The 115,343-nt window shown below is 46.4% G+C and carries 104 protein-coding genes; 53 read left to right on the top strand and 51 right to left on the bottom strand.

The window, feature by feature from the left end; translation table 11 throughout:
* Nucleotides 1–31: 31 nt before the first annotated feature.
* Both rpsO and pnp read left to right on the top strand, forming a co-directional pair.
* On the top strand, nucleotides 32–301 hold the full coding sequence (gene rpsO, locus G3M70_12595) for a 30S ribosomal protein S15 (GenBank protein ID QPJ62667.1): 270 nt from the start codon (nucleotides 32–34) through the stop codon (nucleotides 299–301).
* 20 nt (nucleotides 302–321) lie between these two features.
* Nucleotides 322–2,427 carry a polyribonucleotide nucleotidyltransferase gene (pnp, locus tag G3M70_12590; GenBank protein QPJ62666.1) on the top strand — a complete coding sequence of 702 codons (2,106 nt, stop codon included), beginning with the start codon at nucleotides 322–324 and terminating at the stop codon, nucleotides 2,425–2,427.
* Nucleotides 2,428–2,535: 108 nt separating this feature from the next.
* Here the strand turns inward: pnp and G3M70_12585 are convergent, their stop codons facing one another.
* The 3 genes from G3M70_12585 to G3M70_12575 form a co-directional block, all read right to left on the bottom strand.
* Nucleotides 2,536–3,069 (bottom strand): dihydrofolate reductase, encoded by a 534-nt coding sequence (locus tag G3M70_12585; protein QPJ62665.1) that lies wholly within the window; start codon nucleotides 3,067–3,069, stop codon nucleotides 2,536–2,538.
* 57 nt (nucleotides 3,070–3,126) lie between these two features.
* Nucleotides 3,127–3,885, bottom strand: a complete 759-nt coding sequence (gene surE / locus G3M70_12580) for a 5'/3'-nucleotidase SurE (GenBank protein ID QPJ62664.1) — start codon at nucleotides 3,883–3,885, stop codon at nucleotides 3,127–3,129.
* Between the two features lie 78 nt (nucleotides 3,886–3,963).
* Entirely contained in the window at nucleotides 3,964–4,551 is a 588-nt protein-coding gene (locus G3M70_12575) for a peroxiredoxin (GenBank protein ID QPJ62663.1), read from the bottom strand.
* Nucleotides 4,552–4,896: 345 nt separating this feature from the next.
* Between G3M70_12575 and G3M70_12570 the strand changes: the two genes are divergently transcribed.
* Nucleotides 4,897–5,673: an MBL fold metallo-hydrolase gene (locus G3M70_12570; protein ID QPJ62662.1), complete on the top strand. Its 777-nt coding sequence runs from the start codon at nucleotides 4,897–4,899 to the stop codon at nucleotides 5,671–5,673.
* Here the strand turns inward: G3M70_12570 and G3M70_12565 are convergent.
* Nucleotides 5,670–5,963: a 2-nitropropane dioxygenase gene (locus G3M70_12565; GenBank protein QPJ62661.1), complete on the bottom strand. Its 294-nt coding sequence runs from the start codon at nucleotides 5,961–5,963 to the stop codon at nucleotides 5,670–5,672. The two genes, G3M70_12570 and G3M70_12565, sit on opposite strands and share 4 nt — an antisense overlap.
* A 216-nt stretch (nucleotides 5,964–6,179) precedes the next feature.
* Here G3M70_12565 and bioD point away from each other — a divergent pair, with 216 nt between their 5' ends.
* From bioD to G3M70_12525, 8 genes are all read left to right on the top strand, one after another.
* Nucleotides 6,180–6,893 (top strand): dethiobiotin synthase, encoded by a 714-nt coding sequence (gene bioD, locus G3M70_12560; GenBank protein ID QPJ62660.1) that lies wholly within the window; start codon nucleotides 6,180–6,182, stop codon nucleotides 6,891–6,893.
* On the top strand, nucleotides 6,890–7,519 hold the full coding sequence (locus tag G3M70_12555) for a hypothetical protein (GenBank protein QPJ62659.1): 630 nt from the start codon (nucleotides 6,890–6,892) through the stop codon (nucleotides 7,517–7,519). Before bioD ends, G3M70_12555 begins: the two co-directional genes overlap by 4 nt.
* A gap of 47 nt (nucleotides 7,520–7,566) precedes the next feature.
* Nucleotides 7,567–8,226, top strand: a complete 660-nt coding sequence (locus G3M70_12550) for a hypothetical protein (protein ID QPJ62658.1) — start codon at nucleotides 7,567–7,569, stop codon at nucleotides 8,224–8,226.
* A gap of 426 nt (nucleotides 8,227–8,652) precedes the next feature.
* Nucleotides 8,653–9,936, top strand: a complete 1,284-nt coding sequence (locus tag G3M70_12545) for a pyridoxal phosphate-dependent aminotransferase family protein (protein QPJ63805.1) — start codon at nucleotides 8,653–8,655, stop codon at nucleotides 9,934–9,936.
* A 2-nt stretch (nucleotides 9,937–9,938) separates the two neighbouring features.
* Complete coding sequence (locus G3M70_12540) at nucleotides 9,939–11,060, top strand: hypothetical protein (GenBank protein QPJ62657.1); 1,122 nt, start codon at nucleotides 9,939–9,941, stop codon at nucleotides 11,058–11,060.
* Nucleotides 11,038–12,048 carry an NAD(P)-dependent oxidoreductase gene (locus G3M70_12535; protein QPJ62656.1) on the top strand — a complete coding sequence of 337 codons (1,011 nt, stop codon included), beginning with the start codon at nucleotides 11,038–11,040 and terminating at the stop codon, nucleotides 12,046–12,048. The genes G3M70_12540 and G3M70_12535 overlap by 23 nt, the downstream gene beginning before the upstream one ends.
* Nucleotides 12,039–12,890 carry a CDP-alcohol phosphatidyltransferase family protein gene (locus G3M70_12530; GenBank protein ID QPJ62655.1) on the top strand — a complete coding sequence of 284 codons (852 nt, stop codon included), beginning with the start codon at nucleotides 12,039–12,041 and terminating at the stop codon, nucleotides 12,888–12,890. Before G3M70_12535 ends, G3M70_12530 begins: the two co-directional genes overlap by 10 nt.
* Nucleotides 12,874–15,288, top strand: coding sequence for an MMPL family transporter (locus G3M70_12525; protein QPJ62654.1), 2,415 nt, complete (start codon nucleotides 12,874–12,876; stop codon nucleotides 15,286–15,288). The genes G3M70_12530 and G3M70_12525 overlap by 17 nt, the downstream gene beginning before the upstream one ends.
* A 6-nt stretch (nucleotides 15,289–15,294) precedes the next feature.
* Here the strand turns inward: G3M70_12525 and G3M70_12520 are convergent, their stop codons facing one another.
* Genes G3M70_12520 through G3M70_12510 form a run of 3 tightly spaced genes read right to left on the bottom strand, consistent with a single transcriptional unit; the run spans nucleotide 15,295 to nucleotide 18,158 of the window.
* Nucleotides 15,295–15,663, bottom strand: a complete 369-nt coding sequence (locus G3M70_12520) for a 6-carboxytetrahydropterin synthase (GenBank protein ID QPJ62653.1) — start codon at nucleotides 15,661–15,663, stop codon at nucleotides 15,295–15,297.
* Between the two features lie 3 nt (nucleotides 15,664–15,666).
* A complete protein-coding gene (gene bioA, locus G3M70_12515) occupies nucleotides 15,667–17,016 on the bottom strand; it encodes an adenosylmethionine--8-amino-7-oxononanoate transaminase (GenBank protein ID QPJ62652.1) in 1,350 nt (449 codons plus the stop codon).
* 29 nt (nucleotides 17,017–17,045) lie between these two features.
* Entirely contained in the window at nucleotides 17,046–18,158 is a 1,113-nt protein-coding gene (locus tag G3M70_12510) for an FAD-dependent oxidoreductase (protein ID QPJ62651.1), read from the bottom strand.
* Nucleotides 18,159–18,351: 193 nt separating this feature from the next.
* Here G3M70_12510 and G3M70_12505 point away from each other — a divergent pair, with 193 nt between their 5' ends.
* The 4 genes from G3M70_12505 (at nucleotide 18,352) to G3M70_12490 (ending at nucleotide 22,179) form a co-directional block, all read left to right on the top strand.
* Nucleotides 18,352–19,044 (top strand): L-2-amino-thiazoline-4-carboxylic acid hydrolase, encoded by a 693-nt coding sequence (locus tag G3M70_12505; GenBank protein QPJ62650.1) that lies wholly within the window; start codon nucleotides 18,352–18,354, stop codon nucleotides 19,042–19,044.
* Between the two features lie 110 nt (nucleotides 19,045–19,154).
* On the top strand, nucleotides 19,155–20,171 hold the full coding sequence (locus G3M70_12500; protein QPJ62649.1) for a hypothetical protein: 1,017 nt from the start codon (nucleotides 19,155–19,157) through the stop codon (nucleotides 20,169–20,171).
* 7 nt (nucleotides 20,172–20,178) lie between these two features.
* Nucleotides 20,179–21,186, top strand: a complete 1,008-nt coding sequence (locus G3M70_12495; GenBank protein QPJ62648.1) for a glycosyltransferase family 2 protein — start codon at nucleotides 20,179–20,181, stop codon at nucleotides 21,184–21,186.
* 12 nt (nucleotides 21,187–21,198) lie between these two features.
* Nucleotides 21,199–22,179: a hypothetical protein gene (locus G3M70_12490; protein ID QPJ62647.1), complete on the top strand. Its 981-nt coding sequence runs from the start codon at nucleotides 21,199–21,201 to the stop codon at nucleotides 22,177–22,179.
* Nucleotides 22,180–22,280: 101 nt separating this feature from the next.
* Here G3M70_12490 and G3M70_12485 read toward each other — a convergent pair whose 3' ends face one another.
* The 7 genes from G3M70_12485 to G3M70_12455 form a co-directional block, all read right to left on the bottom strand.
* A complete protein-coding gene (locus G3M70_12485) occupies nucleotides 22,281–24,632 on the bottom strand; it encodes a TonB-dependent receptor (GenBank protein QPJ62646.1) in 2,352 nt (783 codons plus the stop codon).
* Between the two features lie 267 nt (nucleotides 24,633–24,899).
* Complete coding sequence (locus G3M70_12480) at nucleotides 24,900–25,316, bottom strand: hypothetical protein (GenBank protein QPJ62645.1); 417 nt, start codon at nucleotides 25,314–25,316, stop codon at nucleotides 24,900–24,902.
* The gene (locus G3M70_12475; protein QPJ62644.1) at nucleotides 25,313–25,609 is read right to left on the bottom strand and encodes a DUF2325 domain-containing protein; all 297 of its coding nucleotides are present in this window, start codon (nucleotides 25,607–25,609) and stop codon (nucleotides 25,313–25,315) included. Before G3M70_12475 ends, G3M70_12480 begins: the two co-directional genes overlap by 4 nt.
* Before the next feature lie 91 nt (nucleotides 25,610–25,700).
* The gene (locus tag G3M70_12470; GenBank protein QPJ62643.1) at nucleotides 25,701–25,964 is read right to left on the bottom strand and encodes a (2Fe-2S) ferredoxin domain-containing protein; all 264 of its coding nucleotides are present in this window, start codon (nucleotides 25,962–25,964) and stop codon (nucleotides 25,701–25,703) included.
* A gap of 470 nt (nucleotides 25,965–26,434) precedes the next feature.
* Nucleotides 26,435–26,911 (bottom strand): bacterioferritin, encoded by a 477-nt coding sequence (gene bfr / locus G3M70_12465; GenBank protein ID QPJ62642.1) that lies wholly within the window; start codon nucleotides 26,909–26,911, stop codon nucleotides 26,435–26,437.
* A 270-nt stretch (nucleotides 26,912–27,181) separates the two neighbouring features.
* Complete coding sequence (gene map, locus G3M70_12460) at nucleotides 27,182–27,946, bottom strand: type I methionyl aminopeptidase (protein QPJ62641.1); 765 nt, start codon at nucleotides 27,944–27,946, stop codon at nucleotides 27,182–27,184.
* The gene (locus tag G3M70_12455; protein QPJ63804.1) at nucleotides 27,933–28,880 is read right to left on the bottom strand and encodes a GTPase Era; all 948 of its coding nucleotides are present in this window, start codon (nucleotides 28,878–28,880) and stop codon (nucleotides 27,933–27,935) included. Before G3M70_12455 ends, map begins: the two co-directional genes overlap by 14 nt.
* Nucleotides 28,881–28,968: 88 nt before the next feature.
* Between G3M70_12455 and hemW the strand changes: the two genes are divergently transcribed.
* On the top strand, nucleotides 28,969–30,132 hold the full coding sequence (gene hemW, locus G3M70_12450) for a radical SAM family heme chaperone HemW (GenBank protein ID QPJ62640.1): 1,164 nt from the start codon (nucleotides 28,969–28,971) through the stop codon (nucleotides 30,130–30,132).
* Nucleotides 30,129–30,923: a nucleoside triphosphate pyrophosphohydrolase gene (gene mazG / locus G3M70_12445; protein QPJ62639.1), complete on the top strand. Its 795-nt coding sequence runs from the start codon at nucleotides 30,129–30,131 to the stop codon at nucleotides 30,921–30,923. Before hemW ends, mazG begins: the two co-directional genes overlap by 4 nt.
* A gap of 170 nt (nucleotides 30,924–31,093) precedes the next feature.
* Here mazG and G3M70_12440 read toward each other — a convergent pair whose 3' ends face one another.
* Entirely contained in the window at nucleotides 31,094–32,233 is a 1,140-nt protein-coding gene (locus G3M70_12440) for a glycosyltransferase (protein QPJ62638.1), read from the bottom strand.
* Nucleotides 32,234–32,334: 101 nt separating this feature from the next.
* Between G3M70_12440 and G3M70_12435 the strand changes: the two genes are divergently transcribed.
* From G3M70_12435 to G3M70_12415, 5 genes are all read left to right on the top strand, one after another.
* Nucleotides 32,335–33,276 (top strand): hypothetical protein, encoded by a 942-nt coding sequence (locus G3M70_12435; GenBank protein QPJ62637.1) that lies wholly within the window; start codon nucleotides 32,335–32,337, stop codon nucleotides 33,274–33,276.
* 15 nt (nucleotides 33,277–33,291) lie between these two features.
* Complete coding sequence (locus tag G3M70_12430) at nucleotides 33,292–33,561, top strand: zinc-ribbon domain-containing protein (GenBank protein ID QPJ62636.1); 270 nt, start codon at nucleotides 33,292–33,294, stop codon at nucleotides 33,559–33,561.
* Nucleotides 33,561–34,136, top strand: a complete 576-nt coding sequence (locus G3M70_12425) for a hypothetical protein (GenBank protein ID QPJ62635.1) — start codon at nucleotides 33,561–33,563, stop codon at nucleotides 34,134–34,136. Before G3M70_12430 ends, G3M70_12425 begins: the two co-directional genes overlap by 1 nt.
* A 10-nt stretch (nucleotides 34,137–34,146) precedes the next feature.
* Nucleotides 34,147–34,956: a DnaJ domain-containing protein gene (locus G3M70_12420; GenBank protein QPJ62634.1), complete on the top strand. Its 810-nt coding sequence runs from the start codon at nucleotides 34,147–34,149 to the stop codon at nucleotides 34,954–34,956.
* Nucleotides 34,957–35,068: 112 nt separating this feature from the next.
* Complete coding sequence (locus G3M70_12415; protein ID QPJ62633.1) at nucleotides 35,069–35,494, top strand: hypothetical protein; 426 nt, start codon at nucleotides 35,069–35,071, stop codon at nucleotides 35,492–35,494.
* A gap of 34 nt (nucleotides 35,495–35,528) precedes the next feature.
* Here G3M70_12415 and G3M70_12410 read toward each other — a convergent pair whose 3' ends face one another.
* Together G3M70_12410 and G3M70_12405 are read right to left on the bottom strand one after the other, a co-directional pair.
* Nucleotides 35,529–37,922 (bottom strand): sucrose synthase, encoded by a 2,394-nt coding sequence (locus G3M70_12410; protein QPJ62632.1) that lies wholly within the window; start codon nucleotides 37,920–37,922, stop codon nucleotides 35,529–35,531.
* Nucleotides 37,915–40,092: an HAD-IIB family hydrolase gene (locus G3M70_12405; protein QPJ62631.1), complete on the bottom strand. Its 2,178-nt coding sequence runs from the start codon at nucleotides 40,090–40,092 to the stop codon at nucleotides 37,915–37,917. Before G3M70_12405 ends, G3M70_12410 begins: the two co-directional genes overlap by 8 nt.
* Nucleotides 40,093–40,308: 216 nt before the next feature.
* Here G3M70_12405 and G3M70_12400 point away from each other — a divergent pair, with 216 nt between their 5' ends.
* Nucleotides 40,309–41,820, top strand: coding sequence for an aldehyde dehydrogenase family protein (locus G3M70_12400; GenBank protein ID QPJ62630.1), 1,512 nt, complete (start codon nucleotides 40,309–40,311; stop codon nucleotides 41,818–41,820).
* Nucleotides 41,821–41,911: 91 nt separating this feature from the next.
* Here G3M70_12400 and G3M70_12395 read toward each other — a convergent pair whose 3' ends face one another.
* The 4 genes from G3M70_12395 to G3M70_12380 are packed head-to-tail and all read right to left on the bottom strand — an operon-like array spanning nucleotide 41,912 to nucleotide 44,604.
* Nucleotides 41,912–43,348, bottom strand: a complete 1,437-nt coding sequence (locus G3M70_12395) for a heavy metal sensor histidine kinase (protein ID QPJ62629.1) — start codon at nucleotides 43,346–43,348, stop codon at nucleotides 41,912–41,914.
* Nucleotides 43,349–43,359: 11 nt separating this feature from the next.
* Nucleotides 43,360–44,031, bottom strand: coding sequence for a response regulator transcription factor (locus tag G3M70_12390; GenBank protein QPJ62628.1), 672 nt, complete (start codon nucleotides 44,029–44,031; stop codon nucleotides 43,360–43,362).
* A gap of 3 nt (nucleotides 44,032–44,034) precedes the next feature.
* Nucleotides 44,035–44,238 carry a hypothetical protein gene (locus G3M70_12385; protein QPJ62627.1) on the bottom strand — a complete coding sequence of 68 codons (204 nt, stop codon included), beginning with the start codon at nucleotides 44,236–44,238 and terminating at the stop codon, nucleotides 44,035–44,037.
* A 39-nt stretch (nucleotides 44,239–44,277) separates the two neighbouring features.
* Nucleotides 44,278–44,604: a hypothetical protein gene (locus G3M70_12380; protein ID QPJ62626.1), complete on the bottom strand. Its 327-nt coding sequence runs from the start codon at nucleotides 44,602–44,604 to the stop codon at nucleotides 44,278–44,280.
* 64 nt (nucleotides 44,605–44,668) lie between these two features.
* Between G3M70_12380 and G3M70_12375 the strand changes: the two genes are divergently transcribed.
* The 6 genes from G3M70_12375 (at nucleotide 44,669) to bcp (ending at nucleotide 50,207) form a co-directional block, all read left to right on the top strand.
* Nucleotides 44,669–45,409: an SDR family oxidoreductase gene (locus tag G3M70_12375; protein ID QPJ62625.1), complete on the top strand. Its 741-nt coding sequence runs from the start codon at nucleotides 44,669–44,671 to the stop codon at nucleotides 45,407–45,409.
* Nucleotides 45,410–45,510: 101 nt separating this feature from the next.
* Nucleotides 45,511–46,950 carry an Asp-tRNA(Asn)/Glu-tRNA(Gln) amidotransferase subunit GatB gene (gatB, locus tag G3M70_12370; protein ID QPJ62624.1) on the top strand — a complete coding sequence of 480 codons (1,440 nt, stop codon included), beginning with the start codon at nucleotides 45,511–45,513 and terminating at the stop codon, nucleotides 46,948–46,950.
* A gap of 1 nt (nucleotide 46,951) precedes the next feature.
* Nucleotides 46,952–47,476 (top strand): DUF1566 domain-containing protein, encoded by a 525-nt coding sequence (locus G3M70_12365; protein ID QPJ62623.1) that lies wholly within the window; start codon nucleotides 46,952–46,954, stop codon nucleotides 47,474–47,476.
* A gap of 30 nt (nucleotides 47,477–47,506) precedes the next feature.
* A complete protein-coding gene (locus tag G3M70_12360; GenBank protein ID QPJ62622.1) occupies nucleotides 47,507–49,150 on the top strand; it encodes a tetratricopeptide repeat protein in 1,644 nt (547 codons plus the stop codon).
* A gap of 131 nt (nucleotides 49,151–49,281) precedes the next feature.
* The gene (locus G3M70_12355) at nucleotides 49,282–49,731 is read left to right on the top strand and encodes a hypothetical protein (protein ID QPJ62621.1); all 450 of its coding nucleotides are present in this window, start codon (nucleotides 49,282–49,284) and stop codon (nucleotides 49,729–49,731) included.
* Nucleotides 49,728–50,207: a thioredoxin-dependent thiol peroxidase gene (gene bcp, locus G3M70_12350; protein ID QPJ62620.1), complete on the top strand. Its 480-nt coding sequence runs from the start codon at nucleotides 49,728–49,730 to the stop codon at nucleotides 50,205–50,207. Before G3M70_12355 ends, bcp begins: the two co-directional genes overlap by 4 nt.
* Before the next feature lie 12 nt (nucleotides 50,208–50,219).
* Here the strand turns inward: bcp and G3M70_12345 are convergent, their stop codons facing one another.
* Complete coding sequence (locus G3M70_12345; GenBank protein QPJ62619.1) at nucleotides 50,220–51,623, bottom strand: M24 family metallopeptidase; 1,404 nt, start codon at nucleotides 51,621–51,623, stop codon at nucleotides 50,220–50,222.
* Between the two features lie 361 nt (nucleotides 51,624–51,984).
* On the opposite strand from G3M70_12345, the gene G3M70_12340 reads away from it, so the two are divergent.
* Entirely contained in the window at nucleotides 51,985–54,072 is a 2,088-nt protein-coding gene (locus G3M70_12340) for a response regulator (protein QPJ62618.1), read from the top strand.
* A gap of 81 nt (nucleotides 54,073–54,153) precedes the next feature.
* Here G3M70_12340 and G3M70_12335 read toward each other — a convergent pair whose 3' ends face one another.
* Entirely contained in the window at nucleotides 54,154–54,945 is a 792-nt protein-coding gene (locus G3M70_12335; protein ID QPJ62617.1) for a class I SAM-dependent methyltransferase, read from the bottom strand.
* Between the two features lie 42 nt (nucleotides 54,946–54,987).
* Nucleotides 54,988–55,428 (bottom strand): heme-binding protein, encoded by a 441-nt coding sequence (locus G3M70_12330; GenBank protein QPJ62616.1) that lies wholly within the window; start codon nucleotides 55,426–55,428, stop codon nucleotides 54,988–54,990.
* Between the two features lie 408 nt (nucleotides 55,429–55,836).
* On the opposite strand from G3M70_12330, the gene G3M70_12325 reads away from it, so the two are divergent.
* From G3M70_12325 to G3M70_12315, 3 genes are all read left to right on the top strand, one after another.
* The gene (locus G3M70_12325; GenBank protein QPJ62615.1) at nucleotides 55,837–56,247 is read left to right on the top strand and encodes a CBS domain-containing protein; all 411 of its coding nucleotides are present in this window, start codon (nucleotides 55,837–55,839) and stop codon (nucleotides 56,245–56,247) included.
* A gap of 47 nt (nucleotides 56,248–56,294) precedes the next feature.
* Nucleotides 56,295–56,762, top strand: a complete 468-nt coding sequence (locus G3M70_12320; GenBank protein QPJ62614.1) for a DUF4262 domain-containing protein — start codon at nucleotides 56,295–56,297, stop codon at nucleotides 56,760–56,762.
* Nucleotides 56,763–56,849: 87 nt separating this feature from the next.
* Complete coding sequence (locus G3M70_12315) at nucleotides 56,850–58,136, top strand: nucleoside permease nupX (protein ID QPJ62613.1); 1,287 nt, start codon at nucleotides 56,850–56,852, stop codon at nucleotides 58,134–58,136.
* A gap of 39 nt (nucleotides 58,137–58,175) precedes the next feature.
* Here the strand turns inward: G3M70_12315 and G3M70_12310 are convergent, their stop codons facing one another.
* The 10 genes from G3M70_12310 to G3M70_12265 form a co-directional block, all read right to left on the bottom strand.
* The gene (locus G3M70_12310) at nucleotides 58,176–59,315 is read right to left on the bottom strand and encodes a glycosyltransferase family 4 protein (protein QPJ62612.1); all 1,140 of its coding nucleotides are present in this window, start codon (nucleotides 59,313–59,315) and stop codon (nucleotides 58,176–58,178) included.
* Between the two features lie 3 nt (nucleotides 59,316–59,318).
* Nucleotides 59,319–60,830 (bottom strand): hypothetical protein, encoded by a 1,512-nt coding sequence (locus G3M70_12305; protein QPJ62611.1) that lies wholly within the window; start codon nucleotides 60,828–60,830, stop codon nucleotides 59,319–59,321.
* Between the two features lie 187 nt (nucleotides 60,831–61,017).
* Nucleotides 61,018–62,103 (bottom strand): radical SAM protein, encoded by a 1,086-nt coding sequence (locus G3M70_12300; protein QPJ62610.1) that lies wholly within the window; start codon nucleotides 62,101–62,103, stop codon nucleotides 61,018–61,020.
* Between the two features lie 194 nt (nucleotides 62,104–62,297).
* Entirely contained in the window at nucleotides 62,298–63,608 is a 1,311-nt protein-coding gene (locus tag G3M70_12295; GenBank protein QPJ62609.1) for a radical SAM protein, read from the bottom strand.
* A gap of 45 nt (nucleotides 63,609–63,653) precedes the next feature.
* Nucleotides 63,654–64,865, bottom strand: a complete 1,212-nt coding sequence (locus G3M70_12290; protein QPJ62608.1) for a GNAT family N-acetyltransferase — start codon at nucleotides 64,863–64,865, stop codon at nucleotides 63,654–63,656.
* Nucleotides 64,866–64,867: 2 nt separating this feature from the next.
* The gene (locus G3M70_12285; protein ID QPJ62607.1) at nucleotides 64,868–65,020 is read right to left on the bottom strand and encodes a hypothetical protein; all 153 of its coding nucleotides are present in this window, start codon (nucleotides 65,018–65,020) and stop codon (nucleotides 64,868–64,870) included.
* 275 nt (nucleotides 65,021–65,295) lie between these two features.
* Nucleotides 65,296–67,323, bottom strand: a complete 2,028-nt coding sequence (locus G3M70_12280) for a hypothetical protein (protein ID QPJ62606.1) — start codon at nucleotides 67,321–67,323, stop codon at nucleotides 65,296–65,298.
* 13 nt (nucleotides 67,324–67,336) lie between these two features.
* Nucleotides 67,337–67,963 carry a CpsD/CapB family tyrosine-protein kinase gene (locus G3M70_12275; protein QPJ62605.1) on the bottom strand — a complete coding sequence of 209 codons (627 nt, stop codon included), beginning with the start codon at nucleotides 67,961–67,963 and terminating at the stop codon, nucleotides 67,337–67,339.
* A complete protein-coding gene (locus G3M70_12270; protein ID QPJ62604.1) occupies nucleotides 67,960–69,519 on the bottom strand; it encodes a hypothetical protein in 1,560 nt (519 codons plus the stop codon). Before G3M70_12270 ends, G3M70_12275 begins: the two co-directional genes overlap by 4 nt.
* Nucleotides 69,520–69,569: 50 nt before the next feature.
* Nucleotides 69,570–70,517 carry a polysaccharide export protein gene (locus tag G3M70_12265; GenBank protein ID QPJ62603.1) on the bottom strand — a complete coding sequence of 316 codons (948 nt, stop codon included), beginning with the start codon at nucleotides 70,515–70,517 and terminating at the stop codon, nucleotides 69,570–69,572.
* 1,122 nt (nucleotides 70,518–71,639) lie between these two features.
* Between G3M70_12265 and G3M70_12260 the strand changes: the two genes are divergently transcribed.
* From G3M70_12260 to G3M70_12220, 9 genes are all read left to right on the top strand, one after another.
* On the top strand, nucleotides 71,640–73,052 hold the full coding sequence (locus G3M70_12260) for an undecaprenyl-phosphate glucose phosphotransferase (GenBank protein QPJ62602.1): 1,413 nt from the start codon (nucleotides 71,640–71,642) through the stop codon (nucleotides 73,050–73,052).
* Nucleotides 73,053–73,228: 176 nt separating this feature from the next.
* Complete coding sequence (locus G3M70_12255; GenBank protein QPJ62601.1) at nucleotides 73,229–73,810, top strand: oligosaccharide flippase family protein; 582 nt, start codon at nucleotides 73,229–73,231, stop codon at nucleotides 73,808–73,810.
* Between the two features lie 8 nt (nucleotides 73,811–73,818).
* Nucleotides 73,819–74,508, top strand: a complete 690-nt coding sequence (locus G3M70_12250; GenBank protein ID QPJ63803.1) for an oligosaccharide flippase family protein — start codon at nucleotides 73,819–73,821, stop codon at nucleotides 74,506–74,508.
* Nucleotides 74,509–74,513: 5 nt separating this feature from the next.
* Nucleotides 74,514–75,335: a methyltransferase domain-containing protein gene (locus G3M70_12245; GenBank protein QPJ62600.1), complete on the top strand. Its 822-nt coding sequence runs from the start codon at nucleotides 74,514–74,516 to the stop codon at nucleotides 75,333–75,335.
* A gap of 2 nt (nucleotides 75,336–75,337) precedes the next feature.
* Complete coding sequence (locus G3M70_12240; GenBank protein ID QPJ62599.1) at nucleotides 75,338–76,135, top strand: glycosyltransferase family 2 protein; 798 nt, start codon at nucleotides 75,338–75,340, stop codon at nucleotides 76,133–76,135.
* A 15-nt stretch (nucleotides 76,136–76,150) separates the two neighbouring features.
* The gene (locus tag G3M70_12235; GenBank protein QPJ62598.1) at nucleotides 76,151–77,047 is read left to right on the top strand and encodes a polysaccharide deacetylase family protein; all 897 of its coding nucleotides are present in this window, start codon (nucleotides 76,151–76,153) and stop codon (nucleotides 77,045–77,047) included.
* A 12-nt stretch (nucleotides 77,048–77,059) separates the two neighbouring features.
* Complete coding sequence (locus G3M70_12230; GenBank protein QPJ62597.1) at nucleotides 77,060–78,043, top strand: class I SAM-dependent methyltransferase; 984 nt, start codon at nucleotides 77,060–77,062, stop codon at nucleotides 78,041–78,043.
* Between the two features lie 258 nt (nucleotides 78,044–78,301).
* A complete protein-coding gene (locus G3M70_12225; GenBank protein ID QPJ62596.1) occupies nucleotides 78,302–82,270 on the top strand; it encodes a S8 family serine peptidase in 3,969 nt (1,322 codons plus the stop codon).
* Between the two features lie 112 nt (nucleotides 82,271–82,382).
* Nucleotides 82,383–83,180, top strand: coding sequence for a hypothetical protein (locus G3M70_12220; GenBank protein ID QPJ62595.1), 798 nt, complete (start codon nucleotides 82,383–82,385; stop codon nucleotides 83,178–83,180).
* A 591-nt stretch (nucleotides 83,181–83,771) separates the two neighbouring features.
* On the opposite strand, the gene G3M70_12215 is transcribed toward G3M70_12220, so the two are convergent.
* Together G3M70_12215 and G3M70_12210 are read right to left on the bottom strand one after the other, a co-directional pair.
* Nucleotides 83,772–88,664, bottom strand: a complete 4,893-nt coding sequence (locus tag G3M70_12215) for a hypothetical protein (protein ID QPJ62594.1) — start codon at nucleotides 88,662–88,664, stop codon at nucleotides 83,772–83,774.
* A gap of 342 nt (nucleotides 88,665–89,006) precedes the next feature.
* Nucleotides 89,007–89,618, bottom strand: a complete 612-nt coding sequence (locus tag G3M70_12210; protein ID QPJ62593.1) for a sigma-70 family RNA polymerase sigma factor — start codon at nucleotides 89,616–89,618, stop codon at nucleotides 89,007–89,009.
* A gap of 144 nt (nucleotides 89,619–89,762) precedes the next feature.
* On the opposite strand from G3M70_12210, the gene G3M70_12205 reads away from it, so the two are divergent.
* Together G3M70_12205 and G3M70_12200 are read left to right on the top strand one after the other, a co-directional pair.
* Entirely contained in the window at nucleotides 89,763–90,263 is a 501-nt protein-coding gene (locus tag G3M70_12205) for a ferritin family protein (GenBank protein QPJ62592.1), read from the top strand.
* A gap of 456 nt (nucleotides 90,264–90,719) precedes the next feature.
* Nucleotides 90,720–92,609, top strand: coding sequence for a bacteriohemerythrin (locus G3M70_12200; protein QPJ62591.1), 1,890 nt, complete (start codon nucleotides 90,720–90,722; stop codon nucleotides 92,607–92,609).
* A 116-nt stretch (nucleotides 92,610–92,725) separates the two neighbouring features.
* Here G3M70_12200 and G3M70_12195 read toward each other — a convergent pair whose 3' ends face one another.
* Entirely contained in the window at nucleotides 92,726–93,793 is a 1,068-nt protein-coding gene (locus G3M70_12195) for an iron-containing redox enzyme family protein (protein ID QPJ62590.1), read from the bottom strand.
* A 172-nt stretch (nucleotides 93,794–93,965) separates the two neighbouring features.
* Here G3M70_12195 and G3M70_12190 point away from each other — a divergent pair, with 172 nt between their 5' ends.
* A complete protein-coding gene (locus tag G3M70_12190) occupies nucleotides 93,966–94,961 on the top strand; it encodes an L-histidine N(alpha)-methyltransferase (protein ID QPJ62589.1) in 996 nt (331 codons plus the stop codon).
* Nucleotides 94,962–94,983: 22 nt separating this feature from the next.
* On the opposite strand, the gene G3M70_12185 is transcribed toward G3M70_12190, so the two are convergent.
* Both G3M70_12185 and G3M70_12180 read right to left on the bottom strand, forming a co-directional pair.
* The gene (locus G3M70_12185; GenBank protein ID QPJ62588.1) at nucleotides 94,984–95,571 is read right to left on the bottom strand and encodes a hypothetical protein; all 588 of its coding nucleotides are present in this window, start codon (nucleotides 95,569–95,571) and stop codon (nucleotides 94,984–94,986) included.
* Between the two features lie 112 nt (nucleotides 95,572–95,683).
* Nucleotides 95,684–97,903 (bottom strand): esterase-like activity of phytase family protein, encoded by a 2,220-nt coding sequence (locus tag G3M70_12180; protein QPJ63802.1) that lies wholly within the window; start codon nucleotides 97,901–97,903, stop codon nucleotides 95,684–95,686.
* A gap of 342 nt (nucleotides 97,904–98,245) precedes the next feature.
* On the opposite strand from G3M70_12180, the gene G3M70_12175 reads away from it, so the two are divergent.
* The 3 genes from G3M70_12175 (at nucleotide 98,246) to G3M70_12165 (ending at nucleotide 100,883) form a co-directional block, all read left to right on the top strand.
* Nucleotides 98,246–99,541, top strand: a complete 1,296-nt coding sequence (locus G3M70_12175; GenBank protein ID QPJ62587.1) for a hypothetical protein — start codon at nucleotides 98,246–98,248, stop codon at nucleotides 99,539–99,541.
* Between the two features lie 162 nt (nucleotides 99,542–99,703).
* The gene (locus G3M70_12170; protein QPJ62586.1) at nucleotides 99,704–100,135 is read left to right on the top strand and encodes an Hsp20/alpha crystallin family protein; all 432 of its coding nucleotides are present in this window, start codon (nucleotides 99,704–99,706) and stop codon (nucleotides 100,133–100,135) included.
* A 397-nt stretch (nucleotides 100,136–100,532) separates the two neighbouring features.
* Complete coding sequence (locus G3M70_12165) at nucleotides 100,533–100,883, top strand: hypothetical protein (protein QPJ62585.1); 351 nt, start codon at nucleotides 100,533–100,535, stop codon at nucleotides 100,881–100,883.
* A 5-nt stretch (nucleotides 100,884–100,888) separates the two neighbouring features.
* Here the strand turns inward: G3M70_12165 and G3M70_12160 are convergent, their stop codons facing one another.
* The 4 genes from G3M70_12160 to G3M70_12145 form a co-directional block, all read right to left on the bottom strand.
* Nucleotides 100,889–101,086: a hypothetical protein gene (locus tag G3M70_12160; GenBank protein ID QPJ63801.1), complete on the bottom strand. Its 198-nt coding sequence runs from the start codon at nucleotides 101,084–101,086 to the stop codon at nucleotides 100,889–100,891.
* A 128-nt stretch (nucleotides 101,087–101,214) separates the two neighbouring features.
* Nucleotides 101,215–101,424, bottom strand: coding sequence for a hypothetical protein (locus tag G3M70_12155; GenBank protein QPJ62584.1), 210 nt, complete (start codon nucleotides 101,422–101,424; stop codon nucleotides 101,215–101,217).
* Nucleotides 101,425–101,479: 55 nt separating this feature from the next.
* Nucleotides 101,480–102,280, bottom strand: a complete 801-nt coding sequence (locus G3M70_12150) for a sterol desaturase family protein (GenBank protein QPJ62583.1) — start codon at nucleotides 102,278–102,280, stop codon at nucleotides 101,480–101,482.
* A gap of 30 nt (nucleotides 102,281–102,310) precedes the next feature.
* Nucleotides 102,311–102,787, bottom strand: coding sequence for a hypothetical protein (locus G3M70_12145; GenBank protein ID QPJ62582.1), 477 nt, complete (start codon nucleotides 102,785–102,787; stop codon nucleotides 102,311–102,313).
* Between the two features lie 151 nt (nucleotides 102,788–102,938).
* Between G3M70_12145 and G3M70_12140 the strand changes: the two genes are divergently transcribed.
* The gene (locus tag G3M70_12140) at nucleotides 102,939–104,258 is read left to right on the top strand and encodes an MFS transporter (protein QPJ62581.1); all 1,320 of its coding nucleotides are present in this window, start codon (nucleotides 102,939–102,941) and stop codon (nucleotides 104,256–104,258) included.
* A 15-nt stretch (nucleotides 104,259–104,273) separates the two neighbouring features.
* Here G3M70_12140 and G3M70_12135 read toward each other — a convergent pair whose 3' ends face one another.
* Together G3M70_12135 and def are read right to left on the bottom strand one after the other, a co-directional pair.
* The gene (locus G3M70_12135) at nucleotides 104,274–104,630 is read right to left on the bottom strand and encodes a hypothetical protein (protein QPJ62580.1); all 357 of its coding nucleotides are present in this window, start codon (nucleotides 104,628–104,630) and stop codon (nucleotides 104,274–104,276) included.
* A gap of 14 nt (nucleotides 104,631–104,644) precedes the next feature.
* On the bottom strand, nucleotides 104,645–105,208 hold the full coding sequence (def, locus tag G3M70_12130; GenBank protein QPJ62579.1) for a peptide deformylase: 564 nt from the start codon (nucleotides 105,206–105,208) through the stop codon (nucleotides 104,645–104,647).
* Nucleotides 105,209–105,403: 195 nt separating this feature from the next.
* Here def and G3M70_12125 point away from each other — a divergent pair, with 195 nt between their 5' ends.
* Nucleotides 105,404–105,682, top strand: coding sequence for an HU family DNA-binding protein (locus G3M70_12125; protein ID QPJ62578.1), 279 nt, complete (start codon nucleotides 105,404–105,406; stop codon nucleotides 105,680–105,682).
* Between the two features lie 72 nt (nucleotides 105,683–105,754).
* On the opposite strand, the gene G3M70_12120 is transcribed toward G3M70_12125, so the two are convergent.
* The 3 genes from G3M70_12120 to G3M70_12110 all read right to left on the bottom strand — a co-directional run bounded on the left by G3M70_12120 (nucleotide 105,755) and on the right by G3M70_12110 (nucleotide 109,232).
* Nucleotides 105,755–107,857, bottom strand: a complete 2,103-nt coding sequence (locus tag G3M70_12120; GenBank protein QPJ62577.1) for a hypothetical protein — start codon at nucleotides 107,855–107,857, stop codon at nucleotides 105,755–105,757.
* A 149-nt stretch (nucleotides 107,858–108,006) separates the two neighbouring features.
* On the bottom strand, nucleotides 108,007–108,522 hold the full coding sequence (locus G3M70_12115; GenBank protein QPJ62576.1) for a hypothetical protein: 516 nt from the start codon (nucleotides 108,520–108,522) through the stop codon (nucleotides 108,007–108,009).
* A gap of 77 nt (nucleotides 108,523–108,599) precedes the next feature.
* Nucleotides 108,600–109,232, bottom strand: coding sequence for a lytic transglycosylase domain-containing protein (locus tag G3M70_12110; GenBank protein ID QPJ63800.1), 633 nt, complete (start codon nucleotides 109,230–109,232; stop codon nucleotides 108,600–108,602).
* Between the two features lie 412 nt (nucleotides 109,233–109,644).
* Between G3M70_12110 and G3M70_12105 the strand changes: the two genes are divergently transcribed.
* Nucleotides 109,645–111,831 carry a hypothetical protein gene (locus G3M70_12105; GenBank protein QPJ62575.1) on the top strand — a complete coding sequence of 729 codons (2,187 nt, stop codon included), beginning with the start codon at nucleotides 109,645–109,647 and terminating at the stop codon, nucleotides 111,829–111,831.
* Here the strand turns inward: G3M70_12105 and obgE are convergent.
* The 3 genes from obgE to rplU all read right to left on the bottom strand — a co-directional run bounded on the left by obgE (nucleotide 111,824) and on the right by rplU (nucleotide 113,698).
* A complete protein-coding gene (obgE, locus tag G3M70_12100) occupies nucleotides 111,824–112,885 on the bottom strand; it encodes a GTPase ObgE (GenBank protein QPJ62574.1) in 1,062 nt (353 codons plus the stop codon). The genes G3M70_12105 and obgE overlap by 8 nt on opposite strands.
* A gap of 136 nt (nucleotides 112,886–113,021) precedes the next feature.
* Complete coding sequence (gene rpmA / locus G3M70_12095; protein ID QPJ62573.1) at nucleotides 113,022–113,282, bottom strand: 50S ribosomal protein L27; 261 nt, start codon at nucleotides 113,280–113,282, stop codon at nucleotides 113,022–113,024.
* A gap of 104 nt (nucleotides 113,283–113,386) precedes the next feature.
* Nucleotides 113,387–113,698, bottom strand: a complete 312-nt coding sequence (gene rplU / locus G3M70_12090; protein QPJ62572.1) for a 50S ribosomal protein L21 — start codon at nucleotides 113,696–113,698, stop codon at nucleotides 113,387–113,389.
* Nucleotides 113,699–113,931: 233 nt separating this feature from the next.
* On the opposite strand from rplU, the gene G3M70_12085 reads away from it, so the two are divergent.
* Both G3M70_12085 and G3M70_12080 read left to right on the top strand, forming a co-directional pair.
* Nucleotides 113,932–114,522 (top strand): class I SAM-dependent methyltransferase, encoded by a 591-nt coding sequence (locus G3M70_12085; protein QPJ62571.1) that lies wholly within the window; start codon nucleotides 113,932–113,934, stop codon nucleotides 114,520–114,522.
* On the top strand, nucleotides 114,506–115,324 hold the full coding sequence (locus G3M70_12080) for a hypothetical protein (GenBank protein ID QPJ62570.1): 819 nt from the start codon (nucleotides 114,506–114,508) through the stop codon (nucleotides 115,322–115,324). The genes G3M70_12085 and G3M70_12080 overlap by 17 nt, the downstream gene beginning before the upstream one ends.
* Nucleotides 115,325–115,343: the final 19 nt, after the last annotated feature.

Below are 115,343 nucleotides of genomic sequence, written 5' to 3'. Positions count from 1 at the left end.
TTGCGACTAATCAGAAACTGGAGGTTATCAAGTGGCTCTCACCAAGGAGAAAAAAAGCGAGATCATCACTAACAACCGTGTCAGCGATGCTGACACTGGTTCTTCTGAAGTGCAAATTGCACTCTTAACTGAACGGCTGAATTACCTTACCGAGCATTTTAAAGAACACAAGAAAGATCATCATTCCCGTAGAGGCTTGATCAAGATTGTAAACCGGCGGAGAAAACTGCTGGACTACCTCAAGAGGGAAGACCTGAATCGTTATCAGGCGATCATCCAACAGCTCGGAATCAGACGCTAATTTTGACTGGAGATAATTGAATGCAAGAAGAAAAAGTCGAAGTCGTAATAGACGGCAAGACCATATCGCTACAATCGGGCTACCTGGCCAAACAGGCTAATGGGTCCGTAATGGTAAGACAAGGCGATACAATGGTCCTCGTCGCTGCGACCATGGCAAACCAGGCACGAGAGGGAATCGATTTTTTCCCACTCACCGTGGATTTTAGAGAAAAAACGTATGCTGCCGGGAGACTCCCCGGAGGCTACCTGAAACGCGAGGCACGTCCTTCCGACAGTGAAACATTGACCTGCCGGTTGATTGACCGCCCTATCCGCCCGCTGTTTCCAAAAGAATTTAAAAACGAAACCCAGGTCGTTTGTTTTGTGGTTTCCCACGACCAGGAACATCAACCGGATGTGATCGCACTAACCGGCGCATCCGCTGCCCTGTTTGTATCAGACATACCGTTTTCCAACCCAATTGCGGGAGCACGCATCGGTCGTATCGACGGAAACCTGGTTTTTAATCCAACCATTGAGGAACTTCCAAACAGCGATCTCAACCTCGTTATGGCCGGATCTGCAGACGCCATCGTTATGGTGGAAGCCGGAGCGAACGAATTGAACGAAGACGATATGCTCGCCGCTCTGGAATTTGGACATGAGAGGATCAAAAAACTTGTGGAGCTACAGCATGAGCTTCGCGCCAAACTTGGTAAAGAAAAAATTGAGATTCCCGAAGCTGAGGTCAACGAAGAACTCAAAGCCAAAGTAACGGAAATGGGGCGATCCAAACTGGAAGAAGCCCTTAAAATTCCGGGCAAACATGAGAGACAGGATGCTATCGACGCCATCAAGGACGAGTTGAAAGAATCTCTCAACCCAGAGGGCGATGATGACATCAAAGCTGAGATCAAATCGTTGTTCCACGATCTGGAGTACGAGCTGGTTCGCGAACAGATCCTGGAAACCAAGGGCCGCGTTGATGGCCGGGGACTGACCGACATTCGCCCCATCTCCTGCCAGATCGGACCACTGCCCCGAACCCATGGTTCGGCAGTCTTTACACGCGGTGAAACCCAGGCTCTCGTAACCACAACTCTCGGAACAACTTCTGATGAGCAACGTATCGACAACCTGGATTTCAAAGGAAGTAAATCCTTTCTCCTGCACTACAATTTCCCGGCGTTTTGTACTGGTGAGGTGAAATTCATCTCTGGACCAGGCCGTCGCGAAATTGGACACGGCATGCTGGCTGAAAGGGCTTTGTCTTCCATGATTCCATCCAAGGAAGAATTCCCCTACACGATCCGGATTGTTTCTGAAATTCTGGAATCCAATGGATCATCTTCTATGGCATCGGTTTGCGGCGGTTCTCTTTCCATGATGGATGCCGGTGTTCCTTTAAAAGCCCCTGTTGCGGGAATCGCCATGGGAATGATCAAGGAAGGCGACCGAATTGCTATCCTGTCTGACATTCTCGGCAGTGAGGATCACCTGGGTGACATGGACTTCAAAGTCACCGGCACAGAAAAGGGCATCACGGCTTTGCAGATGGACATCAAAGTCTCAGGCCTCAGCAAGGAAATCATGGCATCCGCCCTTCAGCAGGCTAAAGAAGGACGGCTGCATATTTTAGGTGAAATGGCCAAGGCGCTGGATGCTCCACGCACCGAGATGTCCAAGTACGCACCGCGCGTCACCACGATGAAAATTCCGACTGATAAAATCCGCGACGTCATTGGACCGGGCGGCAAAGTCATTCGCGAGATCATCGAGAAAACCGGTGTTGCTATCGACATTGAAGACAGCGGTAAGGTCACCATCGCTTCCGCGGATCAGGAAGCTTCTGAAAAAGCACAAAAATACATCGAAGATCTTGTTCAGGAAGTGGAAGTTGGAAAAATTTACCTGGGCAAGGTGAAAAAGATTATGGACTTCGGTGCCTTTGTTGAAATTTTACCGGGTACCGACGGACTGGTGCATATTTCACAAATCTGCGACCGACGTATTCAGAAGGTCAACGACGAAATTTCTGAAGGCGACGAAATTGTTGTCAAAGTCATCGACGTAGACCGCAACGGCAAGGTGAAGCTCAGCCGGAAAGAGGCTATGCGCGACGAAGCCGCGGCAGCACAGGCCTGATCTTCACAATAAAAAGTATCTAGTAAAAAATGGGCGCAGGGTCTTTGGACTCTGCGCCTTTTTATTTGGGCTTTGAACAATCACAACCAGACGATAAACAGATAAAGGTTAACGTTTCCTATGGTAATGACTCTTTACCAAGGCATTGTTCAATACATCAGTCTTAGCGTGTTTGAATTTCAAGGGTTCGGCCAATTTACCAAATAATGGGTAGCCACCGCCAAGCACCACGGGTATTCGCGTTATGATCATTTCATCGATTAAGTCACTAGCCAAAAACCTTTGTATGGTAATACCGCCATCTATATATAAATTCTTGTATCCCCGATGATTCAACTCTTCAACCACCGCTAATGGTTCACCCTTTATCAGTTTTACTCTTCTACTCAAACTTTCTGCTGAAATTTCTTTCAGAGTCGCGCTGATTACAAATACCGGTTTTTCATAGGGCCATTCTCCAATAGAAACTACTTTCTCAAAAGTGTTTCGGCCCATAAGAATTGCATCGACACCACTCATAAACTCACCCCAACCATAATCGCTCTGATCAGGGTTTGGAGTTTCATTCAGCCAGTCTAATCCGCCATCAGGTGTTGCAATATAGCCATCCAGACTCACCCCAATATAAATAACATTTGCCACACAGTACTCCCATTCAAAATAGTGAAAAACCTTCCTTTAAACCAATCTAAAATTTTCCTATTCGAAAGCCAGGTTCCAGGAACCGAGGTCGTCCAGTAAATCGTGCCGGGTGAGATCGCAATGGATAGGGGTAATGGAGATATAACCACTTTCAACAGCTTCACAGTCAGTGCCGCCCTCGGCATCCGAAAAGGTCATTTCCCCGGCCAACCAGTAATATATATTGTTGCGGGGATCGATTCTTTTATCGAACGCTTCGATCACACGTGACTGTCCCTGCCGCGTCACCACCACACCTTTTATCTGCTCTTTTGGAATTGCAGGGACGTTGATATTCAGCGCGACTCCCTCCGGCAACCCCCTCTTAAGAACCATTGGGTAAATCTGACGGATAAATTCTGCCGCAATTGAAAATTCCTTACTCTCCCAGGAATTAAGGGAAACCGCTATGGAGGGGACTCCCATGATCGCGGCCTCCGTTGCTGCTGAAACGGTCCCGGAATAAATAACGCAGGACCCCATATTACTCCCCTGGTTCACACCGGAGATCACAAGTTCTGGAGGCTCGGGAAGCAGTTCAGTAATGGCTATTTTGACACAATCGGCAGGGGTTCCAGAAACCGCGTAACCCAGCAAGTGTCCATCCTCCTTCATCTCTTTTACTTTAAGTGGAGTTGCCAGGGTAATGGCGTGGCCCACCGCACTTTGTTCCGTTTCCGGGGCAATGATGATTGCTTCGCATTCGGGGGACAAGGCTTCCCATACAGCGCGGAGCCCCGGGGCGTTAAATCCATCGTCGTTGGTCAGTAGTATCATAATAAATAAAAAAGGCGGGACCACAAGGTCCCGCCTCTTTCCAGTTCAGGGAAATCAGAACCCTATAAAAAAATTCGCTTAGTTGTTCTTTTCAAAATAATCCTGAGAACCTACAGGGTCAGGTTTCATGGCGTCTTTACCCTTGGACCAGTTTGCCGGGCAAACCTCACCATTGTTTTCAAAATGCTGCAGACTGTCTACCATTCGAAGCGCTTCGTCAATATTACGTCCGAGCGGCAGGTTATTAACCAATTGATGCTGAACGATCCCTTCCTTGTCAATCAGGAACAGGCCGCGAAAAGCAATTCCACCATCAGCCAGAACATCGTAGGCACGGCTGATGTTTTTATCCAGATCTGCTACCAGCGGGTAATCAATCTGACCCAATCCACCCTTCTTCCGGTCGGTATTCCTCCAGGCAAGATGGGAAAAATGACTGTCGATTGAAACACCGATCACCTGAGTATTACGAGATTCGAAGTCCTTCACCTGTTCTGAAAACTGTACAATTTCCGTCGGGCACACGAAGGTAAAGTCCAGCGGATAGAAAAACAGGACAACGTACTTTCCTTTATAGTCTGAAAGCTTAAGCTCTTTAAAACTGCCATCAGGCATTACGGCTTGAGCTGAAAAATCCGGTGCAGGTTTGGATACTAAGGTTGGCATTGTTCACTCCTTCAAAATTAAAAACATTAGAAAATGGACCAAAGGGAAAACCGGAAACCCAGAGTATTCTATTCACTCAGACTCTGGCAGTTCCGTTCCCCAAAACTTATTCAAGTATTGAGTAAAGGGGTTTCTTGACAGGTTTTCCCGGCATTCGTACAATGATTTAAAGCCTGGATTTCCTCAATCATAGAGTCATTTAGATGGCATCTCAAGCCCAAAGATTCAAAAAATGAACCAACCTCAGCCCCACAGCGTTTCCCCCTTTTATTACCTATTTTGCTCAGAATTCCGGAGAATTACCTTGGCTTCCTCCATAAAAACAGGCCTTCCGGGGCTGTATTCATGAACATACTCTTTCTTGGAACCGGTACTTCCACAGGAGTGCCCACTCTTTGCTGCCCCTGTGAGGTATGCCAATCCAATCATTGGAAAAACAAGCGCCTGAGGTCCTCCATCCTGATTCGAAACGGGGATTACCATCTGCTTATTGACACTTCCAGCGACCTGCGCCAGCAATGCCTGAAAAACAACATCACCCGTCTTGATGCCGTTCTTTACACCCATCACCATGCGGATCACGTCAACGGCATTGACGAGTTAAGGTGCTTTAACTATTTCAACAAAACACGGACCCCTCTCTATGCCAGCGCTTCTACTCTGGCTCAACTTAAAAGCAGCTTCCAATATATTTTTTCAAATGGAAAAGCCGAAGGGGGCGGTGTGTCCCAGGTGGACCCGGTTGAAATTGATGGTGCCCCACTTGAACTAGGTGGGCTATCAATCCTTCCATTGGATGTTGAGCATGGAAGCATGATGATAAAAAGCTTCCGCATTGAAGACGCCGCATATCTCACCGATTGCAGTGGAATTCCTGAACCCACAATGGAGGCTCTGCAAGGATTGGAAATTCTGATCATCAATGCACTCGGGTTCAAGTCACACCCAACTCATTTTTGTCTGAGTCAATCACTTGAAGCCATTGAACAACTGAAACCCAAACGGGCTTACCTCACGCATATTAACCATCAGTTTGATCATGACACGGTAAACGCCACACTCCCTGACAATGTGGAACTGGCTTTTGATGGGATGGAAATCAATCTGGGTGATAACAGTTAGTCGAGATCAAAATCTCTCAACGGCTTGTCGGTCGAAGTTTTATCAACCTTTTTCTGAGCCTCATTGAACATTTCGTCGAGAAGGCGGGAGCGTTCTTTTTGAAGGCTGTTTTGTTTCTTGAATTGCCCTTCGCTTTCTTTTTTATGATTCTCGTACCCCTTTAGCATTTCCGAAAATGACTGGTGCTCTTTTTGTTTTTCCTCTTTCCAAAGCACCTCACCGGTCTTTTTATCGACTTTCAACTTGGCATCGCAACAGGGACAAACGACTTCCAGTTTTCCTTTACTCATTTTGCATCCTTAAAAGAGTCTCTACAGATCAAACAGGTTTACCTCATGCTCTCAATAGATCCAAAACAATTGGCAGGCAATTTATGCCCCACCCAATAGTTATAACCGGCTGAATTATAACAAAATTAGCAAGAGCAAAACAATCCGCCTTCCAAACGTGGCATTTTTTCCACTCCCTGCTTACAATGATTTTATCAGCAAACACATGAGGGGTTTATGACCAGAGGATTTTTTATCACCGGAACAGACACTGAAGTGGGCAAAACGGTGGCGACTGCAGTTCTTCTCCTATGGCTGAAAACCCGGGGCGAGAACCCCGGTGTGATGAAGCCAGTCGAATGCGGTGTCGACCCGGAATGCTTTTCAGCGTCTAATTCCGACGCACGTTTTCTGATGGAAACCGGCGGTGTAGAAGATAACGATGTTGAGGTCTGCCCGTTCCGTTTTAAGGCCCCGACATCACCCTACCAAGCAGAGTTTTCCGAAGGGAGGTCAGTTGACCTGGATTCTATCATTTCAGCTTTCAACAAACTAAAAGACCGACACAGTTGTATGCTGGTTGAAGGAATAGGAGGATTGATGGTTCCGTTAACCTCAGAAACTGTTGTCGCCGATCTTGCCGCGAATCTAAAGTTACCCCTTATTCTTGTGACCCGGTACAGCCTGGGGACTCAAAACCATACCCTTCTGACACTCGAGGCAGCTCGCCAGAAAGGGTTGTCTGTTTCCGGTCTGATATTTAACAAAACCGACCCCACACCGCTCTCCCTGATTGAACAGAGTCAGCCTGCCCTGTTAAGCCAATGGACGGGACTTCCTGTTTTGGCAGAAATACCCTTTATTGAAGAAACAACAGTGAATAATTTAAGCCCAGACCGCATAATAGAAGCTGGTGGTTCTTTAAACTTTCAGCCGTTTCCGACCCCATGAATCCATCGTACCTAAAACTCCAAAACAGTAATTCAAAACGAATTGTCCTTATCGCCATGGGTCTGGTTTTGCTTTTCTCAACACCCTGCCCCACCAATGCCCAATCGAACCAAAAGCTTTTTAAGGGAAATGGACCATGGTATGAAAAGTCACCAAGCGGTGACATCAAACTGTATCTATATTTTTTCTGGTCCAAAGAATGTCCACATTGCCGCCGCGCTAAACCTTTTCTCGAAGATTTACAATCACGCTTTTCCTGGGTCAACCTCCAGCAAAAAGAAGTCACCCAATTCCCGGAAAACAAAGCCCTGTTTGCGGAAATGGTGGACTCACTGGGGGAAACCTCCAGAGCCGTCCCAACCCTTATGTTCTGCGGAGGAATGCTGCAAGGGTTTGACAAGCCAGAAAATTCGGGCGCAGAACTGACTGCCCTGCTGAAGGATTGCCATCAAAAATTAACCGCATTTCTTGCGCCGCCTAAAAAATTGCCCGACATACCTCTTAAACGCGCAGAAACAATTGATACTACCTGGTGGTTCACTGGCACCTGGTGGTTTCGGACGGGAGTTTTGATTCTGGTTGTCTGCACATGGGCTTTTTGGCGAACCAATCGACTTAAAAAATAATCTTCTGGTTGACGGCTGACATAATTTTAATTTCAATGAGGTCACAAATGGCTTTCCATGGTAAATTAGCGGCCATGCTGATCCAAATATTAAAATCCTCGCAGCTTCCAGCCCTTCTTATTCTTCTCAGCCTGGCCTCAGGCTGTGCGACCGACCACCGCGTTAACATCAACCCGGAATTGTACCTGCGCGAAAACGACATGGGCCAGGGAATGAAGGTTAGCGTCAAGGTGATTGATAAAAGAGCCCGCCGCGCCATTTTTGAAAAAGACTCGGGTCTCAAAACACCCTTGGTGGGGCCCCTTGGAAAAGTCAATATATACCCCAAGGGTTCAGTTGATGATCCTATTGAAACCCAGGTACGAAATGGGTTGAGGAGATTGGGGTTCTTGCCCGTCGAGTCAAATCAGGAAGCTGACCGCAGATTAGAAGTTCAAATTTTACATCTTCGGATGCTCACTAATTTTGAAGACCCCAAAATCAAAATCCCCCAAAAGAAGGTCCGGTTAAGAACGGCTCTTGGAGTGCTTGCCAGTAAACCTGACAAGAAATACAAAAAGCTATACCAGACTTATCAGGATAAATCGCAAAACCTCCTCACCGGGGAATTCAAGAATGAGCAATTCATCAACAACGCCATCTCCCTGACCCTTCAAAAAATGTTCGAGGACCCTGCATTCCGACTGTTTTTAAGTCCTGAAGAATAGCGACACTAAAACTATCTCCCAAACTGCCCGGGTGGTTTTCTTACAAACAATCTCACCTCGAATTTTAATTTTATTAACATTTCAAAATTTAAATCCACTTCGTTAAACTCAGGTGATTTTTCCTTTACATTCCATTTCCCTTGGAACATTCCCTCCATCTCATTATAAAATCAGGGGTTTTGGGTTTATTTTGGCTTGCCAAAACTTATTAGATTTGATAGCCTGAAATAACTCTTTGGGTGGTAAAATCCACCTTTGAGAGCCTGCCCTGGGTGGAGGGAAAGGCATACCCATACATTTTCAAAAAGATTTCAACTTCAAGCCTTATCAGAAATCAGGCCTATTGAACGTTCGAATTGAACAGGGAGCTATACGGTCGCCGTGGATTCAAAACAACTTCCCCTAGCAGAAGAAGCCCTTCAAAACATCCCCCCCCATCAGCGTAAAAATAAAATCATCTCCGTACTTAAGGAGAAATTTGATTTTCAGAGTGCTCACCTTCGTACCACGAACAATAAAGGTGACGGCATTCTGTCCAAATGTTTCAACTACGACGCTCCAAACCAGGTCAAGGAACTCGACATTTACCCCTTCTTCAAGGTTATCGAGGGAATGAATGGAGCGCGTGTGACCATTGACGGAAAAGACCTCGTAACAGTCTCAACCAACAATTACCTGGGGCTCACTCACGATATTCGCGTCATCGAATCCAGTCAAAAAGCATTGACCGATTTTGGATCCGGCTGCACTGGCAGTCGTTTTTTGAATGGCACATTGAGTCTTCATAAAACCCTTGAAAAAGAACTATCCGAATTCATCAGTCAGGAAGACTGTATCGTCATGTCTACCGGCTACCAGGCCAATCAGGGAACTATCGCCTGCCTCCTTGGACGACAGGACATCGCTTTTTCAGACCGGGAAAATCACGCAAGTATTTACGAAGGTTGTGCTGTAGCACCCGGAAAGACGGTTCGTTACCATCACAATGACATGGACCACCTGGAACATCTGCTGAAGAAATTTTCTGATGTCGACGGAAAGTTGATAATCACCGATAGTGTCTTCAGCATGAGTGGCGATATTGCTAATTTGCCCGGGATCGTGAAACTGGCACGGGACTATAAAGCCAACGTCATGGTGGATGAGGCGCATGGACTGGGTGTCATGGGCAACAGAGGGCAGGGACTCACCCACTATTACAATCTTGAAAAGGAAATCGACCTTTATGTTGGCACCTTTTCAAAAAGTCTTGGTTCCATCGGCGGGTTTGTCGGTGGCAATGCAAAAATAACGGAATACATCAGGCACAAAGCCTCCGCTTTTATTTTTACCGCAGCCCTCCCCCCGGCTTCAGTTGCAGGGGTGACCCGGGCGCTGGACATTCTGATCAGCGAACCCGAGCGTCTCAACCGTTTGCAGGACAATACGGCCTACATCAAAAAAGGGTTTTTCGATATGGGATTCCAGATCAACAACAATCAGGTTCCCATTGTTCCCATCAAAATTGGTGATGAAACCTTGACGCTTTACTTCAATAAACTCCTGTTTGAAAATGGGATTTTTGCCGGTGTAGCAGTTTCCCCAGTAGTTCCTCCCTTCCATGCGATGATCCGCAGTAGTTATACCAGTTGTCACACGCGACAAGAACTGGACCACATCCTCGCAACCTTTAAAAAACTCGGGACCGATCTCGGCATCATTGCACAGTAGATATGGGCTGGGAGGTTTTAAAGGTATCCACTCCCGGTGACCTGACTCGTTTCCTGAGAGTTCCCCACCAGATTTACCAAAACGACCCGAATTATATTTTTCCACTGGAATTTGAACGGCGTAAGTTCCTCAATCCTTCCTGCAATCCTTTTTTCGATCACGCGGAAGCAGATCATTTTCTATTAAAAGACAGTTACGGCCAAATCGCTGGCCGCATTTCAGCCGTTCTCGACCACGCTTCGAATGAATATCACAATGAGAAAGTCGGATTTTTTGGCTTGTTTGAATGCATCAATAATTACGAAGCGGCCAAAGCCCTCCTGGACAATGTAAAAAACTGGTGCAAGGTTAGAAAACTGGACAGCTTGCGCGGTCCTATGAATCTGTCGTCAAACCATGAATGTGGTTTGCTTATAGAAGGGTTTGATTCGCCACCTGCATTAGGAATCACCTACAATCCTGAATACTACGCCGCCCTCCTTGAGCAATGGGGATTTACCAAAGCAAAAGACCTTTTAAACCTGGGCTTAATCCCCATAAAAGTACCCGACTACATGGTAAGAGCCGAGGAAAAGTTGATGAAACGAGGCCGGTTCCAAATTCGAAAAATAAAACCTGACCAATTCAATAAAGAGCTTGATATTATCTGGGATATCTACAACGATGCATGGAGTAAAAACTGGGGATTCGTTCCCATGACGCGAAAAGAATTCTGGTTTGCAGCCAGTGAAATGAAAGCCATTCTGATCCCGGAATTATGTTTCATCGCGGAAATAAACGGGGAGCCTGCCGGGTTTTCATTATCCCTTCCAGATTTCAATCAAACTTTAAAAAAGATAAAGGGAAAACTTTTTCCGTTTGGATTTCGTCACCTTTTATTTGGAAGAAAAAAAGCAGATGCCATCAGGACACTGACCCTTGGAGTGAAAAAAAAATTCCGGCGTCTGGGAATCGATCTCGTATTTTATCGCCGCACCTACCAATGGGGCGTCGATAATAAAATTAACCTGTGTGACCAATCCTGGTTACTCGAAGACAACCCTGCGATTGTTGAGCCAATTAAACGGCTGGGCGGCCAGCAATACAAGCTCCACCGAATTTATGAACGCAATCTCCAATCTTGAGGGAACCGCCGTTCTCGTCACCGGCGGAACGGGTTTCATCGGAAGCCATCTGGTAGAAGCCCTCATCAATCGGGGCTGCCGTGTTCATTGTATTGTCAGAAAATCTTCAAATTTAAAATGGCTCCCCACTCAAAACATCACCCTGCATGAAACTGATATCACAAACCCGGAATTACCCGACGATTGTCTCAATGAAATTCAACATGTGTTTCATTGTGCAGGCCTTACCTCCGCCAAAACCCGGCAGGATTACTTTGAGGTGAACGCGGATGCCTGCCGAGCCCTATTCGAACTTTTGATACCCCATGCTGATCACTTGAATTCGATCATCCACTTAAGCAGCCTCGCCGCTATAGGGCCTTCCCCCAATCCTCCGGATCCTGTGAACGATGAGACCCCCTGTCATCCCGTCACTCATTATGGAAAATCAAAGCTCGCAGGAGAAAAAATCGCTCTCGAATACTGTGAACGACTGCCAATGGTGGTGATTCGACCTCCTGTGGTTTACGGTGAAAGAGAACAGAACTTTTTTTCCTACCTCCAGAAGCTAAAACAGGGATGGCGCATACAAGTTGGGAATGAACCGAGACACCTGTCGATCGTTAATGTACACGACCTTGTGAAAGCCATTTTATTGGCCGCTGAGTCTCCTGAAAAAGAAAACCCCGTTTATCTGGTAACAGATGGCGAGGTTTATTCATGGGAAGAGGTGTCTCGAATTGCCTCGAATATTCTCAATGTCAATCCCAGAAAGCTGACCCTGCCTTTAAGCCTCATCCGTTTTGCAGGTATGGTCTCCGAAATGAAAGGCGCTTTGTTGAATCAACCTGCGTTTCTGGATAGACAGAGAGTTAAAGATATTCGCCAGCTAGCCTGGACCGCATCGGCAGATAAGTTTTTCAACGCTTATGATTTTCGTCCGGAATATTCGTTAGAAAGAGGGCTAAAAATCACCCTCGACTGGTACAAGGAAAAGGGATGGCTGTGAACAATTCCAAAGACGAAATAACTTCCCATGTCCTTGATGATCTTGTCGAACCCATAAATCGATACGCGCACGTCCCGATAGCCGGAGCTTTGGTCAAACCCTTAACATATACACCGATCACCCCAAATCAAGTAACTCTGGTTTCCGTTTTATTTGGATTGGCAGCGGCCTGGGAATTCAGCCTGGGAAACGTTGAAGGGCTGTTGGTAGGGGGCCTGTTATTTGAAGCCAGTTTAATTCTTGATTGTGTCGACGGCCAACTGGCCAGAGCTAAAAACATGGCGAGTGATCTCGGACGATTGATCGATGGAGTCGGGGGTTATATTGCCAACCTGGGTGTTGTGGTGGGTATTGGTCTCGGTTTCTCTGAAACAATCCCCACTCTGTTCGGGCTGACCTTCATCACTATTTTGAGAGCCATCGCCTACGATTATTCTAAACAGGCAATGACCGCCCGAATCAAGGATGGAGAAGATTGGGCTCAAATGGAACAAGACAAAATCGAATCCCAGATGAAATCCACTCCATCAGTGTTACTTACGTTGTATCATGGGTATCTCAGGTTTCAGCGCATGGTATTTGAAGGACGTTCTGGTGCAGCTAATTCTTCAAAAAAATCATGGCCCACAGATCAAAGGATTGCATTCTATAAGGCCAACAAAAAGGTTTTATCTCTTTGGAAATGGAACGGACCAGACCTCGTTTTTTTTATTATGGCCTTAGGTGGAGTGACAGGCAGTCTACCGGCACTACTTTTGCCTTTGACAATAATTGCCGCTGCCCAGTTAATCTTAACCCTTTACATCCACAACACCCGGATACGGTATGAGACGTCTTCTTAACTGGTGCTTTCTCAAAGTCACGCACAGAGCCCCGGGCAGGGTATTGCTCATTGGTTTGATATTAAGCGCAATTTCTATCTGGGTCGCCAAAGACCTTCGCTATGACTCTCGAATGGATAACCTGTTGCCGCAGGAGCTGGAACTGGTCCAGGAATTTCATCAGGTAGTCGATAAAACTGGCGGATCCGGACCGCTGGTGGTGGTCCTGGAAGGACTGGAGCAGGCTAAGGCGCCTCCCGTTTTAAAAGTTCTGGCCGAAAGGTTATCTAATGTGGAGGGAACGCGGTTTGTTGACTGGAAATTACCAAAAGAGTTTCTGGATAACCGGCAGCTTCTTCTGGCTTCTGTTTCAGACCTGAAAAAACTTGAAAACCTGATGATCGGCGCGGTGGAATTTGCCCGCACTTCTTTCAGTAATTTTTTCGGCAGCCGGGAATTGTACAATCCGGGCGAGTTGCAATCGCTTTCAGACGATTACCAGATATTTGATGAGATCAATCCGTTCTACAAGGGGAAAAGCCAGAAACGTTATTACATGTTCGTCCAGCCTAAAGGCGCAGTCACAAATACTGACTTCACCCAACGGTTTGTAGATAACATACGAACCTCTATAGCTGAATCAAAACTGGAGGAACAGCACCCGGGATTGGCTATTCGACTAACTGGGTCGATGATTCCCCGTCTTGAAGAAAGCAAAATCATCATTCAGGATTTGACCCGCGCGGCTATCCTTGCGGCTATCCTGGCAACAGCCTTGATCTTCATCTACACCCGCTCCTGGTTTTCTATCCCGTTCACGATCTTCCCCCTGTTTATTTCTCTGACCTACACCTTCGCCCTGACCCGTCTCATCATAGGCCACGTCAACATCATTTCCGGTTTTCTGGTTGCGATTTTAATGGGTCTGGGAATCGATTACGGAATTCACCTGTATATCCGGTTCAAACAGGAGCTCCTCAAAGGGTTGTCAGTAGAAAAAGCGGTAGAGCTGGTGGTTACACAAGTTGGGCGATCAGGAACGGTAGCGATGTGCACCACTATCGGAGTGTTTTCACTTCTAATTGTTTCGGACTTCAAAGGGTTTTCAGAATTCGGTGTAATAGCTTCGATTGGAATTGTCTGCGCATTTTTTTCCTATTACTTTCTGTTCCCAGCCCAGGTTTTGTTTTACGACAAAATCCATTGGCTACAAAAGCCACAACCTCGTTTATTTTCCTTAAGAATCTCTAATCTCTATAGCAATACCCCCTACTTCCTTTCCGCTTTGTTCGTTCTGTTGATGACGGCGAGCATTTTTCTAATCCCAAAAGTGGAATTTGAATACGACTTTGAAAAGCTTAAGGGAGAATCTCCAGCAGCGGAATACGAAACAGAAACGACGGATGATTTTGGATTCGCTTTTTCACCGACGGTTGTTGTCACGCACAACAAAGAGGACCTGTTCGAAATTCACCGTGCGCTGGAAGAAATCAAAAGAAAATTCGGGGACCAAACCACCATAGGGATTCACTCTTCGCTCAACCTTTTCAGCCAAAGGGAATACGATTCAAAACAGGAAATCCTGAAAAGGATTCAGAAGTTATTTAAGAAAGAAAATGACATCATCGAAATCTCACTAGGGACAACCCGTTTCGAAAAGTTAAAACAACTTGTCAATGCCGATCCTTTTGATGAAAGCGCAATCCCTGAAGTTCTCAAACAACGTTTTGCTGCAGGCGGTGAATATGTTCTCCTGATATTTTCCCCCGCGGACAAAAACTTTTTTGATGTCCGCAATATCTACCAGTTAGATGATGAAATCACAGAGCTCAAATCCAAACTAAAAGAAAAAGGCATCCAGGTTCAGGTGCTGAATGAAAACCTGATTGCTGCCGCCATAATGGACTGGGTCATCGAAAAAGGCCCGATGGCCATGGGAGTCGCGTTGACGCTTGTTTTCATCATCCTCTTGATAGACTTGCGCAACCCGATACTGGCACTTAAAACCTTTCTGCCATTATTTACGGGGCTGGCCTTAACCGGTGCTTTGATGGCCTTATTCAACATCAAACTGAATTTCATCAATATTGTGATGCTACCTTCAATCGTCGGCATCATGATTGACCATTGCATCTATCTTGGGCATCACATACTGGATGACCCTTCATCGGATCCGATCAACTCGGTTAAGGAAACCGGCAGTTCAATCCTGTTGTCCGCCTTGACCAGTCTGGCTGGCTATATGAGCCTGAATGTGGCACACCACGCAGGTATCCGCTCTATTGCAGAGGTAGTCGAAGTTGGCATCATCACCTGCACCATTTGCGCGCTCATCATGCTGCCAGCTCTGTTCGCCTGGAAAAATCACCGTTTGAAGTTTGTCATGTCAAAAAAGGATCTGGAAAAAAATATCGATTGATTTCTTCTATTCAAAATAGATCGCACCACAATCTGGCATTTCACGAATCTCAACCTGTTTCACCTTCACAGCATCGGTATTTAATTTTTTCGAAAGCTCCTTATACACCCAGCAGGCAATGTTTTCGGCTGAAGGATTCAGCTTGTCAAATGGGGGAACATCATTGATCGTCTGGTAATCCAGTTTCGTAAGCAGTTCATCGGTTTCTTTTTTCAGCTCGACAAAATCAATGCCCACTCCCATGGCGTTTACCTCCCGCGCAGAAACGGTAACGGTAGCAGTCCAGTTGTGCCCATGCAGGTTTTCAAATTTCCCGTCAAGATACTTCAGTCTATGGGCTGCAGAAAACCGGGTTGTGGCTATCACTTCATACATCCATCACTCCTTTTCAAGTACCGTCCGAACGGATTCTGCGGACGAACGGACCATCAATTTTATTTCCTCTTCACTTATCGCATAAGGTGGAATGAAATAGACAACATTTCCCAGTGGACGCAAGAACAATCCACGCTTTAATCCTTCTTTGAAAATTTTGTACCCCACCCGTTGTTTTATTGGAAATGGGGTCAGATCTTTTTGATTCTGGACCAGCTCCAAAGCACCGATCATTCCGGTCTGTCGGTATTCCCCACACCAGGGCAATTCTTCAAGCAAAGAAGCCGACTCCTTCATAGTTTTTACTTTTCCTCCAAGAGACTCAAAAAATTCAGGCTCTTCCAGAATTGAGAGCGTTTCATTCGCAACCGCACAACCCAGGGGATTTGCGCTATAGCTATGGCTATGCACAAACCAGTTAAAATCTTCAAACTCTCCCTTAAACCCTTCATAAATTGAATCTTCCGTCAACGTTGCAGCAAGGGGAAGGTAACCCGAGGTAATACCCTTGGATAAACACAGAAAGTTTGGGTTTAACTCATGCCCTTCACAAACAAATCTCGAACCCGTCCTGTAAAACCCCGTTGCCACTTCATCAAATATCACATGGACATTGACGGCTTCACAGGCATCTTCCAGTTTTTTTAAATACACTGGCGGATACATCTTCATGCCAGCCGCCCCCTGTACCAGTGGCTCCACGACCACCCCGGCTAATGATTCATGATGCGTCTCCAGGGTATTTTTCATGGAATCAAAGCATTCTGCATTACAGGATTCCCTTTTCAAGCCAAATGGACATCGCAGGCAATCCGGACCTTCAACTTCTATGTTCTCCATCAACACCTCATCGAACTTGTCGCGAAACAATCCGCTGCCACAAACAGACAAGGCCCCAAGGGTTTCACCGTGATATCCATCTTTCAAATAAACAAATCTGTTTTTCTTTACCCTTCCAGCCTGCCTCCAATACTGCAGGCTCATCTTGAGTGCAATCTCAACTGATGTTGATCCATTGTCCGAGAAAAAAACACGGGTCAGGTTCTCCGGTGTCAACTGAACAAGGTTTTCTGCCAGATTAATTGCAGGCTCGTGAGTGATACCAGCGAACATGACGTGGGCCATTTTTTCCAGTTGCAAACTTAAAGCCTTGTTCAAACGAGGATGATTGTGCCCGAGAAGGTTGACCCACCAGGAAGAGATAACATCCATGTAGCGATTCCCCTCCCGATCAATAAGATAAACCCCTTCAGCCTTATCAACCAATAGCAAAGGAGTCTGTTCCGGATCTCCAGAAGGTGTACAGGGATGCCAGATATTTCTGAGATCCAGCAAAAGGTCGGGGTCGTTCATTTTCAATATTTTGTCATGGAGGGCGGAAATCACAAACCATACCGGACCGGAGAAAATTCCGGAACAGGCTCCTTCAGAGTATTCAGTATAGACGCAGCCATATAATCCGCCTGATTGGGCGTTTGAAGGATTCCATTTCTGAAGTGCCCGGTAGAATAAAATAAATTCGAGTAGCGTGCGCTTTTGCCCATGATCGGCATCTGATCTTCTGCAGCAGGCCGCAGACCTGACCAGGATTCAATAAGCGGTGCTGTTTTCAGACAGGGTAAAATCTCTGCTGCATCTTCAATGAGTTTCTGGATCACTTTTTCTTCAACTACGGGGTTGAACCCATCGTCCTCCATCGTCGAGCCAATGACAAATCCATTTCCCTCCCGCCAGGGCGCGATGTACGTGAGGAACCCATGAACTGTGTAGGGAAGTTTGCTGTCTTCCACCCGCAACCGACACATCTGCCCCTTAATGGGTTTGAGAGGCAGCGATACACCGAGAACCCCTGCCAGTTGTTGGGACCAGCTGCCCGATGCAAGAACAAAACGCTCGCTCTCGATATCACCTGAATCGGTCACCACCCTATCAATCCGGGTACTGTCATGGACAAAACCCGTAACATTAGCATTGATCACCGCAGCTCCCAGGTTTTTGGAAGCCACCATCAGGGCATCATGCAATCTCCGGTTATTGATCTGGCCTTCTTCCACCCAGAGGACAGGGCCACAACCTTCTGCAAGAAAAGGTAAACGTGATTTTACCGATTCAGCAGTCCATACCTCATGTGGAATGTTCTGGTCTTTAAAAAATGCCAGACGATTGTCCCATTGGTCCTCAACCGATTTATAGGGCATGATCGATCCTGCCATGGAAAGCGGGACCTTGACCTCGCTGACTTTCTGTAATTCCTGGACAAATGAGGGGTATTTTTCAAGCGAAGCACGGCAAAACTCAAAAAACCGGTCCGGCTGGTAACATTCACAAAAAGGAGCCAGCATACCCGCTGCAGCCCGGGATGCCATGAGCGAATTTACCGGATCTCCAACAATAGCTATTTTTAGCCCCGGTTCGGTCCTCAGAAGGCGAAATGCGATGCTGTGGCCTATGACCCCAGCACCAACAATGACAATATCAAAACGCTGATTATCCATTTTTAGTTCCAGCATATTCTTGAAGAAGGGCTTATTGTATCCAACTTTACCCTTCCCTGCCAGCCCCAGACCTTTTTGATTTCCAGCAATACCTTGATCTTTTTCCCGGCCCTATGCTATTTTTAATCCACAACAATTCACCATCAGGGGCCATTTCCAACTGGCTCTGCAACCCTAATTATCTGGAAAAAAAATGAACGAAGAAGCCAATTTAACTCAGGGAACAGAAGACGAAGAGGAAGAAGTTCTTGAACGACTGATCCCGGAGGAAGATGACGATACCCCCCCACCGGATCGAGCGGATCGAGTAAAACCTATTTTCGACTTATTAAAAGCCGACAAGGTCGAAATCAATTTTGATGACATCCGAACCAATTTTAACCGTCTTTGGCAATATGAAGATGGCGATGATTTACCTGAAGATGAACAGCATCTTTTGACCGTGGCTCTGTTCATTTATCTCGCTCATCTGGCTCTTGACGATTTCAATATCCACACCGTCAAAGCACGCGGAATTGTCACTCAAGCACTCACGGAATGGACTCGGGAAGAAACTGAAAAGCAGGTTGCTGAAGAAAAAGCAAGCGACAATCCATTCAAAACATTTGTGGACAATGGTGAAGCTCGTATGGACGCCATGTATTCATGGAGAGGTTTTTTAAGAGATACCAAAAAAGCCACGGACAAGAACTGGGATTTTAAAATGAAAAAATGCTGGTTCCATTCCTTTTTCATTCGTTATGGCCGAGTGGACTTTATCGAGTCTGCCTGCGACTTTGATCGCATCCCCTGGAAAGCGCGCGAGGATTATGTTGATCTGAAACTCTCCAACACCTTCTCCAAGTTGGGAAGTTTTTGCCAGTTTAAATACTCTCCAGCGAAATAAAGGCTTTTTCGGAGTAAGTTTCTTATTTCCAGCCACTGGACACCATCATAAAAAGGATCGCCTACACCATCAGCTCTCACGGATACGGGCATGCCGCCCGGTCCGCTGTGGTGCTGAAAGAACTTGCCCCCCATTTCCAGTTCTTCATCGCCAGTGAAATCCCGGAGAGCTATTTTCGCCGTTTTACTCCCGAACTCACCTTCCGCAAAGTATCCCTTGATACAGGTTGTGCCCAGGCCGATTTTATTGCAGTGGACCGGCCACGGTCGTTTTTAAATCTTGCCCAATTCCTTGAACACGAGGAATCCTTGTGCGAAAAGGAAATTCAATGGCTGGAAGAGAATGAAATCGACCTGCTTATCTCGGATGTGCCGTCCGTTCCAATAAAAGCTGCAAGTGAAATTGGAATTCCTTCAATGGTGATTGCCAATTTCAATTGGCACGACATCTATTCCGGATTTCCGGAAGCTTCCCGGTATCCAGAGTTGATTTCCACTCTTCGAGATCATTATTCAACTTGTAATATGCAGGTCCTGCCTCAACTTCATTTGGAAAACAATGTCATTCCGAGGCTTGAAACAATCGGCCTGCTCAGTCTGCCCGGATGTGATATCCGCAACGAGCTACAGGAGCTTCTTCCTGAAAACGCGCGCAATCGACCATGGGTTTTTATCTATCTGGGTCAATACGATTGTTCTGAGATTCAATGGCAGAAGCTTGAGCAAATGAGCGATTATTTTTTCCTGACCCGGGATGAGGTTCCTGAAGACATTGCCTGCCCCAATCTCGAAGTTCTCGATGAGCATTTCGCATTTCCGGACCTTATGGCGTCATCAGACCTCGTGCTCACAAAAGCGGGTTACTCCACACTGGCAACAGCGTTTTCCCACAATAAACCGGTGGTCACCTGTGAAAGACCCGGTTTCAAGGAATTTGAAGCGGTTCAATCATTTTTAACAGACAATAACATTGGACAAATTCTGGCTTCAGAGCCTTTTTACAACCTGGAATGGCAGGATTCGATCAAGAAAGCCCTCAAATTAACCGTAAAAGATAAAATAGAGACTCACGGGGAACGGGACATAAAAACTCTAATCGATAACCTATTAAACACCTCATCAGGTTAAGAAACCAATGGCACACGACATCACCTTAATCGTCACCAACTGGAACGGCAGGGACCTGCTTCGAGAATGCCTGCCCACCCTCAAACGTGCGGTTGAGAATGACCCGGCTCACTCCTATGAAGTGATGGTGATTGATGATTGCGGTTCCGATGACAGCCTCTCCGTACTGGAAAAAGACTTTCCATGGGTCCGGGCGGAAAAAACCCCGCGCAACCTGGGATTTCAGGGAGCCAACAACCATGCAGCGAAGCTTGCTGATTCTCCGGTTATCATGCTGCTCAATAACGATATTAAACTCCATCCTGAATCCCTGAGCCACCTGGCAAAACATTTCGATGACCGGGACAATCCTGTCTTTGCCGCAAGTGGACGAATCTACGATTTTGATGAAACCAGCTTTCTGTATGGAAACCGGGGCGGGTATTTCAGACACGGACATTTTCACCTTTACGAAAAAGATGCTTTTGATAAAAGCCAGACCCTGTTTGCCTGCGGTGGCGCGATGATGGTTGATCGGGAGCGCTATCTGGAACTGGGAGGATTCGATTCGCTTTACCACCCTCTTTATTATGAAGAAATCGACCTGTCTTATCGTGCCCTGAAGCGCGGCTGGGAGGTGGTCTATGACCCTGAATCGATTGCCTATCATAAAGTGCGCGGTACCATCACCCGGCAGAAAAAACTAAAGCAGATTGGCCGGATATCAGCCCGCAACAATTACCTGTTCGTCATTAAAAACATACTGAACGATGAATTGACCCGGGAATTTCTATGGGCGATTCCACTTTATTTGCTGCGTGATCTTTTTTCAGGACGGTTTCGTTTCTGGGCTGCAATTTTTATGGCCCTGCCCCGTTTACCCCAGGCCCTGAAAAGCCGGAAACGGGAAAAAACCGAGACTGTCTTTGATGACGGGGAAATCCTCAACAAGATCAACAGCGGCCGCCACAATCGGAAGCCAGCGCCTAAAAGCACCAGTTCCCTGGAAAACCAGGTTCTTCCTGTTTCCCTTTAAAGCATTCCCTCCATGAAAGCTGTTATTCGAGTCAAAGTCTCGCATCAGGCGGGATTCGGACATTGGGTCCGGCAATGCCATCTCGCGAAAGCCCTGGCGAAGTCAGGATACAACGTAACTCTCTTCCCAGACGACTACGAACGGCTTGGGCCTCCTCCTGACGGCCTTGTCATGGCACCAGTAAAAAGCCAGAATGAGTTCCTGGAACTTCTACCCTCCTCAATAAACCTTGCCATCCTTGATATTCATGAAACGATACCCGAATTAATTTCTCAAATCAGGACGTCAGCAAAATATGTGGTTGGATTCGAGGATCTCGGAAGCGGACGGAATCATCTCGATTGCCTGATAGACAGTAACCTGCCTCCGCAATTTTGCAGGGAGATCGCTGAACAGGTCAAAACTCTGTTCGGCTGGAACTATTCACTGCTCGCACCTGAATACGAAACGGTTTCTAAAGAACCGCGTGATTTTTCCAATGGAATTCAATCCCTGCTGATTACTATGGGGGGTACGGATCCCAACAAACTCACTTCGAGAGTGGTCGCTCCGTTGCTGGAAAGTTTTCCTGAATTAAAAATTACCGTGGTTTCAGGACCAGGGTTTATTGCCGATGAAAACTTTTCGAAGCTTTTAAAAAGCCCGCGGGTAAAAAACCAGGCACAACCCAACTCGTTAGCCCCCCTTTTTCTTCAACACGACGCGGTGATCTGCTCTGGCGGAGTAACCCTTCACGAAGCTCTGGCTTCTGGAACACCAGCGTTTGTGGTCCCGCAGGTGGCTCATCAGGAAGTTCTGGCAAAGGGCCTGGAGGAAGAAGGGGCCACCCGACTGGCAGGCCAACCCGGAAAAGTGAATCACGATACATTGATCCAGGCGCTTCAAACCACCCCTGCTAATCTGGATTCCATGAGCACCGCAGGAAGGAAGCTGATTGATGGCTGCGGGTTAAAGCGCATCGTGGAATTTCTTTCAAAACTGACATCCAAATAAAAAAACCGGTGACTCCTGTCCCCAAGGAGGAGGATCTGGGGAGGAGTCACCGGAATCTGGTTCTTACGCCAGTTTTTTACTTGAATTTGGAACTAGTGGAACTAGAAGATCGTAATTTCTACGCCTCCCAGCATTGAGAACGGTGCGCCAGGACGAGCCCCATGAGGCACCCGAGTGGCGATGTAATGATCATCCGTAATATTCTTAAAGTTGGTGAACAGTCTTACGTTCTTATGCGCCTGGTAGTTCACGGTGAGATCCACCAGGAAAAAACTGTCTGTCATACCGAACCGGGCATCAGGAGTACCTGTGGCCGGATCAATCTCCAGAGGAGAATTGTTTCCGGAAGCGAACGTTTCGTCTACGTACTGGGTATCCAGATAAATCCCAAATGGACCATACTCAATGCCCGTTCCAAGAGCAAACTGGATCTCCGGAACATAAGGCACTTCCGCACCATTAAATGCTGCTGCAAAAATCGCATTGCCATCGCTTGGTGCCGTAGTGATCGCATTACTGGATGTCACAGTTGCATCGGTATAAGTCAATGAGAAATACCAGGGGTTGTTAAAGCTCCATCCACGATGCTGCCCTGGATCATGGCGAACCTGGAATTCAATGCCTTCTGATAGAACTGATCCCAGATTCTGACTGTTTCCGGCACCTGCTGCAACATTTCCAGTCACGATCAGGTTGCTGAAATCCGTCCGGAAATAGATCAATTCCGTTTCGAAGGCAAGCTCATTATTGTGGTAACGCGTTCCAATCTCGGCACCGGTACTACGCTCAGGCAATACCTTAAAGTCTGTCGCACTGGTTTCAATCGTGGCGGAAGGACCAGGAGGGCTGAACCCTCTGATTACGCTACCGAAGACATCGGCACGGTGCCGACTATCATCAATAATGTTGTAGTTCAGGCTTCCTCCACCACCCCAAAGTCCGATATCACTGTACATGGAGGGAGGGAGAGCCCCCGGAACACCTAAACTGGTAAATTCCTGATCGATATATTCAAATCGAATACCAGGAGTAAAGGTGAAACGTCCCCATTCAATTTTATCTTCTAAATGAACCGCTAATGCATCCGTATTCTGCAACTGATTTCCCTGTGAGCCAGGAGCTGTGGTCGCTCTTGCAGTAATATCCGCATTGGTGTTGATGGTTAGCTGCTCTCGCGATTGCCACCGACGGATCTGGTCCGAATGATAACGAACACCAAATTGCATCTGGTGGTCAGTCGGGCCAAGAGTCAGGTGATGATCAAGAACCGCCTGAACTCCATACAGGTAGTAATCACGGTCATTATTCCGAATTCGAAGTGCTCCCGAAACCCCAGGCGAACCGGAAAGTAAATTGGCCCCATTTGTATTGGCTACACACTGCCCCAAACTAAGGTTACCAACACCACCGCTAACATTCCGGCAATTGTTCAACTTGAACCAGTGCCGAGTGAAATGGTTTCCGTAACCCGTAGTTACCAGTTTGGTGTCTGGGCTAAACTCAATCATATGGCGCAAGTAAGTTCTGAAACTTTCCTGATTCATCTGATCAAATCTGGCACCATCAAAGCGGTTAAATGGGTCCATGCGGAACTGAGCCTGAGTCTGACCAAGGTAACCGTCATTGAACTGCATGTCAGTGTGACCCAGCTTGACCTCAAACCGTTGGTACATGCTGGACTTCGGCTCCCACATCAATTTGAACGTTTGCTCCGACTGGGTCAAACCGGTATCCGACTGCGGAGTCAGATTATTCTTGGTGATTTGCGGAGTTCTAAATCCAGTATTGTTCCTATGGTAATTTTCTGCCATGAAACCAATATTACCAATGGATGTTTCGATGGTATTTCCGAAATAAGTGTGGTTTCGAATTTCGTTGAAACTTCCGAAGGAAGACTTTGAATAATACTCCTCGGCGTCTGGAATAGCTGTGGAATTGAAATTGATGACACCACCGGTAATATAAGGGCCATACCGGACAGTAGTTGAACCTTTAAGGACTTCTACTGATTCCATACGAGCAACATTTGGCGAGTAATATGCGCCCGGCGCTGAATAAGGAGCCGGCGCCGTGAGGATTCCGTCTTCCATGATCGTGACTTTCTGGCTACGTCCCGGATCCACACCACGCAAACTGATATTCGGGAACAGGCCAAACCCATCTTCTTCCCGAACGTAAACACCAGGCACTTTACGCAAGACACGGTTAATATCTGTCTGGTTCTGCGTACGGATTTCCTTTGTATCCACAAAGTATGCTGAACCCGCAACATCCTTTACCGCTTCCTTCGAACCGATAACAGCAACTTCGTTGAGGTACATCTGTTTTTTACTCTTGTCCTCTGCTAAGGCCGAATTTGCCATAATGCCAAGGGCCATGCTCAATAAAGCCGCTCCCCCTGCATATTTGGCAACCCTTCTCCTCTCAGGTCGATTCATATCACTGCCTTTCATATTTACGTTTACCCTCCAAAGGTCCTTCCCAAAAGTAAAACAAGGCGGAAAAACCAAATTTCCAGCCTCATACTTTTAGAATTTTCATTTTGAAAACTGTTGAAAACCCTAAAAACGCCCCTCGCGTCTTTAAACCGGAAGTTTCCCAACCTTGAAAACTGGGAAATTTTTTCAACGTTCTGAAATATATATTGATATTCGTTATCAAAGTCAACCTTTTTTTGAGTACTATTTTCAAAAATAAGCTAAGCCATTAAAATTAAAAGGTTAATTTATAATAAGCTGTGGGGCCTCCTGATGTTCCTTCTCAAATTTATTGATCAATATTTCGCAAATTGTCGCAACCAGCTCCATAGGACGGGATGTTTTTTTTAATACATCCAGTGCCCCTGGAAAATTGACCCCGGGATTGGAAATAAATTCTTTGTTATCAGAAAGAATCAATGTGGATTTTCTATTTTCAAACGATAATTTAAAAAACAATTCATTTATCGGGATCTCTTCCAGGCTGTCATCCACCACAATGAGATCAAAAAGTCCATGTGAAGCCAAATGGCACCCTTCCCACGCTTTGGCAGACAATTGTACTTGAGGTCCAATTCGACTAAGAATCAAGGCCGCGGCCAAAGCTTCCTGCCGATGAGAATGGATAAATAAAATTCGTGCATAAGGTGTTGTACTCATGAAACCAATCCTTTCCGGCTCATCTCCCCAAGGCAACGCTTGAGACCTGAAATACTACTGGTATGACTCCTCTCAATTGGAATCCCACGGCTCCGGGCAACCTTAACGGCTTCAATAACAAGAGGGTGGGAAATTGTGCCTGTAAAAACCACGATCCCGCTGACATCCTGAAGCCGTTTAGGAAGATTTGGAACCCGGCGGGAAAAGACCCGAACATCCATTCCCAGATTTTTAGCCTGTTTTTCATAATTATTTTTCAATCTGTCCAAACCGCCTAAAATTGCGACCGTCATTTTTTTATTACCTCAAATAAAAGGTTATTCTCAATCAAATTAGATTTTGATAATCATTTTCAAAAATTAAAAGGGCAAAAAAAATCAACCCTTAAGCAACTGCAACTTTCACTTCCATTGGGATGATTTGACTTGCTTCCTGTGGCTTTCTGAGCTTGAACAAGCGCTTCCCGGGATTAAACTGAACGCAGGCTCCACCGCCGCACTTGTTCAGGCAGGAAACGTAATACACTTCATATCCTTGTTTGCGGATCGTGTCTTCCATTCCTGCCAGGTGCCCCGAAATCTTTTCCGATTCCCAGGCTTTGCAACCCGGGCCTGTGCAGATTTTGATTTTCTTTTTTCCTCGTGACATCTCAATTACCCGTTAATTTTGATAACCATTCTCAGTATGACAGAGCTCCTCTCATCTGTCAACATTATTTTAGTTTTTTCTGAAAGTATTTTTGTATTCGCACTAAGGCCTTTCTTTGCTGCCTTTCTTAACCCACAATCCAAGGAAAAATTCACTCCCCAATCTGAATTAATCCAATCTGCCTAACCAACAAACTCAGGGGCCTAAAACAATCTCGGCAAGCCCTGCCCTGCTGCAAATGACTTTTCACCCGCGAAGAAATTGAAAATCCACAGGTTCAGGACCATCATCAAATAATAACTCCGGGCATAGAACTTTTTCATTACTGTTTTGTACCAGTAAATTTACTATCTATTAATTCCTGCGCCTCTTTTGCAAGTCGACTCTTTCAAATTATTCTTACAAATACGCCAACAAAAAAAAGGCACCTCCAAAAGGAGGTGCCTTTAAATTTAAAAATAACCTGTGCTTTACTCGTCTGTGCTCATATGTTCTGCCAGGTAATTCTGGATACCAACATCCTTGATACGCACGAACTGAGTCTCAAGCCAATCCACTGAGTCTTCGGTTTCCACCAGGATCTCATCCAGCATTTCCTTGGTACCAAAGTCGCTCTTTTCTGAACAGAGCTTGATGTGTTTGCGCAGTCTTTGCACGTGGTTGTTTTCGATCTTTAATTGATTCTTCAACTGTTGCTCTACCGTGTTGCCCACCAGGATTTCATCGTAGCGTGCCATATTGGGCGCACCATCCAGAAAAAGAATCCGCTCGATAATCTTATTGGCATGCTTCATTTCGCCCATTGATTCTTCTTTTGAATGTGCCGCTATTTTTTCGTAACCCCAGTCTTCCTGCATTTTGTAATGCAGATAGTAAATGTTGATCGCTGTTAATTCTGCTGTGAGTACATCATTCAGGGCATCGATTACTTTTTTCTCGCCTTTCATGGGCCAGTTCCTTTCAAATTGGGAATGAAATTGGGCCCGCGGAGCGTCCCGCATGCCCTACAATAATTAAGATGACATATTTTCAAAAAGGTTTCAACGCTTTTATTTATAAGGACTTAACACGATAATCGAATTTGATTTCTATTCTCAAAACATCAAACTTCTAGCTGGCTATCTCCTGCACACAAGAGGGTTCAACAGGGTTACTGGTTTCAGCAATATAACTTCTTGAAAACTGTTCTCAGGAAATAGCGAAAAATTTATTATCTTTTAGAAGTCAGTCTTTCCTTCGAGCCGGGTCATAACTTCGCATCCATCACTGGTAACACACAGCGTGTGCTCAAATTGAGCCGAGAGAGATCCATCCAGGGTAACCGCGGTCCAGTTGTCATCCAATACTTTCAAATGGGCTGCTCCCTGGTTAATCATTGGCTCAATGGTAAAGGTCATGCCTTTTTGAAGAACGGGACCCTTTCCAAATTTTCCGAAATGAAGCACCTGGGGTTCTTCATGAAAGTTTCGTCCGATTCCGTGGCCACAGAACTCCCTCACTACCGAATAACCCAGAGGCTCAACATAACCTTGAATAGTCGCTCCAATATCTCCAAGATGGGCTCCTGGTCGGACAACTTTGATGGCCTTTTGAAGAGATTCGCGCGTGGCATCATATAGTTTTTGGGCCTGTTTACGAGGTGAGCCAACAAAAAAGGTTTTGTTCGTATCTCCATGCCAGCCGTCGACAATCGTGGTGATATCGAGATTCACAATATCTCCGTTGCGCAGTTTTCTTTCAGATGGAATACCGTGACAAATTTCATCATTTACCGATGTACAGATGCTGCGAGGGAATCCCTTGTAATTAAGAGGCGCTGGAATTGCTCCATGGGACAGGATGTAATCGTGGCATATATCGTTGAGCGCCTGTGTTGTCACACCAGGCTTGATATGAGGTTCAATCATAACGAGAACCTCAGCTGCCAGATGGCAGGACTTCCTCATCTCATTTATTTCATCATCTGTCTTAAGATGGATCATGGATATAAACCAATTCCTTTAAAGTTTTCGAATTATCACGCCAACCGGGCTTTACTTTCACAAATAGCTTGAGAACTACTTTCCCTCCCAGTCGCCGTTCCAGCTCCTCACGTGCCTGGGTGCCGATTTTTTTTATCAGTTGTCCGCCAGAACCAATCAAGATCCTCTTTTGAGATGCTTTTTCTGCATAAACCGTTGCATCAATTACAGTCACACCCTCTTTTATACCCTCTCTCATAGACTCCACCACCACAGCAACTGCATACGGTAGTTCAAGATGGGTCAATTTGATTATCTTTTCACGAATGATTTCTCCAGTCAAAAACTCTTCCGGACAATCGGTGACCAGATCATCGGGGAAATAAGCAGGACCTTCCGGCAACCCACTCAATAAAACCTCTTTCAACACATCCAGGCCATCTTCTTTTAGAGCAGAGATGGGCACAATATCTTCAAACGTATCCTCCTTTTGGAGGAGGTCCATAAGGCTGAGCAATTCCGGTTTGGCAACCCGATCCAGCTTGTTAATAGCCAGTGTCATCGGTGTCGACGATGACTTTAAAGCTTCAAGCACAAATCGGTCTTCAGGGGTAAAGCCATCCGGAGCACTGACCATAAAAAGAATCCGGTCGGCATCATTAAAGGTCTGAATGGCGGCTTTCACCATACGCTTGTTAAGAGCGTTCGTCGCCTGGTGAATACCCGGAGTGTCCAGCAGGATTATCTGTCCTCCTTCAAGGTGACACACACCTGTGATCTTGTTGCGGGTTGTCTGGGGTCTGCGGGACATCGCGGCAAGTTTTCTCGCCACCAACCTGTTGAGCAATGTAGATTTGCCTACATTCGGCTTGCCCACCAGGCTGACATAGCCAGATCGAAAACCGGTTCCCTCTCCTGCTTGCGTCTTGTCCGAAACAGTTGCCTCCGTTGTAATCACCAAAAATTGTCCCCTGCTTAAAAGGGATTGATTGTATTATAGGATGAATACCAATCCAAGCAATGTTTATGCTTTATAAAAAAGAATGAATCCCTTCGGACTCTACCTCCATATCCCCTTTTGCATCCACAAATGCGGCTATTGTGATTTTAATTCACATCCGCTTGAGGGTCAGGACCCCCAAGCCTACGTCAATGCAATTGCACGGGAAATTGAAACGCGTGCAGAATCGTTGGAATCCAGCACAACCATCAGTTCCATATTCTTTGGAGGGGGCACCCCCACAACTCTGGAAGCTGATCAACTTCTCTTCTTACTCGAAACATGCAAGCAACATTACCAACTCAGCAGCGACTGCGAAATCACACTGGAAGCAAACCCCGGCACCATCAAACCGGATTTTCTACCACATGTAAAAAATTCCGGGTTCAACAGGATCAGTATCGGAGCTCAGTCTTTCAATCCAGATGAATTAAAACTCCTGGAAAGAATCCATTCCGGAGATGAAATTGACACCACAGTCCATGCAGCCCGTGAAGCTGGTTTCGGTAACCTTTCCTTGGACCTGATGTTCGCCCTGCCGGACCAATCTTTGGAAACCTGGCAGCAAAATCTCAACCGGGCACTCGATCTCCAACCGGATCACATCTCCTGTTACAACCTGATGATTGAACCCAACACGTCTTTCAAAAACCTCTACGATTCAGGCAACCTGGTGATGCCTGAGGAAACGCATCAACTGGAACTATTCCAGTACACTATTGCAACCCTGAAAGACCGTGGCTTCAATCAATACGAAATTTCAAATTTTGCCCATCATGGCTATGAGTGCCGACATAACCGCCTTTACTGGCTGAACGGAGAACATCTTGGACTTGGTGCCGGAGCTTCTTCCTATATAAACGGGGTACGCTCACGCAATATCAAGTCTCCGGCAAAATACACTCAATCCATCATCACTCGAAACTCAGCCACCGATTTTAAAGAGGAACTCTCTCCACAAGAATCGATGGGGGAAAGCCTGATGCTCGGCCTTCGTCTGAAAGAAGGAGTCAATATCAACAGCTTCGAACAGCGGTACGCAACAGGCCTCACCAGTGTATTCGGCGACACCCTGACCAAACTACTGGAAAAAAAATTAATCACTCTTGATAACGGACATCTTGCACTCACTGAGCAGGGACTGTATCTTGCCGATTCGGTTATTCTGGAATTTATTTCACCACCCTCATCCCAAGAAACAGTATGAACTCTTCTAAAAAACCCGAAGCAGCCTTTTCCCGGTTAACATCCATCGTGGACACCCTGATGAGTGAAGGCGGATGCCCGTGGGACCTGGTACAGACCCGTGAATCACTGAAGCCTTACCTGGTAGAAGAAACCTACGAAACACTTGAAGCGCTTGACGGCAATCAACCTGAAAAAATCGTCGATGAGATGGGCGACCTCCTGTACCAGATTCTTTTTCACAGTAAAATTTCGGAAAATCGCGGTGAGTTCAACATCACAGATGTGATCGAAAATCTGTCGGAAAAAATGATCCGTCGCCACCCACACGTTTTCAGTAAAAAATCAGAGACAGACACACCGGAAAAAGTATTGCACCAGTGGGATGAGATCAAGAAACAGGAAAAAGGCAACCAGAATCAGAAATCTGTCCTCGACAATGTGCCGAAGGCCTTACCGGGCCTGGCGCGTGCCCAGAAACTGCAAAAGAAAGCCGCCAAACAGGGATTCGACTGGGACCAGGTAGAAGATGTAATCGCCAAGCTCGACGAAGAGGTCGAAGAATTTAAAGAGGCCTTCAGGGATGACGACACTCCTCATATGACTGAAGAGATGGGGGACCTGCTGTTTGTCATTGTCAATCTGGCACGTTATAAAAAGATAGATGCTGAAGAGGCTTTGCGTGGCACCAGCAACAAATTCATTAAACGTTTTCAACACATCGAACAGGAAGTGGCGAAACGTGGCAAAACTTTAAAGGAAACATCGCTCGAGGAAATGGAGCGATACTGGCAGGAAGCGAAGAAACTGTGACTATTGCTTAAAGACAAAATGGCATTTGAAATCCCGAATGTGGTTTAAGCTTGCAAAGATAATCTTTACAACAAGACAAAAAATACCGCTTGTCATTCTGAACGAAACATCGTGGATTGAAGAATCTCGCCTTTGCTTTTGAATTTGACTCGACACTTGAAAAACATCCTTTATTTTATTGGGCTTGCATAGGAACGCCCGCGCCATTCAGAACTTCCAGTTTTCAAAATAAACACCATCGAATTGATTATTATCGCCGCCGTCATCAGCCCTCCCAGAAAAAACAGAAACTGGTTAGAACGTTTGATCCCCAATTCCTCACACAACCCCGTTCCGGTAAGCCACACCAGACCAAGTCCTCCCCAGGAAAGGCTGAGCGGCAACCAGTGAGATTCTGCCAGTAAATGATATCCCGCAAAAAAATAAGGTGTGACCAGAAACCCGAGCAGACAACCAACATTAAAAAGCGTGCGCCAAATGGATCGCTTTAACGCCAGAAAGATATTCTTTCTCCAGCCGATCCAGATTTCCTCAAGTGAATGATACATCCGGATGGAAAAAAGTTTTTTGGCATCCGCTACCAGGCACCGTCCCCCTTCTTTCTTCGCAAGTTTTGCCAATCCAATATCCTCAAGAATGGCCTGACGCAACGATTCATGCCCCCCCAGTTTTTCGTAGAGTTTCCGACGGATCATGATGAAAGCCCCGAAACCAATCGCATCCTTGTGCTCCGTACTGTTCACTTTCTTAAGACGCGTTTTGGCAACGATAAATCCAAATACTACCGGCTGGACGACTCTTTCCCAGAATGATCCGAACTCGGCTTTGGGCATCAAGGTGAGTAAGTCCAGTTCCCTTGTTTCCAGGTTATAGACGGCTGTCGCCAACGCAAAAGGCTCGAACACCGGATCTGCATCGGTGAACACCAGCACCTCGCCACCTGCATGCTCCATTGCATGATGCAGAGCATGCGGTTTTCCATACCACCCTTCCTTGAGAGGAGGAGCCTTGAGTGGCACCAGGTTTGTATATTGTTCGGCCAGTCTACTGATAATTCGCCAGGTACCATCGGTCGAACCATCATCCACCACAATGACTTCAAAATTGGGATAGTCCTGATTTAACAGTGAAGTGAGACAGGCTTCAATGCCCCGTTCCTCGTTACGCGCCGGCACGCACACCGATACCTGAGGCGTTCTTTTTTGTGGTCCCCTGACCGGTTCCAGCTTGATCAAATGCACCATGTTGACTGTTAGATAAATGACTATATAAAGAATAAACAGGAATTGAAGGACGGTGAGCAAAGCCATTTGCTAGAATATGGAGAGAGGTGAAACTTAACGGGAGTTTTTTCCCTCTAAAAGCCTGTACAAGGGCATTCAAACTCACAAATTAAAAGGCATTACAAAATATGCTGGGACTGGTCAAACCCTACAAAATGGAAATGCTGGTCAAGGACTGCATGTATTACAAATTGTACTACTGCAGTGTCTGCCGAAACCTGGTGCGCAGCAATAACCGCCTTTACGCTTTCGTAAACAGCTATGAAGCCGCATTCCTTGCCATGTTGTATAACGAAATGGTAGTTCATGATATGGGAGCGGTCAAGGACCGGTGCAGTGGATTACCTCTGGTGAAAGTTCCGGCCCTGCCCCCGGACCACGAAGCGGTTGAACTGGGTGCCGCTCTCTCCCTGTTGGCGTTTCAGGTGAAATTCCAGGACGATTTGCATGACGAAACCGGATTCTGGATCAAAAAATACAACCGGTTTCTAGCAGGCCGACTGAAAAAAACATTTAAAGGACAGATCGCGCAGTTTGAAAAATTTAACATTGACCTTGATGTCGTCCAGAAAGAACAGGATAAACTCAACCGGATGGAAAGGGATCCTTCCCTGAAAGATATCGACCTCCATCTTAGCCAATGGGGAGAATTATTCTCCTATATCATGTCCCAGCCTTTCCGTGGGAAAATTGAACCGGACCGGCACGAAGTCCTAGCACGGTGGTTTGATCACCTCGGTCGAATCCTGTATCTGCTGGATTCCATGGAGGATCTGCACAAAGACCTCGATTCCGAGGAATTCAATTTGATTCTCCGGGCAGAAGATAATGTCGAGTCTGCTAATGAAAATTGGTTAAAAACCATCTATAATCGATATCAGCAACGCGTGCACGAACAGCGTATGAATATGCTGGAACTTCTGCCGCGTCTGGAACTCAATGAATCGCATTCCATCGTATCAAATATCCTCACTCATGGCCTTGACAGGCAATGCGCGACGGTGTTTGATGCACTCGTGTCAAAGAAACCCAAAACACAAAAGTTATTGTTTAATTGTCAGGATTTTTAATCGAAGGAGTCCTTCATGTTTTGTCCCAGTTGCGGGTCGGAAAACTCGGACCAGGCAAATTTTTGCACCAAGTGCGGAAACCAGATAAATCCGGATGCGGATCCTCAAGTACCGCAGCAATACCAACAACCGCAACCGCCACAACATTACCAACAGCCACCTCAATACGGTCGTCCCAGCATGAAAGAAAACTTCACCAATTCTGCTGTTTCCGGTGCCGGAACTTATGCGGGTTGTTGCTGTATGAACGCCCTGTCCAATTTGCTGTGTGATGCCTGCGGGTGATGTCCCCGGAAAACATCGAGCGCTGGGTCAGTGATTTCGGCTACGGAATCATCCTGATCGGCACCTACTTTGACCATTTCGGCATTCCCCTGTTCATCATTTTCGGAGGCATTGCCGCATCTACAGGGACACTGAACCCCATCGGAGTGGCGGTGTGTGGGTTTCTGGGTGGGTTGATCGGCGACCTGTTTCTCTATTTCCTTGGTTACAAAACCGGGATCGAATATTGGAGGCAGTTTTCCTGGGTCAGAAAAATGGACAAGGCCATCGCGTTCACCAATCAAATGTTGCAATCAAAACCGGCGATACTAATTGTGTTAGGACGCTTTTTGTTTGCGGTCTCTAAAATCGTTCCACCCTTTGCGGGTATGGTCCGATACAACACCAAACGCTACGTCGCGTATTCAATTACGGGCAACCTGTTGTTTGCCGGTCTTTACACATTTCTGAGTGTTTTATCCGGCCCTTTCATAATTGAACAACTCAAGGGATTTAAAATATCCAGCATAGTTGTCACGCTACTCTTCATTATTATTCTGGTAAACGTCATGCGACGTCTTACCCCATCAAAATAAATCCAGTTCTGTGACTGAAAAAAATCATTACCAAGTGCTTGGGGTAAGTCCCACCGCCGGGTATCTCGAAATAAAAAAAGCGTACCGTTCTCTTGCAAAGAAACTGCATCCAGACCGGATACCCGACCCAACGGAAGCGGACCAGACTCGTTTTGCTGAGGTGGCTCAAGCCTACAAGGTTCTGTCCAACCTGAATCTGCGCAGAGCCTACGATGCAACGCTCAATCCACCCGGGCAGCAACCACCGCCTCCCTATGGAAACTTTTATCAACGGCATTATTCCGGTTACCCCTACTTTCATTGGGATTTCGTAACGCCCCACCTGCACTCATTTTTTGTCGGCTCCAACACAGGCGGCATCCCCAAAGAAGAACGTAACCAAAAACTGCTGTTCAATTACAAAACCCTGATAATTTCCATTCTCGGCGCATTATTTTTCTTTAAATTCTTCACCAGTCTGGATGGGGTTGTGACTAAAAAAAACATTGAGGAACGGTTTTTTAACAATATTTCCTACACCCTCGTTTTAAAAACCGAAGAAAACAAAACCAGTGTCAAAAGAGTAAAAATGGAATTGTATGATCGCGTGAATATCGACGACAAAATCCAGAAACCCATGTTCTCGATAACTTACCGTATCAACGAGGAAGAAATTCCAGGACCCTCAATTGAACGTATATTCATGCAAATAGCCCTCATTTATGCCTTCATCACGGGAGGACTGTTTCTTCTCGAAATGGGTGGAAGAAAACAATTCCCAACCGATCCGGAATCCGGGTATCATGGAAAAGAATCAGATAACGGCCCTGACAAACCCTAAATGACCTGACCAGCTATCATCGCCCCCAGAAAACCCTTCTTCTTTTATTTCTCTATAAAAAATGACTTTAAAAACTAACTGGACTTACTTAAACAGATTCTTTGCTGTCTTGATGGTGACTGCAGCTTTCCTGTTTGTTTCAGGAAACTCTGCTGAAGCCTTGTGCATCAAAACAAAAAAAGCCAACCTTAGAAAAGGGCCTGGAGTCAAACACGAAAAACTGTGGGAAGTATTAAAATACATGCCCCTTCAAAAAGTTGCTCGAAAAGGCGCCTGGTATAAGGTTAAGGACCTGGATGGAGATATCTACTGGGCGCACCAGAAGCTGTTCACCAAAAAATTTAAATGCGCTGTCATCAAACAGGATAAAACCAATCTACGAACAGGCCCCGGGACCAAACACAAACCCGTGGAATGGAGCCCGGTGGATAAGTATTTTTCAATGAAAGTGATGAGGGTTAAGAATAACTGGGTGGAAGTGATGGATGCTGCAGGGGACAAGGCCTGGGTTCATCGGCCCCTGATCTGGATACGATAGTAAGTACTCATTTGAATTCCTGTTTCTGTCAAATTCACAGGCGACTTTTAAATAGACTGTGATACATAAGATTGCAGTACTGGTTTATTTGTTTTTTCTTTTCATCGTGTTCTGAAAAATTCCAGAAGCGGAAAAGATTCGCACATTTCACCAGTTTTTCTGAATACAGACTCCAGGTATACCCTTCCTTGACCCGCTGAATCCCCGCCTCGGACAAGCGCTTCCAGTTTTGAGGATCCTTCTCACAGTCTTTAAAAAATTGAAGTATGGGTCCACTCAGCAATTCCGACTTCGTGGGGTTGACCCAGAATCCGTTCACACCATTCTGAATGGTCTCCATCGGCCCACCAAACTGGGTGGCAAAGGTGGGTACCCCGCTCACCATTGACTCCAGGACAGTCAATCCGAAAGCCTCAAATAAAGCCGGCTGCACAAACACTCCACCCCGGTCAGCAATAATACGGTAAAATTCTGCGCCATTTTCACGTGACTCATTCTCCATCCAGCGGATTTTTCCTTGCAGATTATGCCGGCTGATCAGGTCATACATTTTTGACAGTTCCAGCATCTCCTCCTCGTCCGTCACTCCTTCTTCTCGAATGGTTCGGGTAACGACAACGAGGTTGGCCGTTTCCTGCAATTCCCCACTCTGCCCAAATGCATCCACGAGTCCTGTCAAATTCTTGATTTTATCGAGACGGGCCATGGTGAAAATGGGTTTTCGCTCCGGGGCTTCCAAGGTACCGAAAATACCTGTTCCTTCCTCCTCGAACAAATGCTTTTCAAGTTTTTGAGTCGTCTCCTTCAAACGGCGTCCCTGGTCGTGGTAAGGGAAATAAATGGTTTCATCGACACCGGGGGATATCACGTTGAATTTCGGATGCCTCAGGCTTATTCCGTTTTTGACCTTGTACAATTCGGGCAAGGTATAAAGAAAATAGGACTCATACTGCCCCATAACCGTATCGGTACCTGCAATTTCCTGGGCCGTACTCGAGATCACCACATCAGTCTGGTTCATTGCCAACAGATCTGCCGTAAACTGAAGAGAAAACTTATAATCGGCTTCCATATCTTTCCAGTAAAGTGCTGAGAAAAGATATTTGGATTTCTCCAGAGCATGAGCAATATCGCATTGCACCACATCCATTTTTGATGCTAACAAGGAGGCAACCAGATTCCCGTCCGAATAGTTACCAATAACCAGTTCCGGTTGACCACCAAATTCGGAAATCAACTCTTCCTTCCCATCGAGAGCGAACCGTTCCAGATAAGGCCAGATATGAAAACGGGAAATCCAGTTTGGCAAGGTATCCCCATTCTCGTCCTTAAATGGAACCCTCAATATCCAGCTGTTTCGAGTGCTCTCTATTTTCTCAAGTCTTTCGTTGCATGTCGTGCCATCATTTTCTGGAATCAACCGGGTCAGCACAAAAACTTTTGGGATTGAATCAACACCCGCCGCCTGTAGCTGCCTGGTCAAAAATGCTTCAAGCGCCTTGACTTGATCCAGGATATAAACAATCTGGCCGCCAGTATCCGGTCGCCCCAGCACTTTATCCTGACCAAACCATCCATGGGGCGAAATTACCGCCACCCGGGAAACCAACGGCAAAGAAGAAAGAAAAGTTTCAAGATCGGATTCACTGGGCGAATCAAAAATCCTTTTCAACCGCATCAGGTTTTCAATTATTTTAGAAGGACAATTCCCAAACCCCGGGAGCACGCCATACTGATTTAAAGAAGATTGCAAGGCAGGCAGGGAAACTTCTTTGGGAACCGCTTTCAGAAACTCCAACGCTTTATCAAGGGAAGTCCCCAACTGATTAAATCCCTTTATCAGGTTTCCATCAAGTAAGATTGATCGGCCTTCCAGAAATCGCGAGGTCAAAAACTTCAGGAAACTTTTCTGCATTGATTCGCAGTCAATATTGAATTTGTCTGCCACATATTTATTTAAAACCCCCTGCCCTTTTCCGATCTCCTCGTCTGATTTAACTAACGGAACCGAGGAACAAAACGAACTGAAATCAATTTCCAGTTTTTGTTCAGGCGAAACCGGTGTTAACCCGGCCATTTTTTCACGGCACTCCAGTAATTCATCCCCGGACATCAATACGGGGCTCACATCCCCCTCCCCAAGAGAAAAAATAATGTAGCGCTCAGGACCTTCCCGATATTGAAATACCGCATGGCTTTCAAATAACAGCAATTCCTGCACATACTGCAGTTTCCTTAAGACCGTCTCCATCAAATCGGGTTGGGTTGTATTTATAGTCTTTTTCCTATCGAAAGATTCTGATTGCAAAACCAATTCATTACGAAGCAAATGATTATTGCTTCCATGCCTCAGGAAAGCCACAAACTCGCGGAGAATTGGCAATTCATTTTCATCAAACGGACAAATCGGTGGAACCGGCTCAATCATTTTTCATCTCCAGAAAACGGTAATGCTGAATCCCTTCCAACACGCCCGCAGCGTGAGTTTTGTTTGCAAAATAAATACGCCATTTTCCTCTCAATATTTCCATTTCCTTACTGTAATTTCCAACAACAATCCCGTAAGGCTCTCCGCGCAGCATTTCTTCATCATTTCCTGAGTCCCCCGCAACCAGAAACCGGTTCAGCGGCAGTCCCCATTTAAAGCTGAGGTATCGCAAGGCTTTTCCTTTCGATGCTCGCTGTGGAAGAATGTCCAGATAACGCTGGTGGGAATAAATCAAATTGTGCCGAACTCTTTCGGAGGACAGGAGATCACGTACAGTTTGAACGTGGAGTGGGTCCGGCTCCATGAAATAACTTATTTTATATTCCCTTTCCGTTTCCACCTCCTGAGGCTCTAAAAACGACACGCCAGACATCAATTCACGAACTCTTTCACGATCCCATTTGTAATTTATGTGCGTGGTCCAACCATTATCCTTAAAAGCAGTGCTTCCATAATAAATCTCACTGCCCACCGAGGTGATCAGGAAATCAGGGACGGGAACATCGCTCTTCTCAAGGTGCTTCAAGGCAGAGTCGATAGTTCTCCCCGTGGCAATTCCAAAAGCAATCCTGTTTCGGTTTTGGCTGAGCAGGTCGATAAGACGTGCGGTCGATTCAGGATTTCCTGTCAGGGTATTATCGATGTCGCATACCACCATTCTTTCAACCTGCATCAACTTCTGGGCAACCGGGTTTTTCCTTTTGGAAATACTGAAGGACTTTGAACCTGATAATGCTTTTAAAGTCACTCGATCGAGATACCGTTGGATACTGGACCCCCAGCTATAAACCTTGCGAACGTTTTCTATTCCACTCTTTGAAAATCGATTCCACAGATCGGGATCATTCAGGATTTTCAGGATAGCCTGACTGATCTCCTCCACATGGCTGACATCGACCAACAGCCCATTGGTACAGTTTTGAACTATATCAACAGGTCCTCCGTGGTTGGTGGCAACAATAGGCAGGCCACATGCTGCAGATTCAAGCAGAGTAATTCCAAAAGGTTCCGTCAACGCGGGATTCACAAAAACGCCTTTAAGCCTGGCCGCAATTCTGTAGAACTCCGGCACTTCAAACCGAAACCCCGGCTTTTTTGGCAAGGCCATCTTTCCATACAACCCGTATTGATCCATCAGCATTAGAGCATCAGCCAGTACCGCCCGTTCTCTTTCCTCCATGTCTGCCATGTTTCTTGAAATACCCATGAACACGGCCAGGTTTGCTTTGGACTGCAACTCTGCGCTCTGACCGAAGGAATGGATCAATGCTGAAATATTTTTTCTTTTGTCAGGCCGGCAAAGAGCCAAAACAAGAGGTTTTTCCGGTTTAAAGAAATATTGATTCAACTCCTGCAAAAAGGCATCGCGAACTTCCTCCCCGAGAATATCCACATTGTCCTCGTCATCGTAGGGATAAAACAGTTCCAGATCGAGCCCGGGGGGATTCACGGTGTAATCCGCATTACCATGGTTTTCGTACAATCCGTATTGTTCCTCAGCTTCTTGTTGAGTGCTGGTAAAAATATGGTCCGCTACCCCAAGCACACTTTCTTCAATTTCAATTCTCCTGGCCATACCAAAACTTTTTTCTATCTCTTCATCGCTCAAACCTTCCTGCGACAGCTTTTGAAATTTGGGTCGTCCAAGAGAATGAGCTGTGTAAGCCAGGGGGGATCCCAAATATTCCGCCAGTCTCATCGCCACATACCCGCCATCGGCATAGTGTCCATGAACCCAATCCGGTGTATAGGGCTCGTGTTTTAAAAAGCGGAGAACCTGGTCGATGTATTCATCCAGATAAGGCCATAACTTTTCTTTTCGAATATATCGTCCGCCACCACAGGGAAGACGAACAATACGCGAGTGGTCATTGATCGGCTCCACCGGGTTGGAGTAGTCAGGTGAATACCGTTTGTCTTTAATCTGGCGGGTGAATAAATCGACCCGTGCTACCTCGGGCCGGCGGGATAAGTGTTCCATCATCTCCAAAACATATTTAACCTGTCCACCCGTATCGGCATCATGCCCCAGTTCCACATCACGGTGACGGATCAGTCCGTGCAGACTGAACAAGAGAATGTAGTAGCCGGGTTTGGAAATATCTTGCATAAAAAATGTAGAGAATGAATTAACACCATGCCCCCCTGAAGGGCAACCTTAAAGGGATCAGGCACTTTGCAAGTTAGCTATATTAGCAGGTTGAGAAATTTCATTGAAAAAAGGTTTTCAAACTCGAGGGGACACTATAAAATTATCGCATAATGAAACTTGAATTTTTAACAGGAACACAATAGTTCCTCTTTCCACATATTAAGAGAGACCACCATGAATACCGTCGCCGTACCGGAACCCATCCCTGAGGTTCAACAATTTTTAAACTCGTCCCATAAATTGCTCATTGGGGGGAAACGTGTCGATGCCGCCAGCGGGGAAACATTTGCTGTAACCGACCCTTCAAGTTTGAACGAATTGTGCCGTGTTCCCAAAGGCGGAGAAGAAGATATCAACCGTGCCGTACAGGCGGCTCGCCGGGCGTTTGAAGAAGGTCCCTGGAGAAAAATGACAACCTCTGAAAGAGGCAGGCTCATCTGGAAATTTGCGGACCTCATCGAACAACACACGGAGGAATTCGCTCAATTGGAAACCCTGGACAACGGCAAGCCATTGACAATCGCCCGTGCAGCGGATGTGCCACTCACAGTCGACCATTTTCGCTACTATGCAGGGCTCTCCACAAAAATCCACGGAGAAACGCTCGATCTCAGCGTTCCCTACGCACCCGGCGCGGAGTTTCTCGACTACACCCGGCGCGAGCCAATGGGCGTGGTCGGACAAATCATCCCCTGGAATTTTCCACTGCTGATGGCCGCTTGGAAACTGGGAGTGGCCTTGGCTACAGGAAACTGTGTCGTTTTAAAACCAGCGGAACAGACCCCGCTATCTGCCCTGCTGCTGGCCGACCTGTTTCAAGAGGCGGGTTTCCCGGAAGGTGTAGTCAATATCGTCACCGGATTCGGCGATGCAGGGGCAGCGCTGTCCAACCACCCCGATGTCGACAAAGTCGCGTTCACCGGCAGCACGGAAATCGGACACGAAATCGTGAAGGCCTCCGCTGGTAATTTGAAGCGCGTGACGGTCGAACTGGGCGGTAAATCGCCTGCCATCGTATTCCCGGATGCCGACCTCGACCTCGCCGCCGATGGAGTCGCCGGTGCCATTTTCTTCAATCACGGCCAGTGCTGTGCCGCAGGGTCGCGCCTTATGGTCCATAAAAACGTTTATGACGAACTGGTCGAGCGTGTAGCGGAGAAGGCCAAAAACATCAAGGTCGGACCCGGCATGGCTCCCGATACGGAAATGGGGCCGCTGGTGTCAACAGAGCAACAGGACCGCGTGATGGGTTATATCGACTCAGGCAAGGGAGAGGGCGCCAATGTACTGGCAGGAGGTGAACGCTATTCCGGGCCGCTGGGTGCTGGCAGTTATGTGCAACCGACCGTGTTCAGTGGTATCCATAATAAAATGAAAATCGTTAACGAGGAAATATTCGGTCCGGTTCTGGTCGCCGCTCCATTTGATGATATCGAAGCCACCGTAGCCCAGGCCAACGATACGGTTTATGGACTCGCTGCCAGTGTATGGACCAAAGACATCAATAAGGCGCATAAAGTTGCCGCGAGGTTAAAAGCAGGCACGGTGTGGGTGAACTGTCATAACATCTTCGATGCCAACGCCCCCTTCGGTGGGTACAAGCAGAGCGGCTACGGACGCGAGATGAGCCTGCACGCCGTTGAGAACTACACACAGGTGAAAAATGTCATTGTGCAGTTGCATTGACGAGAAGTATCAGGTTCCGGAAAAAAGTTTTAAACATTGAATAGCGGGGGTTTCTTATTTAAATATTATCTTGCTTAAAATTGTAAACTATTTACGCTGCGTTTTTCTTTTTCTCGACCACATCCATCTTGGGTAAGAGTATTTTAAAGCGGGAGCCGACGCCGATTTCACTTTCCACATCAATTTCTCCACCGTGGGCTTCCACAATATATTTGCAGATGGAAAGCCCCAGCCCGCTGCCGCCCTGGTCCCGGGAACGCGCCTTATCCACCCGATAAAAACGATTGAAGATCATCGGCAAATCATTGTCAGGGATGCCCATGCCATTGTCCGACACTGTGAAAGCCGCCTTGTTGCCTTGATCCTCCAGCGCCACTTTGATCTCTCCATTTTCCGGTGTGTATTTGATCGCATTGTGAACCAGTGTCAACACCATCTGCCTCAAACGATGCGGGTCTCCATTGATCACAACGGGCTCCAGATAGGCGATCACCACCTTCTGATTCTTTTCTTCGGCCAGCACTTCCACATGACGACACACATCCTCAATGATGGCATGGAAATCCACCGGCTGGAACTCCATGTTCAGATTCCCTTCGTCTGACTTGGCGAGAGTGAACAGATCGTCGAGGATCTTGGACATGTAGTTGATCTCTTCAAGGTTACTTGAAACCACTTCCCTGTATTCTGCAAGGCTGCGCGGTTTACTCAGGACCAGTTCACTCTGCCCCTTCAGCACCGTCAACGGCGTACGCAGTTCGTGCGAGGCGTCGCTTGAAAACTGGCGCATCTGACGAAACGATCCCTCGAGCCGATCCATCATCTCGTTGAAGGTGTTGGCCAGCTTGCCGATTTCATCCTGCACTTCCGGCTCTTCAATACGCCGACTCAAATCCGGAGCATGTGAAATCTGGCGGGCGGTCTCGGTGATTTTTGCCACCGGTTCCAGAGCCCGACGGGCCATGAAGCGTCCGACCAGTGTACTGAACAACAACACCAGGGGTACCGAGGTAAAGAAAAAGATGCGCAGGTTTTTTAACGTTTCTTTGATGCCTTTGAGCGAAGTGCCTACCTGGATGAGGTTGACCAGGGTTTCCTCACGAAGAACCGGCATGGTGATGACGCGGATCGTATGGTTGCCTTCAACCTGGAAAGTTTCGAAAGTCTCGTCCCCTTTTAAAGCGCGGGTGTAGGCTTCCTGACTTAAAGGAAATTTGGAGGCATCGATCCCTTTTGAACGCGACCCGACATTGCCCGAGCCATCGTAAACCCGGTAAAACTTGTTGAGGTTGCCGTATCCCAGAAACTGCTCGAAGAAATATTCGAGTCCCGGCAAAGGGGTACGTGAATACTGCATGCCCGCCGTTTTACGGACCACACTGGCGGAGACCTTAAGGGAGTTGTCGATACTTTCGTGCAGACGTTTGGACAGGAAGAAATACAGAACGGCTGAGAACAGGATGAGAATGACTGCCAGCAGGCAGACATGCCAAGCGGTTAGCCGGGAACGGATGGTATTGAACACCATGGTAGAACCCCTCAGGATTCTTTCATTACATAACCCACACCCCTCAGGGTGTGGAGCAGTTTTTGTTCGTGACTTTTGTCTATTTTCTTACGCAAGTGATTGATGTAAACATCGATCACATTGGTAAACGTATCAAAATTATAATCCCAGACATGCTCGGCAATCATGGTTCGCGTGAGCACTTTGCCCACGTTGCGCATGAAATACTCAAGCAGGCTGTATTCTTTACCAGTCAGTTCGATCTCTTCCCCATTGCGATTGACTTTGTGACTGATCAAATCCAATGTGAGGTCGCTGACCTGAAGCACCGTTTGCGTTTCTGCCTGACCACGGCGCAGGAGCGAACGGACACGGGCCAAAAGCTCTGAGAATGCAAAGGGTTTGGTGAGGTAATCATCCGCCCCCTTATTGAGGCCGGTCACCTTGTCTTCGACAGAATCCTTGGCGGTGAGTAAAAGAATCGGAGTGTTCACCCGTTTATCGCGCAACTGGGTGAGGACTTCCAGTCCTCCCATTTTTGGTAACATCAGGTCAAGTACGATCAGGTCGTACTGGTTCGTGTCTGCCAAAAGCAAGCCCTCTTCACCATCGTAGGCAACGTCCACTGCGTAAGTTTCTTCTTCCAAACCTTTTTTGATGAATCCTGCGACTTTTTTTTCATCTTCGACTATCAATATCCGCATCGGCTAATCCCATTTTTTCTGAACTTTGTGCAATTCAATTTCACCTGAGATCATATCAATATGCTTTTCACAGTCCTTGATCATGGCTGCGTACATGGCTCGGCAGCTCTGGTCATTGGTATCCTCCATAGCCTGTTTGCAGATGGAGAGCGATTCTTTGGTGGTGTCCAGTGCTTTCAGTAAATTTTTATTGAAGTTTTTACTCATCTAATAAATTCCAGGGCGAATGTTTTTTTATTTGAAAAGTCAGGATGCATTTGGCTTCTTATCTTCATCTTCTTCAAACCGTTCCGGGAACATTTTTCTAACAAGGACCACACCTAATATAATAGTAAATAAGGGTAACACGTTATACAGGTGCTGCAAATATACCCCAAAAACTCCGAATTTTTGAGGGAGGCTTGAAAGAATGGGTTGGCCGGATCTTTCGACCATAAGCAATATAAGCCAAATCACGACCCCACATACTCCCCCAATAAAAGCGCCGAAAAAATAATAAAGCCAGCTTATTTTCATAATTGGCCCTTTTTTTTCAAATTCAACCCCTGCATATAAAAAACCTCCAAAGTTCAATAAGGACTCAAATCCTGATAGTATTATATAAATTAATTAATAAGGATACCACCAGGGAGCCTGAATGAAACTTGCGGGAAAAACAACCATCATTACTGGAGGAGCGACCGGGATCGGCCTTGCTTGCGCTGAATTGTTTTTAAAAGAAGGCGGAAAGGTGGTTCTTTTTGGAAGGCGTCAGGATAGATTGGAAGAAGCAAAAAAGGCTCTCAATGGGGATGTATTGACCATATCGGGTGATATCACCCAGGAAACTGATGTTGGCAGACTGGTAAATGAAACCCGATCCAGGTTCGAATCAATCGATATTCTGATAAACAATGCCGGAACCTTTGCCATGGCTCCTTTACATGAAATGGCGCCGGAGGAATGGGACAGAGTACTGGATATCAATCTCAGAGGAGTTTTCCTGCTAACCAGAAATGTGATCCCTTCAATGCTGGAACGGGGGAAAGGCAGTATTGTCCATATCAGCTCAATTCTGGGAATGATTGCGGCACCGCAAACTGCCGCCTACAATGCTTCCAAAGCAGCTTTGTCGCAGTTCAGTCGATCGTTAGCAGTCGAATATGGCCCTCAAGGGATTCGATCGAATACCATCTGCCCCGGATTGATTGAGACGGAAATGACTGAGGGAATGATGGAAAACAAAGAGTGGATCGACGAGCTATCCAAACGCTACCCGATCGGGAGGTTTGGCAAACCACAGGATGTGGCCCAGGCCTGCCTGTTTTTCGCCAGCGATGTATCCTCATTCATTACCGGGACTGTCCTGCCCGTAGATGGCGGGTGTACCGCCAATTAACACGCCTGCAGGCTCAACCCTTTGCAGGTTGACGGTCAGGTTTGTGATCGCTAAAATCCCGTCTGTCCCTATTAAGTTTAAACATATCGGAAATACCCACTATGGAATTTGAAACCGTCATTGGGTTGGAAGTCCACGCCCAGCTAAAAACTGAAAGTAAAATCTTCTGTTCATGCTCCACCCGCTTTGGTAGCGAGCCCAACGAAAATACCTGCCCGATCTGCCTGGGTATGCCCGGGGTTTTGCCCGTTCTCAATGCAAAGGCCGTCGAATACGCCCTCAGAGCTTGCCTTGCCACCCATTGTGAGGTCGAACCAACCAATGTCTTTGATCGAAAAAACTATTTCTACCCGGATTTGCCCAAGGGATACCAGATTTCCCAGTTTACGCTTCCTATAGGACGGCATGGCCGGATTAAATTGCAGGGGAATGGCACCCCAAAGATCATTGGCATCACTCGAATCCATATGGAAGAAGACGCGGGAAAATCGATCCACGGAGAAAACCTGGGAAACCCGGGCAAAAGCTATGTGGATTTTAACCGGACCGGTGTGCCTCTGGTCGAAATTGTCAGTGAGCCTGAGATTCGTTCTGCTGAAGAGGCCCGTGAATACTTAATGATCCTACGGTCCATTCTGGAGTACTCTGGAGTCAGCGATTGCAACATGGAAGAAGGCAGTTTCCGGTGCGATGCCAATGTCTCCATCCGGCCCGTTGGCGAGAAGGAACTGGGCACCCGCGCGGAAGTGAAAAATATCAACTCCTTCAAATTTGTACAAAAAGCCATCGAGTATGAAGTTAAACGCCAGGCCCAGGTATTAAAACAAGGAGACAGGGTGGTCCAGGAAACCCGACTATACGATGCCGAGCGGGGTGTGACATTCAGCATGCGGTCCAAGGAGGAAGCGCACGACTATCGCTATTTTCCTGAACCGGACCTGGCGCCCATCGTCATCGACGAAGAATGGATAAAAAGAGCCAGAGAAGCGTTACCTGAATTGCCGGAAGAAAAAAGCCAGCGTTTTGTAACGGAATACGGTATTCCAGAATACGACGCTGGAGTGTTGACAGCATCCCGGGAACTGGCGGACTACTTTGAAGCCTGCATCCGAGCCTTCAATCAGCCGAAAGCAATCAGTAACTGGATCATGTCTGAACTTTTGAGGGAGTTGAAAAACGCGGACAAAGATATCACCGAATGCCCGGTTTCGCCTGAGAATCTAGCGAAATTGTTGAGCATGGTTCATGACAATACGATCAGTGGCAAGATCGCCAAAACAGTATTTGAAGACATGATCCAGAGCGGAAAATCTCCAGAGATCGTGGTAAAAGAAAAAAACCTGGTACAAATTTCAGATGAAGGGGCAATAGAAAGCCTGATTGATGAAGTCATTTCTGCCAATCCGGACCAGGCCGAGCAGTACCGATCCGGCAAAGACAAAGTCATCGGTTTTCTGGTCGGCCAGGTGATGAAAGCCAGCAAGGGGAAGGCCAATCCTGGACTGGTCAACAAAATGTTTCAGCAAAAACTTCGAGGATAAAATGGCTAATTACTTTTCATGGAAATCACACACTGCCCAATCCTTGCTGTTCCTTTTTTTAATAGTGCCATCCTTCGGAGTTACTGCCATTGCTGAAACAAATTCAGATGATCAACGGTTCATTGACCATGGAAACCACACGATTACGGATTCGAAAACCGGATTGATGTGGTTGAAAGAAGACTCCTATATTACAACGGGTCACTGGCTAAACTGGTTTGAGGCTTTTAAATATATTGACGCCTTGAATGAAGAAGCCTTCGCAGGCCATATCGACTGGCGGCTCCCAACGTTAAAGGAACTAAAAAGCCTTTACGAGAAAGACAAAATAAACAGCAAACAGGTTGGCCATGAAATGGTTATCCATATAGACCCTATTTTTGGGAGGGAAGGCGGGGGAGCGCAATGGTCCTCAGAAGGCAATGGAAACTTTAATGCCTTTGGGGTTGTATTCAACACTGGTGACCGGTTCTCGGCACCAAAAAAATCCCGTTCCCGGAAAACTGTCCGTGCGGTTCGAAATTAACAACGCATCCTGAAAGGAATCGTTTGCAAAATGAAGTGTCCTAATATTTTTAATCGTTATCATTTGATACCGGCAGCGTTGGTTACCATGTTGCTATTTCCTCTAAACGCATCAGCCACTTTTCCCAATATCGACATTGCATTATGGGACCCACATTTTTCCAAGACCGACCGATCCAAACCCGAGTATCTACAGATCCTGGAACTCGCAAAAAACAAAAAGTTCGCTCAAGCACTGACGATCGTTAAAAGCCTGGAGCATGAATCCCCTCACAAAGGGACCCCCCTTATTCTCAAATCTCTGTTGCTTTTTGAGGTTGGCAAGTATGTGGAATCACAAAAAGCTATGCAAAAAGCCCGGGATATCCAACCGCGCCACCCTGCGGTACATTATCACCATTGCCAGTTGTATCGGCAATTGGGGGTAGTCGACCTGGCAGAACGCTCCTGTAATATAGCTGTCCAGCAACATCCAGAGCGACCTGAAGCCCATTATGAAGCTGCTCTGACCCTGGCGGCTCAAGGCCGAATGAAAGACGCCAACCAGGCTTTAAAAAAAGCAGCATCGCTAGACCCCAAAAATGAAGCTTATGCATTTCAAATGGGACTCAATTACAACTATTTGAATGAGATTCCCCAGGCGATTGAATCCTTTTCCAAAGCCCTTGAGTTGAATCCAGAGTATCTCGAAGCGGCTTATCAATTGGGCTATGCTTACGCGACGCAGAATAATATGGCTATGGCCAAGAGGTTCCTCAACCGGGTTTATGATACCCGGCAAAGTGATCCGGATGATGCATTGAAATTCCATCCTCAGGTAGAGGCGGCCCGGGTCCTCCTTGAATTTCTCCGGACAAATGGCCCGGAAAAGCTACCCACACAGATTGAGCCCGCAAAATATCACCTGGGTCGATCACAAAAACTTTACAAGGAAGGGGAGTACGGACTCTCCCTGTTTGAAATCCAGACAGCGGCACGACTGGATCCAGAAAATGTAAACACCCGCCAGATTCTGGTTGGGCTGGCCAGCCTTTTTCTCAGGATAAAAGTGGCCGAGCAGGCTGTAAATGATTTATTAAAAAGTGCAGGAGACAACAAGAACCTGAAGGCAAAAGGTCTTCAGGAGTTAGGGGACCTCTATGTGATGCGCGGTAATCTCAAGCAAGCGAAGGAATTTTACACTCAGGCTGTAGAACTTGGCGACCCGGGAGAAATAGCTAAAATCAGCCTTGATGAATTGCCCAAAGAAGACTCCATACCGCCAACTGGACCTGAAAACAACTGGTATATGAACCCGCCGGAAGCGCTTAATCAGAAGGGTGAGATTTTTGCACACTACGGAATGTATCAGCGGGCCGTAAACCTGTATTCCATGGCGCTGCGAATGGATCCCAATAACCTGAACAGTAAATTGAATACAGCGATGGCCTATTTCGGAGACAAACAGTTCAACCGGGCTATTGCTATTCTTGAAAAAACACTGGTCACACACCCGACACATTCCCATTTGTTCAGCCATCGTATCCTTTTGGCCAAAGCTTACGCAAACACTGGGAACGATTCCGAAGTACTAAAGAATCTGAAAGAGGCAAAAGAAATAAACCCTGCCGGATTGAAAAAGCTTAGATCAGATCCGGCATTCAAAAAAATAGCTCAAGATCCGGTCTTTGAATAAAATATTTCCGAAAGGAACAGGTCGGGATTAATCGTTTGACTTTGATTCTTATTCTTGATTTGATAGAATCATCTACAATGGAGGCGTACAGGCCTTTTTTAAAATTTGGATCCCCAGAAAAGGAGAGGGACATGACCACCTGCACGAAAACTAAACCCCGTTTGAAGTCGATTCGAGCGATTTTCTTGGGATCAGTGATCTTATTTTTTAGTAGCTCAGGATTGGCTCTGGCTGAGGATTGCAAGGAAACCGCAAAACAAATCCGTGGCGATTATGAAGTGATTCAAGCCGATGGAGGTATCTGGCGTTTCATGGAAAAATCAACACGCCTTCGAGCGGATTCCATGTGGGGCCTCCAAATTGACGGTATTCTTCAGCGTGGGGTAACTCATATTGAGTCTGTTTGCGAAGCCGGAAAACCGGCTCCCGCTTCATTGATCAAAGAACTGAGTGATCTGCTGGGGCAAGCCCGTAGTCTGAATAATAAATCGACTTCACGGACTCCCGCCAAGAAATTAAAGCAAATCATTGAGTCCCTTCTCAAGGAATCCAGAAGCTGGGCGGAAAAAAATAAAATATGAGTAAAGCAGCAGTAAAGGTTCTAAAGGAGGGGGCGAAAGCCCCCGACTTTTCAGCTCTTGACCAGGATGGCAACAAGATCAAACTCAGTTCTTTCCGTGGAAAGAAGAACGTTGTCCTTTACTTTTATCCAAAAGACATGACTCCCGGCTGTACCACCGAGGCTTGCGACTTCCGTGATGGAATCAAAAAGTTTAAAGGTACGGAAATTATTGGTGTCAGTGTCGATTCTCCTGAACGCCATCAAAAATTTATCGAAAAATACGATTTACCTTTCACTCTGATCAGTGACGAAGACCACAAGGTTGTAAATAAATACGGGGTCTGGCAAGAAAAAAAACTTTATGGAAAAACTTTCATGGGGATTGTCCGATCAACCTTCGTCATCGACAAGCAAGGTGTATTGAAAAAAATATTCCCAAAGGTGAAGGTCAAAGAGCATGTCAACGAAGTGCTCGCCGCCCTAAAAGATATTTAGAACCTTCCTTTTTCACCCACGCATTAAAGCCTCAATTTCGCTCACCTGTTTTGGCACACTAACCGAAAGATTTCGGCACCCCTTGTCCGTTATCAGAAGATTGTCTTCCAGTCGGATTCCAAGTTGCTCTTTATAGGTTTTCCGGCCAATTTTAATGCGAAATTTCCCGTAAAGACCGGGCTCATTGCTGATCATCCAACCTGTTTTCATGGGTTGCTTCGTATAATCCCGGAAAGGGTCGCCATCATGCTCCTGTTCTCCAATTAAATGACTTACCCCGTGCGGCCTGCTTTTATACTCTAAATTACTTTCTCCACCTCGGGCATGAAACTGTTCGTCAAGTTCTCTGTTGAGGGTCTCCCAGCAAACGGTATTTAACTCCTCGATAGTGACCCCGGCTCGAGCTTTTTTCTGAACCGCTATCTGCGCTCCCAAAACAATTTCATAAAGTAATTTTTGCATAGGGTTGAACTTACCGGATGCCGGTACTGTTCTTGAAATATCGGCGTGCATTGTCATCCACCGCACTCCAAAATCCATCAACACCATCTCATCTGGCGTAAAATCATCATCGTTTTTCATATAATGTAAAACAGTGGCATTGGGACCTGAAGCGATAATACTGGGAAAGCTCAAACCAAAAGCCGAGCGGAACAACATTCGTCCTTCCAGGTGCCCCTGAATCTGGCATTCGTTTTTAAACTTGCGGAACTCCTTCAGAGTTTCGCGAAAGGCGAGGCCAGTAATTTTCTGTGCTTTGAGTGTATTACTCACATCGTACTTATCCAAGGGCAGCCGCAAATCAAAATGTGATTTCATGATATTCGACACAGGAAAACCTTTTCCCCAGGCATTCCTGACAAGCTTGTCGATCCGCTTTTTAAAAGCCCAGTTGTGATCTGTTGTGACCTTCTTTTTATTTTTTCCAGCACCGCCCTCAAGCCAAAAAGTACCGACTTCTTTTTTCTTTTGTTTGGAAAGGCGCTCCTTGAACACGAGATCAAACTCAGCGATATCCCGGACTTCACGAAAACCTGTTACCTTTTTAACCTCCGCGAGGCTCTTTGGGTCGCCTACTCCAAAACGCAATCCATCCCAAAACTCCATTTTCGGATTTTTCTTTTCTACGAAAAGTATTTCGTCTGCACCCTTAGCACCTGGATCCAACAAAAGAAGAACCTTTGCCTGATTGACACCAGTCAGGTGCATTATGGTCGGCTCTTGATAGGTCGGGCAATGCGCGTAGGTCCAAAGAGTCTCGGCACCAGGGCCATAGGGAACCCCGGTTAAAACCATCAGTTTATTTTCTTGTTTCATTAGCTTCTGGCGTCTTAGCCGAAACCTTTTTTTAGCATTAGGCCCAGCGCCCCCATCACGGAAAACTCCTGAATAACTTTTTTTTCTGGCAATTTTCATTTCGACAACTTTCTAATTTCAATATTATTTCGTTATTTTTCAAACCTGTCTCGGGACGCTTCATCAGTAGCCCAGATTAACAGCTCAGGTAAAGATTAGCAGACCTTTTATACCCACTCAGTTTGATTCTGCACAAAATTTTGAAAACTTTCTAATTTGACTCCAAACTTTGCGGGCAAAAAAGTAAACATTTACAACCGGTTTTTTTATATTTTAGGAGTTCAAGATCTTTTTATCCAACACTTTTTAAAGATCATGCCTATAATAGTATGACCAATCTAACTGAATTTTTTGGAGTGTCTATTAAATAGGGTCTGCAAAGCACACGTATTTTTTGCTCCAAAAAGGATACTGATTTTATATGCCGCACCGGGATGAAATGAAATTCGAAGACAGACTCAACATCATCCGGGGCGTGCCATTTCTACGGCATCTTTCCGAAGAACAAATCTCCGAATTTGCAGATGAAGGAAATTATTTGTCTTTTGATAAAGGCCAGATTGTATTTAATGACGGGGATCACGGAGATTCGATGTTCATTATCCTGTCGGGTTGCATCGAGATCTTCAAGCAAAACAAACACATTGCCATGCGTGGTGCCGGTGATTATTTTGGCGAAATGGCGATGATTGAAATGAAACCCCGGTCTGCAAGTGCAAAAGCACTTGGCGACAGCTTTCTCATTGAAATTGGGAAACATGCTTTTGATAAATTTCTGGGGTCCAATCCAGATATTATTCGCGAATTTTTACTCACCATATCACACAGATGTCGGGTAGATCTCGACATTATTGACTCCGGTTTTCTTGAGTTATGCAAAAACGAAGAACGCTATCGCACAATTGTCGAAACTATATCGGATATAGTTTTGCAGATAGATCCAGACGGCTTAATTGATTTCGCCAATTCTTCGGTCAGCTTCCTTGGCTATACCCCCCAGGAACTGAAAGGCCAACCATTGCAATCCATAATAAGTGAAAAAGGCGATTCCCTGATGGAAGATTTATTAACCAAACGGGTTGGTCCTCGAGCCACGTCCGATGTCGAAGTTATGTTCAAGGTTAAAGAAGATTGTCCCATTTATGAGTTCATGCAGGAAGTCAGCTTTCTGGTCGATGCTCACGGACTTTGGGATGTGCGCAATGACCTGGTAATAAAAAAGGGGTATAACAAAAACTTCCTCGGAACCCTTTGCATTGCGCGTGACCATACTCAAAGAAAGAAGTCTGAAGAAGAAGCCAAAAAGCGTCAGGAAGAACTGGAAAACCTGGTCAAAGAACGAACCCAAATTCTGGAACTTGCAAAAAAGGAAGCTGAACAAGCCAACTTTGCAAAAAGTGATTTTCTCTCCAAAGTGAGCCATGAACTCAGAACCCCACTCAATGCAATTATCGGTTTCAGTCATTTACTACAAATGAGCGAGGGGGAGCATCTCGACCCTGAAAAAATTGAATTTGTAAATCACATAAATGACGCTGGCAACCATCTTCTCAATCTGATCAAAGAGATACTCGATCTATCCCGAATTGAAACGGACAAAGTTGAATTAGAAATAGAAAATGTGGATATGGTGGCGCTTGTAGAAGAACAGGCGGTTCTTGTCTTGCCTCAGGCGCAAAAAGAGGGAATTACAATAAATTGCCAAACTCCTTCGAAAAAACAGATTTTTGCGAAAGGAGATTTAGTCAAAATCAAACAGGTGGTCTTGAACCTGTTAACCAATGGAATTAAATACAACCGACCAAATGGAAACGTTGAAATCACAGTAGAAGAAAAGGAGCCATCCAGCGTTTTGTTAAGAGTCAATGATACCGGAAAGGGTATCAAAAAAGAAGATCGATGGAAGGTTTTTGAGCCATTTCAACGGCTGGACTGGGAGCACACGGATGTGGAAGGAACCGGTATAGGGCTGACCATTTGCCAACGCCTTGTTCATCTTATGAAAGGGCAAATTGGATTCGAAAGTGTGCTTGACCAGGGAACCTGCTTTTTTGTGGAACTTCCTCGAGGAAATTTTGAACCCGAATCACAGTTTACTCTAAAGGGAGAGTCCCCCAAAAAGCCTGGCGCAAAAAAACTAAAAGATTTTAAGATACTTTACATTGAAGACGAAACTATTAATGTAGAGTTGGTACGGGGAATTCTTGGAAAGTTTGATAATATCCGTCTATTCACAGCCAAGGACGCCTCAACTGGAATTGAAATGACGGAAGCTTTAAATCCTGACCTGATTTTACTGGACATTCACCTTCCTGGAACGGACGGCTATGATGTCTTAAAAATCCTTAAAGAAAAGCCTCTCACTAAACACACTCCGGTAATCGCAGTGACAGCACAAGCGATGAAGGGAGACAGAGAGAAAGGATTAAAAGAGGGGTTTGATAAATACCTGACTAAACCACTCGAAATCAACCAGTTTATTGACACGATTTTTTCATACCAAAAATAATTTTAAATTATCTTTCTATTTAAACCACTAAAGCCAATTCCTCGTCACAAAATCACCTGACCTCTTACAGTCTTGTTTAAATCACGTTTTTTGATTTAGTTTCCATCCGGACATGGCACACCTTTGGGCGATTAGTGGAAAAAACCTGCCAGTATCGCTGGCTATAACATCCATAAATTCATCAGCCAAAGCAGGGTCTTTAAAGCATTCATAAATATCATCAAGAAATCCTCCGCGTAAAAGAGGATGTTCAAGGAACTCCCTGCCGGAACCGGATTTAATCTCAAGCGGCCATTCGATCACTTCTACTTTTTGAAGACCACATTCCATAAGCCAGTCCCTGGCATTATCTGAAGAAGGTCTTTCATCCAAATACTCATGAAGCCCTACCAGTTCATCATGAAGCTGGCGGTCCTTCATTTCATCTTCGACCCGTTTCCACAGTGAGTCAAAGGTCCCCAGGGAGGGAAAGGTCAGCACAATCTGGCCTCCGGGTTTAAGAAAACGGATGAGACTTTTCAGAGCTTCCAACCGGTCGGGCCTGAAAAACATAAACGACAGATTACCTGTGATTCGGTCGAATTGAGACAAATCCGGAGGCAGGTTTTTCATGTTTCCCGCTTCAAACTTAAGCCAGGGAAAACGATTTCCCTGCAATGTCCTGCCACGAAGGACCTGCCGCTGATTGATATCCACCGCCAGAACCCTTCCCTGCGCTCCCACCATATCTGCTAAATAAAATGCGGGAATTCCCCCTCCGGCCGCCACATCGAGAACCGTCGCCCCGGGAGGCAGGTCGAGAAGATGCAAAAGCGTCTGAGCAAATGGAGTCGACCAATAATCATTTTCAGGAAGCGCCCAATGAGACTTCACGAATCAAACCTCAACAAGAAACCCCTGGAACCTAAATCCAGTTTATTCACCTTTTAAAGCTTTCAATAAATATTCGACACCTGCCAGAGCCACTTTGTGCTCATTCTCCACTGTATCTCCTGACGCACCAATAGCCCCTACGATATCGCCTTGAGCTGTTTTAAGAGGTATACCTCCAGGAAAGGTCACAAGGCCTCCATTACTGTGTTCGATTTGATAAAAAGAGCCACCAGGCTGGCTGAGCTTCCCGACTTCACCTGTAGACATATTAAACAAACGGGCGGTTTTTGCTTTTTTGATGGCAATATCGATACTGCCGGTCCAGGCCCCTTCCATTCTAAAGAAGGACTTCAGATTCCCATCTGAGCCCACTACAGCCACATTCATTTTGCAATCCAGCTCGCGAGCTTTCCCCGTTGCGGTCCTCAAAACATGCCTCGCCAAATCGTCGCTCAAATCTTTTACCGTGGTCAATTCCGCCATAACTACTCCTGTTCTTTTGATGAAGAATATAAAAGCTTTACCGCCTAAACCGAATCAGATCCCTCAATCATTTCCCAAAGGGTCGGTTTACGATTATCTCTTGGTAGCAGGACACATTAACACAAGAATTGTATAGGATTTTACCATCCAACTTCCAGAGGTATTAAAAGGGGATAAATGTTAAAATCAGAACTCAATCAGACCAAAATTGTTGAATCGATATTCCTGCTTGCAGATCAATTAGTTTTTCCATGCGCCCAATTTCACCCCCAAAATAGCCACTTGCGGATATTTACTTTTTACCCTAACCTTCTTAAGTGAAGCTATCGAGTTCCAAAGGTTTTCCTTCTAAAGCTTTTCTAATCAGGTCCGCCAGCATATTTTTATTTTAGTGAAAGGAATTTTTGGATGAGCACCCCGGAGACAATGGATACGATCAAGTTTTTCATGGAAGATCATATCATCAGCGTTAATTCTGAAAGCAGCGTGAAAGAAACTATTCAGGTGATGGCTGAAAAAAAAATCGGAGCGATTCTGGTCTCAAACGACAAAGACTATGTAGGGATTTTTACAGAAACAGACCTACTCAGAAAAGTGGTTGCAGTGGAAGCCGACACCCAGGCAGTACAAATAAAAGATGTTATGTCTCAACCGCTGGCTACCATCGACATGAACTCTACAATGGTTGCTGCCTTTGTCATCATGCAACAAAAAAACCTGCGGCACCTTGCTATCACAGACAAAAAACAGGTTGTCGGTATACTGTCAATTAAAGATATTGCAAACTACTACGTCAATAAGTTTCGTCCCAAAAAATAGTGCCCTAACACTGCTATAGGTTTTTACTTCCTAGACCTTCTTTTAACATGGACCCTTCTGAACAAAAAGCTCTAAACGACATTGACGAGTATGGATGCCATATTATTCAGGTTTTGGCGGAAGGTGACTATCCCGCATTTTCATACTCTATTGGCATCGCAACAACCTACCAAGAGCCTGATCTCTGTGTCATCGGTCTGAAAGAACCTATCGCAGGTTTTGTCATAAATGAATATGCAGCCCAACTGAAACAGGGCATACACTTTACAAATGGAAAACTTTATTCCGGATTCCTGGAAGGGTTTAACGTCTACTTTGAAACGGTATCTGAAAACCATTACAAAAATTATTTTGGGTATGCGACCTGGTATTATAAAGGCGACAATTTCAAAATGCGGCAATTGGTCTGGCCTACGACTTCCGGAGTTTTTCCATGGTCCGGAATTGGACCAGACATTTTCGAAGACTGGCAGCCAATACTAACGCATAATGGAAAAACAACTATTCCGCTATAATTTCCGCCATACCAGCCTTGCACCATTCCGGGATACCCTAAACTTTTTTCCATAATTTTAATTGATAGATTTTCCAGGACATCTTTAATGGAAGACAGCTTTTATCGATTGATAGCACTGGGTGGTTTTTTTATCATCCTGTTTCTTGCATGGGGGACAGGAGCACGATCCGCCATCAACCGCAAAACTGTTTTTGGAAGCCTCACCCTTATCTGGTTTATTGGCGCGCTCGTTTTCTGGTTTCCACCCTCGCGCACTGTGCTCAAGTGGGTCAACGATGGGCTGGTCGCCCTGTTATCCGCTTCGCAAAAAGGGTCGCTGTTTCTTTTCGGTCCCCTGGCATTGGGTCCGGGCCAATCCCTGCCAAACGGAACAACCTCAATTGGTTTCGTACTGGCCATGCAGGTTTTACCCGCGGTCATCTTTTTTTCTGCGTTAGTCTCGGCTCTTTACTACCTGAACATCATGCCAGCTATCGTGCGTGCTTTCGGAAAACTTTTCCACAAAACCATGAAATTATCTGGAGCGGAATCTCTTTCAGCTTCCGCCAATATTTTTGTAGGAATTGAATCGAGCTTAACAGTAAAACCCTGGCTCGCCAACATGACCCGCTCAGAATTACTAACCTTACTCACATGCATGATGGCAACAGTCGCCAGTACCGTGCTCGGTGTTTATGTCATTGCTTTGATCGGGGTGTTTCCCCAAATTGCCGGGCATCTTGTTTCCGCCTCGGTAATCTCGATCCCTTGCGCGGTTCTGGTCAGCAAACTGTCTCTGCCGGAAACGCAAACTCCCGAAACCCTGGGCAATGTTCCAGAAAAATCATCTGGCGCCTCTCAGGAAAAACCGGCCAACCTGATGGTCGCGCTGATTGACGGAGGCCAGCAAGGAACCAAAATGGCGGTAGGCATTGCAACCTTGTTGATTGTCGTACTCGGGCTGGAAGCTTTAGTGGACTTGATTCTCAGTATACTTCCGCAAATAGAGGATCAATCCATATCTGTTTCGCGGGTTCTGGGATGGCTGACCTGGCCCTTTGTTGTCCTGCTTGGGCTGCGCCCGGAAGAGTGGCAGGCTGCATCGCAAATTCTTGGATCGCGGTTTGTCGAAACGGAAGTCACCGCCTACTTTTCCCTGGGCTCTGCGCAATCAGCGACCCCACCCACTTTCTCTCCACGGTCTTTCACAGCGATGAGCTATGCCTTGTGCGGTTTTGTTCACTTTGCAAGCCTGGGAATCTTTATAGGGGGACTAGCCGCTCTGATTCCCAACCGAATGAGCGAACTCTCTCTTCTTGGAATTCGGGCCCTGTGGACGGCCTTCCTGGCGACCCTGCTAACCGGGTGTGTCGCCGGTGTTTTGGCGCACTAGACCATTTCCCTGCAGAGTTTTATGTAATATCTGGAGGACTTATTTTTTACTACCTTTATATTCTGTCAAAATTTCCTGGATCCGGTTCACTGCGGAGTCGATAGAGTATTCTGCCTCAACTTTTTCGCGCGATAACTGACCGTAACGTTTACGGAGGTCTGGTTTGTCTATCAGATTTTTCAGGGCTCTATAAAATCCTTCGACATCACCAGCAGGCACTATCAAATCCTCTTTTCCAAAATCCAGCACGCAGCTGACATCACCCACATCGCTTCCAACCGCGGGTTTTCCCATGCAGATACCTTCAAGAAGAGCGAGAGGCAGGCTTTCGGCCAGGGAACACAACATAAAAATATCGAGAGCATAAATATAAGGACGCATGTCCTCCACAAAACCGGGAAACAGGATATAAGCCTCTACTCCAAGGTCGCGGGCCTGCTGCTTCAGGTTTTCTTCCTCGGGTCCTTCCCCCATAATGATGCAGCGAACATCAGGGTTGGTTTTTAAAATCTTCGCGAAGGCCTCAACGAAAATATGTCCTCCTTTTACGAGATGAAGCCTGCCGACCGATCCTACAATCACTCCTTCAAAGCCTGGGAAAAGTGTCTCCCTGAAATTACGATCCCAGTCTGTACTCTTGTTGAAGTATCCGGTATCAATCGCATTTGGAATGAGGCGGACATCATCAACACCACACTCCGTTTTGATCCGGTGACGAAGGGCATTCGACCCCACAAGCACCGTCTGAGCCTTTCGAATCAACTTACGATCGACCCATTCAAAAAACCAGGTGCGTAAACCTGCGCTTTTACCAAGCCAACCGTGTATATGGGCAACCCAGGGGGTTTTGCTTAAAAACGATACGCAGAACACCAGAAGGTTGGAACGCATATCATGGGTGTACAGGACATCGGGCTGAAACTTGTCGATCACCTTGCGTGTAATTTTGACCGCATCAGGAAGGGATTTAAAACCATTCCACGGAATCAGTTCCAGATGATCCGGGTTTTGTTTCAGGAATTCCGGCTCGATGAAAGAAAGGGGTTCATCGGGAACATGGGTCATCACAATCGTTTTCAATTCGAAACGGGTTGTATCTATCCGTCCAAAAACGGATTTCAGAAGAGTTTCGATTCCTCCCGCCTTGTGATAATTGCTTTTAAAAAAAATAACTCTCAATTTTTAAAACCTTAGAGGAGCTTCGCGAAGGGGAAGAGGGGGAGGTTCAAAATTATCCGCGGGAGCGGGCTTTGGTTTTTCCTCTTCAATTTCATTTTCAGCCATACGATGGACTGCAACCGATAGACCCAGCACAATCCAAATGATTTTCTGTAATTGAGCATGCAATAACAGACCGAGACACCCGAACCCCAGAATTGAAATCATCACCATCGTGGCCATGGTACCGTATTTATCTCTTTTCGGTCCCTTTCGAATCCGGTTCATATTTTTCACCCCATGAAGCAAAAATGCCAGAAAAATTGTGATTCCGATCACTCCAGTCTCCGTGGCGACTTCCACATACATATTATGCGCTCCCATACTGTAGTCAGAATAGGTTGTCCGGGTCTGCTTGCGCAGAAGAAATACCATCCGGGCGGCTTCGGAATCCTGATTGTGCTTCATGAATTCAATTCCAAAATTACCACCTCCCACCCCTATCAGCCAGTTATTTGAAAACATGGCAAGTCCACCCGTCAATAATTCCCAACGGGTCGTGATGGAAGAACTCTCCTTATAATGGGATGGAGAAAAAACGCGCTCGAGGTATGTTGGTGGTGCTATTAGAATAAAAACAACCCCGCTCAGCATCAAGGCCACCGTTCGAACAGGAGTGATACGAATTACCTTGGTGACCACACAGAGCAACAGGACCCAAACGAACCCCACCAAGGCCATTCTGTCATGCGTGAGAACCATGGCTACAATTTCCATTCCCATGACGACCAGGGTTATCAGTCTGACCCAGGATCGGGAATTGAGGAATACAAAAAACGCAAGGGGTAGCGAAGTTACCAGAAAAAATGAAAGCCAGTTGGGATGCCCCAAAGTCCCGGTAGGTCTCACAAAGGTGCCTGACTTCAATTGTTCCGGATTGACGATTCCGGCTTCCTGGAATCCGAACTCCACCACAGATTTAGCCCCGGAAACCTGCATGGAAGGCAAGTAGACCTGTAAAATGGCCATCAGGCTGGCTACAAATCCCGTAAAAACCAGCAAATAAAAATATTTATGAATATTGTCCTTATTGACGATATTTGCGATCAGAAAAAACAAGAGGAAATTGGTAGAAAGCTTACTTACATCGGCCATGGCGACATTGGTATCGCTCGCGAACAATATTGAAAAAGCGGAAATAGCGATAAACCCCAAAGCCAGTCCAATTTGCTTGTTGAGAACGAACCCTTTTCTTCTGGTAAGAATTCCAAATGCCCAGGAGGCAGCAGTCAAGGCACCTACAATTTTAGCGATACTAAGGAAAAAAGTAGATTGGCCCAAACCACCAATACGACCAGGATTTTGAAAGTTGAGGACTGCAACAATTGTTAAAGCCAGACCAAAGGCGGGATACCGAAAGATAAGATAGGCTGCAATACTGCCAGCCATCAGGATAAGGCTTTTAACACCAAAAATAATGGTGGAGCAGGAAAGGGCAACGCAAAAAACTCCTGCAAGAATGTAACTGAGCCGCATTGCATTTCCTTCTTTGCCGGCAACCCTAAACCATCCAATTAATTGTCCGGCAACTCTTAACCCGCACGGGTTTTTGGAAGGAAACCCAAGACATCTTGTTCGCTTTCCTCCCTATTGGAGCTAACCGCTCCGGAACATATACCATTATACATCAAATAGTTACGTCGGAAAGGGCGGATTGGGACTGTTACATCTTAATCAGCCAATCATCAGCTGCAATATACATGTGAGGGCAACCCCCTTCAAAATCATTGGCACATAACGGGATTGCTCTCCAGTCTTTCTTGTTTGCCTTGCGAAAGTTTTTATAAGTTTTGTTGTTCCAGATATCCTGGAACTTGTGCTCACCCACATTGCCAAAGTTCACCGTGCCATCGTAGTCGAAACAACAAGGCGACACCGAGCCATCTGCCAGCACCACGGTTGAGGTCCACAGGTAGTCACAAACATTTTTCGTTTTGAGTTGCCAGCTGGCACCTTTCTCATCAACCTTGTAAAGGTTGTAGCCATCGGCTTCTGATGGTTCATTTTCATCTGTCTTAATGTATTCATGATCTTTTTCAGAATCCCCGGTTCCCCGGAACAGGAAAGGCCGTTTGACATACAGATTATCCGCGCCAAGGGACCTTACCATATCCGACATCTTATCGAGGTCCCCTTTGTTATGATTTAGAGGAATAAACTGGATATTGATTTCCGGCGTCTTGCTGCCCAGTTTCTTACGTGCCTCAACAAGGTGTTTCACGTTTGATACGATCGCTTCAAACTTGCCGCCCACACGGTAATCTTCATAGTTTTCCTTGGAAGCGCCATCCATCGCGATCAGGATCGAATCCAGACCGGCATCGATCAGCCCTTCAATCATGGATTTCTTTTCCAACTGAAAATTGGTGTAGAGGTCTACAAAGATACCTTTTTCTTTGGCATATTTGATCATCGGTAAAATCTGATGATTCAGGGTCGGCTCACCCATGCCATTCAGATTGATGTGATAAATATAATCGCCGATTTCATTCACAACCTTTTTGTATAAGTCGAAATCCATCAGCTCACTCGTTCGCGCGAAGGTTTCATTTCCAATCGGGCATAGGGGGCAACGCAACTGACAGGCGGAGCTGATTTCCATCATAATATGCGATGGAATCCCGTAAGCCCTATTACTCGCAATAGTACGTGATGCCTGCACGACCGCCTTGTTGGTCAATCGCTTGAATGTATGATTGGGTAAACTGATAAATTTCTTGTATTTTTCAACTACACTTTTCAAACTCATTGTCTTTTCCTATTGTCTTCACTTTAAGAAGGTTTAAGTTCCCGATTGAAACACGGCTTTATTTTCATGCCACTTTTTACCGCTTAGTTTTCACTCGAGATCAGCTTCATCAGGCGTTTGTCCGCCGGTCATAACCCGGTTCAGGGTTTAACCAGTAACGTTTATGAAAAAAAGAAGACAGGAAAACCCGAGAGTTAATTCTTGTCATCCTTTCGTGATTTAAAAATATCACTTACGTGATATAGCATTTCGCTGTCCCCTGCCTTGATTTTATTGAAGGGGTTCAACAGGTTATGAATGGATATGTTGCGCGGTCTCAACACGCAATGGTCGCATTCGCAACCACTCAACATTTCACTTTGTTCAGGAAGAGCCCGGGCTGCATCGCGGAAATTATTGTAATGATCCGAGTCCCAGCTCTTGCCAAAATCGTCAGCGTTTTCAATTTCTGAAAGCGGCTTGGTGCATTGGCAACAGGGAAGCACACTGCCATTACCGAGCACTCGTGCAAAATACCAGCCTACGTAACAAGGGACGACCTGAGGGCCTTTAATTACTTCGTACATATAGGACGGCGGTGTTGCCGCAAAAGTATTCAGGTTGGCATTCACACCCAGTTTTTCTGCTAGCTCCTTGGCCGCAGGAATTGAAGCCATCATATCCTTGTATTGCTGTTCAGACATTTTTAAATCCTGGCTTCCTTCATGTACCACTGTGTGGTTAAAGATAGCTTCATCGGCTCCCATCTCATGGACAACCGCCACCATCTTGTCCAGCTCTGCACAATTACGACTGGTGATCACAAATGAAATTCTTGTGTAAGGCGCCTCTCGTCCTACCTTCCTTTTATAGTCCGTGAGGTAACGAATATTCGCAATGACTTTTTTAAAGTTTTCCGGTGACTCCGTAACATGGATTTTCGGATATGTTTCAGGGTCGCCTGCATTCAACGAAAGTTGCAGTCGATCCAATCCGAGATCGACAAATGCCTCAGCCTGTTTTGCAAACAAGCGGGAGCCGTTGGTCACGATCCTTACATACATTCCTTTTTTCTTGGCATAGGCCACCATGTCGACAATATGTTTGTTCAACATGGGTTCGCCCTGCCCTACCATTTCGATATCAACGGTTCCTCTTTCGTGGAGGTCATCAAGAATGCCTTTATAATGTTCAAAAGACATGATCCCCGGGGTATTGTAAAAGGCCGATTTGGTCGTTTCACTGACATGAGTTTCCGGTGGGTGGTCCCCACACATCACACATTTATGATTACACGGGTCCGCAATTCCAAACTGAGCGTAAATCGGACCCGGTGGTTTTTTACTGCTGGTGATCCCCCAGATACTGAATGCGATCCGGACGCATTGCCTTAATTTTTTGCCGAACTTAACCATCTTGTCCAGCTTTGGAAAAGTCGGATACAACGGCTCTTTAATCAGCTTTTCCTCTAATGGTAATGTTTCCATTTCCCCCATCAATCTATTTTCTTTAGCTATAGTTCCCATTCCCCTCTCCCCATATTTTCCAGAATTCAATCTAGACAAAATGATCTAGTTTGTTCCCGCCCCCTCAACATCACTTTTTTGAAACCTGCTTTTAAGTTTCTTTATTGCGGGCGCCCAAATAAATTCCGCATCATGCAAAAGCCTGATGTGAAAATTGTTTTTATACACCTTTAACCAGACCCTGTCCTGCCTTCCCGTTAACAATGCGTTGATAAAGTAATCTTCACCCCGACCTACGATAATTCTGTCCATTCCATTTTCAATGCAGTGTTCAACAGCCTTCAATATTATTGAAATGCCCGGCGAATAATGATTGTAGTCCGGATGAATCGCCGTATTGTGAAAATGGAGTTCCTTTTTTGCAATCAGGGTGTACATATAAGAAAGAATTTTTTCGTCGGCTTCCAGTACGAACAAACAAAACCGGTTTTTTTCTGAAAACCGCTCCGTCAGTTTTGCATGAAACTGACGATTCTTTTCATTTGAAAATGCCCCGATCCCGGCAGTTCCTTTCCAGCTTCTGGATTCCAGCTCCATTATCCTCGGCAACAACCGTTCCACTTCCCAACGGTCTTCGTAAACTTTCAGCGTGTCATCGCCAAAATCCTTATTTATCCGGTTGCGGCTGAGCTTTATATTTTTTCTAAGGTTCTTACTGAGACCTTTCTTGAATTCTTCAATCGAACCCGGCATCGAAATATAACCGGATTTGGTTCCAACAAACTCTTCCAACAGAAACGAGTTTCCCCCAAAACTTTCTTTTACCAACTTCAAAAAGTTTGAGTCGGGAGCCATTTCCCTGAAATCCAGCACATCCCAAAGCTCACTGGCTTTAAGATGCTCGACTATGGCTGTCACACCTTCAGGACATTCAGGATCCCAGAGTATGTCCATTTGATCAGACCAACATAACCGGTTGTCGTAAGAAAACAATTTCGCAACCTTACTTAAACCACCGGTTCCGGTCGGGCCTGAGCCTGCGAAAGAAACACTCTTAAAAGAACACCCCATAAACCGGGATTCGGTTATTTCAAATGCTCCAAGAGCACAAACCCGACCTTCCTTTTCAGCCACCAGGATTAAAGGCGTTCCTCGCCTGAATGTTTCCAGGTAAGTGGAAATCCAGGAATAAGAAATATAGGGATTCGAACAGGAATGGGCCTCTCCCAAAACCTCCCAGCTATCCTTTAGGCCCGGGAACTCATCAAGAGCCTTGATTTCCCTGACCTGTATTGCGCTTTCCAACGATGGGGGCATTATTAAATGCTTTCACTTTCTAAATCAGGAGTCCGGGATGCTATCCCGGTAAAAAGCAATTGACCTGCCCCATGCGTTTCATTCAGCAACGCCAAGTTTCCGGCGGCTTCGACCTCATATATTAAAACACAAAACAGCAGACTGAACATAATCATGTGGGGCTATTCCTAATATTCTAATTAAATTCTAAAGCAATTCAGGACAAACAGGCCAAAAAGAAGGCATTAGGAAAAATGCGGTAATCGCATTAAATTCAATTTTATACACAACTAGAGGGCGTTCCGGTCCAACATCCGTTGAAACGAAAATAGCCCCAGGAGGTAATTCCCCTCCCGGGGTTTCCGTAAAACAAGTCACTAGAAATCACAGGTAGCAATGAATGCCCAGTTCTGAAGCTTTAACCTGTGGAAAGGGCTCAACCCTTCTTTCTTTAATTTAATGTCAGGATGGCCCCTGAATAAGGTGGCAAGCCCACCTCAGTGACGGGTTGTTTATGGAGGTTTTTATAGCCGGCCGGCACCGAAACCGTCATGGCCTTCCCGGTTGGATTCACCAACACCCTGGCATTTTCAAAATCTCTTTGATAGCCACCCTGGGCAATTTTCTTATAAGTGCCTTTTGCATTTCCTAAAGTAACACCCCACTCGGGTCGCCAGTGCAAGGCCCCCGCATGATCTTTACGAGTGAAGTAGAAGTACGTGCGCTCATTTTGCACCATGAGAAATGAGGCAAGCGCATAAAGGCGGGTTTGGTCGTCGTCATTATTGCCATAGACTTCCATGACAACCCATTTCCCATTTGCAGAAGCCTCCTGCAGATCCTGAAGAATGGTTTTTTCAAAGTACCATTTTTTAGTCGCATTGCTGGCATCCATCGACTTGTAAATACTGAACGCTTCGATCGCTGTTCCATCAACAATGTCAAGCATGCCCTTATTGGGCAGCGCGCCTCCTTTACCCGGCGAACGAGTGACCCCATTAAAAAAGATTTTTTTGTTGGAACCGGCGAAAGCCTGCTTCATTTTCCGAAGAAACTGATAGTTCCCTTCCTTCCATTTTGCAGTGGAATACCCTCGCGGAAACTTACCGCCCCGTCCAAGAGCAAATGGCGGAATATCCTCCGTAAGTGTATCAATGAATACTCCATCAAAACCATTCAGGTCAACATGTTTCCTGCTTTGCGCAGCGAAATAATCCTGCCACTCAGGGTTCGTGATATCCATCATTGGAAGCCGTTGCTCAACTTCCATCCCTTCGTAAACAGGACCACCGTAATGGATGATCTCATTGTCGTCTGTCCTTAGAGAATAGACCTCCGACCTCTGGTTGACTGCACTCTGCGAAGGAGCAGACCAGAACTTATCTCCGAAAATGAAATAAGGATTGTTGAATAACAGGATAATAGCGTTCGGATTTTCCCTCCGGATTTTGTCGACAACTTCCTTTTCAGGAAAAGCGACGAGAACAAAATCAGAGTGACTGCCAATAAACTTTAAACTGGAATCGGATTTCTCACTGTCGTTCATGACCTGGGCAAGTATCTGAATATCTCCCTTGTCATTATTTGGAGGGAGCGGTGCACTTGCGGTTACCGTCATTGGGGGTGCAGGTGCAGCAGCACGGGCCGATGCTGATGGCGGTTTACTGCCCTTTGTAGCCAATAACAGCGTTCCCCAGTCCAGGGCATTTTCTCCTTCGACCCCGGAAATACCACCCATTTCCATGCCCTGCATTTTAATGTTGAACTTGTCAAAGTAGACCACGTTCCACCGGAGTTCTCCTCCCGGCTTCACATTGATGTCGTACTTATCACCGGATGCCAGGGGGATGGCCACTTCAAAGTTGAATGTGCCCCCGTTGGACGAGGTGTGGGTGATTGTGCCCTGAATGTTCTGCGGCTCACTCTCTTCCTCCACACCTTGCGCCTGCTCTTCAGGCGACAACTGCCGGAGATCTTTTACATAGGGCTCACCGTTGATTATGTATAGAGACTTTTTATCTTCACCCGGCTGCACCATCCCATCGTTGTTATTATCAAACAGGATAGTGAAGTTATCCATCAACAGGGATTCGATCGTCATCCCCATGGACCCGTCCAGCTCCTCCCTCTCCAAAACGCCTGCAAGGTACAGGTGGGTCTGGTCGTTTTTCACATAAAGGGTGAACGGATGGCTCGAAGGATTCTCTCCTGCAATGGTGTACATCCCCATAGTGACGGAAACACGATTCGCATCATTCCACTCGGATGGACTAACAGTACCATCAAGATTTGGTTTCTTGGTTGCCCAGTAGGAAGCAGTGGTCTCAAGGGGGGGGCTTGCGGGCTCAACCGGCCCGGAACTTTGCGTGCCGGAGTTGCCTGGAACTGGACCCGCTATATTGGGTGCGGGGGAACAACCGACAACAAAGGCCAAAAATGCAGACAGCATTAACCGGGAACGAACCAGAAACCTTGGCATTGAGAGGATCTCCCTAGAGATTTCGATAAATGAATTTAGGAATAAAATACTTCCGGCGGTTGAGAACAACCCCAAAAATTTGGGCACGGACGAACTCAAGCTGCTCTTTTGATTTCTGCACTACCTCGTACCGGGTTTTGCCAGCCCGGATCACCAGGACAACCCCGTCTACCTGCCCGGCCAGCACAAGTGGAGTGGTATCCTGGCTGATACTTGACGAGTCCAGTATCACAAAGTCGTAACGCGTCTTCAACTTGTCAATGATGGCCCGAACACTATTGGGTTCGACATTGGCCGTCTTTGCAGAATCAACTTCACCGTTTGTGATTATATCAAAATTTGATACCTCTGTTTCCTGGATAGCATCTGACAGGCTGCACCCACCGGTTAGAACATCACGGAACCCAGCCTGGTTCTCTTTTTTCAATCTCTTGTGGAGAGAAGGGTTCTTAAAATTGGCGTCGATCAGGCACACCTTTGCGGCTCTTACTTCGGCCATTACAAGCGCGAGGTTGTAAGTGATCCCAGAGACACCTTCCCCTTTTACCGATCCGGTGAATAGAATCGCCTTCCTGTCTTCTTTGTTTTCATCTGTCCAAATGGAATTGATGATTTCCTGACAGGGGCCCAGGGCACTCATGTTTTTTCTCCAGGCAATGGCAATTCCCGTGTTCCCTCAGGGACTGAAGCAAGCACGCGGAGACCGATATAGCGGTCCACTTCCTCAGTCGTGTGCAAGGTGTGATCCAGATAATCAAACAGAATTGCCATGGCGATACCGACCACAAGACTGATCAGGATACCAATCCCAATAATTTTCAGTTTTTTGGGTTTGATGGGGAAATAGGTCGCCACCGGCTGTTCAATCACCTTGACGTTTACCACTCTCCGCGCATCAAGCAAGTTGGAAACACGAGCCTCTTCCAACCGTTTACGATAGAGCTTGTAATTCCCACTCTCAATCCCAATCAAACGATCGAGACGTTTCAATTCCATTTCGGAGAAACTCAGACGTTTGAGATTATCGTCGTACCACTTTAACTGCCGCTCAAGAATATCCTTCTTTTCTCTCAAAGATCCAAGACGTACACGCGTCTGGATCAGACCTTTCCGTGTGCTTTCATAAATCTGGTTGACACCCATGGTCACAATACCCGCGACCCGTTCCTGTTCAATTTCCAGTTTAGCCTTCACTTTTTCTATTTCATTTTTTATTTCCTTGATGGGACGACTGTCAGGAAGAAACTTATTTTCAAGCTTGGCTTTTTCCAGTTCAAGGTTCAACAATTTTGTTTTCAACGGATCCAGAATTGGATTGCGCTTGAACTGCGAGTCAATTTTGATCACTTCTGATTCTTCAGAAAGTTCTTTTCCATATTCTTCAATTTCGGAACGCGCTCCGGCCAACTCAGTTTCCACCAGCTTCTTTGCTTCTTCCAGGTCTGCTTTATTTTGCAAAAGCAGACGTTGCTGGTCTATATAGGAGATGATCCCTTCATTCAGCTTTAAATCTTCAAGACGGGTTTCCAGCTCTTCAAGACGATCACGTGTCAGGTTTACCTGTTGCTGGAGGAAGGTGAAATCCTCCGATGTTTTGTGGATATCAATATGATTCTCAAGGAAAAGCTCTATCAGGGTCTGAACAGCCTGGCGTGCAATTTCCGGATCACCCCAGTGAAATGTCACAAGAATAATATCTGATCGGGGGATCTGCTCCACGTTAAGGTTTTTAGTGATTCCCAAAACCAGTTGCTCGTAGGGAGTCAGTCTCTTCACAAGCTTGAGGTAATAGAGGGCTTCCTTAATCCCGTCGATGATATCGTCCTTGAGTTTCTGGTACCACTTGCGCGGTCCCTTTGGCACCAGAAAATCCATTCCCAGGTTTTCGATGAGTTGTTCGACGAGCTCCCGTTTGCGAAGAATTTCGATTTCAGAGTTGATGTCCTCAATTCTCACCTGGAGGGAAGTCATGACTTTCGACTGCGCCGATTCGGAAAGCGAGGAGATGGATATATTTTCGCGACCCAGTTTGACTAAAATTTTGGCTGTAGCTTCATAAGTTTTCGGCCAAAGATATACCCCCGCCGTTACCCCGATAACTCCCAAAAGAAAAAGGACCATGATCAGCCTCTTTCTCTTGAACAGGGTAGCGAGAAAATCTCTTATCGATAACGGTCGTATTTCCTGTTCTGCCATCTCGTCTCGTTTGTCGCTATTGAATGACTGATTAAGTCATCCGGCAATTATTACTGGGTCAAGGTGGATGCACCCGAGAATGTTGGATTCAGCGTGTATATCCAGGAAAAGCCTGCCTTGGCAACGTTTGGGATCAGTTTGTTAATATATTGCTCGACGAATTGATTCACCGTAGCAATATCTGACTTGGGCACAAACACAACGTCAAAGGGTTTCAAATAAATGTCGTTTTTGCCCAATGTATGATTCACCCCTTCATCCAGATTGATTTTTGCAAACAGGGGTTGTTTCGACCCCTGATTCCGGAGCAAAATGATGTTTTTCATTTCTGAGGTGTTTTTCAAACCGCCAGCCTGCAAAATTGCCTGCAGTGCCGTCAGTGGACCTTTAATCGGAATCATCCCTGGAGATCCTACCTCGCCTCCGACAAAGACGTTACGTCCAGAAAAATTACGGACAATTACGGTAAGTTCCGGCTGAACCAACACCTTGGAATATTTTTCAGACAGGACTTTGTCCAGTTCTACCGGTGTTAACCCGGAAGCCATAACTTCATCAATTAGTTGCAGGGAGATTTTGCCATCCGGGCGGATCTTCATCCGGTCATTAAACTCAGGCTGGAAGTGAAACTTCACTTCGATCTCATCCTCAGGCATGAGAACGTATGCAGGCAGTGCTGGCAATGGTGACGGGGTTTGTCCCGGGGCAATGGAAATCCGATTCACAGGTATCTTGACTCCAGCATGAACCTGACTGAGCATTTGGCTTTGCGGCTCAAATTTTGGAGGCCCGGTTACCGGTTCAGTGGTGGTACAACCTGAAGTCACCATTAAAATAAACGTCGCAACAAAACAAGACATCCACCTAATACAATTAAAATCAAGGGTCTTTGCAAAACAAGCCTCACTCCCGCAAACCTCTTCCTTAAAAGGCAGGAGCAAGGGAATGCTTTTTCTTAGACCAGTTTCAATCTTGCTTGATAAAATGTTTTTTTTCATATCTTTCTTTTACGGCAAATAAATCAAATGGATAAACCCTTTTCCCCTAAAAAGCCTTCGCAGAAAAGTAATCCAGATGAGTCACTCAATCGTCCAGTCCAGGAACCCTAATTGTTTTCATTATCACCGGATAAAAAACACTGAAAATCCTGTCCGGATTCTACTAATGCATGTAATATCAATAACATAAAAAGACCTTACCACCAAGTTAAAAAATCAGGAGGGAATAGGCTCTTTACATGAACACCATTATTATGATTTTTCCGATTTGATTTTTGGTACAAATTTTTAAAATTTCCGTTAAATACTATATTGGGTGAAGGCAAGATTTTAATTTGTTCAGCGTGATAAAAATAAAAATAAGCGAGCAAATTGCATAAATTAGATTTATGGTTAATGTATAATAAACCGAATAAAATATTCAGTAGATTGAATTGCAAAATAAAACAGTTAGCCTTTTTTTTCAATAACTTATGTATTTTTGAGCATTGTCCATGGACCCTATTCCAAAGTTCTCGGCTGAAAAAAACTGGAAATACCACTTGTCAATCATCCCTTTTTACACCTTTTAACTCTGAACGGTTTTTTTAGACTTGCAGGATATTATTTTTGATATTTCCACTTCTAAAAAGACTTATGTAAATATAACGTTGGATAATTACCAGCAAAAACAAGCCATTACGTGTAGTACAAACGACTAATAAAAAACAGTCGATTTGTTTGTCTTAAAAACTACACTAAGGTTAAAAATAGTTGTCATAGCTTATAAAGCCATTTTCAATAAAATTGACAAAATATAGGATTAACCATTGAAAAATAAGTTGCAATAGGAGTCATATACACCGTATATTTTTCTACCGGAGAAGGGAAATCTATAAAATTTTGGGTAAATCCCAAATGTAAATCTATTTCACATTAAATACTTCTCTAAGCTTTGTAGTGTTATTTTCTATGTGACCCGGAACAAAAAGTATCCTTAAATTTTTGGCCTTTTTCATAAGACCAGTCGGGACCTCTTTTTTTAACCGGATCCTTGACACATTAAAAACTAATGAAATTAATCCAGAATGAGTGTGTAATCTGGTAATTTTTAATTCACCAGAAACAACTACGAATATCGCCATGTTCAAGTTCAATCCAGAAATGGTAAGAAACCATAGCGGAGCCTTTGTTGAGTTCAGCAGGGTTACGGATGGGCTTCTAATCATATTATGCCTCTGGTATTCCTGCCTTCACTATGGTGGCGTATGGACCCAGGAACACATGATCTTATCCATGGTAGGAGCAGGGTTTTTCACATTGGCGGCAAGCTTCAATCACCTGTATCGGTCCTGGAGAACTTCTTCTCTATTTTCCGAAATCCAGGGTATTTGCCTGAGCTGGGTTTTTGCCTGTGTGCTGATCACCTTGTCTGTGTACTTTTTCAATCCTGACCTTCTTTTTATGAACACGGCGATATTTTACTGGTTCGCCATCACCACAGTCGCATTTGCCTGTACCCGTATCGGTATCCGGGTAGCTCTGAGATGCCTGAGGGCTTTTGGCCTTAATTCGAAAACAGCAGTGATTCTTGGGGGAACCGGGGTTGGACAAAAAATAGCGAGCAATCTTGCACAAACTTCGTGGATGGGGATCCGTTTGCTCGGTGTTTATGATGGCCGCTTTCGGGAACACGGTCGTCCTCTGGTCGATGGCCCTGTCCCCATTAAAGGAAATTTTGACGACCTCATTGAGATGGCGGAACAGGGAAAGGTCGACATCATCTACATTGCACTACCAATGAGAGCTGAGCTCAGAATCAAGGAAATGTGTGACCGGTTGAAAAACACAACCTCTTCCATTTACCTGGTGCCCGACCTGTCAACCTTTGACCTACTCCACTCAACATGGGACAGCCTGGGCGACTTGCCGGTTGTTGGCTTGATCGATACACCGCATAAAGGGCTCAACATCCTCGTCAAGCGAATTGAAGACATTGTCATCTCCAGCATTATCCTGTTGATAATCAGCACCCCCCTTCTGGTCATAGCACTATTGGTGAAGCTAACGTCCAAGGGACCCATCTTATTTCGCCAGACACGTTACGGGTTGGCAGGTGAAAAATTTGTAATATGGAAATTCCGGACCTTCAAGACGAATGAAGATGATGCGAGTTTTTCCCAGGTCAACAAAAATGATGATCGGGTGACCGCTATCGGAAATATTTTAAGGCGGTATTCCCTGGACGAATTGCCCCAGTTCATTAATGTACTGCAAGGCAGGATGTCGATTGTTGGCCCGCGTCCTCATCCAATTCCTCTCGATGAAGAGCATCGAAAAATCGTGGATCGCTACATGCATCGTCAAAAAGTATTACCCGGCATCACTGGATGGGCACAAGTCAATGGCTATCGAGGGCTCACAGACAGCCTTGATAAAATGGAAAAACGGGTTGAGTTTGATCTGGATTACATAAACAACTGGTCCCTGGCATTTGATCTCAAGATAATTTTTCTGAGTATCTTCAAAGGCTTCACCGGAATCAATGCCCACTAGATCCCTTCCCTTCATTTAAAGGGACCATCCCGACACTCAAATTTATTTCTACAAAGCGAGGGAACACGGTTTTTTCGTGTATATTTAAATTCCCAAAAAACGGGCTGTGCCTTTTTTCGAAATTCTGTTTTTTTAGACAGGGATATTAAAATGTCAACTGTTAGTATTGGAACACGATGAAAGATTTTTTTAAAAGCGATCTCTTCCTGCAGGTAGCGTGTGTGCTTGGAGGGCAACTGGCCCGCACCGGGCTTGGCTTTCTCTCCATTATTATGGTGGCGCGTTTGCTCACTGTTGCTGACTTCGGTCTCTTTTCCATCTTCATGGCCACAATTGCTGTTGGTGTCGAAATCACGGGTAAAAGTCTGGACTGGGCACTGGTACGTTTTGCTTCAGAGCATATTGAAAAAGCCAAGGATAAAGCTTACAGATATTTTAAATCCGTCTTCAAAATGCGGATCGTGGTGGCCACTCTTTTCCTGATACTTGGCATGCTCCTGGCCGATTTCATCGCCAACACGATTTTCCAGCACCCGGAATATAAAAACCCTATTTTCTACGCCTGCATGGGAACGATCTGGATGTCGCTTTGGTGGTTTTCCCTGGCCGTAATCCAAACTAAAGAAAAATTCCTTTTGCATGGCATTATCAATGTTTCAAATGGGCTGGTAAAACTGGCAGCAGTTGCGGTTCTGTTTTTTTTCAATATCAAGGAACTTGAACCTATGCTCCAGGCGCATGTCGTGGTTTTTTTTTAACCTTTTTAATAAGCTTCATCCTTGTTCCTAAAGGTTTCTTAAAAGCAAAGAACACTGACAACAGCACGGCAAAAGAATTACTGCACTTCAGCAAATGGAACATCGGCACCAATATCATAGGCATCCTGCAAATGCAGGCCGGCTTTTATTTTGTTGGTTTTTATAAAAGCGCTCCAGATGTCGGAATCTTTTCAAGCGCCTGGAACCTGGCCTTTGGGCTGGATTTACTTGTGTTCTCAATGTTGACCGTATTTTTGCCAAAAGTAAGTAAATATAAAAGCCGGGAAGAATTCATCGCATTTGTCAAACAGACCCTAAAAGTGTCGGTTGTGATGGTTGTCCTTCTTTCCCCTATTTACTTTTTTGCGGACACTCTGGTTCTTACTATTTATTCTGACAAGTATCAGGAAACCATTCTTGTTTTTCAGATCATGTTTATTGGAACCCTGATCAGCTTGCCGGCACATCCGATCTCTCTCATATTATTGTCCCTCAATAAGCCTCAAATCTTTACCTATGTGGGAATCTTTACTATGATACTCACTTGCATTGGCAACGTTATAGCTGTTCCCGAACATTCTGCGATTGGCGCTGCTTTTGTAACATCTATAATGAAAGTTTTTAACGGTGTCGTCCTGATGTGGGCATGCTATGTCCTGATAGCAGCTCCCAAACAAACAACTACTGCAACGGAATAGGTTCTATGACAGAACATACAGAAAGATTAAAAGCGGAAAGCGAATTCTGGGATAAAAACATCTCTGAAATGCTTTCAGATGTAGAACGCGCTGACTTGCAGGTTGAAGACGGCAAGTTTAACGACAAACTCAAACCCCAACTGCCATTTTACGGCCTCGATAAAGCGGTAAAAATGGTCGTGGATATCTTTGGAGACCTTAAAGGCAAAAAAGTCCTGGATTGTGGCTGCGGCAATGGATTCATGGCAACGGTCCTGGCTAAACACGGAGCCCTGGTGACTGCCATTGACATCTCAGAAAAAAGTGTCGAGTTGACCCGAAACCGCGCGCTGGTAAACGGTGTATCGGATAACGTTAATACCTTGGTCATGGACTTTGAAGAGCTCGAATTTGAAGACGAAAGTTTTGATTTTGTCGTTGGCAATTTTGTATTACACCACATAGAAATTGACAAAACCGGACCTGAAATAAAGAAAGTACTTAAACCAGGCGGGAAAGCCATCTTTATTGAAACATCTGCACAAAACAAACTGCTCATGATGGCCCGCGATTGCCTTACCGGCCGTTATGGAGTTCCAAAGTACGGCACGGACGATGAAGCCCCGTTAGGCCTGGAACAAACTAATGAATTGAACAAAATGTTTGATGGAAAATGCAGGCTGCATTATCCCTCTCTGGTTTTTTTCAGACTGCTGTCGGGATATATCAGTTGTTTTAAAGGACCCACCCTGATGCGCCTGGTTTACCGTCTTGATTCTGCTACATACAATATATTCCCAGGACTCCGGCGTTTTACCTACTACATGATTGTAGAACTGGAAAAATGATCATGTCTGTTGACCTTTCCATTATTGTGGTCAACCACAATCACGAAAAGTATCTGGAAAAATGTTTCTGTTCCATTCTTGAACATCAGGGAAATATCCAGATAGAAATGATTCTGGTGGACAACGTCAACAGTCCTCAAGTTAGTAAAATGATGGCTTCTCGTTTTCCAGATGTAAAGGTCATCCCAAACAAAATACCGATGGGTTTTGCTGCCAACTGTAATCTTGGCTTTAAAAACAGTCAGGGCCGTAATATCCTGTTCCTCAACCCAGATATCGAAATCATCAAAGGCGATCTGGGAAACCTTCTGAAAAAAATGCAGGAAACACCCAAAGTTGGTGTTGTGTGCGCTGAGCTTTTAAACTCAGACCTCACTCCTCAATACAGTATCCGGCAATTCCCGACACTGGCTGCAATTTTATTCAGAGGCTTTAAACTGGGCAAACTGTTTCCTAATGCCTCCCTTTACAAAAACTACCTTTTGTCAGGAAAAGACCGGACCCAATCCTTTGAAATAGACTGGGGACTGGGGGCTTTCCTGATGTTCACGCGGGAGCGTTATGAAGAAATGAATTTGATGGACGAACAGTTTACAATGTATTACGAAGATGTAGACCTTTGCTATAGACTGAAATTGGCCGGATACAAAAACTACTTCATGCCTGATCTTCAGGCCGTACACGATTACCAGCGCGACAGTGCAAAAAAGCTTTTCAGTAAACTAAAATTTCACCATGTTAAAAGTATCCTGTATTTTTTCTGGAAACATAAATTCACCTCCGTCCCATCGTGCCTCTAGGAAAGCCCCACGTTCATGCTTCGGAATCTGATAAAAAAACTGGTAAAAGTCGGCTGCTATTTGATTGGCAAGTTTACCGGGTCGAATCACATCCCGGTATTCACCTACCATTCCATAGACACTTCAAAATCCGTCCTCTCCGTCTCTCCTGACACATTAAGAAAACAGTTCGAGTTTTTCCGTGATAACGGTTATGAGCCCCTTTCGCTGGAAGACTACTTCCAGTACAAGAAACAAAACAAGTCTCTAAAAAATAAATTTCTCATCACCTTTGATGATGGCTACCAAAACCTCTACACACACGCCTTTCCCCTCCTGAAGGAATTTTCATATCCTGCGGTAGTGTTTCTGGTAACGGATTACGTCGGAAAAACTGCAAGCTGGATTATCCGTGACGAAAAAATTATTCTGGATCGCCTGCTCCCCACACTTTCAGAGTCGGAAGTAGACATTGAGGCGGAAAAAAACAAGTTGCATAAAACCTCAACATACCCTCTTCTAAATTGGGAGGAAATTGAAGAGATGAGCGCGGGTGGTGTCGATTTTCAATCTCACACAAACACACACCCCTTTATTTCCACACTCAATGAACAAGACCTTGAAAATGAGCTGACCCGGTCCCGCGAAATCATTGAAAAAAGATTGAACAACAAAGTGACAGGTTTTTGTTATCCTTATTGTGACTACGAGAACCCGCAGGTTTCCAGGCTGTTGTCGGAAAACGGTTACGCTGGTGCTTTTGTAGGTGACCAGTTAAACGGAAAAAATCAAAAGCCCGACAAGTTTCACATTATCCGCATTGCTGTTTGGGAATTCACAACGTACTTTGACTTGAAATTTTTCTTCTCCCCCGGTTATCGGGTTTATAAATCGATTGCCAAATTAGCAAAAGGAAAACAGGTTTACAGTTGATGAGGCCTGAATATGAGCAAATACCGTTTCACAACTTGCGTTCAATGCGAAGAATCTGATGGAAAATCCCTGACCATCACCAGTGATCCCTTTCTGGATCGACAAGGGGAGTTTGAAGTGATCCGCTGCAAAGGGTGTGGACTGGTCAGAACACGTAACCTGCCCCAGCCCGACGAACTGGATTTGTTTTACCGGGATCATTACGGAATTTTTCATGAAATCCAGGAAGAAACCCACACACCCTCCCCTGAAAAGAAAAACCCTGTAAAAGAACTGTTGAAAAAGCTGGGCGTGCTGGCACTGTTGTCACAGCTCAGGGTTCAGTACGACAAGTACGCCATCTCCTCAGTCACCCCCAAAGGAAAAATTCTGGAAGTGGGCTGCGGAATAGGAAAAATCATTCGCCCCCTAAAGGAAATGGGGGCAGAGGTTGTTGGGGTCGAACCCGGCCCAAGCCTTGCAGAACAGGCCAAAAAGGCTGGTCTGGAGGTTTATTGCAACCTCTTTGAAGACTTTTCCTGGGAAAGGGAAAAATTTGACCAAGTCCTGTTTTCTTTTACCCTCGAACATATAGAGAACCCAAAAGAGGCACTGGAGAAAGCCCGCTCTTTACTGAAACCTGACGGAAAACTTCATATTCTCTGCCCAAATTTCAATTCTATTGAACGATTTTTGTTCGGGAAAAACTGGTTCTGCTGGCATCTCCCCTATCATAAATATTATTTTTCACAAGATACTTTAGGCCAATTACTAACCAACACAGGATTCACTGTTACCAAAAGTAAAACAGATTTTCGGATGGATGCTGTTATCCAATCCATGAGAATCGCCTGGTATCAAATCATCAAACGCCAAAAACCCAGCTTTCCAACCAACCCCCATTATTTTTTAATGATGTTCTCCGCTGTTTTTTTTATCCCATTCAAACTTTTTGGAATGGGAAACCTGCTGCATGTGGTGGCCACACCGAAACCAATAGACAGCAAAAACCAATAATTTCTAGAGCCCGAAAAGTAATCTCATCAACCAGTCGCAGACATTTTTAGAATCAACCATACTCAATACATAATATTGATTGAATTTAGCCCGATTAGCCTATTGTATTAAAATCGCGTTTGACTTGATTTACAGAAAAGAATTATCCTTCCTTATCTCTTTTTCCGTATTTATTTGGATGAATCTGGAGCCTGAAAAAGAAACGCAATTTCATCTTGATAAATCAAGGATCACATCAATTTTGCCCGGTGGATGACTATGACTTGCTGTAAAACCAAGGTACGCGAACACTTTTCTTTTATTCATTTAATTGCCAGAACCTTAACGCTATTCCTGACAATTTCCCTTCTCATACCTCAAGTTTTATTCGCGGCCAATCTCCAAAATGACCTGATGTCCAAAGCTCAAACTGAGGGAACAGTACGCATCATTGCCAGGCTCAACACTTCCATGCCCAATTCCCCGATGAGTCCCGGTTCCGATGGACGTGCTTATCGGTCCGCTATTTCAAATACACAGCAGGATGTTCTCAATTCTCTTAGCGGTTTGACCGGCGCCAATTCCAAACAACCATTACCCGGTATTGTCCGCCCGGTTAAGGGTGTAAAAAAATTCCGATATCATCCTTTGCTTGCACTGGAAGCGGACTCCGCAACCTTACTCCAGTTATCTGCAGACCCTAGAATTCTTGAGATCATAGAAGACGTTCCGGAGCCGCCAAACCTGTCGCAATCCATTCCACTTATTGGAGCGGATACCGCCTGGACCATGGGACCGGGTTACACCGGTAACGGCTGGGCCGTCGCCATTCTCGATACAGGTGTCGATAAAACGCACAACTTTTTATCCGGTAAAGTCGTCTCGGAAGCCTGCTACTCCACGACTTCCGGCTCGACCATTCATTCCGTCTGTCCCGGAGGGGTGCAAGCATCCACTGCCGTCGGTTCCGGAGTCGAGTGCAGCGCTAACAATCCGTCACTGTCCGTTGCAACATGCGACCACGGGACCCATGTGGCAGGAATCGCGGCGGGTGATGGAGCCTCATTCAGCGGGGTTGCCAGGGAAGCTGATATCATCGCTATCCAGGTATTCTCGCGATTTGACAGTGCTTCGACCTGTTCGCCGCGCCCGGCACCTTGCGTGTTGTCTTATTCATCCGATCAGATAATGGGCCTCGAACGTGTTTTGGCCCTTAGCGGTACGTTCAATATTGCATCTGCAAATATGAGCCTTGGGGGCGGAAGCTATTCTTCAAACTGCGATGCGGTTCAAAGTGCCCGAAAAGCGGCCATCGACAATTTAAGAGCTGTCGGGATCGCAACAGCCATCTCATCGGGCAACAGTGGATTTACCAATGCCATGGGGGCACCGGCCTGTATTTCAACTGCTGTCAGTGTGGGCTCGACAACCAAATCCGATAACGTCTCCAGTTTTTCCAACAGCGCATCATTCCTGAGCCTGCTTGCACCGGGTTCTTCTATCCGTTCCTCCATTCCACCCAGTAACGGATTTGCCTTTTTCAGCGGAACCTCAATGGCGGCCCCACATGTAGCAGGAACCTGGGCCATCATGCGCCAGGCCAATCCAACGGCAACGGTCACGGAAATTCTGACAGCACTGCAAACCACCGGCCAACCGATTCTCGATACCCGCAACGGCTTGACGCATCCTCGCATCCAGGTGGACGCTGCTGTTACCCAGATCCTGTCGGCGGCGACCTTGAATTTTGCCAGTGCCTCTTCCAGTCATCCTGAATCCAGCGGAACAGTAAACGTCAATGTGAACCTGTCACAGTCACTCGGCTCAACGGCCACGGTTGATTACACAGTCACAGGCGGCAGCGCTACGGGCGGAGGAACTGATTATACATTGTCGAACGGAACGTTGACTTTCAATCCGGGCCAGACCACGCGCCCTATTCCCATAAACATAAATAATGACGGATTGGCAGAAGGCCCGGAAACTGTTGAGATCACCCTGTTCAATCCGGTCAATGCAGGACTCGGTGGAACAACTGTTCACACCCTGACCATTCTCGATGACGACACCCTGCCATCAGTTGCCTTTGACAACCCGACCAGCAGTTTTGTTGAAAATCAGATTGTCGGTGATATCCCGGTCGTCCTGTCCAATTCCTATGTACTGCCCGTCTCGATCAACTACGCTGTTACTGGCGGTACCGCAACAGGAGGCGGAACCGACTACACTCTGGCTGCGGGAATTCTGAATTTTATTCCAGGTGAAACACAACAAAGCATCATTCTTGACATTCAAGACGATGCCATTGCCGAAGCAATCGTTGACGAAACAGTTGAGATCACCCTGGCGGGTCCGAGTAACGCAACAATCGGGGCACCAGCCCTGCACACGGCTACCATCAGTGATGACGACCTGCCGTTTGTCACGTTTTTATCTTTTCAGAATGATGCACCTGAATCACAGGAAACGGTCAACCTGAAGATCAAAATGTCGAATCCGGCGGAATACCCGGTCAACGTGATCTATTACTCCATTCCAGGCAACGCGACTGACGGCACTGACTATACACTTCCTCCGGGTTCGCTCGATTTTGCACCGGGCCAGACCACAGCGACCATACCCTTGACCCTCATCGACGACACCGTTGCTGAAGGACTGGAGTATATGTTTGCGGTCTTCTTTTCCGTTACGGGAGCACAACAGGGAACCATCCCCTACAGCTTCACTCTGATCCACGATGATGATCTGCCCCCAACTGTAGGCTTTCCCAATGTGGTATCCTCCGGCCCGGAATTCCGGCAGCCCAGCCAGATTCCGGTCACCCTTTCAAATCCTTTCTCTTCAATTGTTACAGTTGATTACACGGTCACCGGTGGTACCGCAACGGCAGGTACAGATTTCATCCTGCCATCCGGAACCCTGACGTTCTACCCGGGAGACATGCATCGCGACATCGTTTTTTCCCCCATATTGGATGGTCTTGGAGATGCCGGGGAAACCATTGAGGTCACCCTTTCTTCTCCAACCAATGCCACCGTTGGCCCAATAGCAGCTCACACCTACACACTCACTGAGAGCTTTATTTCCCCGACCAATCTGTTTGTGGGTGATGTTTCGCAAAGCGATCTATTCGCCTTCGAGGCAAACGGTGCTCTGGAGTTTAATTATGGTGCCGCCTCCCCCGTCACCACACCACTGGGCATGGCATTTCATCCGGTTCGAGACAGCTTGACGGTAACGGATGCCAGCAGTGCCGATGTTGTGGAAATTGATGCCAATGCTGATCCAAAGGGATCTGTCAATCAGACGGCGGCCCATCTGGCTGATCCTGTCGGTATCGCCTATCACCCAACGACACACGACATGTTTGTCCTGGATAGAGGAAACCTAGGAAACGTCCATGTATTTGATGAGCACACTGGTGTATCTCTGGGAGTATTCGGGCAGACCCTGGACCGGCTGTTCGACCCGCAAGGCGGAATTGTTTTCCACCCGGTCACCAACAACCTGCTTGTTTCTGATTTTTCACAGGGAATGGTTCTGGAGTTTGATGGCACGACAGGAGCCTATCTCGGCTTTTTTGGAGAGACCCCGTTCTTCCTGACCAACCCCATGGGAATGGCGTTTCATCCAGTAACAGGCAATCTCCTGGTCGTGGACCAGTCTTCTGGAAACGTTGTAGAGTTTGATGGTCCTACGGGCGCTCATATTGGCCCATTTGGTCAAACGGGCAACCTGACAAACCCACAGGGCGGGATCGGATTCCAACCCTCCACAGGCAACCTGTTCGTTGTGGATGCTACTGATGTTCGAGAGTTTGATGGCGCAACCGGGGCCGACTTCGGCCCTTTTGGATCGACTGCAGCCAACCTGGTCCAGCCCAGCTTCCTGTCCTTCTATGGAGTGCATCCGGGTTCCATTGTTGCACATCACCCCAATAACTGGGAAGAGATCGTAACCGCTACCAGCTTGGCAGCCAATAGCACTGCCAGCCTATTCGTTTCCAATTCAGGGGATACCCCGATTAACTATTCAGTGGTCGCGAACGAAGCCGGTGTCACCCTGCTTGGCCCAGTGACGGGCACCCTTGGGCCAAGGTCTACTTTAGAAATCGAGATACAGCTGGATCTGGCAACTGCTGGAATTAACAGTGGAAATGTTGTGCGTAACTTCACCATAACCAACACCACAAATGGATCCGGCAATAGTGTCCAAACTCTGACTTTCATCCCGGACAGTTCGCTTTAAAATGTCAGTCAGGGGAAGCTTTCTGGTAAAAAGTTAATCTGGCAAATTCTGGCCTTAGGTCATAAAAATTTAAAAATTTATCTGCAAGTTTAATATTTGAAGCGCTCAATCAATGAAGCATCTCAGTCAAATTATATTTCTGTTGACCCTGATTTTTATTCATCATATATCGACGGCTTTAGCTGGCCCTCCAAATAAACCCTATGGACCGGACATATTGGGGATCCGCCTGGGCATGTCGATGGAAGAAGCGGAAGCTATCGTCCGCAAAAATATAAACGTTACCTGGGTTTTTGAAAGAAATCTGAATGATCTGGTAAAAAAGAAATCTGATCTGGTGCTGGCAAAACCCTACCTCACCTTAAAATCATTTGTTTCCCAGGATCAGAAAGAGGGAATCTCCCTTTACAGCGCTCCACCCGCTACGAACAAACTGGTCGCGGTAGCACGATTTGTTCCGCTGGGAAAAAACGATACACAAGAAAGCATCATAACCGCTCTAAAAGGGAAATACGGCCCACTCCACCCCATGCTCGCGCAACCCCACGCACCAGTCTGGAGCAAAGTAAAAGGCATGAAGTCCCATTGCAAGGGCTCCCCCTCTTTCAGAGGCACGAATACGTTTATCCCTATAAAACTGGTGGAAACACCAAAGGGTTTTAACAATCAAAATGAAAGAGACCAACGTCGGAAACGACCCAAAGCCATTCCTGAAATCATAGCCAGTTTCTGGAATGATCAAACCATGCCAGACTGCTCGCCTGTTCTCGGCGCCTTCTTCCACGGTAATAACGTTTTATTCGGGCTGGTGGATCACGGTCCCTATTCTGTTTATTATCAGAAAAACCTGAAAGCTGTTAAACAAAAGGTCAACTCCCAACCTCTTCCTCCTCCCAGCTTCAAGTTTTAGTCTAAGAAATAGCCCCCCCTAAATTCCGGTTCAAAATTCCAATGCGAGATTCTTCACTACGCTTCTCATCGTTCAGAATGAGAAAAGGATATTGTTTGGTTTTTAAATGATGGAAGTGGATAGACCTTGATTGTTTTTAAATCCGCCAAACCACAGCAAGTCATTCTGATGAGCCTTCAGGCGAAGAAGAATCTCACCTTTGCTTTTATCTAATATTCCCCTTCCTGGAAGGGGGAAGCCAAGCAGGGGATTTGAAACATTATCCTGCCTGAAACTTCCCGGAACAGGGATCACCTGGAAAGCAAAGAAAACTCAGGAATCCCCCCAGCCCCCTTTTACAAAGGGGGAGCAAGGGAAAACGTAAAATTAGAACCAAAACCGAAACTTGGATTTATCCCGAGCCGGGAACATGTCTTGAGGGAAATCGAAATGAAAGATTCATTGTAGTGACAGTTCATAAGCCGTTTGTCGAAGGACCCGTTAGCCGACCGCAAAGTCCACCTGGCGACTGTTCTCCATCTGTGGAAGACAAAAACGGGGAGGCCCGGATGGACCTCCCCGCTGTAGTGCTTACGTCAAACGCTCTGGTGACTACTTCATAGACAACTGATCATCACTCGGCAACTGAGCGGACTTCCCGGAAGGAGTCGCGCCACCCAGAGGCAGAATTGACCGGTCGCCCTTCGGCAGAACCTTGAAATACCCCCACTGCCCTGCCTGCTGGTAAGGCGTGCGGGCGTTCAACCAGAGGTAGGTCCCCGGTACATGATACGTACCGCCGGCACCGTTCAACAGGAAGGCCTGGATGTATTCACCGGCGCCAAATTCTTCGACGTCGATCATATCCGAACCGTTCTGTTTAATGTGGCGCCGCCATTGGTGACCGTCCAGATTGAACATCTGGTTTTGCTCGTTATGAGCACCAAAGACGTTGATCATCACCTTGTCGCCCGCATGGGCTTTCAAGGTCGGAGTAGCCGGCATGCTGTCCGCTGCGACACAAGGTGTGAAGATGTTACCCAGCTCACAACCTTCGTCTTCGCGGTACACCCACGGCTCCAGCCGGTAATTCACACCTGTCAGACCTGCAACGTTCTGCAGGTAAGGCATGAAGGACGTTCCAAGGATGTTGTCCTCGTCCTGGAAGTACAGGGAGAAAGAACGGTAGTTCTCGATATCCTTGTTTTCAGGATAGGACTTGTCGACAATGACGTCGGCTTTCCAGGAATTGCCCATCGTGATGTCTTTACCCGTTTCCGGATCACGATAGACAGAACCCCGTGGGCCGATGATGATACCGCCGAACAAACCGTGACGGACATTCATCAGGTTGCCAAAGTCCCAAACCAATGCGCCATTCAGATAGTAATCCGGATGTGCATAGAAGGTGTAGGTTTTGGACTTGCCCGGTGCTACCGTCTGGTCGCCCGGGTTGTTCCCGACGTTAATGCCCTGGCTGTCCTTTGGATCGAACGCCATGTTCTGAACGTGCAGGGAAGATTTCCCCTCTTTCATCCGATTGGTCAGTTTCACCTTCACACAATCGCCTACATTGACATGCAGGGTCAGTGGGTGAGGCTGAACCTCACTGGAAGCAACTTTCTTCACTTCACTTTCGAGAGCAAAGATTTTGCCGTTCGGATTGGCCAGAATCAGCTTCCGCTCAAAGTCAACTTCGATCACGTCTTCCGTGTTCGGGTTGAACTTGAGCGCCTTGTCGATAGCGACCACACTGAAATTCTTGACCGGAGCACCCTTTTCACAAGGCGAAGTTTTTGCCTTGAGAATACCGCGAGTGCCTTCAAGAGGCTTCAGGTCTTTCTGCGGCTTGTCAAAAACCCGCATGATGGACCAGGAACCTTCCGACAGATGGGAAGAGCGACCATCAAAAATCAGGTAGTCGCCCGGCATCTGCTGATAACCACCCGCTGTTGTAGCCAGGTCATAACGTTCTGCAATCCCGATGTGAATGGTGTTGACCACACGAGAATCAGGATCGTAGCGCTCAGGACGAAACCCATGGCCGGAAACATTGAAGGTATGGGTTTCGTTCATCATGCCGTGCAGAATGCGGAACACCACGTTGTCACCCAGGTACGCCCGAAGCATTGGTGTATCAGGATCGCGGTGAGCCTTACTGCTGAAAATCATGGACGGATCTGAATTCGCTTTCAAACGCGAAGTTAGAGACGCCGCACGGAAGTTAAAACCGCCACCGGAAGTATGCGTCCCACCATTAAGGTATGGAAACGCCACTTCCAGCATATCAGTTGGCATCTGAAAGGAAATTGATTGTCCCGCCGCAATCGCGTTCTCACGCGACATCCCAGGAGGGTTCCCTTCAGTCACTAACTGGGCGGTGTGAGGCACTGTATCGTGAAGCTGGACAACCAGTTCACGGAAGCTGCCGTTCCGCCCATAGGCGATTGGCTCCGTACCATGGATATCGGCTACGGGGCCGCTGCGAATTTCTTCGCCTGTGGCTGGATCGTGATACGTAGACCCCCAGGGCTCTACGATCGTGGACCCGATACCGCCGTGCGGCCAGGTCGTGGCACCAAAAGCGTGATCGTGCCAGAACACCAGACCGAGATCGGCATCCACCCACCAGCGGTACCGGACGTATTCCGCAGTAACGATCTGACCCTTCTTATGAGGATGAGTCATGCCTTCAGTGAAGGTGATCGTGTACTTGTAGTCCTTTGCCGTGTTGGGCTTGGGTTCAATCTTTTCAATCCACCGTGCATCCTTACCGTTGGGAACTTCAATGCCCACGATAATGTCAGCACCTTCGTGGAACATGGTGGCATGGTGCGCCAACTCAACCTTTACCGTTTTGTCACCCGGTTTGGTGTCCTCCAGAACCTTGGCATTCATCGGTACCGGCATGCCCACATGGTGGCCATCTTTTTGTTTCTTTTCAAACTGGCGATAGGAACGCATTGACTGGTCGTAAGAGAAACCAGAGATAACGCCATCAGACGCCTGATTGTCGAACTGGAAGAAATGCGGATGGATGTTGATCTTCGACATCTGGAAGTTTGTGAAGTCATCATCGTTCCATTCACTGGAGAGAAGCACATCAACGCAGTCATAAACGTTAGCGCGAATTACCAGTGGGATCGCTTTCTTCGGATCAGCTTTTACTTCAGCCATGTCTTCATCGATGACATAGATCAAGCCGTACTTATCAATGATCGGCTTGGTGTCACCATACGCCCCGGAAAGTTCAATCGGAGTGTTGATGAAGTGCAGGTTGTACTGCTTACGGCCTGCACCTTCCGGGCACAAGCTCCAACGACCCTGCTCACCCGGTTTCGCGGGTGCGCTGCTTTCCATTGACGCATCAGAACGACCACTTCCGGATTCTGTCTTGGAAATGATTTTGTTGTCCCGAAGGTTATGAAAAGGCTCAAGCCAGGGAGCTCCACCATGATGCCGCGCAAACGGAACGCGCTTGCCAAAATGCGGTGTCATGTGAGGCCACGCCAGTTTCCCGTTGGTCGGATGGAACTGAAGCGGGAAGCGCTTGCCAGGCATTGGCGATTTGTACTTCGCCATTGCATAAGTCGCTTCACGCTCAGACATGGCCTTGTTGCCATTCCAGGCGTAATCCCAGACGGTCCCGTCGTAAGCCAGAATCTGGCCTTTTTCATCGTCGGTGTGTCCGGGCTTGCCCTGGGGCGGCAGCATCTGTTTGACCCAGTCGTGGATGTTTACAACTGGAACATCCTGGTCCCACTTGCTGTCTCCACTGCCAACCAGTTTGAACTTCTTACCGTACCAGTTCATGGTTTTGCCAACCAGAGTATCGGAGTGCACACCTTTTGGGATGTATCCTTTGCGATCTGGAAGCTCAACCAGGGGACGCATAACGTCAGTACTGCCTTTCGGATAGTTACCATACTGCAGTGTGTTGTACACACGCCAGTAACCCCACATACCCGCAACATAGTGATGCGCTACGTGACAATGGAACAGAAAGTCCCCTGCCAGCTTCTGACAAAGACCGGAACCACACTCGGTTTCCAGATCAATGGCTTCAGAAGGCCCAATAACTTCCACGTCAACGCGGTCAGTTGTGGTGCGAACAACAGGGTATTTAACAGGACCGTCGTAAGCAGCAGTCAACAGGTTTTCGATGCCTGGCTCCCGCTTTGGAGAACGGGTCCAACGAATCGTACCGCCGTGTGGATGATGCGAATGGAACACTTCACCGCCACCATGGATCAGGCGGAACTTTACAGGATCCCCCATGTAAGACCTTGGAACGGTCGTGGGAACGTCTGCAAAAGTGTACGAACTGTAGGCCAGTGATTCATCTTCATAATGAAACATCTTCTCCTGAACCGCCAGATTATTGATCCCGAAAGGCTCAGAGCGATAGTTCATTGCGCGGGCAGAAGGACGGTAAGCGTCGGTCTGCGGATCGCGCTGCGGAATCATCTCTCCATGGCGGTTGAGCGGGCGAAAGGATTCGTCGCCAACTTCATGATAGAACAGCGCGAACTCACGAAAGTCCTTGGTGTCCTTGTGAGAGATCATCGCCATCCAGCCATTTTCGAGCGGCTCTCCGGTCCACGGGTCGAGGTATTCAGAACCGCGCGGCTCAACAATGAAAGCACCGATCAGACCCAGAGAAGAAGGATCGCGTCCACCATGACTCTGAATCAAATGACTGCCTTCCTGCTCGTCAACCGGAATGTACCATTCGAAGTTCTGGGTTTCACCAGCCGGGATGATCGCACCCGGTGTGGCCGCCGTATTGGGCTGACCGGAGTCACTGATGATCATGGCAGAGCCATTGACCTGAAAACCCACCGATTCATCTTCAACTTGATTGGTGACCTTGAAGCGAACACATTCCCCCTGATTCCCACGAATGGTCATCGGAGAAATCGCATCGCCCTGCAAACCAGTGGACACAGCACCCGGATCCAATTCATCCTCTCGAGCCGCAGCGTTCTTTTCTTCTTCCGCGCGAATTTTAGGGATATCCTTGGTCAAGGCAAACATGTAACCGGGAAAATAATCCCCCCACTGATTCAACGTGATTTCCACGTTGATGGCAGTGATGTCATATTCCCTGGTAGGAACGCCCGCCGGGCAATGCCCGCCCTGACGAACTTCACTGGCTGCTTCCGCTGTCGGTCCCAACAGATAACCGTTTTGCAACTGATGGGCCGCCCAGGAATCATGAAAACCACCGCCGGATGACGCAGGCGAAGCATGTTCCTTTAACTTCCCCTTCAGGCGATCCATCAAGGACATGAATGTCTTGTCCAGACGTTTCTGATCGCCCACCCTTCCTTCCATCATTTCTTCGTACTGCACCTGGTTTTCCAGCTTTTCCAACCAGATGGGTCGATCCACTGAACCTTGTCCCTTCCCATGACCCTGATGAGGATTACCCCAAACAGTTGCCACAGGGAAGATCAAAGCCAGAGCCAACATAACGACCAAATAGCTTGGCACCTTCCTCATTTGTAGCTCCCTCCTGAAAGGTATGACAAAAAAAATTCTTCTACCTATAAAAACACTATTTGAACCAAGGATAAAAATAGTGCCTTCATCAAATTTGACAGGCCTCTGCTCTAGTCAGAGTATGGGCCATTGCATTGTTGATCCGATTTGAAGGCAATTTATTCCATCAAACTGTATGAAAATTTCTATTTTGGATAGACTTGTAGACTCAAGCAGGGAAGCGAACACGGACCAAGCCGCCTAACCTTAGTTTTTTCAGAAGTATGGAAACCAAAATTGAAAAACTAAAAGTTATTGAAGCTCAACTGAAATATCTGGGAAGAAAATGCAGGAGGAAAGGAACTATATATTTAGCTTGCCATTTCTGGACAGTTTTCTTTTCAAGTTGACTTTGGCGCGGGCTATGCGGGACATGACAGTGCCCATAGGCAAGTCCATAGTCGAAGCGATCTCTTTGTAGGATTTTTTCTCAAAGTAAAACATTTTAATGGGGAGTTTCAGGCGGGGTTCCAGAGTTTCAAGCACTTCTCGGATGGAGTTCGCGGTTTCATTGTCCAGAAACTCCTGTTCGATATTGGTTTTGCCCCCGAGAGCGCTGCTAATAGAATCAAATTCAAGAAATGTTTTCTTTTTTGTTTTTTCGATCTCTTTTAAAAACAGGTTTCTTAATATGGAAAAAAGCCAGCTTTTAGCTTTGGCTTGATCCTTAAGTTGCTCAAAATTCTTAAAGGCAAAATAATAAGTCTCCTGGGAAAGATCTTCAGCATCCTGCCTCCTACCTGTCATTCTGTAGGCGCACCTGAAAATCAAATCCAGATGAGGCAGTAAGTGCTTTCGGGCTTCCTCAGAGGAACCCTCTCCAATATTTGTGGCGAATTTTTCCAAAAGATACCAGCATGAACTTTGAATTTTGAAATAGCCTGAGTTGCAAACCAAATCTGCATTTTCAGACATAACTATCGAGATTATATAAGGGAAATTATAAGATACAGGCCAAAAAATCAACGGTTAATTCGCAAATCACTTTAGACAATCATTTGAGTTCTTTTTCCAGAACAAAATGGTATAATTAAATGCATTAAGTCAAAAAGGATTACCATGCTCGGACCGGTTTGCGAACAGATTACAGACAAAGAAATTCTCGATATTTCCCTTAAAATTGAGCGGGAAGGCCAATATTTTTACGAAAAACTGGCTGAATTGGTCCCCATTCCTGAAATCAAGGATTTTCTTTCCCATATGGCGCAGGAGGAAACGCGCCATGAACGCCAATTCATTAATTTAATTGCTGAAAAAAAGGGGAAAGACTATGGCTGGGATGATAATGAAGAATTGCGCGAAGCTGTAGAAAAATTATTTCAGACTGATATTTTCCCAGATATTGATGAATGGGAAAGGGAGGAAAACCCTTTTCCTTCCGTAAATGAAGCTATTGAGTTTGCTATTGAGGCAGAAATGATTTCGATGGAGTTTTACAGGCTCCTGGGCGAATTTTGCAACAATTTAGAGGCTAAAACAGTTCTGGCTATGTTGGAAAAAGCAGAGATGGAACATCTCCACTATATGAAGGCACTACACGCAAAATACAGCACTCCCTAATCCCCACTCGATCAGTTTTATAAACAACGATTCACCTCCATCTTATTCCCTGGAAACTCATCTTTTCATTCAACAAGTTCTCCGGCTTTAAAGTCGAAGTACCTTTCATTAAAGCACCCTCACCCCGGGCATACAGAAAAAAAACACCAATTGTTTATTATTATACCTTTCTTTTTATAATTCCCTGCCTTAGCCTAAAAAATGGAAATGTATTGTTTAGTCGATTGCCTGAGCGGGCTAAAAAGTTAGCGCCCGAGGCTTCTTCCAAGACTCAACATTTCCTGATTTACCCTTATGGTTTCACCAGGCTCATTTAACTTCCATTTTTTTAAAGTTGTTAACTGAGAAAAAAATTCAGATTTACTTTCGACATACAAGGCATCTCCATAAAAATAAAAATTTTCTACCTGGGACATGTCTTGATATTTATTATTTCAGGGAAGGAGAAACTATGCCATGAAAACCACTTTTGAGCCAAGAGGGTCGGCCTTGTCCCTAAACAAGCCTGTTGACAAAACCGGATGGACCCGACGTTTTTTCGGAAATGGGAATGGAAAGCTCATGGGTTCTATTTCAGGGCTTAAAGCCTGCCTCGACAACCTGGACACAAATGTTTTCATTGCAGATAAGAACCTGACGCTGGTCTACATGAACACTAAAGCAGAAAAAACCTGCCGAGTAATTGAAAAGGAGGTTTTTGAAAATTTTGGTGTTCAAATCGACAATCTCCTGGGGGGATCCATCCATCGCTTTCACAAGGATCCTAAAAGAGTAGAAGCGATTTTAGAAAATCCGGCAAATCTTCCACATTGCGCAACCTTCACCTTTGGAAACGTTTCTTTAAAAACCCAGATCAATGCAATATCGGCCACGAACAAAACGGTACTTGGTTATATCGTCAATTGGGAAGAGGTTTCAAAACAGCTGGCGCTTGAAAAAGAAGCCGAAGAATTGCGGACCAATGAACAAATGAGGACAAAAGAACTCCAGGAAAAAGTTGATCAAATCCTTGAAGTTCTTAACGCAGCCGCAGAAGGAGACCTCACGAAACAGTGCAGTGTTGTTGGCAAAGACGCTGCGGGACAGGTTGGAGAAAAACTCTCCAGGTTTCTCGTGGACCTTCGAACACAAATCTCTGCGATTGGGTTCAATTCGGGAAACATTACTGAAGCCGGGGGATTATTGAAAGAAGTCAGCATGCAGTTAACCGCAAGTGCAGAAGAGACCTCCGCCCAGGTGGAAGTGGTTTCCAAGGCAACAGAACTTGTCAATCAAAGTGTTTCAAGTGTTGCTGCAGGGGCAGAAGAAATGGCCGTCAGTATCAAGGAAATCGCAGTAAACTCCACACAGGCAGCGCAGGTCACACTCGATGCTGTGTCAAAGGCTGACGAAACCAATCAGAAAGTATCCCGACTTGAGGCCAGCAGCGAAAAAATCGGGCAAGTCATTAAAGTGATTAATTCAATTGCAGAGCAAACCAATTTGCTTGCGTTGAATGCAACAATTGAGGCAGCCCGGGCCGGGGAGTCTGGAAAGGGTTTTGCGGTTGTCGCGAACGAAGTCAAAGAATTGGCAAATCAAACTTCACAGGCAACCGGTGATATCGGAGGGACCATTGAGGAGATCCAGATCAATACGCGAGAGGCTACGCAGGCTATAGAAGAAATCGGAACTATCATTGGGAATATTAACGACATCTCTTCCACAATCGCCAGTGCAGTCGAAGAGCAAACCGCTACTACCAATGAAATGTCGAGAAGCCTTTCTGAAGCAGCCCGCTCTTCAGCAGAAATTTCTGAAAATATCAAGGGAGTTTCCCAAGCGGCTCAGGAAACCTCAGGAGGCTCTATCAACATTCACAAAGCGGCGGAAGATTTAACAGAAATCTCCCATATACTTGAACAGGTAGTGGGCAAGTTCACTTTTAAAAGCGAATCAATGACATTAATGGATTGGAACGATGCCTTAAGTGTGAACATACAGGAAATTGACAATCACCATAAAAGACTGATTAACCTGATCAACGATGTTTATCGTGGAATCATGCTGGGCCATACTGAAGGCTCAATTCATCAAACGCTTGACGAACTGGTCAGTTTCACGCAAAAACACTTTGCCTATGAAGAAAGGTTATTTGGCGATCACAGTTACCCGGACCGGGATGCTCATAAAGCAAAACACGAGGAGCTGCTCAGTCAGGTTGGAGACCTGGCAAACCGCTACAAATCAGGTGAAGCCGGAGTCGGAACGAGAATGATGACTTTTCTGAAGGACTGGCTGGTGCAACACATCATGGGAACGGACCAGCAATACACAAGTTTTCTGAATAACAAGGGAGTGGTTTAAAGTAATAGTTAAAAATCAATATTAAAAGGCCCGTCCTGCTGCAAGGATGGGCCTTTTATATCAAATTTATCAAAAAAAACTGCTATTAATTTTTCTGCATCGCACCCGATATATTCTCAAGCCAATTCTGCTTCACTTATTGACCTGACAATCGCTTCACCGATTCGTTTGCTGAAAAGCCGTTGCTGATCATATCCCCAAAGTATCTCCCAGGAGTTTTCTTTATAAATATCTGCCAGCGGCAAAGCCACGTCTTCAAGCATCCACTGACCGTGGCGCTGATCTTCTTTGATATGTAAATCCCAATAACCGATCGCCTGATCAGACAGCCCCAAACGTTTCCCTGCTTCAAGGTAGTTTTCAAAAGCAGAAGGAACAGACACTTCTGTATACAGCAAGGCTCCCACATAGCGAAGAAAATTTCGTTTCCTTTCGCTAAGGAAAAAACTATGGTTGATATTAGCAAGCACTTCCCAGGGCGCGAGGTCCCTGTATGCCTCCGGCTCAGAGTTCATGCCTAGTTCCACCAGCATGGCAGAAAAAAAGGATGAATGTTTTTTAGCTAACCTTCCCCCACCATATTCTTCCAGTAAAATCCGGGTGAGCATCGATTGAATCTTGTTACCGACTCCCCCTAAAACCCGGGAAAGTTGACTTGCCTCCACCAGTCCGTCCAGAGAGGCGATCCCCAGTAAATGACGATATCCCTCAAGAGACATTTGATCCCTGAAATATTTTCCCGTTTCATCTGGTTTGGTGGCAAGATCTTCGGCCACCCTTTCACGTACCGTGGCTTCAAATTCCTGATGTTTCAAAGACTCAAAGTCTACCTTTTTTGACTCCCACTCCTGCCACTCTGATTCGATCTTCGATCGGACAGAAGAAATGTAAACAGACGTCTCATTCGTGTATTCACTGAGGTCGTCATACCAGAAGAGCTTGAGACGATTTATTCGATATAAAATTCTGTGAAGAAACAGGTTGGCCTCTTGCGCATCTCCTTCGTCACAAAAGGCTTCTGCAATTGCCACCTCCAACACATCTTCAAAAGATTCTCGAACCGAACCCACCTTATCCAGATGCTCATCGAGGTTTTTAAAACGCAGCAAAGAATCAAACTGCTCTTCCGTTTTCTTGAAATCTATTGCTTCTGCCGAACCACTTGTGGTGTTCTCTTGAGACATTGTCAGTTTTTCCGGAAATGTTTTTCCCATGAATAGCTATTTCAAAGCCATTTTTAGGGGGGAAAATGAGGATGAAGATTTCTATTTTAATTTTCAAACTAACAGTTACTATAACAACTGCTCCTGGCGAGGTCAATTCAAGTAGCATTAAATCCTAAACTTAAAGAGGGTCATGTCTTTTGAAATTATTGATTTAAGTTTTGATAAAAACTCACCTACCAATGAAATTTCTTTCGCAGCAACTGTTCTTGAGGGCTTGTCCAAACCAGAAAAACAACTGCCCTCATGGTTGATTTTCGATGACAAGGGAAGCGAAATATTTTCTGAAATAGTAAAACTTGAAAACTATCATCCTGCTATCTGCGAAAAGAACATAATTCACACAAACAGAAACATTATCACCGACATCGTTGAAGCCAATCCTCTTCAACTGATTGAATTAGGCGCGGGGGATGGAGAAAAAACCCTGCCTTTGATCGAACATATATTAAATATAGACCGTCGGCTTCACTATATTCCCATTGACATTTCCCCTGGCGCTATAAAAAACCTGGTTTCCAGACTGAAAGCTGATCAAAAGGACCCTTCCCTTAAAGTAACCGGGGTGATCGGAGATTATTTCGATGGCCTTACGAAGTTTTCCAAAAACAAAGCACAAACCAGCCTGGTTCTTTACCTCGGGTTGACCCTTGGCAATCAGGATTTATCTGAAGCAGGTATTTTTTTAAAACGTGTCTCAGAAACTTTGAACCGGGGTGACTTCATGCTGACCGGTTTTGATCTGTTCAGTAATCCAAAACTTCATTACCAGATTTACAATGACCCTCAAGGGCTATTCGAGAAATTCAATCTGCATCTCCTCGAAAGAATCAATCAGGAGCTTGGAGGCAATTTCCAAATTGAAAACTTTGCGCAGGAAGGACACTATAACTGGCGTACCCGGTCAGTAGAAAGCTACGTCTATAGCCTGAAAGACCAGACTGTGAAAATTGAAGCTTTGGACAAGGAATTCTTTTTTAAACAGGGGGAGGGCCTGCAAACTGAGCAATCCTACAAATTCACTTTGGACGAAATCAAACAACTTGCTGAGGACAATGGGTTTGAAATCGTGAAAAACCTGTTCGAAACCAATAATAAATTCGTCAATACAATCTGGCGGGTTTTATAATTTTTTTCTTTCAAATCTATGGTTACAGGGAAGCCTGCCAGTCTTCCTCAAATTCTTCTAAAAACTCATTTGCTTTCAGACGAGCATTGAGATCCTTAGCAGAAGCCGCCTTCTTTAGTAATTGGAACACCTCCTTTTCATCACCACTGAATAACAGTTCTTCCATGAGATACCCCGAATTTTTTTCTGAGAGGGCACCTCTCGCCCATCTTTTAAATGCCTCCAGAACCTCAGGTTTTACCAATGGAAACTCCTGCGCGCCCAGACCTTGCCCCAGGAGATCAATTTCCCAAACTGCTCCTTCCTTAGTTTCTTTCTGAATCAGCACATAAGAAAAAGGACTTAAAATATTTTCAAGAGCCTCCACAATATTCAATCCATTAAAGTTTAAACTGACCGGCTCAGACAACCCGGGGGCATTCTGAGTCCATTTCAAGGGAATTTTTTTCGAAATAGCCCCAAGAATTTTATCCCGGGAAACCTCATCAACCTTGAGTTCAATCCTCTGTACCGGATTCACATTAATTTGAAGATGGAATTCACTGGATGGAAAGGCAAAAGCTGCGGCCGAATACATTAAAACTCCTGCCACAAAAAATATTAACCGCACTAAAACCTCCTATAAATTTAAAATCACTTTTCAAGAAAGGCTATACAAACTCAAGCGCATAAATGAAAGAGGCCGGGAGGAATCTCCCAGCCTCCCTTTGACAGGTAAGAATTTATTTTTGCTCCAAGGTCTCCAGCCAAAGAAACTGGGTTTCGCCTGTTGCATCCTCAACACCATCATTATCCGTGACTGCGTAGGCATTCCCATCGGAGCCAACAACGAGCCCTTCTACCTTATCCAGGACCCAGCCATTTGCAGACTCCAAATCAGGAAGAAGATCACGTCTGAGTATTTTCGAAACTACTGGAAATGCCCCTCCTTGCGGCTGGGATGTCAAACCTTGAATAGAAAATTCATAAATTTTCTTAATTGTTGCATCCGGACCTCCTTTATTATCACGTTCAATTACAAGAAAGGTAACCTCGTCCATTGCAACAATTTCTGACAGACCAACCCATCCCCCCGCAGGTGAGGCAGGAGCATCCAGCGGATAATAAAAGAACCGCCAATCTCCAGTAGAAGGAGAATATTCCCCAACTCGCGCCAATCCAGCAGGATCACCCTCCCATTCTCGCTGGAAAGCGACAAATACACGTTCTTCCCCATCACTCTCCGTCGCCGCAACACCCTCAAACCCGTGGTTTTTGGCCAGAGCATTTACACTTGCCGGGAGAGAAATTTCTTCCAAAATGTTTCCAGTTGGAGAAATTTTTATTAGCAGGTTGTCCGCAACACCAATCTTTCCTTCTGAAACCGCCCAAAAGGAGCCATCTGTTCTCTGGACCAATCCTTCCAAATCGTAGGCCACTTTAGAACCATTTTTTAGCAACGTAATTGAGCTCGTGATTTTTGCAGGTTTTTGACTTACATCAAGTGAATACAGTTTGGATTCCTTATAAAAACTATCATGCACCGTAAACAAACGGTTTGAATCATTCCGGTCCGCTGCCAAGGCTGAAAGAGCACCCCAGGGGATAGGGAGTCCTGAAGCATCCTTGCCAGAAACAATGGTCGGGTAATCAACGGGTCCTTTCTCCAACTGGTAAAGGGATATCATGGAGCGGATGCCACCTGGCTCGTCATTTTCAGCAGCTACTACAAGAAGTTTTCGTTCCGGTATTGCCAGTAACCCCTCGGGCCCGATTCCTGTAGGAAGCAACTGAAGGAATTCGGGCTTACGCCCCAGTCGTGCGTGATATACGGAAACAAAGTTTCCTCTCTCAGAACCTACAAAAATAAAATAACGGTTTCCATATCGACCCACCTCCACACCTTCCGGTTCCGTGCCTTTATTTTCGGACCTGCTTTCAGGATAGTGGCCATGGGTAACCGCAAGGTGTTCGATCTGGTTTCCGGAGTCAAACAGAACCTTCCCATTTCGTGTAAAAATGGAAAATCCACGGCTCCCACCATTCAGATCCCCTTCATTTGCCGTAACAACCCAGAAATTACCCAGCCAGGCAATGGCATCTGGTTCCCGGGGAACATCCGAGAGCGATCCAGTAAGCTTGATCACATCCTCTTCCAAAGTATCGATGTCTTTTAAATCCACCGTACCGGCAGGGAAGTCTCTCATTACCCTCAAACGACTCAGGCTTACCAAAACAATATGATTGTTCTCCTGAAGAGTCACCGCGGCAATGCCAGATCGATTAATCGAAACAAATTCCGGTTCAGGGTCTGCAGGCGCAAGATCAGAAAGCCCCGTCAGGAGAACATCCTTGACTTCCCAGTCTTCCACAGGTCCCCTCAGGCGAATGACCTGAAGCAGGCCTGCCGGCAATTGAGGAAGTCCTCCTTCAACGCCATTCACGACGAGATCCTCATCCCGCTCATTTTCGATGGCTATTGCTAAAAATCTTTTTCTTGGGCCCACTGCAACTGAATCTGGCTGCCCTGCCAGAGGAATTTTGCGGATTATCCTGCGTTGCAAAACATCCACCACAGCCAAAAAACCTGAAGGTTGTGTAAAGTCCTGGGAGGTATTTACACCTACCAATGCAAGGTTTCCTGCCACAGAAACCGAGGTGGGTTCCCCCTCAACCGGGAGAGTTCCCAGAGGTTGAGGCTGCCTGGGATTGGTGATGTCCACAAAACCCAGAACCTCTCCCGGACTATCGGTATAGATCAGGGTATTTCCATCTTCTGTCACTTTGATTATTTCGGCAGCCGTTTCCTTATCAGGATCGCTGTTATTCAAATACACTGGAAAGTTGGAAATACGCTGAAAGACCTCGCCTCTTTTAAACAAACTTCCCGGATCTTGATTTTCTGAAGCTGGCAAACTCGTTGGGAACAGCAAGGTAGAGAGAAGCAGCCCCCCCAGCAACATATTTGTAGAAGAAACTTTCATTTGAATTGGACCTCCAGGGTTTTAAAAAAAAAGTATAATTCTTTTAATGGAGGAAATTTAATCGTGCTCTGATTGAATCATATTTGCAAACAATCAGAAATTATCAAAAACCCTGTTAGAATCCGGATTGTCTCTAAAAATCAAACCTTGCAGGTTATTGTCAATTCCTACAAATCAAAGAAACTCCCATCTAAAAACAACGGGTGTTCATTTATAAGTTCATCCAATTCTCCTTGCTATTGTCTGGAAAATTTTTTAGGTTATTCTGTTTGGACAACTTATTTCGAAATCATTCCTTTTCATTCAAACTTTTTTTTTAAAATGGCAAAAAAACTCTGCGCAGGCTTCTTTTCAACTTTCCTCATCCTAAGTGCTTCAAGCGCCGGAGCTGCCCTAAAGACATTAGACCTTGAATCCGAAACATTTGAGGGTCCTCCTGTTTTAAAGGCCAGTGAATACCTGCCTAAGAGTTTGTATAAAAGCCCTTTTCATAAAGTGGAAGAAGATATTCCGACCGCAGGCTTCACCAATAAGTACAGGTTAAAATCCAAATACGGTAATTTCCAGCCACGCGGGAATTTCATGCTGTCCCGGCGGGTGAGTGAAATCCATGCTATTTCCCGCTTGAAAAAAATGGAAGACAGCGATGCCTTTGCCAAAGGGGTGGAAAATGCAGCTGAGGCCCCTTTCTCCATTGCCAAGGAATTCATCAACGATCCCGTGGACACCATCGTGGGGGTTCCCAAGGGAATCTGGCGGTTTATGGAGAACGTTGGGGAGATGACCAAAGGAGGGCGCAGCAAACATGAAGAGGGTATCACCAAGGAACTGATTGGTTTTTCCTCTGCCAAACGAAAACTCGCCTACGACCTGGACGTCGATGTGTATTCCAACAACAAAGTGTTGCAGAAAGAACTTAACAGCGTGGCCTGGAATGCCTATAGCGGCGGATTCATTATTAACGCAGCCATGTTGGCCGGACCAAAATTTCTTACTATCACAAAAAACGCAGACCGGCTGAACAAAATGTTACGTGACAGCTCACCTGAAGACATCCGACGCATCAATCGGGAACGCCTCATGCGTATGAATATGGAACCCTATGTGGCCGAGAGCCTCCTCGACCACCCACAGTACTCTCCGCGCCATGAAACTTTCCTCGCCGGTTCACTTTTCGAAATGAACGGTGTGGATGGTCGGGCGGACTTTGTGGAGCAGGCCGCCAAAGTCAAGTCTGTCGACGCCGCATTGATTTTCCAGAAAATGGCCGAGTTGATGTACGAGTATCACAGCAAGGTGATGGAAATTGAAAGAATCGTCATCATCCGACGCTTTCCTTTGGGTGTGACCCGGGAAGGAAATTTATTCATGCCATTTATCTGCGACTATGAAGTCTGGTCAGAGCAATTGGCAAACCTGGCCACCGAACTGGTCGAACAATACCCTGAAATTGCAGGGACAATTGACGGCATTGAAATGTGGTCCACCGGAAAACTTTCCGACAAAGCCAAGGAAAAGCTAAGCTACATGGGATTTGATATTTATGAAAATGCGTTTGGCAGGATGAAAAACCTGGAACGCGGCACTACCGGAGTCGACACCTGGCACACTCCTTAACTTTTCTTTTTACAGTCCCCTCCCCCAGAAAATTATTTTCCGCTGTGGCTTGACGCCCCAAATTTTCAGTTTTATTTACTAGCAGGAAGCATGAAGAAGAAATACCGCGGGCCCGCAGACCCCTATAAACATGCTCTAAAACTATTTTAATGGAGGTTTGCCATGACACTTGTAACTTATGAACCAAAACATTTTTTGAGCGATTTCTTTGGAAACGAAGGCTTTTTTCCGAAAGGCCTCAAGGACCCGTTTTATGGAAACCCGGCAGGAGACTTAAAGGTCAACGTCAGTGAAGACGAACACGGCTACCACATGTCAGCCGTTGTCCCGGGTTGGAAAGAGGATGAGGTCCATCTGGAAGTTAACGACGACGTCCTGACACTTCGCGGAAACCACGAAGAAAAAACAGAAGAGGACAAATCAGAATTCAAGATGCGTGAATTTGTGCGCCGCAGTTTTGAAAGGAGCTTCCGTCTGGGAGACCATGTCGATCAGGATCAGATCTCCGCCAAGCTGGAGGAAGGCATCCTGAATATACACCTGCCCAAAAAAGAGGAAGTTAAACCAAAAACTCAGCGAATTAAAATCAATTAAAAGCTCTAAACTTGCAGTGTGAAACCGGGTCCTTTTGGGACCCGGTTTTTTATTCGAAAACCTTAAGAGATATTCATCAGGCTCACTCGAAACAGGCTATTCTGGAATAGTGAATAACGGAAACCATCAACACCTGACCGACCGTAGTTTGTTTAAATTTTTCGGGTAGATTGGGGTTTTAGCATTGCCAAGAGATTTCACATTTGTTGTATAATGAGTGAAAGGTGCTCCCCAGATCGAAACTTTCAGGCAGCCCCCTTAGCAAGAGCAAACCCTTGAAACTTATGAAGTTATGGCGAGCTCAACATACAACAATTGAATCCAAAGCAGCCCATTTTTCAAAAGGGCTCTTTGTGCATCAATATCTTTACTTTGAAAAGTTTCCGAAAGGACATCCATGAAATCCCTTGCGCTGATTAACGCCAAAGACATCGAAACCATATTGATGGCGCTCAACGACGCAATCTCCGATATGAATATCGAGCTCAAAAACCCGATCAAGGAATCGAAAAAAAACGAAATCCTGGGTTACAAGGTGAAGTACATGCGGGTGTTTGAAAAACTCAAACAGAACCCCTCCATCTACGCACTTGCAGAACACGAGGTCGATATCGCAGCAGGCGGACTGAACGATTGCATCGAATTACTTGAAGAGAATATGACGGACGATCTGGACGATCAGGAAAAATCTGAAATCGTCTCTTATAAAAACGAATGCCAGCGACTGATCGACATTCTCGCGGGATAACCTGCCTACCTTATAAAGTTCACGTAATACCCGTAGCCGAACATCCAGGACGTGATTCCCAAGCCTGCGACCATACACAGAACCCAGGCCTTCTTACTGTTTCGGTCCATACCCTTCTTGTCCTCATACATTATTGAAGAATGGACCAGCATCCCCATAAAAAATGACAGACCAAAAAAGGCCAGAATGATCACCAGGATCATGGAGGGTGAAAACTCCAATGCATTTGTATCGATACCCAAGGTCTATCCTCACTCTTTCCAGGGTTTGAACCGGGGAGCCTTAAGATTTGTTCCTTGAAGACAAGGTAGTGAACAACCTGATTCAGTGCTCAAAGAAAACCGGATTCCGCGATATCCAGAAACACCAGCAATTCGCTGAAACCCATAAGCAGAATAAAAGAGCCAATCAAACTTACCGTAACCCACACCATAATCTGCAAAAATTCTTTTCGTGTACGAGTTTGCCGGACCCAACTGATCACCAGCGTCAAACCAAGAATCAGAAAAATACAAATCAGGTAATATCGAATTGAAGTCATCTCTCAATTTTACCAGCATTCGGTGACAAAAAAAGAAATTCCTGCAAAAGTAAATTCAATTCGGCTGACTAAATCGAACCTGAACGGGCATGGAAATCAGTTTACCAAAGGACACCTCGTTGGGTTTTCGAAATTGCGGTACACCGATGTCGATTTCAGGCTGCGGTTTTCTCCCATGATCATTGTAAGTTCCAAACCAACGGTCCCAGATAGAAAGATTGAACCCATAATTGGAATCCGTTTCATCACGCTCAACCGAATGATGAATCCGGTGCATGTCAGGCGTTACCAATAAATAACGCAGGGCTCGGTCCAGCCCCAGAGGCAGGGTGATATTCGAATGAGAAAACTGGGCCATACCATTTAAAATCGCTTCAAACACCACAACACCGATGACAGAAGGTCCCAGCAAAAGGACCACCAGCATTTTATAAAGCATTGAAAAAACGATTTCCAAAGGATGAAACCGGAAACCGGAGGAGACATCCAGGTCAAGGTCGGAATGATGCACTATATGGAATCGCCAGAACAACGGTACGGTATGCACCAGCACGTGCTGCCAGTATATGGAAAAATCAAGGACGATAACCGATATAAGAATATTGAGCCCGGCCGGGACATTAAGAATGTTGAGCAGCCCCCACCCTTTTGACTGGGCATAAGCCGCAACCCCTGCCGCGGCGGCACCAAAAATCAGTTTCACCAGCCCCGTATTGAGGAGTGTCAGCCCAAGATTGATAGCCAGACGCCTGGCTTTGGAGTCGACTGTGGGATGGCGTTGAATAAACTGTTCCAGGACGAGCATCAGCAAGAAAACACCGATAAAAATACTCAACCGGATTTGATCCATGCTCATCCAACTGAACTCCTGAATTAATAACCCGGCTCAGGTAACCCTGGAATTCCTCTTGACCTGTATGAGCACGGCTTGAGCCATCAAGGCAATAAACCAGACACCCAGAAAAACCAGCATCCAGAGGAAAAACAGGTTAAACCAGTATTGATTTGGGGAGTAGTCCACCGAGTTGTGGATCATGGCTTTTATACGGCCTTTTTCATTGACGGAGGCTTTCACAAAGGACATAAAAAAAGGATGGTTTTGCTTCTTTGCAAAGGCTTCCAGCTTATCGTGAGGTAATCGCAGGAATTCCATCACGGTGCGTTTGTTCTCTTTAAAATAGAGACGCATTCGCTGAACCTCTTCAGATTCCTGAGGGTTGTTATGGAAATAAAAAAATGCTGCAACAATTGAAACTACGAGCGCCAGCCAGAAACAGATACGACGGCCAAGTTTCTCCCGTTGTTCCTCTTCGACTTCGCTCAATACTTCCTGATGGACTGAATTCTCTGCGTTATCGTTCATAGGCTCATCAATTATAAAGATGGAAAAGTTTACCACATCCTGCATCGAAAATTAATGAAGGTTCCTGCCTGTAAAAAATCAGCTCTCCTCTTGCGCATGCTATAATTTTCGCTTCATATCCTGTTCCCCCTGCATCTGGCTCACCCAACACATGAACTCCCCCAAGGCCCCCAGTTATTTCACCCTGTTGAAAACCAACCCGGGGTTTCGGAACCTGTGGTACGGGCAGGTAGTGTCTGAGCTGGGTGACTGGCTGAACAGCATTGCCATTTACATGCTGGTCATGAAACTTGGAGGAGGCGGGATGGCCATGGCGATCACCATGATGGCCAAACTCATGCCTGTTTTTTTTGTCAGCCCCCTGGCTGGTGTGCTGATTGACCGCATGGACCGGCGAACCATATTGATCGCGAGCGACCTTTTCCGGTTTGTTGTGGTTCTATGTTTTCTGTTTGTTGATGCTCCGGGGGAGCTCTGGCTGCTTTACAGCCTGGTCGTTGTGGAAATCGCACTGGCCGGTTTTTTTGAACCGGCTCGCAGTGCCATGATCCCTTCCCTTACAAAACGCGAAGAACTGGTGACCGCCAATGCCCTCAGTGGTTCCACCTGGTCGGTGATGGTCGCTTTTGGTGCTGCTCTTGGAGGTGTTCTCGTCAGTTGGTTTGGGATCCAGACCGCTTTCATTATTGATGCCTGCACCTTCCTGGTGTCTGCTTTCTTTATCAGCAGAATCCCGAAACCCAAACCTGCCGTTCACCCATCTTCTGAAAGCAAAAAATCCTTTTTCAAAGATATCACCGACGCAGGCCATTATCTCAAGAGCGAACCCGAAATCCTGATTCTTGCATTATTAAAATCCGGATTGGCCCTGGCCGGAGGCATCATGACACTCATCCCCTTTTATGCAGCCCGCATTTACTCCGCTCCCGAAATGATATCCATGGCCATAGGAATAATTTATTCCGGTCGGGGAATCGGAGCTGCCCTCGGCCCCCCCCTCGTCCGTCGCCTGTTTGGGGATAGCACACAGGCCCTCAGAATCGCCATTTCAACCGCCTTTTTTCTGGGGGCGGGAGCCTACCTGCTGTTTTCCCGTTCAGAGTCCCTATTCCTGGCAACGGCATCCATAGGGCTCGCCACATTATTTGGATCCATTGTCTGGGTTTTCAGCTCAGCTCTGATTCATCTGCAAGCCGAAGACAGGTTTCTCGGAAGAATTTTTAGCCTGGAAATGGCACTATTGACACTGGTCATGGGGTTGAGCAATTTTGCGGTAGGAGGATTAATTGAAACGCTGGGCTGGAATCTACAAAGCACGGCACAGGCCATTGCCATTGTTTTTCTTTTGCCTGGTATTGGCTGGGGAAGTTATCTTCTTTTTCTAAAACGGCGATTTAAAAAAGGCGAATGCGTTGGATCTATTTGCCCAGTAGAACCCAGTGACGCCAAAATTCCACCGACATCACTTTAGCGGATGTGTTCGGCATCAAAAGTTTTTGATGAAATGGTCGGACAAGGATTTTCCTATATCAAAATGGCTGGTAATGCTTGCAGCCTCATCCTGCGTCTTTGCCCAATCGTAAGCTTTCTCCACCTGATCGTTCAGACCAATCGCGTGCAAGACACCAACAGAAATATAACTAGTCGCCAGGTCTGTTGAAGTTGAGTATGCAGTAACCAGATCTGACATGAAGTGCATACCTTCATCTGAAAGGGAACGGTACTTTTCAACCAGGGCTACCAGGTTTTGCTCTCCATAAGTATTCCCGTAACCTGATCCAATGACAGGCTCCCGGTAAAGCTCAAGAATCTCTTCTTCCAGTCCATTTGAGTCCTCCGTCATTATTCCTTAAGCTCCTATATTTCAGCAGGTTGCTTGTCTGCTTCCAGCCAGTAGGTTTCAAATTCTTTCCCATAGGAAAGCTTGGTCAAATCGGTCATACGGTCAAGAAACACCTTTCCCTGCAAGTGATCAATCTCATGCTGAAGTACGATGGCGTAAAACCCTTTGGCTTCGATTGTCATGGGTTCTCCAAAGCGATCAAACGCTTCTACTGTCACTTCATCAGGTCGAGTGACCAGCCCACGCAAATCATTCAAACTCAGGCAGCCTTCCCAGAAAGATTGCGGATTTCCACCCAGCCTGGTGATCACGGGATTAACCAGAACGGTCAGAGGAATATCATCCTGATCCGGGTACCGTTCGTTACCCAGATATTCTGCGATGACAATTTGAACAGACTCTCCAACCTGTGGTGCTGCGATCCCAACTCCACCTTCGTGATGCATGGTTTCGATAAGATCGTCTATAAATTCTTGAAGCTCAGCATCGGGTTGACCCTTTAATTTTTCAAGATCAACCGGCCGGGCATGCTGCCTCAAAATTGGGTTGCCCAATCGGGCTATCTCTAATAAAGACATGAATTTAACTCCAGTTTTAAAAACGGGCGTACAAGGCTATTTTAGCATAGTTGCAGCCTGTCACCCGCCCATGAAATCACCTTCCAGTCAAGCTTGAATAAAGCCCCATTGAAAAAGTTTTTGTTTGACATTTAGAGGCCATTTTTTATAATGACCCCGGTTTGCACAATTACTCTGGGAAAGGAGGGATGCCAATTGACTAAGGACGATTTGATCATTGCCGTTACTAAGGCTGTAAAGGATGACTCGGTAAGTAAGCGCCTGGCTGGAGACATTATCGACGCGACGTTTGAAGCTATTGGAAAATCAATTAAGAAGGAAAAACGGTTTGCGTATCCTGGATTTGGTACCTTCACCGTCAGAACAAGAAAAGCCCGCAAAGGCCGGAACCCTCAGACAGGGGAAGAAATCAAAATCAAAGCCAGTAAAACTGTAGGTTTTAAACCAGCGCCCGCACTGAAAAATTCGTTGTAATCGCTTTAGAAAAAAATTAACCGCTTGGGCTTTCAGCCCAGGCGGTTTTTTTTTGCCTGTCAAACTTCTTTTCTAGGGTGAAACCAGTTCCGTCTTCAGCCCGGATTTTTTCAACTCTCCGGCATACCGGAGTGCGTTGTCTTTTTCAAGAAACGCACCAACCAGAATTTGAATCACCGGGTTTGGGAAATTACCGCCACCTGCCGAGAGTCGGTAAGTCGAAATCCCTTTCTTCCTCAATTCCTCTTCTGCAGATTTCGCTTCACTTTCTTTTAAAAACTCCCCCGCCTTCAAAGAAAAGGGAAACCGTTTGGGAGCGGCAAATCGAGCCGACGGAATCTTTCTAACGGCCCGGGTAAGGTCCTCTGCGTTTCCCCAATCCGACAGCCTGCTCACCAGTATGCGATAAATCTTTTTTACCGGAGTCACATACAACGGGGCGATATAAGCATGAAATCCTTGATCCCTCAACCTGTTCAGCACCTTGACCGCCGAGGCCAGGTTCAACTTTGTCGATGCATGCACAACTATCGGATGCGTCAATGATTCCGGCTTCGAAAAATCCGCCTCTGTAACCGGACCATTCTCACTTCCCGATTCCTTCAGCTTGTTAAAAAACTTTTTCACAGCAAAATGCTCGTTCGCGATTTTCCAGACGCCCCCTTCCAACACCCACTCAAGTGTTTTTCGGCCGTAACTTTGCATTCTGTTCGAATCAAACCATTGGTCAAAGCCAACAAAAGCCCAATCCTTATGCAGCACCACAAGAGGCTTTCCGATTTTTAATCGCACCTGTTTGTGTCTTTTAAACATCATCCCTTTGAAACGCTTCCAATAGGCCATCCCCCTAAATTTACCGGCCTTGGCAGGCTGTTCAGAAAATAACGCAAGATGGGATTTCAGATCCTCTTTTTCCCAACTACTTCTCCAGGCTTCAACCCGTTCATGTATCACTCGCTGAAGCTCATTATCCGGAGGAGACGTGAGCAGTTCGGCCAGCATGGGGGGCAGATCCAACTCAGATGCCAGCTTGAGCCTGTCCTTGATCAACTCCCATTCCTGCCAATGGTTTTGTATCGTCCAACGCGCACGATGGGAACTGACTTCCTTCATTTTCGCGTCCAGAGATGTCAGGTTCAACTCCACTCCGGAAGCCAGCCCGTGAATATTCCCTTTGATGAACTTGTCCTGATTGTTCATCCACAGTGCTACAGCCGCTTTTTGCCGTTCAGTCTCTGAAAGTTTCAAATCCGAAACAATGGATTCGAGTGACTCCCCCTTTTTCAAGGGACCGTAGGTTTCCCGCGACAGCACCACGGGTGGCTTCCCTGGCTCCGGGGCTTTTCTGAGCTTTTCAGGAGCAGGTGGTTCCTCTTTTTTTTCCGGAGAGGGAACACGTGCCACTTGCCTTGCAAGCTCTTCTTTGGCCGCAGGCCTTGGCTCTGGTTTTTTCGGGGCCTGGATTACCACCGCTGGAGGAGCTGGCTCGGCAACCGGTGTAGGCAGGGGTTCCAATTCAGGGGTTTCGATTTCCGGTAACTCCCTAACAACTAAAGGAGCCGGGTGGACCGCGACCACGACTGGAGGGGCTTGAGGCCCAGGAGCGGCCTCTTGTTGCTCTTCCTCGGAGGCTTTCCCCGCAGCAACAGCTTCGGGTTCCTCGACTGGTTTCTCCACAGGTGTTTCAATTGGCGTTTCAGGGGTCTCCTCTTCCGGAGTCAGCCCGGCATCAACCACTTCATCAACACTCTCCTCCGGCTTGGGTTCAGGCTCTTCAGGAGGCGCTTGCTTGTCTTTTTCCCGTTCAGCTTTCAAACGCAGGGAAACGCTTTGCTTAAAGTCTACGGAGACCAGGTAGTTTTCCATGATGATATCTCCTGCCTGTTCAGCGCGGATCACCAGATTAAACGAAGGGTGAAACAGGGGAAGAGGAGATAAAACACGCAGAATCTGCAAGCCATCACGATTTTCAATTTTTCCGGGCAACACCAGTTCATCCACAACGCTGGGACGCGGAACCCCCGATTTCAAATAATCTTCCGGAGAGCCAATACTGACTTTAATCGGCTTGTCGGGGTTGGCTTGCAATTCAATCTCTGCATTAAACTTTTCTCCGAAATCACTTACCACCTCCATGGGACCAAGGCTGAATGCATGAACAGAAGAAGCGATCATGAGACTTGCAAAGAGAAAAACAAATACTAGAGACAACCCATTAACACATATTGAAAATTTGCAAAGGCAACTGGCTGGCCTTGAGATTTCTTGCATGTAGGGAGACTCCCTGGAGACAGGGTGATGAGGAGGTAGAGGGGAATCCCGGATTAAAACAATCCCAGGAATTTATCATCATCGTTTTCGATTTTTTTCAGTTCTTCGCTGGCTTTCCTGCGTTCTTCCTGATCTTCTTTAGTCAACCGCTCTTTTTGATCCTGCATGGCTTCTATTTCAAAATCACGGTACATTCCCTTGTTGGCATCTTTTGGTTTTCGTGTGGTCCTCGTAAGCTCTTCCGTGAACCAGTTGCGATCCAGAATATGACAGGTCCGACATTCTGTTGCGTAACGGAACACCTTGCGGTTGTATTTTTGCGGAATCTTGTCGAGGTGCACACCGGGGGAGAATGCTTTATGAATATGGCAGGTCTGGCAATAGTCACTAATCAACCGGTTATTTTCTTCGGAAGTGTATTCACCATCAAATGCCTTGATCACTTTCCAGGAAGTACAACCGCTAACCAGCACTAACGACGTCACCAGCAAAAGTCCCAAATGAACCTTGAGTAAACTTCTAGCGGCCTCAGGGGCATTATTGGCTGGGGTCCGTAGGTTTGGCTGCATTGAGTGGTTCAGAGAATTGTTTTCCAAGAAGCAACAAACGATTCAGGCAGGTCAAACCCCGGCTTCAGGTTTGCGGGTTAGATCGATTGTGAACGAAACTCTTTGTAAAGTCGAAGTACCTTGCTGGAATAACGCGTTGGGCGTTTCCCTTTACGAAGAATACGACCTAGACGGGAGGGACCGTGATTGTAGGCTTCAAGAGCCAGTTTCAAGTCTCCAAACCGTGCGATCAACTTGCTCAGATAATAGGCACCCAAAGCAACATTTTGCTCCGGATCATAAAGGGACAAAGGCTCGTCTCCGGTGGCATCGACTTCGCCAACCAGCCCTCTGGCCGTAGCGGGTCGAATCTGCATCAAACCAAGGGCACCACGTGAAGATTTCGCCCGCTTATTGAATGAGCTTTCAGTTACGATCACAGCCGTCAGAAACAGGGGATCGAACCCATACTTAACCGATTCGTCGAAAATGATCTGTTGAACATTTTCAGGATCCTTGAACCCCGTCTGGTAGCCAGAGATTACTTTCCCAATCCGTTCCTTAACGCCACTTTCATACAGCAGACGGGCCTGCTTTTTTTCCTTTTCAACTTTTGCGACAACTATCTCTTCATATCCAATCACCGCCCGGGCAACTGGCGATACCCCCTGATAAGGCACCCCCTTCCCAACAAATGCAAACGAAACGGCAACAGCCAATAGCGCTGTCATCGAAGTTTTGGCCCGTTCAAGCCCTTTGATTGTTTTTTTAATTCCCGTCATTGGTGTCAGCCTTTGCCACTAATAAAGTGCCTCAGGTTCATCTATCCCAATTAACTGCCATACCAGACACAGATCTATTGTGGCAGCCAGTATAGATTTACAAATTAACCCTGTCTTTTTATCGTGATGCCAACCCTGATGGGCTGGACAAGCTCCCCGGTTATCGGGCTGGAAAAATCCGTTGGAAGCTAATTTTAGAGGGTGTTTATGTCGTAAAGGACAATAAAAGAAACCCACAATTGTGAGTATATCTTGAATACCACCTCCGTGTCAATCAGTCAGGCAGTCTACATTGGCCTCTTGTCATTTACAGGAATAAGAATATAATGAATCTATTTAACGCCTATTTAATTAACAGTTTATGAAATTTTCCTGCCCAGAATGTCACGCCAAATACCAGGTAGATCTGCCTACGGTCGGGGATGAAGGTGTTGAAGTCAAGTGTGCCCGTTGTGAACATACTTTTCATGTATATGAAGAGACTCACAGTACGGTAGCAGCAGGAAGCTCTTCCGAAAAAAGTGGTGACGATTTTTCATCACCTATGGCCCAGCAGGAAGCCGAACCCTCGTCACCGGACGACAACCTGGATGCCTTCCTCGACGATCTAATAGAACAGGAAAACTCCTCTACGAATTCCTCCCCGGAAGACCCGGAACCGACAGCAGCAGACACAAGCCTGGACGGCCTGCTCGATGACTTGCTCACTGAAGACTCTCCAGGTGAAGAAGCCTCTGATCTGGAAGATCAGGAACTGGATCAGATTTGGCAGGATTCTGTAGAGGAAGGTCTGAAAGAAGAAGAGACATACGTTTCCGAAAGCCCACCTGAGGCTGAGAAGGGTTTACCGGCAGAACCCCCTACTCCCCCGGAAGCTGTGGCAAAAGAAACTGCATCTGAAGACGATTTATGGAACGAGGCTTTTGCCGATCAAGCCGCACAGGAATCCAAACAATCCGAGCCCGAGCCCGCAGATCAGGCGACGGAAGTTCCTGATATGGACAACATGTCGGAAGAAGATGCCTGGGCGGCAGCGTTTGCCGACCAGGAAGCCACCGAAACCAAACAGGAAGACAGCACGGAAGGTCCCCCAGCAGAATCAGCAGAAACTGCTGATATGGACAACATGTCGGAAGAAGATGCCTGGGCGGCAGCGTTTGCCGACCAGGAAGCCACCGAAACCAAACAGGAAGACAGCACAGAAGGTCCTCCCCCAGAATCAGCAGAAACTGCTGATATGGACAATATGTCCGAGGAAGATGCCTGGGCGGCAGCGTTTGCCGACCAGGAAGCCACCGAAACCAAACAGGAAGACAGCACGGAAGGTCCCCCAGCAGAATCGGCAGAAACTGCTGATATGGACAATATGTCCGAGGAAGATGCCTGGGCGGCAGCCTTCGCCGATCAGGAAGCTACCGAAACCAAACAGGAAGATGATTCAGGCACTGCTTCGGAAACTGGAGACAGTGAAGAAGAGTCTGAAGAAGATCTTTGGGCCAAGGCTTTCGAAGACCAGGCAGCGGTTGAGGAAACACAGCAATCAGATCCAGCTGAAGAAAAAGCTGAAACTGCTGCAGACACGTCTGAAGAAGACCTCTGGGAACAGGCTTTCCAGGAAACAGGAGGGGCAGATTCCGGGGAAGATGTCGGAGAAACGGCCTCTGCTGCAGGTGACGCAGACGCCTCAGAACCCACTGCCGATAATGCTATGGGTGGGGAAGTTTCTGATGAAGAAATGGAAAAACTGGCCGCCCTTGCTCATGACGAAGCCGACGGCCCCTCCCTGGCCGACGAGGCTCTGGCCAATTACAACGAAGATGATTACGCCGATTTCGACGATGACGAATTTGAAACCGAAACACCTGTAAGAAAAAAAGGCTTTATCCCCCTGCCCTCTGGTAAAACCGGGAAACTTGTTGTTGGAGGTGGAATTATTGCTCTTTTATTGATAGCGGGAAGTGCTTATTTCGCTATCCAGACTTTCGCTCCCCCGGAGTTGGTTGAAGAAGGTCAAATGGCTGAGGCTGAAAGTGAACAAGAGGCCACCGAAGAAACCGCCAATGCTGAAGGGGAAGAAGACGCTGCAGGGGGAGCAGAGAAAGGTCCCTCAGCGGTTGAAGAGGCTCAGAAAGCATTGTTAAATGAAGAAGAGGCAAAACCTGCTGCGGAAGCTTCAACGGAAACCAGCGCTACTGAAGAACCTGCCGGATCCAGTTCGCTCAATGCTGCCTTAACACCCTTTGCAGACATCGTCGAGATGAGCACCATCCTGCCAGTCGCTTTCAGCCCCACGGATATCAAGGTGCTGAGCTTTACCATCCGCCTGGAAATGGACACGCCCGGAACGGCTGATTCCATGCGGGAATCTCTCCCCGTTTATGAAAAGATCATGGTTGCGACTGTTGAGAACTTTCTGAAACGAAAATTCTATAACGATATTCTTTATGTAAAGGAAAAGTTATCGAAAAGGCTGGAGCGAGCGATCAATAAGGGCTTAAAGCAGGGTAAAATCAAAAAAGCCAAGTTCAAGGATTTCCAGATCAGCTGACAACATATTCTGTCTCATCTTCGTCTTCATCTTCTTCAACTTCCGCACCCCATTTCCCCAGTTTTTCTAATTCCACCTTGATCGCGTAAATCAGTTCTTTCAGGCCTCGTCCCTCCAATGAAGAAATAGCCAATAAGTTGGAGTTCAGTTCTTCAAGCTGGGATTTGACCTCGCTCCACCTCGCTTCAGCTTCGGGAGTATCAATCTTGCTCGCAACAAGTATCTGGGGTTTTTCTGCAAGTTCAGGATCGAAGGCCTCAAGCTCTTTCTCCAGGATGTGATAATCCTCGATCGGGTCGCGCTCGTTCATCAAAGAAAAATCCAGAAGATGAACCAGCAAAGCGGTGCGTTCCGTGTGTTTCAGAAAACGATGCCCCAGCCCCTTGCCGTCGTGCGCTCCTTCAATGATCCCGGGGATATCGGCAGCAACAAAAGATCGGAAATCTTCAACCTTCACCACACCCAGTTTTGGGACAAGCGTTGTGAATGGATAATCAGCAATTTCCGGGTGAGCGTTCGAGATTCTGGAAATAAGCGTTGACTTGCCCACGTTTGGAAAGCCAATGATCCCTACATCCGCCAGCAACTTGAGTTCCAGTGTGTACGTGTTTTCTTCGCCCAAATCGCCGGGATCGGCCCGTCTCGGTGCCCGATTGATCGATGACTTGTAATGTTCGTTGCCAAATCCGCCACGTCCCCCATGCGCAATGACGAATTCCTCATACGGCTCTGTTAAGTCGGCAATGATGTTGTCGGTTTCGTAAGGCTTGACAATGGTACCGAGGGGAACCTTCACTTTCAGGTCGGCACCATTTTTACCGGTTTTACTTTTCCCCTGTCCGTGCGAGCCCGCTTCCGCCCTGTAAAGTTGCTGATAGCGTAGATCAAGGAGAGTGGTCAGGTTGGGGTCGGCCACCAGGATAATATCCCCACCGCGTCCACCATTACCGCCGTTGGGGCCGCCTTTGGGGATGTATTTCTCGCGTCGAAAGCTGCAACAGCCATCGCCACCTTTGCCCGCCTGAACTGTGATTTTGACCTGGTCAACAAACATGAAGACGCACCTGTGCCATTAGCAATCTAACAAGGAACACGCAAAAGCACAGAATAACCCTCTAATGGCTGGTAATACAATAGACCAATGGAGGCAAGCGGTCGTGCCCGTGGAAATAATTTATTTGGGGAAAGAATTAACCGGCTACGGGGTAGACGCTAACTTTTTTCTTGGTGCGGGTCATCCATTCAAACTTCACCTTACCAGTGGTCGTGGTGAAGAGGGTGTAGTCGCTGCCCACCGAAACATTTTCACCGGGATGGATGCTGGTGCCACGCTGACGTACAAGAATTTCTCCGGCTTTAACGACTTGCCCGTCATACCGTTTCACTCCCAGGCGTTTGCCAATGCTGTCCCTACCGTTGGAAGTACTACCCTGTCCTTTTTTATGCGCCATGATGAACTCCTGGGTTTTTTACAAGTAACCTGATCTATCCGTAACTGATGGCCAGCTCTCAGAAGACATTACTGTTCTCTGATGCCGATTCAGTTGCCGGATTCTTATTTACTGATTGCCGTGATTTTCAATTTGGTCAACGGCTGTCTATGCCCATTCTTGCGTCGGTATTTTTTACGACGCTTCTTTTTGAAAACGATAATCTTGGGGGCTTTCATCTGGTCCAGCACTTCGGCTGTAACCGCTGCTCCACTCACCAAAGGAGTCCCAACCGCAGGATCGCCTTCGCCACCCACCATCAATACTTCGTTCAGGGTAATGGAATCCCCAACATTCGCTTCAATTTTTTCAACTTGTAACTCGTCACCTTCGGCAACTTTATACTGCTTGCCACCGGTTTTCAAAACCGCGTACATAACGTCTCCTGATCCTCAACTAATCTGATAAAACGGGAATGCCTTGCTGCAGGATGGACCTGAACGAGGAAAATTGTGAAGTGGCATCATACTGAATTTGAAGGCTTGCGTCAACTTTTGAGTTACAATGCCCGAGGTCTTTATCTGAGGGCAATCCTCAGCTGCCCAAGCTCCCTCCCCGGCATCTTGCGGGAACGGGTTTTGAATGGTATAAAAATAACAGGGATTACTATATGTCATTGAAAGACAAGGAGAAATGGGACTCCAAATACAGCACCGAGGACTGCCTCGCGGGTCGTGATCCCTGCGGATGGCTGACCGAAAACCGGGAGGCTCTGACCGGGAAAGGGCGTGTTCTGGACCTCGCTATGGGGGAAGGCCGTAACGCAATTTTTGCGGCACAGCTCGGTTATGAGGTACTCGGGGTCGATATCTCGGAAGTCGGCGCCCGCAAAGCGGAGTCTTTCGCCCAGCAAAAAGGGGTCTCAATTGAGACGCAAGTGGTCGACCTGGACTCCTGGCCGCTCCCGAAAAATACATTCGATCTGGTGATCTGTTTTTATTTTCTCGACCGAAAACTTTTTCCCGCCATCCGCGACAGTTTAAAACCCGGCGGTCTTGTCATTTATGAAACATTCAACAAGGACCATTTGAAATACAGCGGACTGAAACCCGAATGGGTCCTGGACTACGGCGAATTGTTAAAAACCTTTGCCGACTACCGTATCCTCCACTACCGGGAAACCGATGACCATGAAGATGAAAAAGGAACCGCATCTATCCTCGCCAGAAAAACCGAAAAACCTGATGACGATTCAAAATAAAGTTTCTACCGGAAATACTCTGGGAAAAATAATTTACCTGCTTGCAGGAGTCGCCCTCTTTGTTTCGGGCTGCGTGGGAATACCCGACAAGACCCGACAACTCAAGACCAAAGACGTCACACTCGAATACCACGACAAACAGAACGACCGCGATATCGACAGCATCGACCTGCAGCATCCGTTCTCCATTTCGCAGGAAACCGTCGAGACACAGATCATGTCTATCTTCTACGAACACATGGCGCTGGTTTCCGACAAAGAAAACGTGTTCAACAAAGTGCAGCTTCCCAATTTGTCTCGGTTGCTCACCAAGGCGCTCAACCACGCCAAACCGAATCAATTCATTTCATTTGAAGTGAAGGGAGATGGCGGAAACACAACCGGCGACCTGTTTGCCGCAAACGGAAAACTGCACTGGCGACTCAACCGGATCAACGGGGAAGGGTTTACCAGAAAAGCCTGGGCGCGCAACGAACAACGCTGGCGGCTGGCCCCACGACCGGGCCAGAAGTTTTACGTCAAAAAATTATTGATGGAACGCGAAATCCACAACTGGATCATTTCGAGTCTTGACCTGCAAACACCGCGCTCTGCCAAGAGTAAGAAACGCAGAATAAAATCACGCCAAAAACCCTCGACCCAACAGGCCGCCCCTTCAAGGGCACCCGCCTCTACATCGAGAGCGAAGGAACTCGAGCTGGAACGCAAACTCGGCATCCTGAACGGCCTCAAATCCAAGGGCCTCATCGACAACGACGAGTTTGAACGGAGAAGGAAAGCCCTGCTCGATCAGTATTTTTAAATAATAGATACTTACTAAA

Source organism: Candidatus Nitronauta litoralis (assembly GCA_015698285.1).
In the GTDB taxonomy this organism is placed as follows: Bacteria; Nitrospinota; Nitrospinia; order Nitrospinales; family Nitrospinaceae; genus Nitronauta; species Nitronauta litoralis.
Note: the sequence above shows the minus strand (reverse complement) of the source record. Positions and strands in the feature narration are given on the sequence as shown.

What these genes read in the sequence shown, in the direction of transcription:
- G3M70_12160 (QPJ63801.1), bottom strand. Translation starts at nt 101,086, where the DNA reads ATGATCCTGGTGATCATTCTGGCCTTTTTTGGTCTGTCATTTTTTATG.
- G3M70_12175 (QPJ62587.1), top strand. Translation starts at nt 98,246, where the DNA reads ATGGCAAAAAAACTCTGCGCAGGCTTCTTTTCAACTTTCCTCATCCTA.
- G3M70_12295 (QPJ62609.1), bottom strand. Translation starts at nt 63,608, where the DNA reads ATGGGAACTATAGCTAAAGAAAATAGATTGATGGGGGAAATGGAAACA.
- G3M70_12345 (QPJ62619.1), bottom strand. Translation starts at nt 51,623, where the DNA reads ATGAAAATTGCCAGAAAAAAAAGTTATTCAGGAGTTTTCCGTGATGGG.
- G3M70_12230 (QPJ62597.1), top strand. Translation starts at nt 77,060, where the DNA reads ATGAGCAAATACCGTTTCACAACTTGCGTTCAATGCGAAGAATCTGAT.
- G3M70_12325 (QPJ62615.1), top strand. Translation starts at nt 55,837, where the DNA reads ATGAGCACCCCGGAGACAATGGATACGATCAAGTTTTTCATGGAAGAT.
- G3M70_12530 (QPJ62655.1), top strand. Translation starts at nt 12,039, where the DNA reads ATGGCTGTGAACAATTCCAAAGACGAAATAACTTCCCATGTCCTTGAT.
- G3M70_12365 (QPJ62623.1), top strand. Translation starts at nt 46,952, where the DNA reads ATGGCTAATTACTTTTCATGGAAATCACACACTGCCCAATCCTTGCTG.
- G3M70_12165 (QPJ62585.1), top strand. Translation starts at nt 100,533, where the DNA reads ATGAAATCCCTTGCGCTGATTAACGCCAAAGACATCGAAACCATATTG.
- G3M70_12535 (QPJ62656.1), top strand. Translation starts at nt 11,038, where the DNA reads ATGAACGCAATCTCCAATCTTGAGGGAACCGCCGTTCTCGTCACCGGC.
- G3M70_12400 (QPJ62630.1), top strand. Translation starts at nt 40,309, where the DNA reads ATGAATACCGTCGCCGTACCGGAACCCATCCCTGAGGTTCAACAATTT.
- pnp (QPJ62666.1), top strand. Translation starts at nt 322, where the DNA reads ATGCAAGAAGAAAAAGTCGAAGTCGTAATAGACGGCAAGACCATATCG.
- G3M70_12435 (QPJ62637.1), top strand. Translation starts at nt 32,335, where the DNA reads ATGCTGGGACTGGTCAAACCCTACAAAATGGAAATGCTGGTCAAGGAC.
- G3M70_12150 (QPJ62583.1), bottom strand. Translation starts at nt 102,280, where the DNA reads ATGAGCATGGATCAAATCCGGTTGAGTATTTTTATCGGTGTTTTCTTG.
- G3M70_12285 (QPJ62607.1), bottom strand. Translation starts at nt 65,020, where the DNA reads ATGATTATGTTCAGTCTGCTGTTTTGTGTTTTAATATATGAGGTCGAA.
- G3M70_12470 (QPJ62643.1), bottom strand. Translation starts at nt 25,964, where the DNA reads ATGTCACGAGGAAAAAAGAAAATCAAAATCTGCACAGGCCCGGGTTGC.
- G3M70_12565 (QPJ62661.1), bottom strand. Translation starts at nt 5,963, where the DNA reads ATGAGTAAAGGAAAACTGGAAGTCGTTTGTCCCTGTTGCGATGCCAAG.
- G3M70_12320 (QPJ62614.1), top strand. Translation starts at nt 56,295, where the DNA reads ATGGACCCTTCTGAACAAAAAGCTCTAAACGACATTGACGAGTATGGA.
- G3M70_12210 (QPJ62593.1), bottom strand. Translation starts at nt 89,618, where the DNA reads ATGTCTGAAAATGCAGATTTGGTTTGCAACTCAGGCTATTTCAAAATT.
- G3M70_12550 (QPJ62658.1), top strand. Translation starts at nt 7,567, where the DNA reads ATGGCTTTCCATGGTAAATTAGCGGCCATGCTGATCCAAATATTAAAA.
- G3M70_12440 (QPJ62638.1), bottom strand. Translation starts at nt 32,233, where the DNA reads ATGGCTTTGCTCACCGTCCTTCAATTCCTGTTTATTCTTTATATAGTC.
- G3M70_12080 (QPJ62570.1), top strand. Translation starts at nt 114,506, where the DNA reads ATGACGATTCAAAATAAAGTTTCTACCGGAAATACTCTGGGAAAAATA.
- G3M70_12430 (QPJ62636.1), top strand. Translation starts at nt 33,292, where the DNA reads ATGTTTTGTCCCAGTTGCGGGTCGGAAAACTCGGACCAGGCAAATTTT.
- G3M70_12410 (QPJ62632.1), bottom strand. Translation starts at nt 37,922, where the DNA reads ATGATTGAGCCGGTTCCACCGATTTGTCCGTTTGATGAAAATGAATTG.
- G3M70_12280 (QPJ62606.1), bottom strand. Translation starts at nt 67,323, where the DNA reads ATGCCAAGGTTTCTGGTTCGTTCCCGGTTAATGCTGTCTGCATTTTTG.
- G3M70_12505 (QPJ62650.1), top strand. Translation starts at nt 18,352, where the DNA reads ATGAACGAAGAAGCCAATTTAACTCAGGGAACAGAAGACGAAGAGGAA.
- G3M70_12555 (QPJ62659.1), top strand. Translation starts at nt 6,890, where the DNA reads ATGAATCCATCGTACCTAAAACTCCAAAACAGTAATTCAAAACGAATT.
- G3M70_12485 (QPJ62646.1), bottom strand. Translation starts at nt 24,632, where the DNA reads ATGAAAGGCAGTGATATGAATCGACCTGAGAGGAGAAGGGTTGCCAAA.
- G3M70_12305 (QPJ62611.1), bottom strand. Translation starts at nt 60,830, where the DNA reads ATGCGGCTCAGTTACATTCTTGCAGGAGTTTTTTGCGTTGCCCTTTCC.
- G3M70_12385 (QPJ62627.1), bottom strand. Translation starts at nt 44,238, where the DNA reads ATGAGTAAAAACTTCAATAAAAATTTACTGAAAGCACTGGACACCACC.
- G3M70_12415 (QPJ62633.1), top strand. Translation starts at nt 35,069, where the DNA reads ATGGTGACTGCAGCTTTCCTGTTTGTTTCAGGAAACTCTGCTGAAGCC.
- G3M70_12085 (QPJ62571.1), top strand. Translation starts at nt 113,932, where the DNA reads ATGTCATTGAAAGACAAGGAGAAATGGGACTCCAAATACAGCACCGAG.
- G3M70_12360 (QPJ62622.1), top strand. Translation starts at nt 47,507, where the DNA reads ATGAAGTGTCCTAATATTTTTAATCGTTATCATTTGATACCGGCAGCG.
- obgE (QPJ62574.1), bottom strand. Translation starts at nt 112,885, where the DNA reads ATGTTTGTTGACCAGGTCAAAATCACAGTTCAGGCGGGCAAAGGTGGC.
- bioD (QPJ62660.1), top strand. Translation starts at nt 6,180, where the DNA reads ATGACCAGAGGATTTTTTATCACCGGAACAGACACTGAAGTGGGCAAA.
- G3M70_12340 (QPJ62618.1), top strand. Translation starts at nt 51,985, where the DNA reads ATGCCGCACCGGGATGAAATGAAATTCGAAGACAGACTCAACATCATC.
- G3M70_12265 (QPJ62603.1), bottom strand. Translation starts at nt 70,517, where the DNA reads ATGAAAAAAAACATTTTATCAAGCAAGATTGAAACTGGTCTAAGAAAA.
- G3M70_12270 (QPJ62604.1), bottom strand. Translation starts at nt 69,519, where the DNA reads ATGGCAGAACAGGAAATACGACCGTTATCGATAAGAGATTTTCTCGCT.
- G3M70_12375 (QPJ62625.1), top strand. Translation starts at nt 44,669, where the DNA reads ATGAAACTTGCGGGAAAAACAACCATCATTACTGGAGGAGCGACCGGG.
- G3M70_12355 (QPJ62621.1), top strand. Translation starts at nt 49,282, where the DNA reads ATGACCACCTGCACGAAAACTAAACCCCGTTTGAAGTCGATTCGAGCG.
- G3M70_12540 (QPJ62657.1), top strand. Translation starts at nt 9,939, where the DNA reads ATGGGCTGGGAGGTTTTAAAGGTATCCACTCCCGGTGACCTGACTCGT.
- map (QPJ62641.1), bottom strand. Translation starts at nt 27,946, where the DNA reads ATGATCCATCTTAAGACAGATGATGAAATAAATGAGATGAGGAAGTCC.
- bcp (QPJ62620.1), top strand. Translation starts at nt 49,728, where the DNA reads ATGAGTAAAGCAGCAGTAAAGGTTCTAAAGGAGGGGGCGAAAGCCCCC.
- G3M70_12570 (QPJ62662.1), top strand. Translation starts at nt 4,897, where the DNA reads ATGAACATACTCTTTCTTGGAACCGGTACTTCCACAGGAGTGCCCACT.
- rpmA (QPJ62573.1), bottom strand. Translation starts at nt 113,282, where the DNA reads ATGGCGCATAAAAAAGGACAGGGTAGTACTTCCAACGGTAGGGACAGC.
- rplU (QPJ62572.1), bottom strand. Translation starts at nt 113,698, where the DNA reads ATGTACGCGGTTTTGAAAACCGGTGGCAAGCAGTATAAAGTTGCCGAA.
- G3M70_12495 (QPJ62648.1), top strand. Translation starts at nt 20,179, where the DNA reads ATGGCACACGACATCACCTTAATCGTCACCAACTGGAACGGCAGGGAC.
- G3M70_12245 (QPJ62600.1), top strand. Translation starts at nt 74,514, where the DNA reads ATGACAGAACATACAGAAAGATTAAAAGCGGAAAGCGAATTCTGGGAT.
- bfr (QPJ62642.1), bottom strand. Translation starts at nt 26,911, where the DNA reads ATGAAAGGCGAGAAAAAAGTAATCGATGCCCTGAATGATGTACTCACA.
- G3M70_12240 (QPJ62599.1), top strand. Translation starts at nt 75,338, where the DNA reads ATGTCTGTTGACCTTTCCATTATTGTGGTCAACCACAATCACGAAAAG.
- def (QPJ62579.1), bottom strand. Translation starts at nt 105,208, where the DNA reads ATGTCTTTATTAGAGATAGCCCGATTGGGCAACCCAATTTTGAGGCAG.
- G3M70_12120 (QPJ62577.1), bottom strand. Translation starts at nt 107,857, where the DNA reads ATGATCGCTTCTTCTGTTCATGCATTCAGCCTTGGTCCCATGGAGGTG.
- G3M70_12405 (QPJ62631.1), bottom strand. Translation starts at nt 40,092, where the DNA reads ATGCAAGATATTTCCAAACCCGGCTACTACATTCTCTTGTTCAGTCTG.
- bioA (QPJ62652.1), bottom strand. Translation starts at nt 17,016, where the DNA reads ATGAACGACCCCGACCTTTTGCTGGATCTCAGAAATATCTGGCATCCC.
- G3M70_12490 (QPJ62647.1), top strand. Translation starts at nt 21,199, where the DNA reads ATGAAAGCTGTTATTCGAGTCAAAGTCTCGCATCAGGCGGGATTCGGA.
- G3M70_12520 (QPJ62653.1), bottom strand. Translation starts at nt 15,663, where the DNA reads ATGTATGAAGTGATAGCCACAACCCGGTTTTCTGCAGCCCATAGACTG.
- G3M70_12215 (QPJ62594.1), bottom strand. Translation starts at nt 88,664, where the DNA reads ATGAGGAAGGTGCCAAGCTATTTGGTCGTTATGTTGGCTCTGGCTTTG.
- G3M70_12390 (QPJ62628.1), bottom strand. Translation starts at nt 44,031, where the DNA reads ATGCGGATATTGATAGTCGAAGATGAAAAAAAAGTCGCAGGATTCATC.
- G3M70_12290 (QPJ62608.1), bottom strand. Translation starts at nt 64,865, where the DNA reads ATGCCCCCATCGTTGGAAAGCGCAATACAGGTCAGGGAAATCAAGGCT.
- G3M70_12220 (QPJ62595.1), top strand. Translation starts at nt 82,383, where the DNA reads ATGAAGCATCTCAGTCAAATTATATTTCTGTTGACCCTGATTTTTATT.
- G3M70_12190 (QPJ62589.1), top strand. Translation starts at nt 93,966, where the DNA reads ATGTCTTTTGAAATTATTGATTTAAGTTTTGATAAAAACTCACCTACC.
- G3M70_12145 (QPJ62582.1), bottom strand. Translation starts at nt 102,787, where the DNA reads ATGAACGATAACGCAGAGAATTCAGTCCATCAGGAAGTATTGAGCGAA.
- G3M70_12155 (QPJ62584.1), bottom strand. Translation starts at nt 101,424, where the DNA reads ATGACTTCAATTCGATATTACCTGATTTGTATTTTTCTGATTCTTGGT.
- G3M70_12110 (QPJ63800.1), bottom strand. Translation starts at nt 109,232, where the DNA reads ATGACAGCGCTATTGGCTGTTGCCGTTTCGTTTGCATTTGTTGGGAAG.
- G3M70_12205 (QPJ62592.1), top strand. Translation starts at nt 89,763, where the DNA reads ATGCTCGGACCGGTTTGCGAACAGATTACAGACAAAGAAATTCTCGAT.
- G3M70_12425 (QPJ62635.1), top strand. Translation starts at nt 33,561, where the DNA reads ATGTCCCCGGAAAACATCGAGCGCTGGGTCAGTGATTTCGGCTACGGA.
- G3M70_12330 (QPJ62616.1), bottom strand. Translation starts at nt 55,428, where the DNA reads ATGGCGGAATTGACCACGGTAAAAGATTTGAGCGACGATTTGGCGAGG.
- G3M70_12235 (QPJ62598.1), top strand. Translation starts at nt 76,151, where the DNA reads ATGCTTCGGAATCTGATAAAAAAACTGGTAAAAGTCGGCTGCTATTTG.
- hemW (QPJ62640.1), top strand. Translation starts at nt 28,969, where the DNA reads ATGAATCCCTTCGGACTCTACCTCCATATCCCCTTTTGCATCCACAAA.
- G3M70_12315 (QPJ62613.1), top strand. Translation starts at nt 56,850, where the DNA reads ATGGAAGACAGCTTTTATCGATTGATAGCACTGGGTGGTTTTTTTATC.
- G3M70_12200 (QPJ62591.1), top strand. Translation starts at nt 90,720, where the DNA reads ATGAAAACCACTTTTGAGCCAAGAGGGTCGGCCTTGTCCCTAAACAAG.
- G3M70_12140 (QPJ62581.1), top strand. Translation starts at nt 102,939, where the DNA reads ATGAACTCCCCCAAGGCCCCCAGTTATTTCACCCTGTTGAAAACCAAC.
- G3M70_12525 (QPJ62654.1), top strand. Translation starts at nt 12,874, where the DNA reads ATGAGACGTCTTCTTAACTGGTGCTTTCTCAAAGTCACGCACAGAGCC.
- G3M70_12575 (QPJ62663.1), bottom strand. Translation starts at nt 4,551, where the DNA reads ATGCCAACCTTAGTATCCAAACCTGCACCGGATTTTTCAGCTCAAGCC.
- surE (QPJ62664.1), bottom strand. Translation starts at nt 3,885, where the DNA reads ATGATACTACTGACCAACGACGATGGATTTAACGCCCCGGGGCTCCGC.
- G3M70_12395 (QPJ62629.1), bottom strand. Translation starts at nt 43,348, where the DNA reads ATGGTGTTCAATACCATCCGTTCCCGGCTAACCGCTTGGCATGTCTGC.
- G3M70_12260 (QPJ62602.1), top strand. Translation starts at nt 71,640, where the DNA reads ATGTTCAAGTTCAATCCAGAAATGGTAAGAAACCATAGCGGAGCCTTT.
- G3M70_12225 (QPJ62596.1), top strand. Translation starts at nt 78,302, where the DNA reads ATGACTTGCTGTAAAACCAAGGTACGCGAACACTTTTCTTTTATTCAT.
- G3M70_12275 (QPJ62605.1), bottom strand. Translation starts at nt 67,963, where the DNA reads ATGAGTGCCCTGGGCCCCTGTCAGGAAATCATCAATTCCATTTGGACA.
- G3M70_12480 (QPJ62645.1), bottom strand. Translation starts at nt 25,316, where the DNA reads ATGAGTACAACACCTTATGCACGAATTTTATTTATCCATTCTCATCGG.
- G3M70_12115 (QPJ62576.1), bottom strand. Translation starts at nt 108,522, where the DNA reads ATGCAGCCAAACCTACGGACCCCAGCCAATAATGCCCCTGAGGCCGCT.
- G3M70_12300 (QPJ62610.1), bottom strand. Translation starts at nt 62,103, where the DNA reads ATGAGTTTGAAAAGTGTAGTTGAAAAATACAAGAAATTTATCAGTTTA.
- gatB (QPJ62624.1), top strand. Translation starts at nt 45,511, where the DNA reads ATGGAATTTGAAACCGTCATTGGGTTGGAAGTCCACGCCCAGCTAAAA.
- G3M70_12135 (QPJ62580.1), bottom strand. Translation starts at nt 104,630, where the DNA reads ATGACGGAGGACTCAAATGGACTGGAAGAAGAGATTCTTGAGCTTTAC.
- G3M70_12180 (QPJ63802.1), bottom strand. Translation starts at nt 97,903, where the DNA reads ATGTTGCTGGGGGGGCTGCTTCTCTCTACCTTGCTGTTCCCAACGAGT.
- G3M70_12105 (QPJ62575.1), top strand. Translation starts at nt 109,645, where the DNA reads ATGAAATTTTCCTGCCCAGAATGTCACGCCAAATACCAGGTAGATCTG.
- G3M70_12170 (QPJ62586.1), top strand. Translation starts at nt 99,704, where the DNA reads ATGACACTTGTAACTTATGAACCAAAACATTTTTTGAGCGATTTCTTT.
- mazG (QPJ62639.1), top strand. Translation starts at nt 30,129, where the DNA reads ATGAACTCTTCTAAAAAACCCGAAGCAGCCTTTTCCCGGTTAACATCC.
- G3M70_12475 (QPJ62644.1), bottom strand. Translation starts at nt 25,609, where the DNA reads ATGACGGTCGCAATTTTAGGCGGTTTGGACAGATTGAAAAATAATTAT.
- G3M70_12255 (QPJ62601.1), top strand. Translation starts at nt 73,229, where the DNA reads ATGAAAGATTTTTTTAAAAGCGATCTCTTCCTGCAGGTAGCGTGTGTG.
- G3M70_12510 (QPJ62651.1), bottom strand. Translation starts at nt 18,158, where the DNA reads ATGGATAATCAGCGTTTTGATATTGTCATTGTTGGTGCTGGGGTCATA.
- G3M70_12195 (QPJ62590.1), bottom strand. Translation starts at nt 93,793, where the DNA reads ATGTCTCAAGAGAACACCACAAGTGGTTCGGCAGAAGCAATAGATTTC.